This window comes from Streptomyces zhaozhouensis (genome assembly GCF_900230195.1).
Lineage (GTDB): Bacteria > Actinomycetota > Actinomycetes > Streptomycetales > Streptomycetaceae > Streptomyces > Streptomyces zhaozhouensis.
On sequence record NZ_OCNE01000024.1, the window covers coordinates 1 to 91,326 of the forward strand.

The following is a 91,326-nucleotide window of genomic DNA, read 5'->3' on the forward strand; positions in this document are numbered from 1 at the left end:
AACGCCCGGTTACATTCCGAACCCGGAAGCTAAGCTCTTCAGCGCCGATGGTACTGCATGGGGGACCGTGTGGGAGAGTAGGACGCCGCCGGACAATTATTTGAATATGAGGGAGGGTTTCGTCGGAATTCCGATTCCGACGAAACCCTCCCTCTTTTTGTTGCGCCCGGAACCCGGCGGTGACAGCATCACCACATGACGTACCAGGTGCGGCGGGCCGGGCGGGCGGACTGGGAACGGCTGCGGGAACTGCGGCTCGCGGCGCTGCGTGATCCCGTCGCGCATCTGGCGTTCTTCGAACCCTACGAGGAGGCCGTGCGCCTCGGTCGGCAGGAATGGGAGGGGCGTGCTTCCGACAGTGAGCGCACCATTCTCGTCGGGGAGGCCGAGGACGGCACCTGGGTGGGCATGGTGGGAGTCCACGGGCTCGTGGACCACGTCGAGGTGGTCGGCGTCTACATCCACCCCGAGCACCGGGGCACCGGCGTCGCCGGGCAGCTGATGCGGACCGCGATCGACGAGGCCGGCGGGCGCGAGGTGCGGCTCCGCGTCCATCAACACAACGCGCGGGCCGCCCGGTTCTACGAGAAGCTCGGCTTCCGACCCACCGGCGCCTCGGCGCCCGACCCCAGGGACCCCGGGCTGGTCGCGTACGAGCTGGTCTACCGGCGACCCTGAGCGGACGCGGCGTCGCCCACCACGGTGAGGTCGGGCTGGGCCTCGGCGACCGCGTCGAGCAGGGCGCCGCGCAGCCCCGCCGTCTCCCGGGCGTCCCCGATGACATAGAGGGTGCCGGCCTCGTTGGTCAGATTGTCCAGGGCCAGCGCGTCGACCCGGCCCGGGGAACAGGACTGACGGATGTGCACCTGCTCCAGGGGGCGCAGGGCGTCGCCGATGAGCTTGAGCGCCGCGTCGCGGCGGCCCGGGTGTGCGGTGAGCGCGCTCTCCAGCTCCATCACCGCGCCGCCGGCCGCGTGGGGATGGGTGCGCAGGACGCGTCCCGGTTCGCCGAGGGAACGGCCCTGCGCCCAGCGCGGGATGTGCTGGAAGGGCTCGCCGGCGAGGGCCGCCGCGTGCAGGCAGCAGCGGAGCAGCGTCTCCGCCGTCTCCGCGTCGAGTTGGAAGATCGGCTCCGCGGGGCGGACCGGCGCCAGCAGGCGCTCGGCCCGGCGGCGGGCTGTCGGCATCTGCTCGCAGCCGCGGTGCGGCGCCCAGCGCAGGCGCACCGGGGCCTCGGTGAGGTGGCCCGGGTCGTAGACGTGGAGCGGGCCGCGCCTGCCGCGTTGCTTCGCCGTCCTCGTCCACAGGCTGCCGTCCGGGTCGACGACGACCAGCCCGCCCGGGGCGTCGAGCACCTCGCCGACCGGGTCCGCGCGCGGCGCGGGAGGCGGCGCCGTCTCCCGGACGGGGACGGCGGGGGCCGTCGGGGCTGGGGCGACGGGGGCGGCGGGGGCGGCGGTCTCGAACGGCGGGAGCGGTTCGGGCTCCGGCTCCGGAGGCAGCTCGCGGGTGATGCGGCGGGCCGCGCGGCGGGCGCGCCAGGTGGTGACGCGGATCGAGACGAAGAGGGCGAGGGAGAAGAGCACCACCAGTTGGAGAAGGAACGTGACCCAGACGGCGGTGGCGCTCGGCAGGGCCTCGGGTGGGGCGTCGGTCCAGGCGCCGGGGATGTCGCCGGGGTCGGTGAGCAGTCCGCGCAGCGCGCGGCCCACGTTGAGGAAGGTGACGCCCTCGGGCCAGGAGCCGTGGCGGAACCAGCCGCCGAGGCCGGTGGCCGTCCAGGTGAGGACGGCCAGCGCGAGCGTCACGCCCAGCAGGCCGACGAGCAGGGTGTCGGAAATTCCGCCGCCGCGTCGGGAGGGGCCGGTGGGGCCGATGGGCTGGTGGTGCTGCGACATGGGGGCTACCCGACTCCCTGGCGCTTCTCGAAGGACATCACCCTCGCCTCCGTCTCCGCTTCGAGGAGGTCGTCCACACCCTCCGGCTCCTCGGCGGCCGGCGAGGCGGAGGACTCGGTCATGGCGCGGTCGGTGAAGACCAGGGGGCGTTCGGCTTCGGTGACCAGGTGTTTGACGACCTGGACGTTGCCGTTGACGTCCCAGACGGCCATGCCGGGGGTGAGGGTGGGGATGATCTCGACGGCCCAGCGGGGAAGGCCGAGGACCTGGCCGGTGGCTCTGGCCTCGTCGGTCTTCTGGGCGTAGACGGTGCGGGTGGAGGCCATCTTGAGGATGGCGGCGGCCTCCTTGGCGGCCGCGCCGTCGACCACGTCGGAGAGGTGGTGGACGACGGCGACGAAGGAGAGGCCGAGCCGGCGGCCGAACTTCAGCAGGCGCTGGAAGAGCTGCGCCACGGACGGCGAGTTGATGATGTGCCAGGCCTCCTCGACGAGGAAGATCCGTTTGCGGCGGTCGGGCCTGATCCAGGTGTGCTCCAGCCAGATGCCGACGATGGCCATGAGGATCGGCATGGCGATGGAGTTGCGGTCGATGTGCGAGAGGTCGAAGACGATCAGCGGGGCGTCGAGGTCGATGCCGACCGTGGTCGGGCCGTCGAACATGCCGCGCAGGTCGCCGTCGACGAGCCGGTCGAGGACGAGGGCGACGTCCAGGCCCCAGGCGCGGACATCCTCCAGGGCGACGTTCATGGCGTCGGCGGCCTCCGGCATGGGATGGCGGAGGCGTTCGACGATGTCGGTGAGGATGGGCTGGCGGTCGACCATGGTCTGGTTGACGTAGGCGTGCGCCACCTTGAGGGCGAAGCCGGAACGTTCGTCCAACGGGCGGCCGAGCGCGACCTCGATGATGGTGCGGAGCAGGGCGAGCTGCCCGGTGGTGGTGATCGCCGGGTCCAGCGGGTTGAGCCGGACGTCGCCGTCGAGGGCGGCCATCGGGTCGAGCCGGATGGGGGTGATGCCGAGCTGCTGGGCGATCAGGTTCCACTCGCCGACGCCGTCCTCGCCCTGGGCGTCGAGGACGACCACCTGGCGGTCGCGGAAGCGCAGTTGGCGCAGGACGTAGGTCTTCTCCAGGGCGGACTTGCCGTTGCCCGACTCGCCGAGGACCAGCCAGTGGGGGGCGGGCAACTGCTGGCCGTAGAGCTGGAAGGGGTCATAGATATACCCCTTGCCGGAGTACACCTCTCGCCCGATGATCACGCCGGAGTCGCCGAGGCCGGGGGCGGCGGTGGGGAGGTAGACGGCCTGGGCCTGTCCGGTCGAGGTGCGCACTGGGAGCCTGGTGCTTTCCGTTCTGCCGAAGAGCAGGCTGGTGAACGCCTCGGTGAGAGCGGTCATGGGGTCACGGGGTGGCATGGTGGCACCTCCTTCACCGTGCGGACCCGCCGTGGTCGGGCGGCGGGTTCGTCGGGGTGGTCGGGATAGGCGGGGGGCTCAGCGGAGGGGGAGCGGGGTGTCGGTCAGGGTCACCGCCTGATCCCGGTGGCGAAGGGAAGGGTGTTGACGAACGCGCGGTGGTGCTCGCGGTCGCACCATTCGAGCTTGAGGTAGGACTTGCCCGCGGAGGCGCGGATGGTGCGCTTGTCGCGGGCGAGGGTCTCGGGGTTGGGGGAGGAGACCGTGATGTAGCCGACGAGGTTGACGCCGGCGGCGCCGGAGGCGAGGTCGTCGCCGCGCTGGTCGACGCGGCTGTGGGCGGCGACGTCGCGGGGGTCGACCGTGCGGTTCATCTTGGCGGCGCGGGACGCCTCGGCCTCGTCGTTGGTCTTCTCGGTGAGCATCCGCTCGATGGCCAGCTCGGTGGGCTCCAGGTCCATGCAGACGGCCACGGTGCGGATCACGTCGGGGGTGTGGACGAGCAGGGGGGCGAGGAAGTTGACGCCGACGGGGGTGAGCGGCCACTCCTTGACCCAGGCGGTGGCGTGGCACCAGGGGTCGCGGGTGCCGGACTCGCGGGTCTTGGCCTGGAGGTAGGTGGGCTCGCGGGCGTCCAGCTCGGCCGGCCAGGCGTTGCGCTTGGACATGGCCTGGATGTGGTCGATCGGGTGGTCGGGGTCGTACATGGAGTGGATCAGGGAGGAGAGCCGGGCCTCGCCGAGGGGCTGACGCACCCTGATGTCGGCTTCGGTCAGGCGCGCGCAGATGTCGGTCAGTTCGCGTGCCATGACGATCGCCAGGGCCTCGTCCTGGGAGAGCCGGCGCTGGCCGCGCTGCGTCCTGGACGCCTTGACGATGGAGCTGGCCTCGTTGCTCAGCTCACGCGAGTGGTGCATACAGGCGACGAGGTAGGCGCGGTGCTGCTCGCTGGAGGTGGAGACCATGGACTGGAGCTGGTCGTAGGAGTCCTGGATCCAGGCGGGGGAGTTGACGGCGCCGCGTTCGAGCACGTCGTTGGCGTGGGCGTCGGGGTCGGCCGGCAGGGTGCGGGCGAGCATCTGGAGGCGGGTGACATGGCCGTCGCCGTTGGCCACGTGCTTGAGGAGGGTGCCGAAGCGCTCGACGAGCGCCTCCTGGTCCTCGCTGTCGCGCAGGCCGACGCCGGGGCCCTCGATCTCGATGGCGGTGGTGATGGTGCGGCGGTCGGTGTGCAGCAGCACGGCCAACTCGTCGGGGCCGAACGGCGCGGACAGCCAGTGCACCCGGCCCACGCCGGGGGGCGCGCCGACCTCGATCTCGCGGCCGTCGATCAGGGTGCCCGCCTCGGCGGCGGTGGAGCTGTACGTGGCGCCGCGGCGCTGGAGGCGGCGGAAGGAACGGTTGATCTCGAACCACCTGTAGAACGTGCGGCCGTTGTACGGGACGTAGACCGCGGCCAGGGCGAGCATGGGGAAGCCGACGAGGCCGACGATGCGCGCGCTGAGCACCGGGATGAGGAGGCCGCTCATCATGCCGAGGAACGCGCCGACGACGATCATCGCGATCTCGCCCGTCTCGCGGTTCTTCCCGACGAGGGCCTGGGGACGGGCTCGGCCGATCAGATAGGTGCGGCGTCTGGTGAGCGTCTGCGGTGGGGCGGTCACCGGCTATCCCCTCGATTCCCTGGACTGGCCTGGCGGTTGCCTGCTCCCGAGGACGATGATGACCCGGATTGGCCGGAACGGGTACCGTGCGCGGCGACTCCGCCGGCCAGGGGGTTGGAGGGGCGGGCCGCGCCCTGGCCGCCGGCGGCCCCTCCGCCGCCGGCGCCGCCGCCCTCGCGGGTGCCGTGGGTGCTCATGCCCTGGCGCAGGGTCGTGGCCGGGGTGGAGATGGCGGCCTTGGCGGCGCGGCTTGAGGTGTCGCTGCGCGCGGCGCGGTGGCTGACGATCTCGTCGCCGAAGCCGGGGACGAAGCGGTAGATCATCGCGGAGGCGAAGATCGCCAGCAGGATGATGGCGAGCCCGGAGATGATCGCCGAGGTGGCGGTCGGTCCGTCGTCCGTGGTGAGGGCGGAGGCGAGGCCGAGGACGATCACGATGACCGGCTTGATCAGGATGATCGCGATCATGATGCCGGCCCAGCCGCGGACGTGGCCCCAGAGGTTCTTGTCGACGAGGCCGGCGTAGACGGCGGTGCCGAGGAGGGCGCCGACGTAGAGCATGGCGGCCCTGATGATGAGTTCCAGGGAGAGGACGCCGGCGGCCAGGATGGAGATCAGGGAGACCACGATCAGCATGATCGGCCCGCCGCCGATCTCCTCGCCGGACTCCAGCGCGGCGGCGAACTCGCCGAAGAACGCCTCCGAGTTGTCCCCTGTGCCGGCGACGATCGCCTCCGAGACGCCGTCCGTCGCCGAGACGACGACGTAGAGGATCAGGGGGGTGAAGGCGGAGGCCATCACGGTGAGCCAGAGGAAGCCGATGGCCTCGGAGAGCGCCGTCGTCAGGGGCACGCCGCGGATGGCGCGCTTGACGATGGCCAGCAGCCACAGGACCAGCGTGAGGACGGTGGAGGCGGCGAAGACGACGGCGTACTGGCGGAGGAAGGAGGCGTTGGTGAAGTCGACGTTGGTGGTCGCGGAGACCAGCTCGGACAGCTCGCCGACGAGCCAGGCGGCGGCGTCGGCGAAGCTGCGGGCGATGCCGGAGATCGGGTCGAGGGAGTCGCTGACGGAGGAGCCGCCGCCGTTGTCGCCGGTCTCGGTGCCGCCCTCGCAGAGGTCCCTGGCGCCCCCGGAGATCAGCTCGCAGTCCGGGTTGCCCTCGTCCTCCTCGTCGGCGCGGGCGCCCGGCGCGGTGACCAGGCCGGCGGTCAGCAGGGCCGCCGGGCCCAGGATCAGCGCGGTCAGGCGGCGCCGTGGGTCAGCGCGCATAGGTGAACCCCCCGAACTCCTCGATGGCTTCGGCGATCTCCTCGGCTCCGGAGATCCGGTTGTCGCCGTTGACGGGGGTGGGGCCCTCGGTCTGCTCGGTGGTGACCACCTTCCAGTCCGAGTCCTCCCAGGTGAGGGTCAGCCGCATGGTGAACCAGCTGGTGCGCACGGGGCTCTGCGAGTCGAGGCCGGCGAGGCCGAAGAGGCCGGCGCACCAGACGGAGATCTCGGCCGTGGTGGCGGAGTAGGACTCGGTGGTGCTGCCGATCGGCAGGGTGCGGTTGACGAACGTGTTGCCCTCGGGGGCGGCGCCCTCGGCGTCCAGGCCGATGCTCTCGTTGAGCCCGCCGTACTCGGCGGCGAGGGACTCCAGCAGCTCGTCGCGGGTCTGGTCGGAGCTGATGGTGCTGACGATGGTGTCCCGCTCCGTCGCGTTGAACATGCCGGTGCCGCCGAGCGCGACCGCGTAGTTGGCGGCGGCGCTCTGGGCGCCCTGCTCGGTCTGGGCGAAGCCGGAGGGGATGCCGTTGGTGGCGCCGTCGACGGGCAGCTCGCCCGTGGGGGCGGTGGCCTGGGCGCGGGGGCCGTCGGGGCCCTCGCCCGCGGACTCCCGGTCGTCGTCGCGGGCCTGGTTGGCGAAGACGATGGCGGCGACGAGGAGGACGACGACGGCGACGATGGTGATCATGCTGCGGCCGGGGGAGGAGGGCGGCCTGCGGTCCTGGGAGGACGGCTGGTCGGGCAGGCGCGTTCTCGTCTGGGCGGGGACGCTCCCGGCGCGTGCGTCGTCGTAGTCGTCGCCGTAACTCATGTTCGCGCCCCCTCAACAGCAGCGAGTCTATTACCTCCTCACATGACGTTAGCGCCCTCCACTGACGTTCCGCCCCCTCACAGCGGAGTTGATCTCGCGGGGAGGGCAAGTGCCGTGCCGCGGGCGTGTGATGGGGGGGGTCGGGGCGCTCGGGTGCGCGCCGGCGCTCGGGCGGTGGGGCCGTGGAGCGGGTGGGGCGCCAGGGAGCGCGGGAGGGGGCGAAGCGGCTGGTCGACGGTGCCTCAACGGGCCTTGTGGCGCCGGGGGTCGGGGCGTTACGCGGGCTTAGCGGGCCGGGGGGCCGATGAGTTCGGCGCGCGGGGCGGGTCTTGATGGCGTGAAGGGAGTACGGGGATGGGCGATGTGGAGTTCGTGGTCGAGGGTCCGGTGCGACGTGCGGACGTGCCGGAGTTGTGTGAGCGCCTGGCGGATCTGGTGCGGGAGCGCGGCGCGCGGGTCGTGGCGGTGGACGCGCGGGGGCTCGGCGGGCCGGGCGCGGACGCGGTGGAGGCGGTCGCGCGCCTGGCGCTCACCGCGCGGCGGCTCGGCTGCGAGCCGCGCTTCGCGCGGATGGATCCGCGTCTACTCGGGCTGCTGGGACTGCTCGGGCTCGGGGAGGTGGTCGGGGAGGCCGAAGAGGGGGAAGAGCCGCGCGGTGTCGAGGAAGGAGTTGATGCCCGTGATCCGCCCCTCTGAGATCTCTATGACCTGGAGCGCCCACGGCGACCAGCCGCCGGCCGGGTCCCTGCGGTACTGACCGAACGCGCCGCAGCCGTTGGCCTCGGTGGGCACCAGCCGGGAGCCCTCGCAGTCCTTGCCGTGGCCGACCATCCAGGCGGCTATGTCGGAGGGGCCGCGCATCCACAGGGAGAAGGGCGGCATGGAGAGCGTGGCGTCCTCGGCGAGGAGCGCGGTCAGCGACTCCATGTCGTAGCGCTCGAAGGCGTCCAGATAGCGGGTCAGCAGCGCCTTGTGCTCCTCGCTCAGCGGCTCGCTCGGGCCGGACTCGGTGACGCCGGTGCTGGCCAGGGTGGCGCGGGCGCGCTGGAGGGCGCTGTTGACCGAGGCGACGGTGGTGCCGAGCAGCTCGGCGACCTCGGCGGCGCGCCAGCTGAGCACCTCGCGCAGGATCAGCACGGCGCGCTGGCGGGGGGCGAGGTGCTGGAGGGCGGCGACGAAGGCGAGCCGGATCGACTCGCGGGTCTCGGCGTGCTCCTCGGGCGCGGGCGTGGCGCGGACGTCGGGCATGGGCTCGATCCAGGCGGTCTCGGGAAGGGGGGCGCCCAGCGTCGCCGTGGCGGTGGGCTGGGACTCGGTGAGGTCCATGGGGCGGGCGCGGCGTCCGGCGCCGCTGAGCATGGTGAGGCAGACGTTGGTCGCGATGCGGTAGAGCCAGGAGCGCAGCGAGGAGCGCCCCTCGAAGCGGTCCAGCGAGCGCCAGGCGCGGACCATGGTCTCCTGCACGGCGTCCTCGGCCTCGAAGGCGGAGCCCAGCATCCGGTAGCAGTAGCCGGTCAGCTCTCCCCGGTGACGCTCCAGCTCCCGCTCGGTGGGCCGGGGGGCGGTGGCGGTGCCGCCGGGTGCCGCGGTGCTTCCGCTCGGTGTGGTCATCTCGGGCTCCTGGCTGCCTCGGGTCCTGGGTGCCGGGGGTGGCTCCGCCGGCTTCGCGTGACCGGTCCGATCTCGCTGCGGTCAGCGTAGTCAGGGGGTCTGACAATGGGCCTTCTCCCGCGTCGGCACGCCGTCGACCTGCGGTGATCGCCTGCCGGGCGCTGGCGGCGACTCCCGTGCGGGGGCGCGGGGCCGGGCGCGTGGCCCGGCCTGTGACGGTGGCGGGCACGCGTTCCTCACGAGTGCCGTCCCTCGGCCGTGGGCCTGGGCCCGTACCGCCGAATAAAGTAGCGGTAGCGGTGCTTTCGGGGTGCTGACCGAGTCGAGGCCGGGGAACTGGCAGGGGGTGCGTGGTGGCGCGGGAGCGGATCATCGACGGGCGGTACCGGCTGGGGCGGCAGCTGGGTGAGGGCGCCATGGGGACGGTCTGGGAGGCGTTGGACCTGCGGCTGGAGCGGCAGGTCGCGGTCAAGGTGGTCGGCAGTTCGGCGGTGGGGCGGGACCCGCGGGCCAGGGAGCGGTTCGAGCGGGAGGCGAAGCTGCTGGCCGGGCTCTCCAGCCCGTTCATCGTCACGGTGCACGACGTCGGGGAGACGGACTTCGGCGACGGGGACCTGGGGCAGTCGGTTCTCTATCTGGTGATGGAGCGGCTGCACGGCAGGTCGCTGGAGGCGGTGCTGGCCACGGAGCTGCCTCCGCTGGCCGAGGTGGCGCGGTGGGGCGAGCAGGTGTGCCGGGCGTTGGCCGTGGCGCACGACTCGGGGGTGGTGCACCGGGATCTGAAGCCGGCCAACGTGATGGTCGGCCCCGACGGGCTGGCCCGGGTGCTGGACTTCGGGATCGCCGCCGTGCTGGCCGAGTCGACCGACCACGCGCGGCTGACCTCGACCGGGGTGGTGGTGGGCACGCCCTCGTACATGTCGCCCGAGCAGATCGAGGGTGGCTCGGTCGGCTTCCGCAGTGACCTGTACTCGGCGGGCTGTGTGCTGTACGCGCTGGTCACGGGGCAGCCGCCGTTCAGCGGGCCGTCGCTGTACCAGTTGCTGCGGCAGCAGATGGAGAGCGATCCGCAGCCGCCCGGCGAGCGCAGGGCGGGGGTGCCCGCGGCGTGGGACCAGCTGATCCTGGCGTTGCTCCAGAAGCGGCCCGAGGCGCGGCCGGGCAGTGCGACGGAGGTCGCGGACCGGCTGCGGGAGCTGTCGCTGAGCGCGGCGGCGGCGACGGTGCTGCTGCCCGCGCAGCCGGTGGTGGCGCCCGCGGTGTACGAGCCGACGCGGGTCGATCCGCGGTCGGTGCTGCTGGCCAGTTGCCCGCATCCGGACGGCGGCCGGCTGCCGTTGGCGACCGGGCAGCGGATGCGGCTGAGCGACGTGCTGCCCCTGGCGGAGGCGTTCACGGTGGCCGTGGACTGGCGGGCGGACGAGGGGATGGACGTGGACGCCAGCGCGCTGGTGCTGGACGCCGGCGGCCGGGTGCTCTCCGACGAGCACTTCGTCTTCTACAACAACCCGGAGCCGGCGGGCGTCGGTGTGACGCTGGCCGGGGAGGACCCGGAGGCGCTGTTCACGGTGCGGCTGCCGGAGCTGGGCGAGGAGGCCAGGCGTGTGGTCTTCGCGCTGTCGCTGCACGAGGAGGGGCCGGGCGGCGGGCGGGACCTGGCGGCGGTGGGCCGCCCCCATCTGCGGCTGCGGGACGCGGAGAACGGCGCGGAGCTGCTCTGCTACGGCTTCCCCGACGGGCCGCCCGGGGTCACCGGGGTGACGGTGGGGGAGCTGGTGCGGGACGACGACGGCTGGCTGTTCTCGGCGAACAGCCGGGGTTTCCCCGACGGGCTGGCCGAGATCGCGGAGTCGTACGGGGTGCTGGTGGAGGCGGAGGCCTGACGCTCCCGGTGCTCCCCGGCACGGGCGCGCGGGGCCGGGGGCGTCACCTCAGCAGGCGGGAGAGGCGCCGGTCGGCCAGCGGGCGGCCGCCGGTCTGGCAGCGCGGGCAGTACTGGAGCGAGGAGTCGCGGTAGGCGACCTCCCTGATGGTGTCCCCGCACACCGGACACGGCTGGCCGGTGCGGCCGTGCACCCGCAGTCCGCTCTTCTTCTCCGCCTTCAGCTCGCCCGCGGCCAGCCCCCGGGCGCGGTCCACGGCCTCGTCGAGCGTGTCGCGCAGCGCCCGGTACAGCCGGGCGACGCCGTCGGCGTCCAGGCGGTCGGCGAGCTGGAACGGGGACATCCGCGCGGCGTGCAGGATCTCGTCGGAGTAGGCGTTGCCGACGCCGGCGAGGACGCTCTGGTCGCGCAGCACGCCCTTGAGGCGGTGGTGCTCGCCGCGCAGCAGGGCCGCGAGGGTCTCCTCGGTGAAGTCGTCGCCGAGCGGGTCGGGGCCGAGGCGGGCGACGCCCGGCACCTCGGCGGGGTCGCGCACGCAGTGGACGGCGAGCCGCTTCTGGGTGCCTGCCTCGGTCAGGTCGAAGCCGGCGCCGCCGGCCAGGGTCAGGCGCAGCGCGAGGGGGCCCCTGCCCGGCCTGGGGGGCGCGGCCGGCTGGGTCTCCCGCCAGCGCAGCCAGCCGGCGCGCGCCAGGTGGATCACGAGGTGGAGTTCGTCGTCGACGACCAGGTCGAGGAACTTGCCGTGCCGCGCGACGGCGGTGAAGGTCCGGCCGGCGACGGCGTCCAGCGGCGGGTCGTACGTCTTCAGCACGTGGAAGGCGACCGGCGCGACGCGGGCGACGGTCTGCCCCGCGAGGCGGTCGTCGAGGAGGTCGCGCAGGGCGGCCACTTCGGGTAGTTCGGGCATGGGTTCGAGGATATGCCCGTTTCGCCCGTGCCGGCCGGGGGCCGCCCGACGCCGCCGCCCGCCCGCCCTCCGGACGGCCGCCGCGCGCGCCGTCAGCCGAAGTCGTCCGGGACGATGCGGAGCTTCTGGGCGACGCGGGCGAGTGCCTTCTGGTCGGTGGCGTTGAGCGCGTCGAGGACGGTGTGGCGCACGGCGCGCAGATGGGTGGGCGCGGCCGCTTCCACGAGGGCGAAGCCGGCGTCGGTGAGCTCGGCGAGGGTGTAGCGGCCGTCGGCGGGGTCGGGGGACCTGGCGATCCAGCCGCGTCCCTCGCAGCGCTTGACGACGTTGGACAGCCGGGAGAGGGACCCGCTGGCCAGGAAGGCGAGCTCGCCCATCCGCAGCGTGCGCCGCGGGGCCTCGGAGAGATGGCTGAGCACCAGGTACTCGAACAGGGTGAGGCCGTGCTCCTGTCGCAGCGGCGACTCCAGCTTGCCCGGCAGCAGCAGGACGAGGGAGATCAGCCCCGTCCACGCCTCCTTCTCCCGCTCGTCGAGCCAGCGCGGCTCGTTCTCTTCCTCGTCTGTGTGGGTCCCGCTCACGGGCCCTCCCGTGCTGTTCATGGATCTTCCCGTCCCTGGGCGAGGTCCGCCATCACTTTGCGCTTGAAGTCATTGCTTGCTAGTCTCACTTTACGCGTGAAGTGATTCGTGGGGGCGGTCACCCCCGTGCGGAGAAAGAGGAAGCATCATGAGCACCGTCACCTTCGGCATCACTCCCGGCTTCGGCGAGAAGGTGCACCAGACCCTCGGCTACAGCCAGGCCGTCCGCGTCGGCGACCGGGTGGAGATCTCGGGACAGGCGGGGGTGGACGACGACCTGGTCGTCCCCGAGGCGCTGGAGGACGAGATCGTCCTGGCCTTCGACAACGTGGAACGCACGCTCGCCACCGTCGGCGCGACCTGGAAGGACGTCATCCACGTCAACTCGTACCACAAGGTCGCGCCGGGGGACGACGCCATCGACGACCACAACGCGGTCATGACGGAGCAGTTCCGTCGTCGCCTCGGCGGCCGCGCGCCGATCTGGACCGAGACCGGCGTCACGGTCCTCGGCCTCGCCGCCATGCGCGTGGAGATCCGCGTCACCGCCGTCGTCGGCTCCGGGAGCTGAGCGACCGCCGGCCGCCGGACCGCGCCCCCTGGGCGGCCCGGCGCGCGGGGTCAGGGCCGCGCGGTCTTCCGGGCCACCGTCAGGCCGTCGCGGAGGGGGAGCAGCACCGACTCGACGCGGGGGTCGGCGGTGACGATGTCGTTGATCTCGCGGATCGCGCGGTCGGCCGGGTCCTGCGCCTCGGGGTCGACGACGCGCCCCTCGCGCAGCGTGTTGTCGAGGAGGACCAGACCGCCGGGGCGCAGCCGGCGCAGGGTCTCCTCGTAGTAGACGGGGTAGCTGACCTTGTCGGCGTCGATGAACGCCAGGTCGAACGCCTCCTCCTCGGGCAGCGCCTTGAGGGTGTCGACGGCCGGGCCGAGGCGCAGCTCGATGCGTTCGGCGAGGCCGGCGCGCTGCCAGTAGCGGCGGGCGATCGAGGTCCACTCCTCGCTCACGTCGCAGGCCAGCAGCGTGCCGCCGGGGGCGAGCCCGCGGGCGATGGAGATCGACGAGTAGCCGGTGAAGACACCGACCTCCAGCGCGCGGCGGGCGCCGACCAGCCGCGTCAGGAGGGTCAGGAACGCGCCCTCGTCCTGGCTGATCTGCATACTCAGGTGCTCGGGCAGGGCGGCCGCCGTCTCGGCCGCGAGGTCGCGCAGCACCTCGTCGGCCGGCGTCGCGTGGTCCAACAGGTAGTCGTTGAGCGCGGGGTTGACGATGTCCATGGCGGGCACCCTACGCCCGGCCGGGTGAGCCGGGGCAGGGCGGCGACGGCTCAGGGCTGCATGGGGCCCGGGATGTCCGCGCGGTTCTCGTCCTCGTTCCGCTCCTCCTCGCGGACGGCCAAATAGAGCAGCGCGACGGTCAGGTCGTCGGGGCTGACCGGGCCCGCGGACTCGGGGGCGGTCAGGGAGAGCGCGGCGCCGCCGGCCAGGGAGAGGCGCAGCGGCAGCGACCCGGCGTCCGCGGTGTGCAGTTGGCCGAGGTCGAACGTGGCCTCGGAGAGCACGCCGTTGCGGATGGCCAGCCGCGCCTCGACGTCGGCGTCGTCGGCGACCGGCTCGCCGATCATGGCCGGCAGCCCGTACCGCTCGACCTGCTCCTCCATCAGACCGAGCATCGGGCCAAGCGCCTGGCGGGCCTGGGCCGCGGTCATCCGCACGGTGACGCGTTCGGCGCCGCGCTCCTCGCCCTCGTGGTGGGTGGTGGCGCCGTCGGCGAGGGCGTCGCGCAACTGGCCGACGAGGTCCCACTGGTTGTCCGACTGGAGGAGCGCGTCGCCGTCCTCGACGGTGGCGGCGAGGTCGTGGGCGGCGGACGCGGGGACGCCGCCGTAGCGGGCCAGGGCCTCGGCGTAGGCCGGGTACTGGAAGGGGTCGACCTCCACCCACTCCCCGTGCAGCCCGGTGGCGGCGTCCGCCAGGGACTCGGGGAGGTGGCCGGCGTCCTGCGCGAAGCGTTCGGCGCGGGCGACGGCGGCCTCGTCGCCGCCGTAGACGTCCTCGACGACGGCCTCGCCGCCGACCCGGAGATAGGTGACCTCCTCGACCTGCTTGAGGCCGAGCACGTCGCGGCCGCCGAAGTTGACCGTCCAGGAGCTGTTGCGCGGGTCCTCGGGGGCGAGGTCCCGCATCCGGGACTCCTCGTCCGGGTCGCCCGTCGAGAACGTCAGCTCCAGGTCGGCCAGCAGCCGCACCTCCTCGGGTGTGGGCTGCCGGCCGTCGGGTCCCGCGGTCCGGGAGAGGTAGGCGTGCAGCTCGTCGGCGCCGAGGTCGAGGGTGGCCCCGACGGTCAGCGCCTGGCGGTCAAGCAGCTCGTCGATGGAGTCGGTGACGGCGAACCCGGCCTCCGCGCTCTCGGCGACCTGGCAGGCGGTCGCGCTTCCGGTGGCCAGCAACGCGACGCCGCCCAGCGCGGCGATCCGCCGCAGGCGGGTTCGGGGGCGGGTGCGGTCGTTGATGTCGGCACTCCTGTCCGAGGGGGCGAGGACGCGGGCCCACCGGTCGATGCGAGGGTGGCCTCGGCGTCCAGTGTCCATGCCCGCGCCGCGGCGCGACCCGCGGGGCGCCGTCTGTGGCCGACGCGTCACCGTCCGGTAAGCAGCTCGTTGCCTGTACGACAAGATGCCCCGACGAGGGCGGCTGTCAGTGGCGGCGGTTAGCCTCGACGCATGAACGAGGCTGGTCCGGCGGACGGGCGCGCGGAGGCCGGGCGCCGGCCGTGGGTGGTGGGCGTCTCGGGTGCGTCGGGGACGCCCTACGCGGCGGCGCTGCTGCGCGGGCTGCTGGCGGCGGGCGAGTCGGTCGACCTGGTGGTGAGCCGTGCGGCGCGGTTGACGTTGCGGGACGAGACGGGCGTCTCCTTCCGCGACGGGCACTGGCGGTCCGACCTGGCGGCGTGGCTGTCGCGCGGCGCCGACGGGACGGAGGGGGCGTTCGCGCCCGAGCTGTCCCGGGTGCGGTACTGGTCGGCCGGCGACCTGGCGGCGGGGCCCTCCTCCGGGTCGTATCCGGCCAGGGGCATGGTGATCGTGCCGGCCTCCACCGCCTCGGTCGCGGGCGTGGCGCTCGGTCTCTCCAAGGACCTGTTGCAGCGGGTGGCCTCCGTGACGCTCAAGGAGCGGCGCCCGCTGGTGGTCGTGGTGCGGGAGACCCCGTTGAGCGGACCGACCCTGCGGCAGCTGGTCGCGCTGGACGAGGCGGGCGCCGTGGTGCTGCCGGCCTCGCCGGCGTTCTACGCGGGTGCGGGCGACCTCCAGGAGCTGGTGGACTTCGTGGCGGGGCGGGCGCTGGACGCGATGGGGGTGGGGCACACGCTCTACCGCCGTTGGCGCGGCGAGTTGGGGGGCGCGGCCCGTTCGGCCGGGCACTCGTAGGTGATCGGGGGGTCATGCCTTAGATTCGTCTGTGCGATCGACCGGATACGCCAGAGAACGAGGAGGGCGCTGCGAGCATGGACGCCGTGGACAGACAGCTCATCCAGGCGCTGCGGGAGAACGGCCGGGCGTCGTACGCCGAGTTGGGCCGTCTGGTCGGGCTGTCGGGGCCGAGCGTCACCGACCGGATCAACCGCCTGGAGTCGGCCGGGGTGATCACCGGCTACCGGGCCACCGTGGACCCGAAGAAGCTGGGGCTCGGCGTGACCGCGCTGATCGGGGTGACGCTCTCGGACGCGGTCGACCACGAGGACGCCGCCGGGCGGCTGCGCGAGCTCGCGGAGATCGAGGACTGCTGGTTCATCGCCGGCGAGCACTCCTACATGCTGAAGGTCCGGGCCTCGGACGTGGACGGCCTGGAGCGCACCGTCCGCAGGCTCGCCCGCACCAAGGGCGTCTCCCGCACGCACTCGACCCTGGTGCTCTCCGTCAAGTGGGAGAACAGGGTCGGCGAGCTGCCCAGGGACGAGCAGGCGTAGCCTCTAAGACGGCGCACACGACGGACCGCACCCGGGAGGCAGGCAGATGGACGCGGGGTTGAAGCGGGAGCTGGAGGAGAAGGCGCTCTCCGGGGAGAGGCTCTCCCGCGAGGACGGCATCGCTCTCTACGAGACGGACGACCTCGCCTGGCTCGGCGGCCTCGCGCACGAGGTGCGGACCCGGAAGAACGGCGACGTCGTCTACTTCAACGTCAACCGCCATCTGAACATGACCAACGTCTGCACGGCCTCGTGCGCCTACTGCTCGTTCCAGCGCAAGCCGGGCGAGAAGGACGCGTACACGATGCGCATCGAGGAGGCCGTCAGGCTGGCCCACGCCATGGAGGGCGACGGCCTCACCGAGCTGCACATCGTCAACGGCCTCCACCCGACGCTGCCGTGGCGCTACTACCCGAGGTCGCTGCGGGCGCTGAAGGAGGCGCTGCCGGAGCAGGTGTCGCTCAAGGCGTTCACCGCGACCGAGATCCACCACTTCGAAAGCATCTCCGGGCTGTCGGCCTCCGAGATCCTCGACGAGCTGATCGACGCGGGGCTGGAGTCGCTCACCGGCGGCGGCGCCGAGATCTTCGACGAGGAGGTCAGGAGCCAGATCGTCGACCACCGCACCCACTGGGAGGACTGGTCGCGCATCCACCGGCTGGCGCACTCCAAGGGCCTGAAGACCCCCTGCACCATGCTGTACGGCCACATCGAGGAGCGCCGCCACCGGGTGGACCACGTGCTGCGGCTGCGCGAGCTCCAGGACGAGACCGGGGGCTTCCAGGTCTTCATCCCGCTGCGCTACCAGCACGACTTCGTGGACATGCGGGACGGCAAGATCCGCAACCGGCTCCAGGCCGGCACCACCATGGCCTCCGGCGCCGAGGCGCTGCGCACGTTCGCCGTCTCCCGGCTGCTGTTCGACAACATCCCGCACGTCAAGGTCTTCTGGGTGATGCACGGCGTGGGCACCGCCCAGCTCGCGCTCCAGCACGGCGCCGACGACATGGACGGCTCGGTCGTCGAGTACAAGATCACCCACGACGCGGACAACTTCGGCACCCCGGACAAGCTCACCAGGGACGACCTGCTGGAGCTCATCAGGGACGCCGGCTTCCGGCCCGTCGAGCGCAACACCCGCTACGAGGTGCTGCGCGAGTACGAGGGCCCGGACCCGGCCCGCCGCGACCAGCCGCAGCCGATGCGGGCCTGAGGTCGTGCGGGCATGAGCGAGACGACGACGGTGCCGCGCGCGGCCGCCGGGCGCGGGCACCGGGAGGGCTGGCCGCACTTCGTGCTGGACCCGGCGCCGACCGCCGAGCTGTCCGACGCGATCGCCGCGCTCTGGGCCGACGTGACCAACGCCGGCGGCGCGGTGGGCTTCGTGCCCACCGTCACCCCCGAGGACGTCCGGCCGGCGCTCCGCCAGCACCTGGTCGGCATGGCCGAGGGCACCACCCGGCTGCTGATCGGCGCCAACGACCGGGGCCGGCCGGTCGCCACCGCGTTCCTCCAGCGCAACACCCACCGCCTGATGCGGCACTGGCTGTCGCTGGCGACCGTGATGATCCACCCCGACTGGCAGGGACGTGGAGCGGGCCGGGAGCTGATGGCCGCCGCCGCCTCCGCGGCCCGCGCGGTCGAACCTGAGGTCATGGGCATCCGGCTGACCTGCCGCGGCGGCATGGGGCTCGAACGTTTCTACACCTCCTGCGGCTACCAGGAGGTCGGGCGGGTCCCCGGCGCGATCAGGGTCGGGGAGAACGAGTACCGGGACGACGTCACCCTGTGGCTCCCCCTGGGTTGAGGCGGCGAGGAGAGACCGAGATGCCACAGCAGGAACGTTCCGCACGGGAGCGCGCCGCGTCCGAGCCCGCGAAGCCGGAGCGCGCCGCGTCCGAACGTGCCGAGTCCGACGGCGCGCTGCCCGCACCGCGCGCCTCCGCCGAGGCCGGCCACGAGGGGGCCGGGCCCGCGGCCGACCGCGCCGCGCGCACAGAGGCGGCCGAGGCGACCACCGAGCCGACCACCGAGGACGACAGGGGACCGCAGATGACCGCCGACACCGCCACCGCCGCCGTGCCCACCAGGTCGGCGACGCTGCGCTACACCGCGCTCCGCTTCGGCGTCTTCGCCGGCTGCTTCGCGGTGATCGCCGTGCTCGCCTACGTCGGGGTGGTGCCCGAGTCCTTCGGCACGGCCAACCCGCTGTGGCTGGCGATGCTCTCGCTCGTGGTCTCCGCGCCCCTCAGCCTGGTGCTGCTGCGGCGCCAGCGGGACCAGATGTCCGAGCAGCTCGCGCCCAGGGTGGAGCGGGCCAAGGCCAGGCTCAGCGCCAACCAGGGCATGGAGGACGACGCGAGCTGACGTGCCCCCGGGCGCGCCCGCGCCGCTGTGATCCGAACGACGCCCCGCCGCTGGAATGTGTCCCCGCGGCGGGGCGTTGGCATGGCCCGGGGGAACCGTGCGGCACCGGCGGTTCCCGGGACGCCGCCCATGCCCATGACGGCCGGAAGGAGGGGTGCTACCGTGCTCCGCATGAAGACCGCAGCCGCGCCCGCTCCTCTGGTGAGCGTTCCGCTTGTCGCGCGCCTGCACATCGATCTCTGCCGCGTGCTGACCGCGGCCTGTCGCTGACACCTTCGTACCCCCGAGAGTTCGGCGCCCCCGGCGCGACCCCTGCCCGCCCCCGAAGGGGCGGCGGTCGCCATGTGCGCGGCCCCGTCCGGCCCCGATCGTCGTCCCGATCACCTCCCTCGTTCCCACCGGAGTGTTCCTGTGTCCTCCTCGTCCCCCGCGGAGCCGTCGGCCTCCGCGCCCCCCGCCGCGGCGCCCAGATCCCGCCGCATATCCCTGCCGCCGTTCTGGGCGCAGATCCTGGCCGGCCTCGTCCTGGGCGTGGTGCTCGGCTGGGTGGCCCGCGAGTGGTCCGTCGACTGGCTGAGCCGGACCCTCGACGAGGTCGGCGGCATCTTCGTGCAGTTGCTGCGGCTCGCCGTCGGCCCGCTGGTCTTCCTCGCCATCGCCGTCTCCATCACCAACCTGCGCCAGGTCTCCAACGCGGCCAGGCTCGCCGCGCAGACCCTGCTGTGGTTCCTGATCACCTCGCTGATCGCGGTCGCGATCGGCCTGACGATCGGGCTGCTGACCAACCCCGGTTCCGGCTCCAACCTCTCCGCCGCCGACGGGGTCGCGCCCGAGAGCAAGGGTTCCTGGCTGGACTTCCTGACGGGGATCGTCCCGACCGACGTGATCACCCCGTTCACCGAACTCAACGTCCTGCAGATCGTGTTCATGGCCGCCGCCGTCGGCGTGGCCGCGCTGAAGCTGGGCGAGCGTGCGGCGCCGCTGATCACGTTCGCCGAGACCTCGCTGGCGCTGCTCCAGAAGGTGCTGTGGTGGATCATCCGGCTGGCGCCGATCGGCACGGTCGGCCTGATCGGCCGGGCCATCGACCAGTACGGCTGGGACCTGCTGGGGGACTACGCGACGTTCACCGTCGACGTCTACGTCGGCTCGCTGCTGGTGCTCTTCGGCGTCTACCCGCTGCTGCTGTGGTCCGTCGCCAAGGTCAACCCGCTGCGCTTCTTCCGCGGCGCGTGGCCGGCGATCCAGCTGGCGTTCGTCTCGCGCTCCTCGGTCGGCACGCTGCCGGTCACCCAGAAGGTCACCGAGCGCCTGGGCGTGCCGAGGGAGTACACCTCCTTCGCCGTGCCGTTCGGCGCCACCACCAAGATGGACGGCTGCGCCGCGATCTACCCGGCGCTGGCGGCGATCTTCGTGGCGGAGATCTTCGGCGTGAGCCTGGGCGCACAGGACTACCTGCTGATCGCCTTCGTCTCCGTCATCGGCTCGGCGGCCACCGCGGGCCTCACCGGCGCGACGGTGATGACCACGCTGACGCTCTCCACCCTCGGGCTGCCCCTGGAGGGCGTGGGTCTGCTGCTGGCCATCGACCCGATCCTGGACATGGTCCGCACCGCGACCAACGTCGCGGGGCAGGCGACCGTGCCGGTCATCGTGGCCGCCAGGGAGGGCATCCTCGACCGGGACGCCTACGACAGGGCGACCAGCTTCGAGATCAACGACATCGACCGCGACGAGGAGCCCGCCCCGGCCGACGACCGGCCGTCGGGCGCGCCCCCACGGGCGCGTGAGGCGACCGTCTGACGACGTCCGCCCCCCACGCGCCCCCTCGGCCCCGGCCGGCACGGATCACGTGCCGGCCGGGGCCGTTTCGCCCTGCCGGCGCGGGGGGTGCGCGCGACGCGCCCGGGGGGAGCACGGTCCGTGAGCCCATGCCCCACGTGAACCCCCCTCATGTGTGTGTGAACCCCCTTGTGCTCGTTCCCTCAAGGGGTCTGTCGCCTCTTGACTGGTTGATAACCGAACTGGTTTCGACGGGCGCCCGCCGCCCGGAACGTCATCGAGCCGGCCGATCGAGGGGGGAGACCATGTCGTCGCCGGAGATGAGAAGCACACCGCGCCTGGTGGCGCCGCCCGCGCCCCGTGAGCCCGTGGTGCTGTCCAGCGCGTACCGTTTCCGTTCGATCACCCTGGTGGCCGACTACCGCGACACCCCGGCCGCCGCCCGGCACACCGCGCGCCATGTGCTGGGGGAGTGGGGGCTGTCCGAGCTCGCCGACGACGTGGAGCTGTGCGTCTCCGAGCTGGTGGGCAACGCGATCCACCACGCCGCGCCCGACGGTCGTCGGGTGCAGCTCGCCGGTGAGCGGCGGGTGGTGGTGGCGTTCCGCTACTGGCCGCGTTCGCTCTTCGTGGAGGTCTCGGACGAGGACTCCACGCCGCCCACCCTGCCCGCCGGCGACCGGCTCGACCCGTCGCCGGGACCGGACGACACGCTGCTCGCCGAGGGCGGCAGGGGGCTGTTCATCGTGCAGAGCCTCGCCGACGCCACCTGGTGGGCGCCGATCGACCAGGGGGGCAAGAGTGTGTTCTGTCGTTTCGATCTCGCGGAGACTCAGGGGAGAGGGGATGACCGCCGGGCCACGAACGGAGGCTGAGATTCCGCCAGGAACGCGCCGTGAGGTGCTTCCCGAAAGTGTCGTGAAATGGTCCCCGGGGTCGGCCGGACCCAGAGACGGCACACCCGCCGGAGCGGCTCGACGGCGGGAGTGCCGTATGTCAGGAACTCTGACGTGAGCACGCCCCCACCCGCAAGAGGAGGCGCGTCGTCCGGGATGTGACACCCATCGCACCGACAGGAGTTGACATTCGGTGGCAGGAACCGGTCGAACCGGCACAGCAGCCGTGGTGGAACGGTGAAAGCCCCGGTCAGCGCCGAACGGGGCGCGGCAGAATGCAGCCACTCCGCCTTTACCCCAGGGCGGTGATCGGGAGGACCGCGATGCCGCACGCCCCGCTGGAGACCACAGCGACCCACCGACTGACGCCACGGCTGCACCGGGAGGAGGGGCGGGTGGTCGCCGTGGCCACCCCGCCCCCCGGGCCCTCCCCCGGGCACGGCACCCTGGCCGACATCCCGTATGTGAACGCGCTCGCCGCGCCGGAGCTGCCGGTTCTCAGCCGTCGGCAGGCGGACGGGAGTTGGCGTGATGTCAGCGCGGCCGCGTTCGCCGAGGAGGTGACGGCGCTCGCCAAGGGGCTGACCGCGCACGGGCTGCGCCCTGGCGACCGACTGGCTGTCATGTCCAGGACTCGCTACGAGTGGACGCTGCTGGACTTCGCCGCCTGGGCGGCCGGCCTGGTCACCGTGCCGATCTACCCCGAGTCCTCGGCGGAACAGCTCAGTTGGATGCTGCGCGACTCCGGGGCCAGGGCGTGCGTGGTCGAGACGGCGGAGGAGGCCCGCAGGCTGAGCGCCGTCCGCCAGGAGCTGTCGGGGGTGGCGCACGTCTGGCAGCTCACCGCGCTGGGCGCGGGGCAGGGCGGGGTGCTGGGCCAGATCACGGCGGCCGGGCGCGGGGCGCCGGACCGGACCGTCGCCGAGAACCGGCAGCACCTCACCCCCGGCCACGCCGCGACGCTCGTCTACACCTCGGGCACCACCGGGATGATCCGGGGCTGCGTGCTCACCCACGCCAATCTGCTGGCCGAACTCGACGGCGCCATCGAGCTGTTCGGCCCGGTGTTCGCCCCCGAGGCGGACGACCCCGAGCAGGGCCCGCCGAGCACGCTGCTGTTCCTCCCGATGGCCCATGTGCTGGGCCGTGTGGTCTCGTTGGCCTGTGTGCGGGCCCGGGTGCGGCTGGGGCACGCGTCGGGGCTCGCCGCCGCCGAGCTGTCGGCGGACCTCGCCTCGTTCCGGCCGACCTTCCTCTTCGCCGTTCCCCAGCTGCTGGAGAAGGTCTTCAACGCCGCCCGCGCCAGCGCCGAGACGGCGGGGCGCGGCAGCGCCTTCGACCGCGCCGCGCGGATAGCCAGGCGGCTGGGGGCCTCGGGGGAGACCGAGGCGGAGGCCCGGCCCGGCGTGGGGCTGAGGGCCGCGCGTTCGCTCTACGAGCCGCTGGTCTACCGCAGGATCAGGGAGCGGCTCGGCGGCCGGCTGCGGCACGTGATCTGCGGGGGAGCGCCGCTGGGGAGCCGGCTCGCCACCTTCTACGAGGGCATCGGGGTCGCCGTCCACGAGGGCTACGGGCTCACCGAGACCTCGGCGGCCGTCACCGTGAACTCTCCGGGCGCCCGCCGCCTCGGCACCGTCGGCCGGCCGCTGCCGGGCGCGGCCGTGCGCGTCGCCAGGAACGGCGAGGTACTGGTGCGCGGCGCGCAGGTCTTCGCCGGCTACTGGGACGGCGAACGGGGGCGGGTGGTGCCGGGAACCGACGCCGAGGGCTGGTTCGCGACGGGGGACCTGGGCTCCCTGGACGAGGACGGCTTTCTCACGATCATCGGACGGCAGAGGGACCTGATCATCACCGCGCGGGGCAGGACGGTGGCCCCCGAGCCGGTCGAGGAGGCGCTGCGCGCCCACGCGCTGGTCGGCCACTGCCTGGTGGTCGGCGACCAGCTCCCCCATCTCGCCGCCCTGATCACCCTCGACCCCGACGGGCTGGCGCACTGGCGCACCCTCCGCGAACGGGGCAGGACGCCGGTCTCCCGGCTGGTCGAGGACCCCGAACTCCTCGCCGACATCGGCAAGGCGATCACCACGGCCGAACGGGTGCTCCCCGAAGGCGAGTCCATTCGACGATTCCGGGTCCTCCCCCAGGAGTTCACCGTGGAAGGGGGACAGCTGACCCCGTCGCTCAAGATTCGCCGGGCCGCCGTTCTCCACGAGTACGCCGACGTTCTGGAGGAGCTGTACGCCCCGGACGGCGCGGAGCGCTAACCGGCCCGGCGGCGGAGGCCGACGGAGGATTTCCCCCGGACGGGAAATCCTCCGGGGAACCTCACGCGCGGCCCGTGGCGCACAACAAAAGAAGCCCCTGCCAGCCGACAGGGGCTTCTCTGGTTGTCACGCCGAAAAACTGGCGTTTCAGACCACGCTGACGTTCTCAGCCTGGGGACCCTTCGGACCCTGGGTGACATCGAAGGTCACGGTCTGGCTCTCCTCAAGAGAACGGAAACCGGTGGCGTTGATAGCGGAGTAGTGAACGAAGACATCAGGGCCGCCGCCATCCTGGGCGATGAAACCAAAGCCCTTCTCGGCGTTGAACCACTTGACGGTTCCGGTAGCCATAAGCCCTCCCTGGGCCTAAAAGGGTCGCCCTGCTCCAGAACCTGCATGAAGCCTGAAAACGACGAAAGCCCGCGGTCACATGCTCCGCAGGCTCGTACTGCAAGGGAAACCAAACTGCAACTCGCCGCGAGCCTAGCACGGGGTGTGCACGCTCGGAAGAGCAGAGATCACCCGTGAGGTGGACCTGTCCCTGAACGTTGGCTCGCACGACCTCAGGCGTACCCTCCCTAAGGTGACTACACACCACCCAAGTCGCCCCTGTGTCGGACACATCCAGTTCCTCAACTGCCTCCCCCTCTACTGGGGACTCGCCCGGACGGGAAGCCTGCTGGACCTGGAGCTGGCGAAGGACACCCCGGAGCGCTTGGGTGAGCGGCTGGTGGCCGGGGAGCTGGACATGGGGCCCGTCTCCCTCATGGACTTCTTCCGCCACTCGGACGAGCTGGTGCCGCTCGCCGACATCGCCGTCGGCTGCGACGGGCCCGTGATGTCCTGCGTGATCGTCTCCCAGGTGCCGCTCGACCGGCTGGACGGCGCCCGGGTCGCGCTCGGCTCCACCTCGCGCACCTCGGTGCGGCTGGCCAGGCTGCTGCTGTCGGAGGCGTACGGCGTCACGCCCGACTACTACACCTGCCCGCCCGACCTCGGGCTGATGATGCGGGAGGCCGACGCCGGCGTGCTGATCGGCGACGCCGCGCTGCGCGCCTCGCTGCACGACGCGCCCCGGCTCGGTCTCGAGGTGCACGACCTGGGCGAGATGTGGCACGCCTGGACCGGCCTGCCGTTCGTCTTCGCCGTCTGGTGCGTGCGGCGCGGCTATCTGGCCGACCATCCGGAGACGGTCCGCGAGGTGCACCGCGCCTTCCTGGCCTCCCGCGACCTCTCCCTGACCGAGGTGGCCAAGGTCGCCGAGCAGGCCGCGCGCTGGGAGGACTTCGACGCCGAGGTGCTGGAACGCTACTTCACCACCCTGGACTTCCGGCTGGGCGAACGGCAGTTGGCCGGGATGGCCGAGTTCGGCCGGCGCGTCGGAAGAGACCGCGACCTCGACGTGGAGCTGCTGCCGGCGCCGGAGCCGCGCTGATGGACCCGCTGACCGCCGACGACCCCCGGTCGGTCGGCTCCTACCGGCTGCTGGGCCGGCTGGGGCGCGGCGGGATGGGCCGGGTCTATCTGGGGCGCAGCGCCGGCGGGCGCACCGTCGCGGTCAAGCTGGTGCACCCGCACATCGCCGACCAGGGGCGCTTCCGGACGCGGTTCGCCCGCGAGGTCGCGGCCGCCCGGCTGGTCGGCGGCGACTGGACCGCGCCCGTGCTGGACGCCGACCCGGAGGCCGAGGTGCCCTGGGTCGCCACCGGCTATGTCGCCGGGCCCGACCTGGAGCACGCGGTGGCCGCGCACGGCGCCCTCCCGCCGCGCACGGTGCGCGCGCTGGGCGCCGGGCTGGCCGAGGGGCTCGCGGCGGTGCACGGGCGCGGCCTGGTCCACCGCGACGTGAAGCCGTCCAACGTGCTGCTGGCGCTGGACGGGCCGCGGCTGATCGACTTCGGTATCGCCAGGGCGACCGACGCCGGCGCCACCACGCGGCTGACCACCACCGGCGTCTCGGTCGGCTCGCCCGGCTACATGTCGCCGGAGCAGGCGACGGGCGACGACCTCGGGCCGCCGACCGACGTGTTCTCGTTCGGCGCGGTGCTGGCGTTCGCCGCCGGCGGGCACCCGCCGTTCCCCGGTACCGGGGTGGCGCAGCTGCTGTACCGGGTGGTCCACGAGCCGCCCGTGCTCGACGGTGTGCCGGACGAGCTGCGCCCGCTGGTCGCCGCCTGCCTGGCGAAGCGGCCGGCGGACCGGCCCGCGCCGGCCGAGGTCGCCGCCGACCTGGCGGGGCGGGCACCGGCCGCGACCCTGCTCGGCCCCGGCTGGCTGCCGCAGCCGCTGGTGGAGGAGGTCAGCCGGCGCGCGGTGCGGCTGCTCGACCTGGACGCGGGCGAGGACCGCGACGCGGGCGGCGAGCGCGCCCCCGCCCGCGCGCCCGACCCGAGGCTGGCGATGGCCGCCCCGACCGCGCCGCAGCAGCCCACCCAGGACGCGGAGACGCACGGTGCCCCGCCGTCCTCGCCTTCGCCCTCGCCTCCCCCCTCGGCGGCGCCCCCGGCGCGGCCCCGCCGCCGGCGCCTCATGGCCGGCGTGGCGGTCGCGGCGGTCGCGGCGCTGGCCCTGGCGGGCGGTGGCGCGCTGTGGCTGCTGGGCGACGACGAGGAGCGGGCCGACGACCGGGCCGTCCCCGAGCGCTACCTCGGCGTCTGGGAGGGCGACGTCCGCGCGGGCGGTCTGCCGCTGGGCACCATCCTGGTCGAGGTCTCCGAAGGACGGGTCGGCGAGGAGGTCGGCACCGCCACCTCGAGCGACGCGATCGGCCTGAACAGCTGCGTGGACCGGCTGACCCTCACCGAGGTCGCCGAGGACGAGCTGACCCTGGAGGCCGAACTGGACCCGCACCGTTCCACGTTGGCCTCCACCTGCGTGCCCGACCCCTATGTCTTCGTGCTGCGGCCCGGCGGTGAGGAGCTGATGGAGTTCCACGGCTACGCCGAGGGCAACGAGAACGAGGGCACGCTCACCCGGGAGTCATGACCCGGTCCCCGCACAGGGGCTTCGGGGCCCGTCGCAGGCCGCTGACGTAGGCTGAAGCGGTTGGAGGCCACCGGAACCGTCGAAGGGAACGTGATGGGCGCCGCCGAGTTCACCAGCGTGCTGGACCGGGCCGCCGAGGGCGGGCGGATCACCCCCGAGGAGGCGCTGGACCTCTACCGTTCCGCGCCGCTGCACGCCTTGGGGCGCGCGGCGGACGCTGTGCGCCGCCGGCGCTACGCGGGCGTGGAGCACATCGCGACGTACATCATCGAGCGGAACATCAACTACACCAACGCCTGCGTCACCGCCTGCAAGTTCTGCGCGTTCTACGCCCCGCCCAAGAGCGACAGGGTCTGGACGCGGGACCTCGACGACATCCTGCGGCGCTGCGCCGAGACGGTGGAACTGGGCGGCACCCAGATCATGTTCCAGGGCGGGCACCACCCGGACTACGGAGTGGAGTACTACGAACGCCACTTCTCCGCGATCAAGGAGGCGTTCCCCGAGCTGGTGATCCACTCGCTCGGCGCCTCCGAGGTGGCGCACATGGCCCGGATCTCCGGCGTGGGCGTCGAGGAGGCCATTCGCCGCATCCACGCCGCCGGGCTCGACTCGTTCGCCGGCGCCGGCGCCGAGCTGCTGCCCGCCCGGCCGCGCAACGCCATCGCCCCGCTGAAGGAGTCGGGCGAGGAGTGGCTGTCGATCATGGAGACCGCCCACCGGCTGGGCGTCGAGTCGACCTGCACGATGCTGATGGGCACGGGCGAGACCAACGCCGAGCGGATCGAGCACCTGCGGATGGTGCGGGACGTGCAGGACCGCACGGGCGGCTTCCGGGCGTTCATCCCCTACACCTACCAGCCGGAGAACAACCATCTGCGCGGCCAGACCCAGGCGACGCTCTTCGAGTACCTGCGGCTGATCGCGGTGGCGCGGCTCTTCCTGGACAACGTGGCGCACATCCAGGGCTCCTGGCTGACCACCGGCAAGGAGGTCGGCCAACTCTCGCTGCACTACGGGGCGGACGACCTCGGCTCGGTGATGCTGGAGGAGAACGTGGTCTCCTCGGCGGGCGCGAGGCACCGCTCGAACCGGATGGAGCTGATCCGGCTGATCCGCGACGCGGGCCGGGTGCCGGCGCAGCGGGCGACGACGTACGAGCACCTGGTGGTGCACGAGGACCCGGCCCGGGACCCGGTGGACGACCGGGTGGTCTCCCACCTGTCCTCCACCGCGATCGACGGCGGCACGGCCCACCCGGAGCTGCGGCTGGTGGACGCGGAGTCGTAGGTCGCCTCGCCGCGACGACGGTCCCCGGCCGGATGGGGCGGGCTGTCGTCCCCGCCCCGGTGTCCGGTTGTCCGCGCGGTGCCCCGCGCCCCTGTTCAGCCGGTGGGCGGCTTGGGGACGCGGGGAACCGCGCGAATGCTGGGTGGCGGGCCGCAGTCGGCTACTCACGTGCGTGGCTTGGGCGGGGTGTCGTCCCCGCCCCCGGGAGGGGCTCTCCCGTCAGGGGGCCGTCGTGAGGAGTTCGCCCAGCGCCTCGTGGAAGGCGCGGGCGCTCGCGGCGTCGGCGGGATTGTCGAAGCCCAGCAGCGGGAGGTTCACCTCCGCGGCCGAGATCGTGTCGTCCTGGCTGGCGTTCCAGCGGACGATCTCCGCCAGCGCGCGGGAGGCGGCGTAGCCGGCCGGGCTGATCCGGCGGTAGTCGGGGTGGATGCGGGCCACCCGGTCCTCGCCGAGCACCATCGGGCGGGTCGGCGGCACCACCAGGTACTTGGGCCAGTCGTCCTCGTGCGTGTTCTCGATGATCTGCGCGCGGTCCCAACGCGGGCGCCCGCCCAGCCGGGGGAAGGCGTGGACCCCGGACACCACCATCGCGTCCACCGGGACCGGCGAACGCGGTCCCAGGTGGATGATCACCCCGGGGGCGTCGACGCGTGCCCGTCGCCAGGTGTCGAGCGTCGCCGCCTTCCGTGAGGTGATGACGATCTGCATGGGGCCATACCCTTCAGTACGGCGTGGGGGAAGGCAAGTCCCCATGCCGTGCGGGCACAAGGCGTCGGTGGCGTTCATGCCGCGTGCCCGGGGCGGCAGTTGGAATCGCGACCCTGAGTGAGGTTCCCGCCAGAACGACGGCGGCCCCCGGACGGGTCGAACCGTCCGGGGGCCGCCTCAGGCATCAGCCTCGGGGATACCTCAGATGTTGACGCCGAAGTCCTGGGCGATGCCGGCCAGGCCGGAGGCGTAGCCCTGGCCGACGGCGCGGAACTTCCAGTCGGCGCCGCTGCGGTACAGCTCACCGAAGACCATGGCGGTCTCGGTGGAGGCGTCCTCGGTCAGGTCGTAACGAGCCAGCTCGTTGTCGTCGGCCTGGTTGATCACCCGGATGAACGCGTTCCGCACCTGGCCGAAGTTCTGGCCGCGGTTGTCGGCGTCGTGGATCGAGACCGGGAAGACGATCTTGTCGACCTCCGGCGGCAGGCCCGCCAGGCCGACCTTGATCTGCTCGTCGTCGCCCTCGCCCTCACCGGTGAGGTTGTCACCGGTGTGCTGGATGGTGCCGTCGGGGGTGGCGAGGTTGTTGTAGAAGATGAAGTGCTGGTCCGAGACGATCTTGCCGGAGCTGTCCACCGCGAGGGCGCTGGCGTCCAGGTCGAAGTCGGTACCGGTGGTGGTGCGGACGTCCCAGCCCAGGCCGACGGTGACCGCGGTCAGTCCTGGAGCCTCCTTGCTCAGCGAGACGTTGCCGCCCTTGGACAGGCTCACACCCATGGAGAAATCCCCTTAGTCCGGATCGTTCTGGTCTTCTTTGCGAAGACGTTACTCTCACTGACCTCAACGATGTCAGCCGAGGCCAGGTTCCACGGCGGGGGCGCGGAAAACTCAGGGAAAAGTGCGGGTTTCCCGCCCCGGGGCGGGAAACCGTGGTGCGCGTCGGCGGCGGAGGCGGGACCATGGCACACATGTCCGGTTCCTATCCCATCCGCGGCGCGGTCCACGTGCCCGAGTCGGAGCTGCGCTGGCGGTTCTCGCGTTCCTCGGGGCCGGGCGGCCAGCACGTCAACACCTCCGACACCCAGGCCGAGTTGCGCTTCGACCTGGCCGCCACCACGGCCCTGCCCGGGGTGTGGAAGGAGCGCGCCCTGGAGCGGCTCTCCGGCCGGCTGACCGAGGGCGGGGTGCTGGTGGTCCGCGCCAGCGAGCACCGTTCGCAGTGGCGCAACCGGGAGGCGGCGGCCCGGCGGCTGGCCGACCTGCTGGCCGAGGCCACCGCGCCGCCGGCCAGGCCGCGCCGCCCGAAGAAGAAGCCGCGCTCGCTGGTGGAGCGGCGGCTGCGGGAGAAGCGTCACCGTTCCGAGGTGAAGAAGGGGCGCTCGGGTCGCGCGGGTTGGGACTGAGCGCTACCGCTCGTCCCGCTCAGCCCAGCCGCCGGTAGTCCCCCCGGTAGTACAGCAGCGGCCCGCCCGCCTCGGGGGCGAGGGCGGTGCGCAGCACCCGTCCGATGACCAGCGTGTGGTCACCCGCCTCGACCCGGCTCTCCGTCTCGCACTCCAGCGCCGCGAGCGCGCCCTCGACGAGCGGCGCCCCGGACAACTCGCCGAGCGTGTGCGGCACCTCGCGGAAGAGCAGCCGGTCGCTGAGGCGCCCGCGCATCGCGAACCGGCCGGCCAGCGGGCGCTGTTCGGCGCCGAGCAGGGAGGCGGCCCACCGGTCGCGCTGCTCCAGGATCTCGTCCATCCGCGAGCCGCCGCGGACGCTGACCAGCACCAGCGGCGGGTCCAGGGAGACGGAGAGAAACGCCGTGGCCGTCATCCCGGCCGGCGCGCCCCTCGGGCCGTCGTCCTCGTCGTGCGCCGTGACCAGCACCACGGCGCCCGCCAGCCGGGCCATCGCGCTTCGGAACTCCTCCTCGCCCACCCCCTCGGGGCGTGCCGGGGGAACGGATTCGGCCGAGCCGGGAGAGCCGGCGGCCGGGGCCGAGGGGGCTGCGTGAGCTGGTCTCGCTGGTTGGGACACAACGGCACGCTAGCCGCCCGCGAGAGGGAAACGCATCGGGCCACGGAACCAGGGCTTTGTCCCGACTCGTCCTACAACCCGCGATCGACCCTGTCCGCACTGTGACATGGGCCACAGTAGGCTACTAATCGCTGACCCTGTGTACCTAGTGAACAGCTCCCTGTGATTCAGTGGCCTCTATATCTGCACGTGCATTCACCCGGGGGAGTGATGGAAACGGAGACGGAGCCCTATGTGCGCCTCGCTTCGCTGCGGGAGTTGCACCAGGTCGTCGCCCAGCTCAACACGGCCCGCAGCATGGCGGACACCCTCCAGACCGTCGCCGACGGCAGCGTGAACGCGCTCGGCTTCGAGCTGGCCTCGGTCAACGTCGTCAGACCCGACGGTGACCTGCTCGTGGCCGCCGTCGCCGGCGCCGACCAGGTGGAGGTCGACAAGGCCGAGGCCGCCATCGCCGGCCGCACCGGCTCCCGCGCCTCCTGGGAGCGCCGGCTGGCCATGGGGGAGCGCTGGGGAGAGCTGCGTTTCATCCCCTACACCGAGGGCTGGGTCCTCGACCACGACGACGTCCCCCAGTGGCACACCACCGGCCCGGCGCCCCGTTTCCCCGACGAGTGGCACCCGATGGACCGGCTCTTCGCGCCGATGTACGCCTCGGACGGCGAGCTGCTGGCCGTCCTGGAGGTCGACAAGCCGCGCAACGGCCGCCGCCCCGGCCCCTGGGGCTGCGAGGCCCTCCAGCTCTACGCCTCGCAGGCCGCCATCGCCATCAGCAACGCCAGGCTGCGCGGCAACATGCAGCGCGCGCTCGTCCGCCTGGAACGCGAGCAGGAGGCGCTGCGCGCCAGCGAGGAGAGCTTCCGGCAGGCGTTCGAGTACGCGCCCAGCGGGATGGCCATCGCCGAGGTCGGCGGCGACAGCGACGGGCGGCTGCTGCGGGTCAACGACGCGCTCTGCCGGCTGCTCGGCCGCACCGTCGCCGTGCTGCGCCGCTACAGCTTCGCCGACCTGGTCCACCCCGAGGACATGGGCACGCTGCTGCGCACCGCCAACGACGGCGGCCGGGCCGAGCTGCGACTGGCCCGCAAGGACGGCAGCTACCTCTGGGTCAGCCTGCGGAACTCGGTGGTCGCCGACCCGGCGGCCGGGCCGCAGGTGCAGCTGACCCACGTCGAGGACATCGAGGAACGCAAGCGCCACGAGCTGGCGCTCGCGCACCGCGCCAGCCACGACGCGCTCACCGGCCTGCCCAACAGCGCGGAGCTGCGCGCCCGCCTCGGCTCCCGGATCTGCGCCAACCCGCCGGAGTCCCGCCGCCCCTACCCGGCGCCCACGCAGGAGGCGCTGGGCGCCGCGGCGTTCGACGCGTTCGGGACCGGCGTCCACCGGCCGCACGCGTTCGACCACCACGAGCACGTGCTCCAGCCGGACGCCCCCGGGGGCGACGGCAAGGGGCTGGCGGTGCTCTTCTGCGACCTGGACGGCTTCAAGGCGATCAACGACAGGTTCGGGCACGTGTGCGGCGACGCGGTGCTGGTCGAGGTCGCGCGCCGGCTGGAGCAGGGCGTGCGGGACAACGACACGGTGGCGCGGCTCGGCGGCGACGAGTTCGTGGTCCTCGCGGAGGGGCTCGGCCCGCGCGACGCCGCCGACCTGGCGGTGCGGCTGCGCAACGCGATCGTGCCGGCGATCCGGGTGGAGGGGCGCTCGGTGCGGGTGGGCGGCAGCTTCGGCATCGGCTGGGCGGCGTGCGGGATGACGACGGAGGAGATCCTGGAGTCGGCCGACCAGCGGATGTACGTCGAGAAGCGGTCCCGCGCGCAGGGGCGCCGCCGGGCGGGGTGACCTCCGGTCCGGCAGCGGCTCGACCATGGTCCGGTGCCGGCAAGGCGGGTGGTCGTCCTCGGCTCGGTGTGGGGTCGCTCGCGCCGTTCCCCGCGCCCCTTGTGGGGGTCGGCGTTCGCGGTCGGGCGCACCCCGTGGGGCCGGTGTGGCGCAGGCAAGGCGGGTTGGCTCGGGGGGTCCCCCGAACGGGGTAGGCTCGCGCCCAGACACATGGGGTGGGACATGTGGTACCGCAACGAAGGAGCGGCAGTCGATGAGCGCGGGGAACAGCGGCCAGGGCACGCCCGACGGGGGCGACGACCCCTTCGGGTACCTCTATCGCCCGGAGGCCGGCCAGGCTCCGCCGCCGTCGACGCCTCGGCAGCCCTCGTACAACCAGGTGCGCCCGGTGGGGGAGCGCACGTTCGGCGGGCAGCAGGGCTACCGGCAGCAGCACTCCCCGGACGCCAGGTACGCGGCCCCCGAGACCCAGCCGGGCGGCGGTGACGGCTACGGCGGTCCGCCGTCCGACCGGCGCAGGGGACAGCAGGACAACCGCCGCAACGGCCTGCTGATCGGCGCTATCGCCGTCGTGCTGGCCGTGGTCGTCGGCGTGGGCGCCGCCATCTTCTTCAGCAGCGGGGGCGACGACGACGAGGCCGGCGGCGGGGAGACCCAGGAGCCGACCGGCGGCCCGGACGACGGCGAGGGCGACACCGGCGAGGAGGAGGAGCCCCCGGAGGAGCCGGAGCCCGACGGCCTGCCGGTCGCGGACGTGACCCAGCTGCCGCTGGGCGGCAACGCCGCGCTGGAGGCGAACTTCGAGGGCGCCAGGTCCGAATCCGGCTCCTACATCGCACTCATGGACCGCCAGGGCTCCTCGATCACCTGGACGTTCGACTTCCAGGGCGATCCGGGCGCCTACCGGCTCTATGTCGGCTACTCGGTGGTCAGCGACGATCAGACCATGGCCTTCTCGGTCAATGGCACGCCCCGCGAGGACCCGGTCAAGCTCAAGGACTGGAACGAGAACAGCGACGACTGGGAAGACAGCTGGGTCAGCACCTACAACCTGGTCGAGGTCACCGAGGGCGAGAACACGATCCAGCTGACCTGCCCGGACTCCTGCGACGTGGCGATCGACCAGATCTACCTCAGCGAGGACGCGGGCTGATCCCGTCCGCCGGCAGGGCGCGCGCCGACGGGACGGCCGGCGCGGCGCCGTGCAGCACCGCGAGCAGCCGCGCCACCGTCTCGGTCATCGCCGTTCGCCCGTCGGCCAGATAGCGTCGCGGGTCGACCAGACCCGGTTCGTCGACGAGCCGTTGGCGCACCGCTCCGGTCAGTGCCACGTTCAGCGCGGTGCCGACGTTGATCTTCGTCATCCCGGACCGCACCGCCGCCCGCAACTCCTCGTCCGGGACGCCGGACGAGCCGTGCAGCACCAGCGGAACCCCGACCGCCGCTCGCAGCTCGGCGATCAGCGGCTGGTCGAGGGCGGCCTCCCGGACGGTCATGGCGTGGCTGCTGCCCACCGCGACCGCCAGCGCGGCCACCCCCGTCGCCGCGACGAACTCCGCCGCCTCCCCGGGATCGGTGCGCACTCCCGGGGTGTGCGCGTCCCCCGGCTTGCCGCCGATCCGGCCCAGCTCGGCCTCCACCGCCAGCCCGTGCTCCCGCCCGAAGGCGACGGCGGCGGCGGTGGCCGCCACGTTCTCCTCCGCCGGCAGCGCCGAACCGTCGAACATCACCGAGCCGAAGCCGGCCTCGGGCGCCTCCCGCAGCAGCCGCCGCCCCAGCGGGCCGTCGTCGAGATGGTCCAGGTGCAGCGCCAGCGGCACCGGCGCCGCGTGCGCCAGCGCGGTCAACGCGGCGGCCAGCGGCGCCAGTTCGCCGCCGTGGTGCGCCACCGCGTTCTGCGACAGCTGGAGCACCGCCGGCACGCCGGCGCGCGCGGCACCGGCGGCGACCGCCTGGGCGTGCTCCAGGGTGATCACGTTGAACGCGCCCAGCGCGCGCCCGTCCGCGCGCGCCTCCGCGAGCAGCGGCCCCAGCGTGGCGGAGGTCACGGGCGCACCAGCCACTCGCCGCGGCGCAGCACGCCCTCCACCCGGAAGGCGTCGTCCAGCACCACCAGGTCGGCGTGCTTGCCGACCTCGATCGACCCCACCCGGTCGTCGACGCCCAACAGCCGCGCCGGCGTCGTCGACAGCGCCCGCACCGCGTCCACCACCGACAGCCCGTCGAGCGTCACCGACCGGCGCAGCGCGCGGTCCAGCGTCAGCGTGGAGCCGGCGATCGCGCCGGTGCCGGGCGGCGTCCGCTCGTCGGCGATCCGCGCCACCCCGTCGACCACCTCGACGCGCAGCGGCCCCAACGGATAGCTGCCGTCGCCCATGCCGGCCGCGCCCATCGCGTCGGTGATCAACGCGACCCGGTCCGCGCCGGCCGAGCGGAACGCCAGCGACAGCACGGAGGGATGCAGATGCGTCCCGTCGTTGATCAGCTCGACGGCCACCCGCTCGTCCTCCAGCAGCGCGGCGATCGGCCCCGGCACGCGGTGCGCCAGCGGCGGCATGGCGTTGAAGAGGTGCGTGGCGACGCTGGCACCCGCGTCGATCGCGCGCCGGGTCACCTCGTAGCTGGCGTCCGTGTGCCCGACGGCGGCCCGCACCCCCAGGTCGGCCAGCAGCCGCACCGAGGCGAGGCCGCCGGGCCGCTCGGGCGCGAGGGTCACCATCCGGGCGGTGCCCCTGGCCGCGTCGACCAGCTTGCGGACGTCCGCCGGGTCGGGGTCGCGCAGCAGCGTCGGGTCGTGGGCGCCGCAGCGGTTCTCCGCGATGAACGGGCCCTCGAAGTGCAGCCCCGCCAGCTCGCCCTGCTCCACCAGCTCGCTGAGCACCCCGGCCTGCGCCGCCAGGTCGTCCAGCGCGCCGGTCACCGTGGAGGCCACCATCGTGGTGGTGCCGTGCGCCCGGTGGGTCGCGACCACTCGCAGCGCCTCCTCGGCGCTCCCCGCGGAGAACGAGGCACCGCCGCCGCCGTGCACATGGAGGTCGACGAAGCCCGGCACCAGCCAGCGCCCCCCGAGGTCGACCACGGCGGTCGACTCGGGGTCGCGCGAGGCGCCGTCCACGATCAGCCCGTTCTCGACCGCGACCGCGCCGCCGTCCACCACGCCGCCGGGCGTCACCACCCGGGCGCCGGTGAGCCGGGTGCGCGCCGCGCGGCCGGTGGGGACGGCGAACGCGGCCGGCTCCGAGGCGGGTCGGGCTGCGTGGGGGGTCGCGGTCACGGGGAAACCTCCGGAATCGGGGGGAGTTGGCTGTGGTCCCAGGCGAGCAGGCCGGCGCCGAGGCAGCCGGCGGACTCCCCGAGCGCGGCGGGGACCACCGCGGGAAGCCGTTGGAAGGTGGCCTTCGCGGCCAGCGCCGAGCGCAGCGGGTCGAGCAGCGTCTCGCCGGCCTCGGCGAGCCCGCCGCCGACGATCACCACCTCGGGGTCGAGCAGGTTGACCACGACCAGCAGGCCGTCGGCGAGCGCGTCCACGGCGTCCCGCCACACCCCGTTGGCGCGGGCGTCGCCGGTCCGCACGGCGCGGGCCGCGTCGGCGGCGCTGGCGCCGGCCGCGCCCGAGGACTCGGCCCAGGCCCGGCCGACGGCCGAGGCGGAGGCCACCGTCTCCAGACAGCCGTACTGCCCGCAGCCGCAGCGCGGGCCGCCGGGGCGCACGACCACGTGCCCGATCTCGCCCGCGCCCCCGTGCGCCCCCGGCTCCATCCGGTCGCCGACGCCGATGGCCCCGGCGATCCCGGTGCCGAGCGCCACGAAGAAGAACCGGCCGACGCCGGCCCCCGCGCCCAGCCGCCCCTCGGCCAGCCCCCCGGTCCGCACGTCGTGCCCGAGCGCCACCGGGACGCCGCCCGCCCCCTGGGCGGCCAGCCGCTCGCTCAGCAGCGCGGCGAGCGGCACGTCGCGCCAGCCCAGGTTGGCGCTGTAGACGGCGACGCCGGCGGCCTCGTCGACGACGCCGGGCACGGCGAGCCCGACCCCGGCCGGCGGCCCGCCCCGGCGGGCCAGGCCCTCGGCGGCCAACTCGGCGACCAGGTCCAGGATGCCGGCGACCACCGCCCGGGGCCCCTCGGTCGCGGTGTCCCGACGCACGCGCAGAAACGGTTCGTTGTCGGGACCGGTCAACGCGGCCTTGATCGTGGTGCCCCCGACATCGAGGGCGATCACGTAGTTCGCTTGGTGCTCCTGGAGACTCACACGCGCCAGTCTCGCCCCGAAACCACCAAGAGGTCTAGTCCACTACCGCAAGATCACCGAACGAGTGAGCCCGCGCGGCCGATCCGGATCCAGCCCCCGTGCCCCCGCGACGGCCACCGCGAGCCGCTGCGCGACCACCAGCGAGGCCAACGGATCCCCCGGCGCGGGGCCCCACAGCGTGGCGCCCGCGGACCGCACCCGCTCCGCCACGCCCTCGGGCGCCGGCGTGAACAACCACACCACGCGCCCGGCGCCCGCGATGGCGATCGGCCCGTGCCGGTACTCCATCGACGGGTACGCCTCCGTCCAACCCCCGGCCGCCTCCCGCATCTTGAGCGCCGCCTCCTGCGCGAGGCCGTAGGCCCAGCCGGCGCCGAGGAACGTCCACTGCCCCGCGGCCAGCGCCGCGTCCGGCAGCGGGCTCGCCAGCGCCGCCTCCGCGTCCGCGACCGAGGCCGCGGCGGGCCCCTCGCCCACCGTGGTCAGCCCGGCCCGCAGAAACGTCAACGCGGTCGTCGCGAACACCGTCTGCACCACGGAGCGTTCGTCCGCCCAGTCCAGCACCGCCGCCCGGTCGGCGGCGCGCCCCACCGGCGTCTCGCCGTCGGCGGTCAGCGCCAGCAGCGGCGTCCGGGGGTGGCGGGCGCGCAGCGCGACCAGCAGGTCGGCCACCTCCGTCGTGGTGCCGGAGCGCGAGATGGCCACCACCCGGTCGTACGCCCGGTGCACGGGGAACTCGGAGGCCGCGAACGCGTCCGTCTCGCCCTCACCCGCCGCCTCCCGCAGCGCCGCGTAGGCGAGCGCGACGAACCACGAGGTGCCGCAGCCGGTCACCGCGACGCGCTCCCCGGGGCGTGGCAGCGCGTCCGCGAGCGCGCCCTCGCGGGCGGCGCGCGCCTCCGCTATCGCGCGCCGCCAGGCGGCGGGTTGGGCCGCGATCTCGGACGAGGTCAGGCTGCCGGCGACCGTCATGGGGTCTCCTGTCGTGGACGGGGCTTTGGGGCCATTGTCGGTGGCCCTGGTTAACATGCCCAGGTGAGTGGGGAATCGACGGAAGTCCCGGAACCGGCGGGCCAGTCACCGCCGGCCGAGCCGGCCTCCGCCGGCCTGGGGGAGCGCGACCGGGCCGTGCTCGCCCTGGAGCGGCGCTCCTGGCCGGGCCCCGGCGCCAAGGAGCGGGCGATACGCGAGCGGCTCGGGATCTCGCCGACCCGCTACTACCAGCTGTTGAACGCCCTGTTGGACGACCCGGCCGCGCTCGCGCACGACCCCGTCACGGTCAACCGACTGCGACGCCGTCGTGACGCCAGGCGAGCCCGTCGGTAGGCTCCCCGTCATGGGCAGCCTCCCCTCTCGCCTCCCCGAACCCACCACGCGAGCCGGACGCGCCGGCCTCGCCGCGCTGTTGGACCGGCCGTCGGGGGCGTTGATCGCCCTCGACTTCGACGGCACCGTCGCCCCCATCGTCGACGACCCCGAGCGCGCCAGGGCCCACCCGGACGCGGTGCCCGCGCTGGCCAGGCTCGCCGGCCGGGTCGCCCTCGTCGCGGTCGTCACCGGCCGTCCGGCCGAAGTCGCCGTCCGTCTCGGCGGGTTCGCCGACCATCCCGAGCTGAGCGGCCTCGTCGTGCTGGGCGCGTACGGCGCGGAGCGCTGGGACGCGGCGACGGGGCGGCTGCGCACGCCGCCGCCGCACCCCGGCGTCGCCGCCGCGCGCGCCGAGCTGCCCGAGCTGGTCGGCCCGAGCGGGGCGTTCGTCGAGGACAAGGGCAACGCGCTGGCCGTCCATACGCGGCGGGCCGCCGACCCGACCGGCGCGTTCGAGGCGCTGCGTGAGCCGCTGACGCGGCTGGCCGAGCGGCACGAGCTGCGGGTGGAGCCGGGACGGCTGGTGCTGGAGCTGCGTCCCGACGGCATGGACAAGGGCGCGGCGCTGACCGCGCTGGTCGCCGAGGTCGGCGCGACGTCGGTGCTCTACGGGGGCGACGACCTCGGCGACCTTCCCGCGTTCGCCGCGGTGGCGGAGCTGGCGGCCGGCGGGGTCCCCGGGCTGCGGGTGTGCAGCGGCAGCGCGGAGGTGACGGCCCTCGCCGAGGCGACCGACCTGACGGTCGACGGCCCGGCGGGGCTGGCGGCCTTTCTGACGCGTCTGGCGGACGCGATGCCGCGGGGGTGACGCGCGTGCGCGGCGCGGGTGCGCTGTCGGCCGTGCCCCGGTGTCTGGTCGCTCGCGCGGTTCCCGGGGCCCTTCCCCGGGCCCTTCCCCGCCGGTGGGCGGCTTCCCGTTCCCGCCCGTCGCCGACAGGTGTTTCACTGGACAGCTGACGTCCTCGGTTGGCTGGTCGGAGGTAACGGGTGTCCTGCTTGATCGTGCAGAGCGACAAGACGCTGCTGCTGGAGGTGGACCACGAGCAGGCCGAGGCCTGCCGTCGCGCCATCGCGCCGTTCGCCGAGCTGGAGCGCGCCCCCGAGCACATCCACACCTACCGGGTCACCCCCCTCGGCCTGTGGAACGCGCGGGCCGCCGGGCACGACGCGGAGCAGGTCGTCGACGCCCTGATGCGGTACTCGCGCTACCCGGTGCCGCAGGCGCTGCTGGTCGACATCGCCGAGACGATGGCGCGCTACGGCCGGCTCTCACTGGTCAAGCACCCCGCCCACGGACTGGTACTGACCACCACCGACCGCCCGGTCCTCACCGAGGTGCTGCGTTCCAAGCGCGTCCAGCCGCTGGTCGGCGCGCGGGTCGACGAGGACACGGTGGTGGTCCACCCGTCCGAGCGCGGCCAGATCAAGCAGCAGCTGCTGCGGCTCGGCTGGCCGGCCGAGGACCTGGCCGGGTACGTGGACGGCGAGGCGCACCCGATCGAGCTGGTGGAGGACGGCTGGTCGCTGCGCCCCTACCAGCAGCAGGCCGTCGACGGCTTCTGGCACGGCGGTTCCGGCGTGGTGGTGCTGCCCTGCGGCGCCGGCAAGACGCTGGTCGGCGCGGGTGCCATGGCCACCGCCAAGTCCACGACACTGATCCTGGTCACCAACACCGTCTCCGCCCGCCAGTGGAAGGCCGAGCTGGTGCGCCGCACCTCGCTCACCGAGGAGGAGATCGGCGAGTACAGCGGCACCCGCAAGGAGATCCGCCCGGTGACCATCGCGACCTACCAGGTCCTGACCACCCGGCGGAAGGGCGTCTACCCGCATCTGGAGCTGTTCGACTCGCGCGACTGGGGGCTGATCGTCTACGACGAGGTGCACCTGCTGCCCGCGCCGGTCTTCAAGTTCACCGCCGACCTCCAGGCCCGTCGGCGCCTCGGGCTGACCGCGACGCTGGTGCGCGAGGACGGCCGCGAGTCGGACGTCTTCTCGCTGATCGGCCCCAAGCGCTTCGACGCGCCCTGGCGCGAGATCGAGGCGCAGGGCTACATCGCGCCGGCCGACTGCGTCGAGGTCCGGGTGGACCTCAGCGAGTCGGAGCGGATCGCGTACGCCATGGCCGAGCCGGAGGAGCGTTACCGGTTCTGCGCCACCACCGACGCCAAGCGGCGCGTCACCCGGGCGCTGGTGCGGGAGCACTCCACCGAGCAGACGCTGGTGATCGGCCAGTACATCGACCAGCTCGACGAGCTGGGCGAGGAGCTGAACGCCCCGGTCATCAAGGGCGAGACCAGCAACGCCAAGCGCGAGGAGCTGTTCCAGGCGTTTCGCACCGGCGAGGTGCGGGTGCTGGTGGTCTCGAAGGTGGCCAACTTCTCGGTCGACCTGCCGGAGGCCACCGTCGCCATCCAGGTCTCCGGCACCTTCGGCTCCCGCCAGGAGGAGGCCCAGCGGCTCGGCCGGGTGCTGCGCCCCAAGGCCGACGGGCACGAGGCCCGCTTCTACTCGGTGGTCGCGAGGGACACCATCGACCAGGAGTTCGCGGCCCACCGCCAGCGGTTCCTCGCCGAGCAGGGGTACGCCTACCGGATCGTGGACGCCGCCGACCTGCCGTCCGACGACCAGCCGGTGTAGCACCGGCCGGCGGGCGTCACGCCGGGCGGCGGACCCCGGCCTCGTTGGGCAGGCCGTCGCGGCCCATGATCACCACGTCGAAGGCCGCGGCGCCGAAGACCCGCACCGCCTGGAGCGTGCGCGCGAGGAGGCCGCCCGTCGTCGCCCCGCCGGTCGTGGGGGCGCTGCCGATCCGTTCGTTCGTCGTCTCGTTCATGTGACCAAGCCTCGCCCGCCGGGGCGGTCGCCGGCATCGGCCTCGGGGGCGACCGCTCCCCCCAGCTGACCCGGCCGCCGTTCCCGGTGAACCCTCAGGGTCCCTCAGGGTTCGACCCCGAGGCGCGCGGCCCGGGACGGCGACGAAAACGACTTGCGCGCCGCCGAGGCCGCCGCCTAGGCTCCCGTGCCCTCCCTCCTCCCGAGCCAGCGGGCCGGCGCGTCACGCGCCGCGCGCCCGCGCCCGGGGCAGGGGCCGCCCGGACGGCAACCGGACGGCACCCACCACCCGCCCAGCGCGACCCCGGAGGCTCCGCCGTGTCCACCCGCCCCTCGCCCACCCCTGTCCAGGACCCGCTGGAGACGGAACGGGCCCATCTCGCCGACTCCCGCGCCGCGCTGCGCGCCATGCGGGAGCACACCGAGTCGCTCGACATCCGGGACGTCACGGCGAACTGGGTCAACGCCGAGGTCCTGGCCAGCGAGATCGAGCAGCGGATCAAGGCACTCGCGGACCTCGCCGACACCCCGCTCTTCTTCGGCCGCCTCGACTACCACCGCGCCGTCGCCACCGGCCAGGACGCGGAGGACGAGCACGGCTTCCGCTTCTACATCGGCCGCCGTCACGTGCACGACGCGCAGGGCGACCCGATGGTCATCGACTGGCGCGCGCCCGTCTCGCAGCCCTTCTACCAGGCGTCGAGGAAGGACCCGAAGAACGTCGAGCTGCGCCGCCGCTTCGGCTACGACGGCGGCGCGCTGACCGCCTACGAGGACGAGCACCTGAGCGACCCCGACGAGGAGGAGACCGTCAGCGCGCTCCTCCAGCGGGAGATCGAGAAGCCGCGTGTCGGCCCGATGCGCGACATCGTCGCCACCATCCAGCCCGAGCAGGACGAGATCGTCCGTGGCGCGCTCAGCGAGACGGTCTGCGTGCAGGGCGGCCCCGGCACCGGGAAGACCGCCGTCGGCCTGCACCGCGTCGCGTACCTGCTCTACGCGCACCGGGAACGGCTGGCGCGCAGCGGCACCCTGGTGATCGGCCCCAACCGTTCGTTCCTGCGCTACATCGAGCAGGTGCTGCCCACCCTGGGCGAGCTGGAGGTCAAGCAGGCCACCGTGGACGAGCTGGTCGCCCATGTCGAGGTCAGCGCCGAGGACGGCGCCACGGCCGCCGCCCTGAAGGGCGACGCGCGGATGGCGGAGGTGCTGCGCCGGGCCGTCCGGGCGGGCGTGACCCTGCCGACGGAGCCGGTCGTGGTGGTGCGCGGCTCCCGACGGTGGCGCGTGCCCGTGCACGAACTGGTCGAGATCGTCGAGGAGTTGCTCAGCCGGGACATCCGCTACGCGGCGGCGGGCGAGGCGCTGCCGCAACGCGTCGCGCACGCCGTGCTGGTGCGGATGGAACAGGCGGGCGAGGCCCCGGACGACCGGGTGCAGAACGCGGTGGCCCGCAACCCGGCGGTCAAGGCCGCCGTCAAGGCGATCTGGCCGCCGGTCAACCCGGCGAAGCTGGTCGCGCGGCTGCTCTCCGACCCCGCGTTCCTCGCCGAGCAGGCCGAGGGCGTGCTCACCGCGGAGGAGCAGGCGGAGATCCTGTGGGCCAAGCCGCCGCGCAGCGTGCGCTCCGCCCGCTGGTCCCGGGCCGACGCGGTGCTGATCGACGAGGCGCACGACTTGGTGAGCCGCACCGGTTCGCTCGGCCACGTGGTGCTGGACGAGGCGCAGGACCTCTCCCCGATGCAGTACCGGGCGGTCGGCCGCCGGTGCAGCACCGGTTCCGCCACGGTGCTCGGCGACATCGCGCAGGGCACCACCCCGTGGGCGACCGGCAGTTGGGCGGAGGCGCTGGGCCATCTGGGGAAGCCGGGCGCGCACGTCGAGGAGCTGACCCAGGGCTTCCGGGTGCCGCGCGAGGTCATCGCCTACGCCTCGCGGCTGCTGCCGGCCATCGCGCCGCAGCTGAGCGAGGCCACCTCGATCCGGGAGGCGCCGGGCGCGTTCGCCGTCCAGCCGGTCGACGCGGAGCGGCTGGACGCCGCCACCCTGGACGCCTGCCGCGCCGCGCTCACCCACGAGGGCTCGACCGGCCTGATCGCCGCCGACGCGCGCGTCCCCGCGCTGCGCGAGGCGCTCGCCGCCGCCGGGATGACGCACGTGGAGCCGGGGCAGGAGACGGACGCGGCGACGCGGCTGACGCTGGTGCCGGCGTCGCTCGCCAAGGGTCTGGAGTACGACTACGTGGTGCTCGACGAGCCGGCCGCCGTCGTCGACGGCGAACCCGACCCCCGCACCGGCCTGCGGCGGCTGTACGTGGCGCTGACCAGGGCCGTCTCCGGGCTGACCGTGGTGCACGCCACACCGCTGCCCGCCGAGTTGGCCTAGGTCCTGTCCGCCCGGACAGGGCCTAGCCGGCCGCCCCCGACCGGCCGAAGAGGCGACGCCGGTTCCTGAGCCGCGCACCCTCCGAAGAGGGGCGCGGGGAACTGCGCGGGCAACCGTCCACCGAGGGAGGTCGACTCCACCTCGGGACTGTCCCGCGCCGTTGTCGTGCGCGGCTGGTCTCGGATGCGCCGCGCAGTTCCCCGCGCCCCTGTGCCGCCCACCGGCAGCGGGTTCACCGGGCCACGCGCGTGCGTGGTCGACCGGCCCCACCGCGAACGCCGCCCGCGCACAATGGAGCCATGGCGACTTCCGATTCCGACGAGTCCGCGCTGACCAGGCGCTACGCGGCGCTGCCCGACGGCGGCGGGGCCGAGGTCGGCGCCGCGCTGCTGGCCCGCTGGCGCGAGCCGCACCGCAGGTACCACACGGAGCGGCATCTGCGGTTCGTGCTGGACCGTCTCGACGAGTTGGGCGGCTCGGCGGCCGACCCGGTCGCGGTCGAGCTGGCCGGCTGGTTCCACGACGCGGTGTACGACCCGCGCGGCACGGACAACGAGGAGCGCAGCGCCCGACTGGCCGCCGCCGTCCTGCCGGACTCCGCGCGCCGCGACGAGGTGGTGCGGCTGGTCCGCCTCACCGTCTCCCACCGGCCCCCGGCCGGCGACACCAACGGGGCGACGCTCTGCGACGCGGACCTCGCGGTCCTGGCCGGCGCGCCCGCCGCGTACGCCGCCTACGCGGCGGCCGTCCGCGACGAGTACCGGCACGTGGACGACGCCGCGTTCGCCACGGGCCGCGCGGGGGTGCTGCGCGGGCTGCTGGCCGGGCCGCGGCTCTTCCACACGGCCTACGGCGCGGACCACTGGGAGCGACCGGCCCGCGCCAACCTCACGGCCGAACTCTCCCTGCTCCCCTGACCTCTACCGGGCGTGGGAGGGGGCGCGGGGAACCTCGCGGGCCACCTGGCACCGGGACGCGCTCGACAGCTCACGGCCCCGTTCCGGCACGGCTGTCGTCCCCGCCCCGCCTCGTGGCCGCCGCTCCGCGGGCCTGGAGCCCCGCCCCGCCCAGGGCCATCAGCAGGAGGACCGCCCCGAGCCACGCCGTCCACGGGTAGCCGAGCCCCGCGTCGATGACGACGCCTCCCGCCCAGGGCCCCACCGTGTTGCCGGTGTTGAACGCCGCCGTCGCCGTCGCCCCGGCCAGCGTCGGTGCCGCCGCCGCCACGTGGAAGATGCGGGCGTTCAGCCCCGGCCCGCACAGGAACGCGGCCAGTCCCAGCAGCCCCGCCAGCGGCACCACCACCGCCGGCCGCGAGGCCGACAGCGCCAGCAGCCCGAGCACCACCGTCGCCGCCGCGAGACCCGCGTACAGCGTGCCGAAGAGGTGCGCGTCGGCCAGCCGGCCGCCGATCGCCGTGCCGATCAGCGCGCCGACGCCGTAGAGCACCAGCACGAAGGGCACCCACCCCTCGCCCAGGCCGGTCACGTCGGTCAGCAGCGGCGCGAGATAGGAGAAGAAGCAGAAGGTGCCGGCGGCGAAGAGCGCCGTGGTCGCCACGGCAAGCCACACCCGTCGGTCCCGGTAGACCCGCAGCTCCGTGCGGAGCGGCACCCGCGCCTGCGCGCCGTCGAGCCCCGTGCGCGGCACGTAGCGCACCACTCCGACCAGCCCGAGCACGGTCAGCGCCGCCACCGCCCAGAACGCGGCCCGCCACCCCAGGTGCTGGCCGAGCAGCGCGCCGCCCGGCACCCCCGCGATGTTGGCCACGCTCAACCCGCCGAGCAGCACGGCCAACGCCCGCGCCCGCGCGTTCACCGGCACCAGCGAGACGGCCACGGCGGCGCCCACGGCCCAGAAGCCGGCGCACGCCAGCGCGCTCACCACCCGGGTGGCGAAGAGCAGGCCGTAGGTCGGGGCGAGCGCGCCCACCACGTGGCTGACGCCGAAGACGGTGAGCAGCACCACCAGGGTGAGGCGGCGTGGCAGCCGCTGGGTGGCGGCGGCCAGCACGGGGGCGCCGACGACCATGCCGATGGCGAAGGCCGATATCAGCAGGCCGGCGGAGGGTATGGAGACATCGAGGTCGTCCGCCACCTCGGGCAGCAGCCCGGAGAGCATGAACTCGCTGGTGCCGAGCGCGAAGACGCCGCCGCCGATGACCAGCACGGCGGGGGGAAGTCGGAATCGGGCGGCCTGTTCGACTTTCGTGGACACGTACCCCTCCAACGTGCCGGCCGCTCTCCCGCATTCCGTGGCCGTGGGTTCGTCAGACGATCAGGCCGGACGGTCGGCCTTCCGGCGGCGGAGCCCCGACTCGTGCAGCAGCCGCACCAGGTGCCGGCTGTCGGTGGGGACGGCGCCCAGCGCCAACGCCTCGGCGTGACGTTCCGCCGGAAGGTCGTAGTGGTCCCCGTCGAACGCGCGCGGGGGAGCGCCCAGCCGGGCGGCGAACGCGTGCAGCTCGTCGAAGGAGCTGTCGCTGACCAGGTGCGACCACATGCGTCCGTGTCCCGGCCAGGTCGGCGGGTCGATGTAGAGCGTCACCCGCGGGCCTCGGCCAGTCGGCCGACCGGGGCGACCGCGACACCGGTGACCGGGCAGACCCAGTGCGGGTCCTCGCCCAGCTCGGGCTCCACGCCGAGCGCGTGCGGGTCCTCCGACGCGCAGCGCGGGCACAGCGGCCAGCGGCCCCTGGTCTCCAGCAGCGCGTCGCACATGTCCTGGGCGAGCAGCCCGGGGACGAACGCCGCGCCGGCGGGCCACTGTTCCGACCACCAGCGGCGGTGCGAGACTGCCTGCTCCAGCAGCGAGACCTCCTCGGGACCGGCCGCCCCGTCAGCCGCCAGATCGGCCAGCACGGCCGCGCGCCCCCGGTGGATGGCCTCTTCCGTGGCTGACTGTTCCATGCTGACCATTGGACCAGAGACGGCCGGGTTTCCCGAACGGTCCTGGCCCGCCGGGCATCGGGGGCTTGACGTCACCCTGCGTCGAAAATACGTTTCACCTGTGAGGCTAGCGATGAAGGAAAATTTCGCCCGGCGGCCCGGCAGAGGACGCGCGGTCGCCGTCGCCCCCAGACCGGCACCCCCGGAGCCCGGCGCGCTGGCCGCCAAGGTCCGCACCATGGCCCCCTCCATGACCCGCTCCATGCAGCGCGTCGCCGAGACCGTCGCCGGCGACCCCGCCGGCTGCGCGGCGCTCACGGTCACCGCGCTCGCCGAGCGGACCGGGACCAGCGAGGCCACGGTGGTCCGCACCGCCAGGCTGCTCGGCTACCCCGGCTACCGCGACCTTCGGCTCGCGCTGGCCGGGCTGGCCGCGCAGCAGGCCTCGGGCGCGGCGCCCGCCGTCACCGCCGACATATCCGTCGACGACCCGCTGAGCGAGGTCGTGGCCAAGCTCGCCCAGGACGAACGGCAGACCCTCAGCGACACCGCCGGCGCCCTCGACCTGGCCCAACTGGAGGCCGCGGTCGACGCGTTGGCCGACGCGCGGCGGATCGACGTCTACGGGATCGGCGCCTCGTCCCTGGTCGCCCAGGACCTGGCGCAGAAGCTGCTGCGGATCGGGCTGATCGCCCACGCGCACACCGACCCGCACCTGGCCGTCACCAACGCGGTCCAGCTGCGCGGCGGGGACGTGGCGGTGGCGATCACCCACTCCGGGCGCACCGTGGACGTGATCGAGCCACTCCAGGCGGCGTTCGACCACGGCGCCACCACGGTGGCGATCACGGGTCGGCCGGACGGCGAGGTCACCCAGTACGCCGACCACGTCCTGACCACCTCCACCGCCAGGGAGAGCGAGCTGCGGCCGGCCGCGATGTCCAGCAGGACCAGCCAACTGCTGGTCATCGACTGTCTGTTCATCGGCGTCGCCCAGCGCACCTATGAGACGGCCGCCCCCGCGCTGCACGCGAGCTACGAGGCGCTCGCCCACCGGCACACCCCGCGCGAACGCTGATCACGCGCGCCCCCGGTTCCACCATCGGCGCCCGCCGTTGGACGCACCACTCACCACACGCCCCCTCGCACGGAGAGTCGCTCGCGCATGTCCACGGAGTTCGACACCCTCACCACCGAGGCGCACCGCCCGGAGCTGGCCGAGATCGACCGGCGTTCCACCCTGGAGATCGCCCGCACCATGAACGCGGGCGACGCGCTGGTCCCCACCGCGGTGGCCGCGCGGCTGCCCGAGATCGCCGCCGCGATCGACGCGGCGGCCGAGCGGATGGCACGCGGGGGGCGGCTGGTCTACCTCGGCGCCGGCACCGCCGGCCGCCTCGGCGTGCTGGACGCCAGCGAGTGCCCGCCCACCTTCAACACCGACCCCGGTGAGGTGATGGGCCTCATCGCGGGTGGCCCGACGGCGCTGATCGAGGCGGTGGAGGGCGCGGAGGACAGCAAGGAGCTGGCCGCGTCCGACCTGACCGGCATCGGGCTCACCGCCGACGACGTGGTGGTCGGCGTCTCCGCCTCCGGGCGCACGCCCTACGCGGTCGGCGCCGTCGAACACGCCGCCGGCGTCGGCGCGTTGACCGTCGGCCTCTCCTGCAACCCGGGCTCGCCGCTGGCCGCCGCCGCCGAGCACGGCATCGAGGTGGTGGTGGGCCCCGAGCTGATCGCCGGCTCCACCCGGCTGAAGGCCGGCACGGCCCAGAAGCTGGTGCTCAACATGATCTCCACCATCAGCATGATCCGGCTCGGCAAGACCTACGGAAACCTGATGGTCGACGTCCGCGCCTCCAACGAGAAGCTGCGCGCCCGCTCGCGCCGCATCGTGACGCTGGCGACGGACGCGCCCGCCGCCGAGGTCGAGGCGGCGCTCAACGCGACCGGCGGCGAGGTGAAGAACGCCATCCTGGTCATCCTCGGCGAGGTCGAGGCGGACACCGCGGCCCGGCTGCTCGCCGAGTCCGACGGCCGGTTGCGGGTCGCGCTGCGCCAGGCGGTAGACGCGCCGGAGGGCTGACCGCCGGAGGGCTGACCGCCGGAGGGCTGACCGGGGGCGGGGCGACCGCGCCCCCGGGCGGGGCGCGGTGTGGTGACCGGGCGGAATGGTTGCTTTACTCGATCATCACCTTGTCATGTCCACATGCTTTTCGGGAGATTCGATGAGGCTCCGCACCCTCGTCCGCGCCGCGGCCGGCGCCGCCCTCGCCGCGACTCTGGCCCTGTTCACCGCGCCCACCGGGCAGGCCGCCCCCGCCGCCGAGCCGGCGTCGGACGGCGTCGGCACCGCCGCGAGCGGCACGATCAACGTGTTCCCGCCGATCCAGGGCGCGTCCACCTGGGACCGCTTCGGGCTGACCCCGCCCGCCAGCCACCACCGCGTGTTCTCCAACTGGGGCTACCTGAACGACTGGTCGGTCGACATCTACCGGAATCCCGGCGCCGCCGTGGTCTCCCCGTTCGGCACCACGACCTCGGCCGGTCACCCCGTCTCCGTCACGGTGGTGACCGTCAGGGCCGGGTGCGCCACCGGGAACCTGGCCGACGGCGGCTACCTCATCGGTCTGGAGGCGAAGGACACCACCACGGGCGAGGTGATCGGGAGGGCCGACGTGATGCACGTCGACAACAAGCCCGCCGGCATCACCGTCGGGGCCACGGTCGGGCCCTGGACGAAGCTCGGTGAGACCGGCAGGTTCCGCTACTCGTCCTGCTACCAGGTCAACGGTGACTCCGGGGCCCACATCCACCTGGAGGTGATCAACCGCACCCGGTACTCCTGCTACATCAGCCGTTCCGCCGGCACCGAGCTGAACGACCTCACCGTCGTCGGCCGGGTCGGCACCCAGAACACCGGGCCGCAGCAGGCCTGCTGACCGGCAGGCGGCCCGACACACGCCGCGAGGGCGGCGCCCCCCTTCCGGGGAGCGCCGCCCTCGCGTGACGCGCTGAGGAGTCGGCAGGACTCAGAAGTCCATGCCGCCGCCCATGCCGGCCGCGGCCGGGTCGGCGCCGGCGCCGGCCTTCTCCGGCTTGTCGGCGATGACGGCCTCGGTGGTCAGGAAGAGCGCCGCGATGGAGGCGGCGTTCTGGAGCGCGGAACGGGTGACCTTGGTCGGGTCGGGGATCCCGGCCTCCAGCAGGTCCACGTACTCGCCGGTCGCGGCGTTCAGGCCCCAACCGGGAGTCAGGTTGCGGACCTTCTCGACCACGACGCCGCCCTCAAGGCCGGCGTTGACCGCGATCTGCTTGAGCGGGGCTTCCAGGGCCAGGCGGACGGCCGCGGCACCGGTGGCCTCGTCGCCCTCCAGCTCCAGCTTCTCCAGCGCCGAGGCGGCCTGGAGCAGGGCCACGCCACCACCGGCGACGATGCCCTCCTCGACGGCGGCCTTGGCGTTGCGCACCGCGTCCTCGATGCGGTGCTTGCGCTCCTTCAGCTCCACCTCGGTGGCGGCGCCGGCCTTGATGACGGCCACGCCGCCGGCCAGCTTCGCGAGGCGCTCCTGGAGCTTCTCGCGGTCGTAGTCCGAGTCGGAGTTCTCGATCTCGGCGCGGATCTGGTTGACCCGGCCCTGGACCTGGTCGCTGTCGCCGGAGCCGTCGACGATGGTGGTCTCGTCCTTGGTGATGACCACCTTGCGGGCGCGGCCCAGCAGGTCGAGGGTGGCGTTCTCCAGCTTGAGACCGACCTCCTCGGAGATGACCTGGCCACCGGTGAGGATGGCGATGTCGCCGAGCATGGCCTTGCGGCGGTCACCGAAGCCGGGGGCCTTGACGGCGACCGACTTGAAGGTGCCACGGATCTTGTTGACGACCAGGGTGGACAGCGCCTCGCCCTCGACGTCCTCCGCGATGATCAGCAGCGGCTTGCCCGACTGCATGACCTTCTCCAGCAGCGGAAGGAGGTCCTTCACGTTGCTGATCTTGGAGTTGACGATGAGGATGTAGGGGTCCTCCAGCTCCGCCTCCATCCGCTCCATGTCGGTGGCGAAGTAGGCCGAGATGTAGCCCTTGTCGAAGCGCATACCCTCGGTGAGCTCAAGCTCCAGGCCGAAGGTCTGCGACTCCTCGACCGTGATGACGCCTTCCTTGCCGACCTTGTCCATGGCCTCGGCGATCAGCTCGCCGATCTGGGTGTCGCCGGCGGAGATGGAGGCGGTGGAGGCGATCTGCTCCTTGGTCTCGACCTCCTTGGCCTGGCTCAGCAGGGCCTCGGAGACCTTCTCGACCGCGGCCTCGATGCCACGCTTCAGGGCCATCGGGTTGGCACCCGCCGCCACGTTGCGCAGGCCCTCGCGGACCAGCGCCTGCGCCAGCACGGTCGCCGTGGTGGTGCCGTCACCGGCCACGTCGTCCGTCTTCTTGGCAACTTCCTTGACCAGCTCGGCGCCGATCTTCTCGTAGGAGTCCTCCAGCTCGATCTCCTTGGCGATGGACACGCCATCGTTGGTGATCGTCGGGGCGCCCCACTTCTTCTCCAGCACGACGTTGCGGCCCTTGGGGCCGAGCGTGACCTTGACGGCGTCGGCGAGCTGGTTCATCCCGCGCTCAAGGCCGCGCCGCGCCTCCTCGTCGAACGCGATGATCTTGGCCATGTGAAGGGGTCCTCCCAGAACAGGGGTGGATTGCTCCGGACCGCGCTGGCGCCCGCGACGGACGGCCCTCCCGGGGTGGTTCCTTACCCCACCCACCCGAAGGACCTCACCGACCCGGTCCTGGCTGTCACTCTCACCCGTAGAGTGCTAACGCCAATGATTAGCACTCTACCCCTGAGAGTGCAAGCGAAGCCGGCCGAAGGCCGGGGGAGCGGGTGGCCGCCAGGCCGCCAGGGGCGCGGGGAACCGCGCGGTCAGCCGTTCACGGTGGTGCACTCGACGGCTCGCCCGGGCCGTCCGGCTCGGGCGTCGTTCCCGTTGCGAGAACGGCCCCGTCGCGAGAACGACCAGGGCCCGCACCCCTGGGGGGTGCGGGCCCGGCTGGTTGAGGCCGCGGTGACGTCGGCGTTCAGGCGGTCACCCGGACCATGTCGGCCTGGGGACCCTTCTGTCCCTGAGAGATCTCGAACTCGACCCGCTGTCCCTCTTCCAGGGTGCGGTACCCGTCCATCTGGATCGCGCTGTAGTGGACGAACACGTCCGCACCACCGTCTACCGCGATGAAGCCGTAGCCCTTCTCCGCGTTGAACCACTTGACGGTGCCCTGAGCCATTCCTTACTCCCCATATTGCCGGCCCTTTCACGAGCCCACACCTCGCGGACCCGGGTCAGACCTCTCAGACTCCACCCCCGGGCGGTGTGGGGGTGTGCGCCGGAACGTTCGACCGCCGCTGAATGTATCTGCACGGACGCCCAGTGCAACAGGCCATTCGGTAAGGAATTATCGCGACGCCAGAACGGTCAAATCCCGCGAAAGCCCAGGAAGTTGAACATTTCGCAGCGGGCCTTTCTGGCCAACCAGACAATTGGTGCAACAATTTCCGGCACAGAGTTTGCCCGCGGGGCCCGCATTCATATGTGAGTGACACGGATTCGCCACCACGAGGCAACTCTAGCGTTCCGCCGCAGGCCAACGCCCCACGACCCCGCAGGTCGTGGGGCGTTGGGCCGGTGTGCGCGGGCCCCGGAAGCCTCAGCGGCGAGCGTCACGCGCCGCCGGCGACCGCCGGGATGATGGAGATCCCGGCGCCGTCGGGGGTCTTGGTGGCCAGTCCCTCCGTGAAGCGCACGTCGTCGTCGTTCACGTAGACGTTGACGAAACGTCGCAGCTTGCCCTCGTCGTCCAGGACCCGGCCCGCGATGCCCTGGTGGTTGCGGTCGAGGTCGGCGAGGACCTCCTGGAGCGTGGCGCCCTCGGCGGTCACCTCGGAGCTGCCGCCGGTGTAGGTGCGCAGAATGGTGGGGATGCGGACGGTGACGCTCATGCCAGGCCAGCCTCTCGGAAGGAGTCGAGGTTCGGACGGATGGTCGCGGAGGGACCGGTGGTCCCGGCCACCGCGTCCAGGGTCTTCAGGCCGTCGCCGGTGTTGAGCACGACGGTGGTCGCCTCGGGGTCCAGCCGGCCGTCGGCGAGCAGTTTGCGGGTGACGCCGAGCGTCACGCCGCCCGCCGTCTCGGCGAAGATGCCCTCGGTCCTGGCCAGCAGCTTGATCGCGTCCACGATCCGGGCGTCGTCGACGTCCTCGACCGCGCCGCCGGTGCGGCGGGCGATGTCCAGCACGTAGGGGCCGTCGGCCGGGTTCCCGATGGCCAGGGACTTGGCGATGGTGTCCGGCTTGACCGGGCGGACCACGTCGTGGCCGTCGCGGTAGGCGCGGGAGACCGGGGAGCAGCCCTCGGCCTGGGCGCCGAAGATCCGGTAGGGGCGGTCCTCGACCAGCCCGAGCTGGATCAGTTCCTTCAAACCCTTGTCGATTTTCGTCAGTTGCGAGCCGGAAGCGATCGGAATCACCAGCTGGTCCGGCAGTTTCCAGCCAAGTTGCTCGCAGATCTCGTACGCCAGGGTCTTGGAGCCCTCGGCGTAGTACGGGCGGAGATTCACGTTGACGAAGCCCCAGCCCTCGCCGATCGGGTCGCCGATCAGCTCGCTGCAGAAGCGGTTCACGTCGTCGTAGGTGCCCTCGATGGCCACCAGGTCGCCGCCGTAGACGGCGGCCATGACGACCTTGCCCTGCTCCAGGTCGTGCGGGATGAAGACGCAGGAACGCAGCCCGGCGCGGGCGGCGGCGGCGCCCACGGCGCCGGCCAGGTTGCCGGTGGACGAGCAGGAGAGCGTGGTGAACCCGAAGGCGCGCGCCGCCTCCACCGCGTTGGCGACGACGCGGTCCTTGAACGAGTGGGTCGGGTTCGCCGAGTCGTCCTTGACGTAGAGGCCGCCGGTGACGCCCAGCTCGGCCGCGAGCCGGTCGGCGCGCACCAGCGGCGTGCAGCCGGGGTTGAGGTTCGGGTGGTCGGCGACGTCGGCGGGCACCGGCAGCAGCGGGGCGTAACGCCAGATGCTCTGCGGGCCGGCGGCGATGCGCGCTCGCAGCGCCTCGGGGTCGCCGGTGGGGAAGTCGTAGGCGATCTCCAGCGGGCCGAAACAGGAGGCACACGCGAAGATCGGGCCGAGCGGGAAGCGTTCCCCGCACTCGCGACAGGAAAGCGCGGCGGCGGGGCCGAGATCGACGTGCGCGGGCGGAACCGGGGCGCCTTCGGCGTGGTCGTCCGAGGTCAGCACAGACATGGGTACGAGGCCCTTCTCCTCATCTTCCCCGTGGCGGCTCTCGCCACGGGACGGAATTGGCACCTGCCCCACCGGAGAGCCTCGTGCCGTCACGAGATCCGGTGGAAGGGTTGCCGGGGCTTCAACGGGCCGTTCCCTCTGCCCCTCTGGATGAGCGGTATGCGGTTGTCGGCGCGGCGTCGGCCCGCGGTCCTGATGTGCGGTCCCGATATGCGGAGGACACCTGCGCTGTTCGAGACTGTAACGGACACCCCGCACAATGGCTCGGGCCGTCCGCTCCGCGAGACAACCAGGGGAGATGACCAGAAATCCGGGCCACAGCGGGTTCGGGCACCCCGGAAAGGGGCAGACGCGGCCATACGGATGAATACGTGGCCAAATCGAACAGGAGCGACATTCGTGCTGGAAGAGGCAGAGAAGTGGCTGACCCGCCGGTCCTGGGCCGTCACTGACCGCTCGATACCGCAACTGCTGAACGCCAAGCGGGCAGCGGGCACGGCCGGCAGCATCAGCGTGGTCCTCCCCGCGCTCAACGAGGAGGCCACGGTGGGTGCCATCGTGGAGGCGCTGCGGCGCGACCTCATGGAGGACGTCCCACTGATCGACGAGTTGCTCGTGGTGGACTCCGGGTCCACCGACCGCACCTCCGAGGTGGCCGCGGCCGCCGGGGCGAAGGTCGTCCACCGCGACGAGATCCTGCCCCGCGTGCCGGCCGTCCCGGGCAAGGGCGAGGTGCTCTGGCGGTCGCTGCTGGCGACCAGCGGCGAGATCGTCTGTTTCGTCGACGCCGACCTGCGGGAGTTCGACTCGCGCCTGGTCTCGGGCACCATCGGTCCGCTGCTCACCGACCCGGAGGTCCAGCTGGTCAAGGCGATGTACGACCGGCCGCTCGGCGAACAGCCGGCCGGCGCCCGCCAGGGCGGACGGGTCACCGAGCTGGTCGCCCGACCGTTGCTGAACCTGCACTGGCCGCAGCTGGCCGGCGTGGTCCAGCCGCTGGGCGGCGAGTACGCGGCGCGCAGGTCGCTGCTGGAACGGCTGCCGTTCCCCGTCGGCTACGGCGTGGAGCTGGGCCTGCTGATCGACACGCTCAACCTGGTGGGCCTGGACGCCGTCGGGCAGGTCGACGTCGGCGAGCGCAAGCACCGCCACCAGGACGGGCAGGCGCTCGGCCGGATGTCGGCGGCGATCATGCGGACCGCGCAGTGCCGGCTGCCGGGCAACGTGCTCCCCACGCGGCTGGGGCTGACCCAGTTCCAGCGGACCGAGGACGGCGGTTTCACGCCCGAGACGCACCCGATCCTGGCCGACGAACGACCACCGATGTCCACCATCCCCGAGTACGCCGCCCGGCAGGCCGCCTGAGCGGCCGGGTCGCCCCGGAGCCGGAGCGCCGGCTGTGACGTGGCACACGTTTCCCGCCCGTCACGGCTGGCTAGCCTCCTTCCGGCATTCCCGGGAACGGCCCGCCCGCCGGGACGGTCACGGAAAGCGACCGGACGCCCACGAGGAGACCGAACGCCGATGACCGTCGAGCCCCCTGAGACAGCCGGCCAGGTGCTGGTCGCCTCCAACCGCGGCCCGGTGAGCTACACCCGCCGGGACGACGGCGCGCTGGTCGCGCGGCGCGGCGGCGGGGGACTGGTCTCCGGGCTGAGCGCGCTGGGCCCCGACGCGGGCACCTGGGTCTGCGCCGCGCTCGGCGACGACGACCGCGCGGCGGCCGAGGCGCACGCCGGACGGCTGCCCGCCGAGGACACCGGCGGCCAGTCGGTGCGGATGCTGGACATTCCCCGCGAGACCTTCGAGGCCGCGTACAACGGCGTGGCCAACTCCGTGCTGTGGTTCGTCCACCACCTGCTGTACCAGACGCCGTTCGAGCCCGTCTTCGACGAGGAGTTCGAGGCCGGCTGGGGCCGTTACCGCGCCTACAACCGGGCGTTCGCCGACGCGCTCGCCGACGAGGCGGCCGAGGGCGCCGCGGTGCTGGTGCAGGACTACCATCTGGCGCTCGTCCCGGGACTGCTGGCCAAGCGCCGGCCCGACCTGCGGATCGGGCACTTCTCCCACACCCCGTGGGCGCCGCCCGAGCTGTTCCGCGTGCTGCCCGACGACATCGCGCGCGAGCTGCTGCTCGGCATCCTGGGCGGCGACCGGGCGGCGTTCCTCACGCACCGCTGGGCGCGGGCGTTCACGGAGTGCTGCGCGGCGCTGCTGGGCGCGGAGGTCGCGGAGGGCACGGTGACCCACCAGGGGCGCACCACGCGGATCGGGGTGCACGGGCTCGGCGCCGACGCCGAGTTCCTGCGGGAGCGCGCGTCGCGTCCCGACGTGGACGAGCGCCTCGCCGAGCTGCGCGAGCGGGTCGGTCCCGACCGCTCGACGATCGTGCGGGTGGACCGCACGGAGCTGTCGAAGAACATCGTGCGCGGGCTGCTCGCCTACCGCAGGCTGCTCACCGACCGGCCCGAGTGGCACGGCCGCGTCACCCACATCGCGTTCGCCTACCCGTCCCGTCAGGACCTGGCGGTCTACCGCGCCTACACGGAGGAGGTCTCGCGGGTCGCCGAGGCGATCAACGCGGACTTCGGCCGGGACGACTGGACGCCGGTGGTGCTGCACGTCAAGGACGACTTCGCGCGTTCGCTGGCCGCCTACCGGATGGCGGACGTGGCACTGGTCAACCCGATCAGGGACGGGATGAACCTGGTCGCCAAGGAGATCCCGGTGGTCTCCGAACGGGGCTGCGCGCTGGTGCTCTCCCGGGAGGCGGGCGCGGCGGAGGAGCTGGGCGGCGACGCGCTGCTGGTCAACCCGTACGACATCGCCGGCACGGCGGAGGCGCTGCACCGCGCCCTGACGATGGACCACGCGACGCGCACCACCCACACGGACCGCCTCACGAGAGCCGCGACGGCCCTCCCCCCGACGGACTGGTTCCTGGCCCAACTCACCGCCCTGCGCGGCCTGTAACGGGGGCGGCTGCCTCACCCGCCTGGCCCGGCTCGGTGGTCGCCGAGGCCCGCCAAGGGCGGCTTCGGGGGGCGCGGGGAACTGCGCGGGTAACCAGTCACCGTGTGGCAGTCGACGACCCACCCGTCTGGCCCGGCTCGGTGGTCGCCGCGGCCCGCCAAGGGCGGCTTTGGGGGGCGCGGGGAACTGCGCGGGTAACCAGTCACCGTGTGGTAGTCGACGACCCACCCGTCTGGCCCGGCTCGGTGGTCGCCGCGGCCCGCCAAGGGCGGCTTTGGGGGGCGCGGGGAACTGCGCGGGTAACCAGCCACCGTGTGGCAGTCGACGACTCACCCGTCTGGCCCGGCTCGGTGGTCGCCGCGGCCCGCCACGAGTGGAATCACTCGACCGCGACCGCGACCGCGCCGGAGATCCTGTGGAGCGGATACGTACGGACCTCGTCCGCCGTGTGGTCGAAGGCGGTGACGAAGCCGGCGTCCACCCGCACCGGGCTGAGCACGTGGTGGCCGGCCACCCCGTCGGCCCCGACATAGCCGATCGCGACCAGCCCGCCGGAGGCCGCCGCCGCGCGCAGCGTGGCCAGCGTCTCCTCCGCCGACGTGCGGGGCGGCGGTCCCACCGCCTCCGGAACCCGCGCGCCCCGGGCGCCGTGCGCGCCGTGCGCGCCCTGCCCGCCCCGGGCACCCCGCGTGCCCTCCGCACCGGCCCCCGCCGCCGCGTGGTCCCCCGCGCGCACCGCGCGCACGGCCGCGGCCAACAGCCCGTCGTCGGCGGGCGGCGGCGCGTCCGGCGCCGGCACGGGCGCGCTGCGCGCCGGCGTGCGGCGCGGCTCCGCGCTCAGCGTCACCACCGCGCCCTCCGTCGTCTCGGCCGCCGGGGCGAGCCCCCACTCGCGCAGCCGCAGCAGCAACTGGTCAGGTGACAGGTCGGAGACCAGCACCGTGGGGGCGATCCGCCGCAGCCGCAGCGGCTCGTACCGTCGGTCGGCGAGCAGTTGCCCCAGCGCCGTCTCGTCCTCGGACCGCAGATAGCTGCCGGCCGCGCCGACCCGCAGCCGGCCGTGGCGCCTGGCCACGTCGTCCACCAGGTAGTCCAGCGGCTGCGGCACCGGCGTGCGGGAGACCTCGGCGAGGAAGGCGTGCAGCGCGTCCGTCGTCCAGCCGGCGTCCAGCGCGCGGCGGATCGATCCCGGTGTGAACCGGTAGACCGTGGCGCCGCCCGTCGACTCCACGTCGGCGGCGAGCGCCATCGTCGCCCGCAGGTCCCTGCGGAGGGGGCCCGGTGCCACCGCCGTCAGGTCGGCCTGGAGCAGCACCTGGTCGACCGGTTCAGGGAAGAGCGGTCCCAGCAGTTCGGCGGCCTCGGCCGGTCGCGGCCGGGGGCCCAGCAGCGGCCTGGCGTAGGAGGCCAACGCGCCGCGCCCGGTGACCCCCAGCGCCTCGGCCTCGCCGAGCGCCGCCTCGGTCAGCCGGTGCCGGGGCTCGGTGCCAAGCCGCCGGGGCCACTCCCAGTCCAGCCGGGCGCGCACCGCCGCCGGGTCGGCGGCGCCGCCCGGCGGCAGCGTGGCGAGCAGCGCGAGGACCCGGTGCCGCAGCGCCGCCACCGGGCCCCGGTCCAGGCCGCTGCCGAGGGCGGCCAGCAGCCGGCCCTTGCCGTCGCGGGTGCCGACGAGCGACGGCACCCGCGTGCCGGCCAGCCACGCGGTGGCCAGCCGCAGCCAGCGTTCGCCGGTGGGCGCGGTCAGCCAGTCGTCGTAGGCGGGGGTGGGCGCGTAGCGTTCGTCTGCCGCGCCGTCGGAGGCCAGCAGACCGGCGGCGTAGGCGAGTTCGAGCCAGAAGACCGCCTCCGGCTCCGGGACGTCCAGGATGACGGCGGCGCGTTTCAGCTCCCGCACGCCGAGGCCGCCGGCGCGCAGCACCGGCGGACCCTCCGCCTCCCAGGCCGTCAGCAGCTTCTCCAGCACGTCCAACGCGCGCAGCGCGGCGCCGGCCGCCGTCGCGTCGACGAGCTCGGCCGGGTGCTCGGCGACGGCCGGCACCGCCGGGGGCTCGGGGCGCGGGTCCCGGTGTGCGCGCCCCCCGCGCAGGGTGAGCGCCACCTCGCGCGGCAGCACCACCGTGCCCGGCTGGGTGGGCATCAGCAGTCCCCGGTCGAGGAGCCAGCGCAGCGGCGCGCCGGCGCGCGCCGCCTCGGGACCGCTGCCGAGGGTGCCGTAGGGCGGGCCCCAGGTCAGCCGGTCCAGGGTGGCGGTCGCACCCTCCGGCGCCTCGGCGAGGAGCGCGGCCAGCCGCTCGCGGTCGCCGAAGAGCGCGGCGAGCGCGCCGATCGCGCTCACCGGGTCGTGGGTGGCCGGCAGCCCGCAGGCGGCCAGCAGCTGCTGGGTGCGGCTCGGCGCCATCCCGGCGGCGGCCTCGGCCAGCGTCGGTCCGAGCCCGGTGGCGCTCGGCCGGCCGGCGCTCGGCGCCAGCAACTCCTGCGCGGTCCGCACCAGTCGCAGCCCGTCGTCCCTGCCCCACAGCAGGGCCCGGGAGCGCAGTGTCGCCAGCGCCTCCGCCAACCGGTCCCCACCGCCGGGCAGCAGCTCCTCCAGCGCGCGTGGTGAACAGGGGCGCTCGGCGATGGCCAGCGCTTCCGCCGTCTGAAGGGTGAAGGTGTCCAGATGCTCCAGGGCGCGCACCACGGAGGCCCGCGCGCCGGCGCGCGTGGCCAGTTGGGAGAGGTCGCCCGGCAGGGGGGACAGCAGGTCGGGGCGGGCGCGCAGCAGCTCGGACAGCTCCTCGTCGGAACGGGAGCGCAGTTCGTCGGCGAGGGTGCGCGGGCTGTCGGTGGAACCGCTGGTCATCCTGCCAACCGTAGCGGCAGTCGGTGCCAGGTGACATGGCCAGGGAAGTTCAGCGCGTCGGCTGAACCGTTTTTGTAGGACGACTGCCCCGGGGCAACCATGCCATCCAGTGCCTTTCCGGCGAGTGGACTGCCGAGGTCGGAGCGCGGCAGACTCGGGAAACCAGTCAACGGAAGGACCTGATCCACAATGCCGCCGAGGGAGAACCCGACCGCCCGACAGGCCCGACTTGGCGCCGAGTTGCGCAAGTTGAGGGTGGCGGCAGGGCATACCGCGCGTGAGACGGCGGCGATGCTGGGCACGGATCAGGGAAAGATCAGCCACATAGAGTCCGGACGCATCGGCGTCAGCGAGGAACGCATCCGCAAGCTGGCCGACTTCTACGGCTGCGTGGACGAGGCGCTGCTCGAAGCGCTCTGCGCGATCGCCAGGGAGCACCGTGGCCAATTCTGGTGGGACGAATATCGTGGCACCCTTGCCTCCCAGTATCTGGCGGTAGCCGAGCTGGAGCATCACGCCACCGCGATGCGCACCCTCCAGACCGTGACGGTGCCGGGGTTGCTCCAGACCGAGGACTACGCGCGGGCGCTCTTCAGGGGCGGGCTGCCCGAGCCCACCGAGGAGCAGATCGACGTGCGGGTGGCGCACCGGATGCGCCGCAAGGCGGTGCTGGAACGCGAGGACCCGCCGGAGTTCTCCGCGTTCCTCCACGAGGCGGCGCTGCACATGCGGTTCGGCGGCCGGAAGGTGGCACGGCGTCAGCTGGAGACGCTGATGGAGGCGGCCGACATGCCGCGGGTGACGGTGCGGGTCATCCCGTTCACCAACGAGGACTTCTACGAGGTCACCCAGCCGATGCTCTACATCCACGGGGTGGTGCCGCAGCTGGACACCGTGCTGGTGGACGGACCGACCGGCGGGGGGCTGCTGGGCGCGGACGAGGAGTTGGCGCACTACCGGATCTTCTTCGGGCGCGCCACGGCGCGGTCCCTGGAGCCGGAGGAGTCACGGCAGTTGATCCACCACATCGCCAGAACGCTCTGAACCGCGCCGGCGCACCGCGGGGAAGACGTTTTCCCGCGTGCCCGCCCCCGCCGGGGCCGGGCACGCGGGGCGCGTCCCGTCAGCCGAAGCGGCCGGAGACGTAGTCCTCGGTCGCCTTGTTGCTCGGCGTGGAGAAGATCCTGGTCGTCTCGTCCATCTCGACCAGGCCGCCGGGCTCGCCGATCGACTTCAGGTTGAAGAAGCCCGTCACGTCGCTGACCCGCGCCGCCTGCTGCATGTTGTGGGTCACGATGACGATCGTGTACTCCTCCTTCAGCTCCAGCATCAGGTCCTCGATCGCCTGCGTGGAGATCGGGTCGAGCGCCGAGCAGGGCTCGTCCATCAGCAGCACGTCGGGCTGGACCGCGACGGCGCGCGCGATGCACAGCCGCTGCTGCTGGCCGCCGGAGAGCCCGGAACCGGGCCGCTTCAGCCGGTCCTTGACCTCGTCCCAGAGGTTGGCCGACCGCAGCGAACGCTCCACCAGCGCGTCCATCTCGGACTTCTTCATCCGCTTGTTGTTGAGCCGGACGCCGGCCACCACGTTGTCGTAGATCGACATCGTGGGGAACGGGTTGGGCCGCTGGAAGACCATCCCGATGTGCCGGCGGACCGCGACCGGGTCGACCTGCGCGCCGTAGAGGTCGTTGCCGTCCATCAGCACCTTGCCCTCGACCCTGGCCTTCGGCACCAGCTCGTGCATCCGGTTCAGGGTGCGCAGGAACGTGGACTTGCCGCAGCCCGAGGGCCCGATCAGGGCGGTCACCGAGCGCGGTTCTATCGTCATGGAGACGCCCTGCACGGCCAGGAACTTGTCGTAGTAGATGTCGAGGTCCTTGACCTCGATGCGCTTGGCCACTGTGCTTCGCTTCCTCTTCGTGTCCGGTGTGGACTGGTGTGAACCCAACTCCCGGCGGCCGTCAGGCGCGGGTCTTCGGGGCGAACAGGCGGGAGATCAGGCGCGCCACGAGGTTGAGCGCCATCACGACGAGGATCAGCGTGAACGCCGCCGCCCACGCCCGGTCCAGGAACGGCTCCGGGGGGATGCCCGGCGTCGCGTACTGGTTGTAGGAGAAGACCGAGAGGGTCGCCATCCGGTCGTCGAAGGGGTTGAAGTTGTCGCTCGACGTGATGCCGACGGTGACCAGCAGCGGGGCCGTCTCGCCGATCACGCGGGCGATGGCCAGCGTCACGCCGGTCGCGATGCCGGCGAGCGCGGTGGGCAGCACCACCTTGAGGACCGTGCGCCACTTCGGCACGGCCAGCGCCATCGACGCCTCGCGCAGCTCGTTCGGCACCAGCTTCAGCATCTCCTCGGTGGAGCGCACCACCACGGGGATCATCAGCACGCTCAGCGCGACCGAGCCCATGATGCCCATCCGCACCCCGGCGCCGAAGAACAGCTCGAAGAGGGCGTAGGCGAAGAGGCCGGCCACGATGGAGGGGATGCCGGTCATCACGTCGACGAAGAAGGTGATGTAGCGGGCCAGCGCGCCGCGTCCGTACTCCACCAGGTAGATCGCGGTCAGCAGGCCGATCGGCACCGAGATCAGCGCCGCCAGCCCGGTCACGATCAACGTGCCCATCAACGCGTGGTGCGCGCCGCCGCCCTCACCGACGACGCCGCGCATGGAGTTGTTGAAGAAGTCGGCGTCGAACCGTTCGAGCCCGCGGGAGAGCACCGCGCCGAGCACCGAGACCAGCGGCAGCAGCGCCACCAGGAAGGCACCGGTCACGATCGCGGTGACCAGCCGGTCGTGCGCCTTGCGCGGCCCCTCGACGGAGCGCGACCAGCCGCAGATCACCACGGTGTAGCCGACCGCGGCCAGCAGCCCGGCGACCACCGGGTTCAGGTCGGCCAGCAGGTGCAGGGCCAGGCCCAGGACCGTCCACAGCAGCAGCGCGACGGGCGCGGCGCGGCGGGGCAGCGAGCCGTGGGTGAGCGCGGGGCGCTCCAGCACCACGGGCGGCTCGCCGGACTCGGGGGCCTTGTCGAGGGAGGGGGGTGATGTGCTCATCAGTTGGCTCCCGAGAAGTCACGGCGGCGGTTGATCACCGCGCGGGCCGCCATGTTGACCAGCAGGGTGACGGCGAAGAGGACCAGGCCGGAGGCGATCAGGATGTTGATGTCCAGGCCGGAGGACTCGGGGAAGTCCAGCGCGATGTTGGCCGCGATGGTGGACGGGTTCCCGTTGCTGATCATGTTGAAGGTGATCCCGCCCGAGGGGGAGAGCACGATCGCGACGGCCATCGTCTCGCCCAGCGCGCGGCCGAGGCCCAGCATGGAGCCGCCGATGATGCTGGAGCGGCCGAACGGCAGCACCGACATCCGGATCATCTCCCAGCGGGTGGCGCCCAGCGCCAGCGACGCCTCCTCGTGCAGCCGGGGCGTCTGGAGGAACGCCTCCCGGATCACGGCCGTGGTGATCGGCAGGATCATCACCGCCAGCACGATCGACGCCACCAGCATGGTGCGTCCCGTGGTGGAGGCCGGGCCCTCGAAGAGGGGGATGAAGCCCAGGTTGTCCTCCAGCCAGCGGGTCGGCTCCACCGTCAGCGGCGCCAGCTCCGACAGGCCCCACAGGCCGAAGATGATGCTGGGCACGGCGGCCAGCAGGTCGATCACGTAGCCGAGCGCCGTCGCCAGCCGGCGCGGCGCGTAGTGCGTGATGAACAGCGCGATCGCCACCGCCAGTGGCGCGGCGATCAGCAGCGCGAAGAACGCCGCCAGCAGCGTGCCGAAGAGCAGCGGCCAGATGTAGAGGACGATGCCGTCCCCGCCCGGCACCTCCTCGGAGTCGGCCCACAGCGCGGGCCACGCCTCCACCACCAGGAACGCGGCGACCCCGGCCAGGATGACCAGGATCAGCACGCCGGCCCCCGTGGCGGCGGAGGAGAACAGCTTGTCCCCCAGCCGGCTCACCGGCTTGTCGAACAGCGGCGCCCCGGGGGGTGGGGGCTGGTTCTGGGGGTGCCTCAGCTCGGTGCTCGATGACACTCTTCGTTCCCTTTCTCGGCTGGAGTCCGAACGGGCGGTGGCCACCACGGGAAGGCGGCCACCCGTGGGCGGGCGGCCGCGTCCCGTGATGGCCGCCCGCGCCTGGCGGTTCGGACCGTCAGCCGGCCGCGATCGCGTCGATGGCGGGCTGGAGCTCCTGCCGGAGGGAGTCGGAGATCGGCGCCGAGCCCGCGGCCTCGGCGGCGGCGGCCTGGCCCTCCTCGCTGATCACGTAGGAGAGGTACGCCTTCACGAGCTCGGCCTTGGCGGCGTCGTCGTAGGTGGTGCAGGCCATCGCGTAGGAGACGAGGACGATCGGGTAGGTGCCGGCCTCGGTGGTGTCACGCGCCAGCTCGTAGGCGAAGTCGTACTCGCCACGGCCCTCAAGGCGCTCGGAGACCTCCAGCACGTTGGCCGCGGCCTCCGGCGAGTAGGAGACGAACTCGTCGCCGACGCCCACGTTGACGGTGGACAGGTCGCCGACCTGGCTGGCGTCCGCGTAGCCGATGGTGCCGTTGCCGCCGGAGACGGCCTGGACGACGCCGGAGGTGCCCTGGGCGGCCTCGCCGCCGGAGACCGGCCACTCGTCGCTGGCCTCGTGCGGCCAGGCGTCGGGGGCGACGGCGAGCAGGTACTCGACGAAGTTCTCGGTGGTGCCCGAGGCGTCGGAGCGGTTGACCGGGGTGATCGGGGTGTCGGGCAGGTCCGCGTCCGGGTTGTCGGCGGCGATGGCCTCGTCGTTCCAGGTGGTGATCTCCTGGTTGAAGATGCCGGCGATGGTGGCGGGCTGGAGGTTCAGCTCGTCCACGCCCTCGACGTTGAACGCCAGCGCGATCGGGGAGACGTAGACCGGGGCCTCGATGACCTCGGTGCAGCGCTCCGTCGCGGCGGTCAGCTCGTCGTCGGCCAGCGCGGCGTCGGTGCCGCCGAAGTCGGTGCCGCCCGCGATGAACTGCTCACGGCCACCGCCGGAGCCGACCGGGTCGTAGTTGACGGTGGTGTCCGGGTTGGCGGCCAGGAAGCCGGCCTGCCATGCCTGCTGCGCGGCGGCCTGCGAGCTGGCGCCGGCGCCCGAGATGGTGCCGGAGAGATCGGAGCCGCCCTCGCTGCCCCCGGAACTGCCGCCGTCGCCGTTGCCGTTGTCGCTCTCGTTGTCACTGCTGCACGCCGTGACCAACGCCAGGGCGGACACCGCGGCTATCGCGGCGAGACGAGCGCGCGTCTTGCGCATGACCTGCTCCTTGTTCCTGACCGGCCCCGTGGCCGGGATGGGGAGATGACGTCTATGACGTGTTTCGAGTCAGAACGTAGGAGCGGCCAGCGAAGCAGTGAGGGCCAGAAGGTGAACAAGAAGATAGGTTCGGCAGAACCGGTCGTTTCACAAAAAGAGTTGGAATCGTTAAGGAGAGAGCCTGGTGCTCGCGACCGGGATCGGCGGTGTCACGGGGGGTGTCCGAAGCCACGCCGACCGCCGATATCCCCCGGGAAACTCAGCCCGCCGGCGGCACCAGCCGGTAGCCGACGCCGCGCACCGTCTGGATGATCTCCGGGTGGTGCGGGTCGTCACCGAGCCGCTCCCGGAGCCGCCGAATGTGAACGGTGATGGTGTTCGAGCGACGTGCGCCCTCGCCCCACAGCTCCGTCCTGATCTGATCGCGCGTGATCACCTTCTCGGCGTGCAGCATCAACAAGTGAAGCAGCTGGAACTCGCGCAGCGGCAACCGGGCCGTCGAGACGCCGTGCATCCGCACCTCGTAGGTGCTCGGGTCGAGCGTCAACGGCCCGCAGACCAGCGGCTGGTCCCAGCCCCTGTGGCCCCGGTCGGCCAGGCTGAGCAGCTGGGCGACCTCGCGCGGGCGATAGGGGCGCGCGACGCAGGCGCTCGCGCCGGCGGCCAGCGCCGGAGCGACCTGGGCGGTGTCCTCCGGACCCACGCCCAGCACCACCGGGATCGACAGCCGCCGCCGCACCAGCCGCAGCACGGTCGACCCGTCGATCAGCGGCAGGTCGGCCGAGACCAGCAGCACGTCGGGCTTGCGCAGTCCGGCCTCCAGCAGCGCCGCGGCCCCGTCGCCGCAGTGGACCACCGACACCTGGTACTTCGCCAGCTGGGTGGTCAGCCCCTGCCGGATGCGTTCGTCCGCGTCGGCCAGCAGCACCACCGGATGCGTCCCCAGCGGTATCGGGGTCGGCCCCGCCGGCCGCTCCGCGCCGAGGCCGGCGGCCGGGCCGTCGTCCTCCGGACCCTCAAACCCCGTGCCGGGCACGGCGGTTGCCCGAGTCGAACTCAACCAGGCGCCCACGGGCTCTCCCTCGCTGTCGGTCTCGGCGGTGAAGGAACGGCCAGAGCTTGAGGTGGCCAGGCCGCGTCGCGCCACGGGAGCACAGCAGGGCACCGGCGGCCGTGCGCCCGGCTCCCGGGAGGCGTGAAAACGGTGTCCACGAGCGACGTTCACCATGTAACGAGCTGTGGGTAGCGGGTTGTGCGGCGTTCGGTGAACCCGCGATGAACAACGGCGTTCTCTCAGGTTCCGGCCCGCTTCGGCGTCGGACGGCCGCCGCCTCGCGCGTGCCGGTCCCGCCAGGGGGCGCGCGTCAGTAGCATCGGGTGGGTACGCGGGGGGTGTTGGGGACCGGGAGCGGTCCGGGCAGGGCGAGCGCAGGGGCGATGCCGTGGGGATCGACGAAGAGAAGCTGGTGTTCGACTACCTGAGCCGGGTGGGCGATCTCGCGCATGGCACCGCCATGTCGTCGGCCGAACGGGCCCGGCTCGTCAACCGGCTGCGGGACGAGATCGGCCGGCAGCGCTCCGGCGGCGCCTCCGACGCCCGTTCGCCCTCGGTCAAGCGCATCCTGGGGCGGCTCGGCAGCCCCGAGGACGTGGTCGCCGAGGCCGCGGGCTCCCCGCCGCCCGCCCCCGCGCGCCCCACCCACACCGCCGCGACGAGCCGCCCCTCGGCGTCCCCCGCCGGCCCCGCCTGGCCCTCGTCCGCCGCCTCCGCCCGGCCCGCGCCCGCCCCCGAGCCGCCGACCCCGCGGGAGGCGGAGCCGCCCGCCGGGGCGCGCCCCGAGGTGCCGGCGCGCTGGCCGGCCGAGGGCCGGCCGCGGGTGGCCGGCTGGCAGCAGGGCTCCGACGAGCAGATCGCCGGCTTCAGCGGCGGCATCGACATCCCCGAGCTGATGCACCCCAGCGGGCTGGCCGCCCCCGACGAGCCCGGGGCCGCGACCGAGGCCGAGCTGACGGCGGCCGAGGCGGAACGCGAGGCGGCGGAGGCCGCCCTCGCCCGGCCGGTGGTCGAGGACGCCGACCCGCCGCGCCCGCGCCGGGGAGCCCGGTTGGCCAAGGCCGTCCTCGCCGGCCGCCGCCGGGGCGGGATCGTCGAGCTGCTGGGCGTGGCGGCGCTGGCCGGCGGCGCGGTGTTCGGCTCGTTCCCCGCGATGCTGGCGGGCTGGGCGCTGGCCTACTGGTCGCCCCGGCTCTCCCCGCGCGCCGGCCAGTGGGCCACGTTCGGGATGCCGGCGCTGGTCGCCACCGGCTACGGGGTCTGGCTCATGGGCCGAGCCGGCGGCTACTGGGGCGAGGCCCTCGCCGACGGCCAGGCCAACGAGCTGCTGCGCGACGACTGGCCCACCCTGCTGCGCCTGGCCGGCCTCGCCTCCGCGGCCTTCCTCCTCTTCCTGGCCCGCAGACCGGTCAAGGAGGGGTGACGCCGGCGCCCGGCCGGCGTCGCCTCAGCCCGCCAGCGTCTCCTCGATCTCGTCGAGGATCTGCTCCGCCGCCGTGTAGCCGATGCCGAGGAACCACAGCTGGTCGTTGACCGGGAAGGCGCGGTTCTCCCGGACGGCGGTCAGGTCCTCCCAGAGGGGGCCGCCGACGGCGGCGTCCTCGCCCGAGGCGTCGGGGTCGCCGTAGGAGGAGTAGTAGATGACGTCGCCGTCGGCCTGGTCGACCTGCTCGGGGCTGACCTCCACGGCGAAGCCGTCGGTCGCGTCGTCGACGACGGCAGGCCGGCCCAGGCCCAGGTCGGCGAGGACGGTGCCGATGTAGTTCTCCCGGCCGTAGAGCCTGGTGTTGCCGCCGTCGATGAAGCGCAACATGCTGACCTCCGTCGCGGCCGCCGCCTCCGGCCCGCCGAGGGCCTCGGTGACCTCCGCGACCCGCGTCTCGTACGCCGCCACGACCTCCTCCGCCTCGGCGGACCTGCCGAGGGCCTCGGCGTGCATCAGGAAGTTCTCCTTCCACGGTGCGCCGACGGTCTCGCTGAAGACGGTCGGCGCGATCGCCGACAGCTCGTCGTAGCTCTGCTCGTCGCGGACCTTGCTGCCGATGATCAGGTCGGGGTCCAGCTCGTGGATGGCCTCCAGGTTGGGGGCGGCGATGTTGCCCACGTTCCGGACGTCGGAGAGCTGGTCCTGCGGCAGGTAGTCGAGGAACTCCCGCGTCGCGTCGGCCTGTACCGCGCCGACCGGGACGACGCCCAGGGTGATCGCGGTGTCCAGCTCGGCGGTGTCCAGCACCACCACGCGCTCCGGGTCCTCGGGCACCTCCACCGGCCCCATCGCGGTCTCCACGGTCCTGCTCCCCCCGCCCGACCCGTCGTCGGACCCCTCCGAGCCGGCGGAGTCGGAGTCGTCGCCGCAGGCGGCGAGCGTCACGGCGCAGGCCAGCGCGAGCGCGGAGGCGGTGATGCGTCGGTTCATGAGCGGAACGCCCTTCTTTCGGTCTTCGGCGGACAGGGACTTCGGCGAACGGGCCAAGGCCGTGGGGGAGTTCAACGCGGTCCCCCCGGAACGGGGACCGGTGCGCGGGGCACCACCAGCGGGGAGCCGGTGACGGGGTCGGGGATCACCACGGCCGCCAGCCCGAAGACCTCGTCGACCAGTTCGGCGGTCACGACCTCCTCGGGGTGCCCGCGCGCCGCGATCCGACCGTCCTTCATCGCGACCAGGTGGTCGGCGTAGCGGGCGGCCTGGTTCAGGTCGTGCAGCACGGTCACCACCGTGCGGGCCGGTGCCTCTTCGGTCGGGGTGGCCAACTGGCGGACCAGGTCGAGCACCTCGACCTGGTGGGCGATGTCCAGATAGGTCGTCGGCTCGTCCAGCAGCAGCAGGTCGGTCCGCTGCGCCAGCGCCATCGCGATCCAGACCCGTTGCCGCTGCCCGCCGGAGAGCGCGTCCACCGGGCGGTCGGCCAACGCGGCCACGTCGGTGCGTTCCATCGCCTCGACGACGGCGGCCTCGTCGGCCGGCGACCACTGCTGCCACCAGCGCTGGTGCGGCTGCCGCCCCCGGGAGACCAGGTCGGCGACCGTGATCGCCTCGGGCGCCACCGGGGTCTGCGGCAGCAGCCCGAGCGACTGGGCGATCCGCCGGGTGGAGAGCGTGTGCAGCTCGGCGCCGTCCAGCAGCACCGTGCCGGAGCGCGGCTTCAGCAGCCGGCCGAGGGCGCGCAGCGTCGTCGACTTGCCGCAGGCGTTGGGGCCCACGATCACGGTGACCCGGCCGTCGGGTATGTCCAGGTCCAGGTCGTCGACGACCGGGCGGTCGGCCTCGTAGCCGAGGGTCAGCCCCCTGGCCGCCAGCCGGCCGGCCGGCTCCTGCTCGGAAGGGGTGCTCATGTCCGGCCTCCGGTGCGGTTCTTGAGGATCAGCCACAGCAGATAGGGCGCGCCGATCGCCGCCGTGACCACCCCCGCGGGCAGCTCGGTCGGCGAGAACAGCGTCCGCGCCAGCAGGTCGGCCAGCACCGTCAGGCTCGCCCCGACCAGCGCCGTGGTCGCCAGCGGTATCTGCGCCGTGCCGGTCAGCCGGCGGGCGATCTGGGGGGAGAGCAGCGCGACGAAGTCGACCGGCCCCGCCGTGCCGGTGGCCAGCGCGGCGAGCAGCACGCCGACGCTGGCCAGCCCGAGCCGGGTGGCGTTCAGCCGGGTGCCGAGCGCGGTGGCCGTGTCGTCGTCCAGGGTCACGGTCCGCTGCGCGCGCGCCGCCCAGCAGACGGCGGGCAGCACCGCCAGCAGCGCCCAGGCCAGCGGCTCGGCCTCGGCGTAGCCGCGCCCGTGGAACGAGCCCGTCATCCACACCGTGGCCTGCTGCGCGACGGTGTGGTCGCCCTTGGTGAGGAAGAGCTGGGTGACCGAGCGCAGCGCCACCGCGAAGCCGATGCCGACCAGCACGAACCGCGCGGCGTGCAGCCCGCCGCGCCACGCGAAGAGATAGACCAGCCCGGCGGCGGCGAGTCCGCCGGCGATCGCCCAGTAGGGCAGCGCCGCCGTGGAGGCCAGCCCGTAGGTCATGGCGATCACCGCGACGGCGGCGGCGCCCTGGCTGACGCCGATGATGTCGGGGCTGGCCAGCGGGTTGCGGGCGACGGTCTGGATCAGCGCGCCGGCCACCGCCAGCGCGGCACCGACCAGCAGCGCCACGGTCAGCCGCGGCAGCCGCAACACCCCGATCACGAAGTCGTGTTCGTCCGTGAGGCCCAGCACGGAACGGACCGCCTCCTGCGGCGGCACGGTGGACTCGCCGAACGACAGGCTCGCCACACAGCCGGCGGCCAGCACCAGCGCCAGCACCGTCGCGGCCAGCAGCGCCCGGCCGTGCAGCAGGAACGAGGCACCGCCCGGCAGCCGCAGCACCCGGTATCCGGTGGGGCGCGCGCCGGCGCGCCCGGTCGTGGCGGCGCGCGGGCCGCCCAGCGTCGCGGTCATCGCGCGCCTCCCTTCGTGCGCCAGCCGCTCATCCGCGCACCGCCGAGCGGCGCACCAGATAGACCAGGAAGGGGACGCCGACCAGCGCCGTCGTCACCCCGGCCGGCACCTCGGACGGCGGGAACACCAGCCTGCCGACCACGTCGGAGACCAGTAGCACCACGCCCCCCAGCAGGGCCGCCATCGGCAGCAGCCAGCGGTGTCCGCCGCCGACCAGCGCCCGTCCGATGTGCGGAACGGCGAGCCCGACGAACGCGATCGGCCCGGCCGCCGCCACCCCGGCGCCCGTGAGCACCGCGGCGCCGAGCCCGCCGGTGACCCGCACCGCCGCCACGTTCTGGCCGAGCCCGCGCGCCACGTCGTCGCCGAGCGCCAACGCGTCGAGCCCGCGCGCCGCCGCGGCCACCAGCCCGACGCCGACCAGCAGGAACGGCCATATCTGCGCGGCGATCTGGGCGTCCCTGCCGGTCAACGAGCCGACCTGCCAGAAGCGGTACTCGTCCAACGTCGCGCCGTGCGTGGTCAGCACCCCCGCGATCACCGAGGCCAGCAGCGCGTTGATCGCCGCGCCGGCCAGCGCGAGCCGCACCGGGGTCGCGCCGCCCCGGCCCTGGTTGGCGACGGCGTAGACGACCACGGCCGCCAGCGCGGCGCCGACGAACGCGAACCACACGTAGTCGTCGAGCGAGTCGGCCCCCGCGTAGGCGATCGCCAGCACCACCGCGACCGAGGCGCCCTGGCTGACGCCGAGGATGCCGGGCTCGGCGATCGGGTTGCGGGTCAGCCCCTGCATCACCGCGCCCGCCATGCCGAGCGCGGCGCCGACCATCAGCGCGATCAGGGTGCGCGGCACCCGCAGTTCGCGCACCACCTTGGCGGCGCTGGCGTCCTCACCGGTCAGTGCGTCAGGGGACTCGGTCAGGGCCCGCAGCACCTGGTCGACGCCGATCGAACGGCTGCCGAGGGCGACGCTGAGCAGCATCGCGACCGCCACGGCCGCCACCCCGGCGAGCAGCCAGCCGAGCCGCCGCGCGGTGGTGCCGCGGCGCTCGACGGGGGGCCGGCGTTCGGCGAGCGTGGACATCGTTCCTCGGGTGGTTCCTTCGCGCGGTGCGGGCGGGTGTGCGGGCGGATGTGCGGGCGAGTGGGCGGCAGTTAGGTAAGGCGAGCCTAAGTGTAGGCAACTGCCAGAGGCACAATAGCCGCATGTCCTTCGCAGCGCCGACGCATCCCCCGAACCCCGAAGGCGATCCCGGAGCGGCCTCCGCCCGCGCCACCACGCGCCCCCCGGAGCACGCCCCGGGGCCCGAGGGCGTGCCCCACCCCCGGTTCACCGTCGGGTTCGACCTCGACATGACCCTGGTCGACTCCCGGCCCGGCATCCACCGCACCTACCGCGCGCTCGCCGAGGCGACCGGCGTGCCCATCGACGCCGACCTCGCGGTCAGCCGCCTCGGGCCGCCGCTGGAGGACGAGTTGGCCTGCTGGTTCCCGCCGGAGCGGGTGCCGGCCGTCGCCGACCAGTACCGCGCGCTGTACGTGCGGCTGGCGATCGAGCCCTCGCTGCTGCTGCCGGGCGCCGCCGACGCGGTCGAGACGGTGCGCGGCCTCGGCGGACGCAGCGTGGTCGTCACGGCCAAGCACGCGCCCAACGCCCGGCTGCACCTGGACCACCTGGGCCTGCGCACCGACGTGCTCGTCGGCTCGCTGTGGGCCGAACGCAAGGCGGAGGCGCTGCGCGAACACACCGCGGGCGTCTACGTCGGCGACCACGTCGGGGACGTGCGCGGGGCGCACGCCGCCGGCGCCGTCTCGGTCGCCGTCGCGACCGGCCCCTGCCCCGCCGAGGAACTGCGGGCCGCCGGCGCGGACGTGGTGCTGACCGACCTCACCGCGTTCCCCGACTGGCTGGCCGACCACCTCGCCGGGGTCTAGGCGGAGTCCGGCACCGCCACGCGCTGCGCCGCGCGATCCTCGCGGCGCTGCGCGGCGACCGAGCGCATCAGCCCGCAGCCGGCGACGAAGAAACCCACCCCCATCAACATGGAGACCAGGTAGGCGACGGTCGGCAGCGCGTCCGCCCCGACCAGCAACGGAATCACGGTGATCAGGGTCGCCAGCGCCCCGACGGCGAAGATCACGCCGCCGATCCGCACCAGGTTGTCCCCTGCTTGGTTGGTACTCACCACCACAGGATCGCAGGTACGAGCATATTTACGACCCGCCGGGGGCAGTGATCCTCCGAAACGGCTCGGCAGCATCTTGTCACCGGGCCGGGGGCTATTAGCCTTGGATCCGGCGGGCTGATGTGGCCCGCCTCACTGCTATGCGAGCGAGGACGAGGACACGTGCCTACCGGCAAGGTGAAGTGGTTCAACAGCGAGAAGGGCTTCGGCTTCCTTTCCCGCGACGACGGCGGCGACGTCTTTGTGCACTCCTCCGCCTTGCCCGCCGGGCTGGACCTGCTGAAGCCGGGACAGCGCGTGGAGTTCGGCGTGGTCGCCGGCCAGCGCGGGGACCAGGCGCTCTCCGTGGTGCTGCTCGACCCGGTGCCCTCGGTGGCGGCGGCCCAGCGCCGCAAGCCGGACGAGCTGGCCTCCATCGTGCAGGACCTGACGACGCTGCTGGACGGCGTCTCCCAGCAGTTGGAGCGCGGCCGCTACCCCGACCGCGCCAACGGCCGCAAGATCGCGGGGATGCTCCGCGCGGTCGCCGACCAGCTGGACGTCTGACGACGACCGGCCGGGGGCCGGCCACGGCCTACCCCGCCGGCACGCGCGCCACCGCCCGCGCGCAGCGGGCGGCCTGCGCGCGCAGCGCCGCGGCCAGTTCCGCGCTCCCCTCCACCAGGGTGAAGTCGACGTTCACCGAGGTGATCATCCACACCAGGTCGGGGACGTCGCCCGCGCCGACGTGCAGCAGACAGCTGTGCTCGTCCACCGCCTCCAACGCGCCCATCCCCGGCCAGACCCGCCCGGCCATCTCCTCCGCCGAGCCGTGCAGCGCGACCGTCGCGCGGTGCGGCCACGCCCGTTCGGAGAGCCGGCGGGTGAGATAGGCGGCCGGGTCGTCCCCGTCGGGCAGCGCGCGCCGGCTGAAGCGTGCCACGGCGGGGCCCGGGGTCAGCCGGTCGACCCGGAAGACCCGCCAGTCCGCCCGGCCCGGGTCCCAGCCCAGCAGGTACCAGTGCCGCACGAAGCTCACCAGGTGGTGCGGGTCGATCTCGCGCGCCGCCGTGCGCCCGTGCGCGTCCGTGTAGTCGCACCGCAGCCGTTCCCGCCGTCGGATCGCCGCCGCCAGCGCCATCAGCGTCTCGGGCGCCACCTCCGGACCCGCCGCCCCGACGTGCACGGTCGCGGCGCCCAGCGTCGCGACCCGGTGGCGCAGCCGCGGGGGCAGCATCTCCTCCAGCCTGGCCAGCGCGCGCACCGCGCTCTCCTCGATGCCCCGCACCGAACTGCCCGCCGTCGTCCGCAGCCCCACGGCCACGGCGACGGCCTCCTCGTCGTCCAGCCGCAGCGGTGGCAGCGAGGCGCCGGTGCCCAGCCGGTAGCCGGCGGTGCCCCGGGCGGCGTGCACCGGGTAGTCGAGGGCGCGCAGCCGCTCGATGTCGCGTCGCACGGTGCGCACGGTGACGCCGAGCCGCTCCGCCAGCTCTCGCCCCGAGCGCTCCCCGCCGTCCTGGAGCAGGGAGAGCAGGCGCAGCAGTCGCGCCGACGGCCTGAGTTCCATGGCGCGATTCTGCCCTGCCGCGGGGCGCGGCTTAGGTTGTCTCGTTTGGATCTTCGTGGATCAGGGCGCGGCTCCCCCAGCCTCGCGGCTGGGAGGTGCCCCCATGATGCGGTGCATCGCAAGGCGCCGGATCGCAGCTCATACTTGGTCGTATTCGCGCGATTCGGTAACGCAGCGAGGTTCCCCCAGGCCCCTCGGGGGCCTGGGAGGTGCCCCCATCGCTGGCGTCGCGCCCTCGCGAAGATCCAAACGAGGCGACCTAGGACAGGAACCGTCCGAACCCGCGCCTAGCGTGCCCGCCATGAACGACACCGAGTCCGTGACCCCCTTCCGCGTGGCCGTCCCCCAGGACGCGCTCGACGAGCTGAACCGACGCCTGGCCGCCACCCGTTGGCCCGAGCAACTGCCCGGCACCGGGTGGGAGCGCGGCGTGCCGCTCGGCTACCTGAGGGAGCTGGCCGCCCACTGGGGCGGGGCCTTCGACTGGCGGGCCAGGGAGGCGGAGCTGAACGCGCGCCCCCAGTTCGTCACCACCGTCGAGGGGCAGCCGCTGCACCTGATCCATGTCCGCTCCCCGCACCCGGAGGCCACCCCGCTGTTGCTGCTCCACGGCTGGCCCGGCACCTGTGCCGACTACCTCGACGTCATCGACCCGCTGACGGACCCGACGGCACACGGCGGGGAGGCGGCCGAGGCGCACCACCTGGTGATCCCCTCGCTGCCCGGCTTCGGCTACTCCACGCCCCTGGCCGCGCCCGGCACCGGGCCGGGGCGCATGGCCGAGCTGCTGCTGGGGCTGATGAGCCGGCTGGGCTACGAGCGGTTCGGCGTCCAGGGGTACGACACCGGCTCCTGGGTGGCGCCCGAGATCGCGTGCCGCGCCCCGGAACGGGTCGTGGGCGTTCATCTGAACGCGGCGATCAGCTTCCCCGCCGGCGTCGACGGCGAGCTGGACGGCCTCGGTGAGGCCGACCGGGCCCGGTGGGCGCGGATGAACGACTTCAACGACGGCTACCTCCAGTGCAACAGCAAGCGGCCGGCCACCGTCGGCTACGCGCTGACGGACTCCCCCGTGGGGCAACTCGCCTGGATCGTCGAGAAGTTCAAGGAACTGTCCGAGCCCGGCAGAGAACTGCCGGAGGAGAGCATCGACCGTGACCGCCTCCTGACCACGGTCGCGCTCTTCTGGTTCACCGGCAGCGCCACCTCGGCCGCGCAGGTCTACTACGAGTCCGTCTCCGCCGCCGACTGGTCCGAGGCCGCCGACTGGCCTGAGGCCGCCGACTGGCCCGACGGAGCAGGAGCGGAGGACAGGGCGGGCGAGGGCGACGGCGAGGGGGGTTGGTCCCCGCCCGATCCCCCCGCCGTGCCCACGGCGTTCCTGCTCTCCGCGCACGACGTCACCGTCCGCCCCTGGGCCGAGCGCGACCACCGGGTGGTGCGCTGGACGGAGCTGGGCGCCGGCGGCCACTTCCTCGCCATGGAACGGCCGGAGCTGCTGGTCGCCGACGTGCGCGCGTTCTTCCGCACGCTCGGCCGAACCGCCTCAGCCCGCCGGTGACAGCGGCGCGGTGGCCGGTACGAGACCGGCCGCCGCGGCCCGGCCCAGCAGTGCGTCGATCGCCGCGTGGCCGCTGACGCCCAGGTCGCGCGTGTACTCGTTGACGTAGAGCCCGATATGGGCGTCGGCCACCGCCGGGTCCATCTCCTGCGCGTGCGCCAGCACATGCTTCCGGCTGGCCGAGGGGTCCGCCCACGCGTGGTCCACCGAGGAGCGGATCGCCTCCGCGACGGCCGCCAGCCGTTCCCCGCCCAGCGAGCGGCGCCCCACGATCGCGCCCAGCGGGATCGGGTGCCCCGTCGTGGTCTCCCAGTACTCGCCCATGTCGGCCAACCGCCGCAGCCCGTACGCCTGGAACGTGAAACGCGCCTCGTGGATCACCAGACCGGCGTCCACCCGGCCGTCCCGCACCGCCGGCATGATCTCCGCGAACGGCAGCACCACGACCTCGCCGACCCCGCCGGGCACCAGGTCGGCGGCCCAGAGTCGGAAGAGCAGATACGCCGTCGACCGTTCGCTGGGCACGGCGACCGTCCGGCCCGCCAGCCCGGCCGGCGAGGTCGCGCCGCCCTCCGCAGTCAGCACCAGCGGCCCGCAGCCACGGCCGAGCGCGCCGCCGCACGGCAGCAGCGCGTACTCGTCCCGCACATAGGGCAGCACCGCGTAGGAGACCTTCAGCAGGTCGCCCTCGCCGCGCTCCGCCCGCCCGTTGGTGACGTCGATGTCCGCGTAGTCCACGGTCACGTCCGGCGTGCCGGGCAGCAGCCCGTGCGTCCAGGCGTGGAAGACGAAGGTGTCGTTGGGGCAGGGCGAGTAGGTCAGGGTCAGCGGCCGGTCATCCGTGCTGCTCATGGGGTTGCTGCCTCCACTTCTCGACCGCGGGCCCCGCGGCGGCGAACGCGTCCGTCAGCGCGCGCAGCGCGGCGGGGATGCGCCAGGCCGCGCGGTCCCGTGGGCCCACGGGGTTGGACACGGTGCGGATCTCCAGCACCGCGAGTCGGTGGGCGGCGGCGGCCGTCGCCACGCCGTGGCCCTCCATCGCCTCGGCGGCGGCGCCGGGATGGCGCCCGGCCAGCGTCGCGGCCCGCTCGGCCGTGCCCGTCGCGGTGGCGACCGTCAGCACCGGGCCCAGCACCCCGCCCGTGGCCTCGGCCACCGCCTCGGCCAGCCCCTCGGGCGGCCGGTGGCTGACCCGGCCGAAGCCCAGCTCGGCCAGGTCGACGAAGCCGTCCTGGCTCTCCGCGCCCAGGTCGGCGGCGATCAGCGCCGAGCCGACCACCGTGTCCCCCACGTCGGCGACCGGCGCGAACCCGCCGCCGATGCCGGCCGCCACCACCAGGTCGTAACGGCCGGGCGCCACCGCCAGCACCGTCGCCGTGCCGGCCGCGGCCGCCGCCGGGCCCACGCCCACGGCCACCGCGTCCCACGCCGGGCCCCGGTGCAGCGTCAGCCCGGTCGGCAGGGTGAACGCGTCGGGCGGCGCGCCCGTCGCCAGCGTGACCGCGTCCCGCTCGGCGGGCACCGCGGTCACCACCAACGCCCGCGTGCGGTCCATCGGTTCGCGTGCGGCGGCGATGCTCAGTCGCCCGGGGTGAGTGTCACGTTCCAGATGCCCTCGACGCTGCCGTAGAGGTTCTCCTGGAACTCCTCCTCCGTCTGCGAGGACCAGATCGTCTCGATGTCGTAGTCCTCGCGCACCTGCGCCACGCTCAGCCGCAGGTCCTCGGCGACCGGCGGCGCGCCGGGCGTCGCCTGCTGCTGCACCATCTGGAAGAGCTGGTCGCTCGGGAAGCTGCGGTAGGTGCCGGTGAACGGCTCGGCGCGGTACAGCTGGTCGTTGACGAAGAGCAGCCAGCCCTCCTCGGCGACATCGGCGTCCACACCGATCCGGAACGTGTCGCCCGGCGTGCTGGAGAACGTGGCGCGGTTGTCGTCGGTGGAGAAGCACTCCAGCGCGCGCTCGGCGCCGAGCGCCTCGCCGTGGCCGTAGCAGTCGCTCGCGGTCTCCTTGGACGAGCTGCTGCTGTCCAGCGTGAAGTGCGCGTTGGGCGAGGGCTTCTCACACGCCGACAGCACGAGGACGCCCAGCGAAACGGTGCCGAGGGCGAGCGTCGTACGGATGGCCCGGCGGCCCCGGTTCCTGGCGATGGCAGTCATGCCAGGCAGATTACCGGCCGATACCGGTCACCTGACGCGCGGGTGCGGCGAGCCGCGTCTCGCCGTCGCCAGCAGGCCCCGCACGCTGAGTCCGGCACCCAGCAGGACCAGGGCCGCCGCCACCCCCATGCCCAGCGGTCCGACCAGCGGCAGCGAGATCCCGATCGCGCCGCCCAGCACCCACGACATCTGGAGCGTCGTCTCCGACCTGGCGAACGCCGAGGTGCGCACCACCTCCGGCACGTCCCGCTGGACCAACGCGTCCAGCGCCAGCTTCCCCAACGCCTGACAGACGCCGGCGGCGGCGCAGACCGCGATCACCGTCACCGCCAGATAGCTGACGGTCGCGGTGACGGTGGTGCCGACCGCGACCACCAGCACGGCCAGCAGGATCAGCTCGGGGGAACGTTCCCGCAGCCAGTTGCCCAGGACGTTGCCCAGCCCGTTGCCGACGCCGGCGGCGACACCCACCAGGCCGAGGGAGAGCGCGGCGCTCAGCCCCGGCAGCGGCTCGCCGCGCAGCAGGAACGCCATGAAGAAGAGGAGGAAGCCGGAGAGCGCCCGCAGCGCGGCGTTCGCCACCAGCGCCTTCAGCACCGGGGAGTCCCCGACCCTGGGCAGGAACCCCCTGCGCCGGCCCTCGTCCCCGCCCTGACCGGAGCGCACCTGCGCCAACTCGGCCAGGTGCGCGGTCCGCTCGCCCTTCGCCAGGTCGACGCGGCCGGGCAGCCGGAACGACATCAGCGCGCCGACGACCGTGATCGCGCAGGCGGCGTAGAGCGGCCAGCGCTCGCCGATCGCGTTGAGCGCCAGCCCGACGGGCGCCATCGCGCCGGCCGACAGCAGGCCGGTGAGCGTGATCCGGGCGTTCGCCTTCACCAGCGAGATCCGCGGCGGCAGCAGCCGGGGCACCACCGCCGCCCGCACGATGTTGTACGCCTTCGAACAGACCATCACGCCGAGCGCCGCCGGATACAGCTCAAGCCCGCCCGTCACCACGGCGCTCGCGATGACCAGCGCCAACATGCCGCGCGCCAGCAGCGCGCCGGCCATCGCCGCGCGCCTGCCGTGCGGCACCCGGTCCAGCAGCGGCCCGATCACCGGCGCCAGCAGGATGAACGGGGCCATGGTGACGGCCAGATAGAGCGCGACCCGGCCGCGTGCCTCGTCGGTCGGGACGGAGAAGAAGATGGTGGAGGCCAGCGCGAAGGTGATCAGCATGTCGCCGGCGGAGTGCACGGCGTGCAGCTCGATCAGCTTCGCCATGCCGGACTCGCCCGCGCCGTGCGCGTGCGTCACGCGGCGCACCCGGCGCGTGACGAGGCGCGGGGGCGCCAGGAACGCGCGCCCCAGCGCCCGGCCGGTGCGCACGATCGCTCCGGCCCGGTGTTCGGTCCCCGAGTCCAACTGGCCGCCGGCAGTCACAGCGCAAGCGTAAGGCCCTCCGGGCGGGGGTTGGCCGACTACTCACGTGCGTGGCTTGAGTGGGTTGTCGTCCTCGGCCCGGCGTGTGGTTGCTCGCGCAGTTCCCCGCGCCCCTGTACTGGTGGTGGGCGGCTTGGGGGCGCGGGTGTGCGGGCGACCATGGTGCGGTGCTGGCCGGGTGGGTTGTCGTCCTCGGCTCGGTGTGTGGTTGCTCGCGCAGTTCCCCGCGCCCCTTCCACGCCGGTGGGCGGCTTGGGGGCGCGGGGAACTGCGCGGTGCGTTCGTGGCGGCGTGCAGACGACCACGGTGCCGCACCGGCCAGGTGGGTTGTCGGCCTCACCCCGGTGCGTTCGTGGCGGCGTGCAGACGACCACGGTGCCGCACCGGCCAGGTGGGTTGTCGGCCTCCGCACCAGAACCCGTGCGCGTCGCGTCCACCCCGTGCGATAGCGTGGCCGACGGCGCGCCTGGCCTCGATGAGTGCGACGTCGCAGCGGTCCCGGTGTCCGCTCCGTCGGCTTCCTTCGCCCAGCGAGGCGCCCGCCTCGATCAACGCGGTAGGAGAGTTGCCTGTGAGTGCTGGGATGCGAAGCCGGACGCCCGACCGGCTGTGCGCCGAAGCGGTGGAGCTGGCCCGCGACGCGGCCGCGCAGGCGGCCCACCCGCACCCGCTCGGCGAACACCTGGGGATGGTCGCCGAGGGAGAGCGGCTGGTCACCCACTTCTTCGCCAGCGAGATGCCCGGCTACGCGGGCTGGCGTTGGGGCGTCACCGTCGCGCGTGCCTCCCGCGCCCGCTACGCCACGGTCGACGAGGTGGCGCTCACCCCGGGGCCCGGGGCGCTGCTCGCGCCGGACTGGGTGCCGTGGAGCGAGCGGCTCCGCCCGGGCGACCTCGGCCCCGGCGACCTGTTGCCGGCCGAGGGCGACGACCCCCGTCTGGAGCCTGGCTTCGGCGCGGGCGACCCCGTGTCGGTCGACGACGACGAGGACGGCGAGCGACCCGAGCGCGGCACCGTGCGCGACGTCGCGGGCGAACTGGGCCTTGGCCGCAGCCGGGTGCTCTCCCTCCAGGGGCTGCGGGAGGCCGCCGACCGCTGGGACGAGGAGTTCGGCGCGGCCACCCAGATGGCGCAGGCCGCGCCCGCCTCGTGCGTCAGCTGCGGCTTTCTCCTCCCGCTGGCCGGCAGCCTGCGGCAGGCGTTCGGGGTCTGCGGCAACGAGTTCGCGCCGGCCGACGGCCGCGTGGTCTCCCTCGCCTACGGCTGCGGCGCGCACTCGGAGGCCGCCGAGGCGCCCAAGCACCAGGCGCCGCCGCCTCCGGTGATCGACGAGATGGGCGCCGACCCGCTGTAGCGCACGCGTACCAGGCGGCCCCGTCGTTGGAGTCGTTCGGAGTCGTTGGAGTCGGTCAGAGGAGGGCGCGTAGCACCAGGCTCACGCCGGCCAGCGCCACCACGGCCAGCAGCAGCCTCCGCAGCGCGCCCGCGTCGATCCGCCGTCGCAGCACGCGGCCGAGCAGAAAGCCGGACACCACCAGCGGCGTCGCCGCCAGCCCGTAGCCGACCTGACGCCCGTCCAACTCGCCGGCCACCAGCAGCGCGCCCAGCGAGATCGCGCCGCCCAGCAGGAAGAACGCCGCCAGCGTCGCCCGCACCCGCGCCGGCGGCTCGTGCTGGTAGAGCAGCGCCACCGGCGGGCCCCCGATCGACGTCGCCGTGCCCGTCACCCCCGCCAGCAGCCCGACCGTCGTCAGGGACCACGGGCCGATCGCCACCCGCATCCGCCACAGCGAGGCGGCGACCGCGAGCAGCACCATCACCCCCACCACCCCGGCCAGCGCGCCCGGGTCCAGCCGCGCGACCAGCCACGCGCCGAGCAGCGACCCCGGCACCCGCGCCGGAAGCGCCCACGCCAACCCGCGCCAGTCCACGTCCCGCCACTCGCTGACCATCCCCAACGAGGGCAGCACCAGCGAGGTGATCAGCAGGCCGCCCGGCAGCAGCGAGGGTTCTACCAGGGCCAGCGTCGGCGCGGCCAGCAGCCCGAGGCCCAGGCCGATGCCGCTCTGGAGGGTGGAGCCGGCGAACACCGCGCAGCCCATCAGGAACAGGGTGGATATGTCGGTCACAGGACCCCGAACGTAGCACCCGCCACCGACAGCGCGTCCGGCGCCCGGCCTCCGCGCCGGCGGACAAGCGGCCCGGGGGCCCGTCGTCAGTGGACGGCGATAGTGTCTGGCGTTGTGACCACCGACCACGCGTATGACCCGTACTCCGGACTGCCCGACCCGTTCGACACCGAGCGGCTCCGGCGGCGTGTGCTGCGCGCCTGGCGGGACTCGCCGGCCAGGTTCCGGGAGGACGCCAACGCCGAGGAGGACCTCGCGCGCGGCGGTTACCGCGACCGGCTGGTCGTCGAGTTGGCGCAGAACGCGGCGGACGCGGCGCAACGCGCCGGCCAGCCGGGACGGTTGCTGCTGACCCTGCGCGACGGGGTGCTCTCGGCGGCGAACACGGGCACCCCGGTGGACGCCGCCGGCGTCGAGTCGCTGTCCACGCTGCGCGCCTCGGCGAAGCGCGGCGGTTCCGGCGTCGGCCGGTTCGGCGTCGGGTTCGCCGCCACGCTCGCGGTCACGGACCGCCCGGAGATCGCGGGGGAGGCCGGCGGGGTGCGCTGGTCGCTCGGCGAGGCGGCCGAGATGGCGCGCGAGATCGGGGAGGAGCTGCCGGAGCTCCAGGCCGAGTTGGACCGCAGGGCGGGGGAGCGGCACGCCGTTCCGCTGCTGCGGCTGCCGTTGCCGCTGGCCGAGTTCGACCTGCCCGAGGGGTTCGACACGGTCGTCACCATGCCACTGCGCGACGCGGCGGCCGAGGACCTCGCCGACCGGCTGCTGGCGGCCGTCGACGACACGCTGCTGCTGTCGCTGCCAGATCTCGTCGAGGTCGTGCTGGACACCCCGTCGGGTAAACGCGCGCTGACCCGCAGGCAGTTCGGCCCCTACACGCAGATCACCGAGGAGCCGGGGCCGGCCGGCAGCGCGGTGCGCTCCACCCGTTGGCGGGTGGCCACGCAGTCCGGCGAGGCGGACGAGGCGCTGCTGGCGGACCGTCCCCTGGAGGAGCGGGAGCGTCGTCACTGGTCGCTGACCTGGGCGGTGCCGGTGGACGCCGAGGGCGCGCCGTCCCCGCCGACGAGCGCGGCCGTGCTGCACGCGCCCACGCCGACCGACGACACGCTGGGTCTGCCGGCGCTGCTGATCGGCAGCTTCCCGCTGGAGCCGACGCGGCGCCACGTGGCGGACGGCCCGCTCACCGACTTCCTGCTGGCGCGGGCCGCCGAGGGGTACGCGGCGCTGCTGGCCGACTGGCGGCCGGTGACCCCGGAGATCCTGTCGCTGGTGCCGGGGCCGCTGGGCCGGGGCGAGTTGGACGGCAGGCTGCGGGAGCTGGTGCTCGACCTGCTGCCGGGGACCGCGTTCCTGCCGAGCGCGGCGGCCGGCGCCGCCCCGCCGGAGCCCGTCGAGCCGGCCGGGTCCGGCGAGGAGGACGCCGAGCAGGGGCCGCCGGCGGCGCTGCGTCCCACCGAGGCGGAGCTGGTGGAGCGGGCGGGCGTCGACACGGTCGCCGTGCTCTCCGAGCTGTTCCCGGGGCTGCTGCCCGCCGGGCTCGAACGCCGTGCCGAGCTGCGGGTGTTGGAGGTCGAGCGGGTCTCGCTCGGCGAGATCATCGAGCGGCTGGCCGGCGTGGACCGCCCGCCCGGCTGGTGGTGGCGGCTGTACGAGTCGCTGCTGGGCGTCGATCCCGACCTGCTCACCGGCCTTCCGGTGCCGCTCGCCGACGGCAGGACGACCGTCGGGCCGCTGCGGGTGCTGCTGCCGTCGGCCGGCACCGAGCCGGCGGAGTTGGGGCGCCTGGGGCTGAAGGTGGCCCACCCGGAGGCGGCGCACCCGCTGCTGGAGAAGCTGGGCGCCGCGCCCGCCACGCCCCGCGCGGTGCTGGACACCCCGCAGGTGCGGCACGCGGTGGCGGCCTCGGCCGACCTGGAGATCTGGGACGAGGACGCCCCGCCGGCCGCCGAGCTGGCCGGCACGGTGCTGGCCCTGGTCCGCGAGGCGGACCTCGGGCCCGGCGACGAGCCGTGGCTGGCGGCGCTGGCGCTGCCGGACGAGACGGGCGAGCTGACGCCGGCCGGCGAGCTGGTGCTGCCGGACAGCCCGTTCCAACAGGTCATCAGGCCCGACGAGTTGACGGCCTGCGACGCCGACCTGGTCGAGGAGTGGGGCGAACGCGTGCTGACCGCCGTCGGCGTGCAGGCGGACTTCGTGCTGGTCCGCGCCGCCGACGTGGTGCTGGACCCGGACGAGCTGGAGCCGCGCGACGGCTCCTACGCGGAGCCCGACGACGTCGGCCTGCTGGACTCGGTCGACGTCTGGTGCGAGGACGTGCTGGACGCGCTGCCGGACGCCGCGCTGCCGCCGGTCGCCGCCGAGGTGGTCGCGGTGCGGGACCTGGAGCTGGTGGACGACGAGCGCTGGCCGAGGGTACTGGAGCTGCTGGGCCGTTCCCCGCTGCGCGAGGCGCTGACCGCCAGGGTGCGGGTGCGGATGCCGGACGGCACGGTGGAGACCGCCCGTTCCTACACCGCGTGGTGGCTGCGCGGCGCGCCGGTGCTGGACGGCCGGCGGCCCGCCGGGCTGCGCTCGGCTGACGGGGACCCGCTGCTGGCCGGGCTCTACGAGGACGCGGACACCGCGCGGGCCGACGAGGAGGTGCTGCGCGCGCTGGGCGTGCGGACCACGGCCGCCGCGCTGCTGGCCGAGCCGGGCGGCGCCGCCGAGTTGCTGTCCCGGCTGGGAGACCCGGAGCTCCCGGTCTCCGCCTGGCAGTTGCACGGGCTCTACGGGCTGCTGGCCGACCTGGACCCGGAGGCGGTCACCCTGCCGGACACGCTGCGCGCGGTGGTCGACGGCGAGGTGCGGGTGGTGCACGCGGGCGAGGCGCTGGTCGCCGACGCCCCCGACCTGCTGCCGCTGGCGGGCGGCCGGCCGCTGCTGCCGGTGCCGCCGGAGGCGGCGGCGGAGCTGGCAGCCGTGCTCGACGTGCGGCTGCTGTCCGCCGCGCTGCCGGCCGAGCCGCCGGCGGGCGGGGTGGTGCGCGAGGTGCCGGCCAGCGCACGGGAGTTGCTGGGGGACGGCGCTCCGACCGAGTACCACGAGCACGAGGACGGCCTGGTGATCGACGGCGAGGAGGTGGACTGGCGGCTCACCCCGGCCGGCGAGCTGCACGCCGCCACCTTCGAGGGGCTGGCCGCCGGCCTGGCCTGGTCCACCGGGCAGTGGCCGCGCCGTTTCGAGCTGGCCGCGCTGCTGGAGGACCCGGACCGCGCGGGCGAGCTGGAGACGGCCCGATGGTTCGACTGACGGCCGGCGCCCGCGGCCGGACGGGGGCGCTTCTCGCCGGCTCGCTGCTGCTACTGGCCGGCTGCTCGTCGTCCTCGGACGAGCCCGTGCCCCCGGAGTCCGAAACCGAGGGGACGTCCTCGGAGTCCCCGGAGTCCGAGACTGCCGACGGCTCGTCGTCGGAGCGCGCCGCCGACTGGTGGCGGCCGGAGGCCGGGCTGGACTGGCAGTGGCAGCTGACCGGCCCGCTCGACCTCGAACTGCCCGTCCCCGTCTACGACATCGACGCCTTCGAGAGCGGCGCCGACGACGTCGCCGCGCTCCACGACCGCGACGTGCGGGTCATCTGCTACGTCAACGCCGGCGCCTGGGAGGACTTCCGCCCCGACGCCGACGCCTTCCCCGAGGAGCTGCTGGGCGAGGGGAACGGCTGGCCCGGCGAACGCTGGCTCGACATCCGCGCGTTGGACGTCCTCGGGCCGCTGCTCGCCGAGCGCTTCGACCTCTGCGTCGAGAAGGGCTTCGACGCCGTCGAGCCCGACCTGCTCGACGGCTACCAGAACGAGACGGGCTTCCCGCTGACGGCCGACGACCAGCTGGCGTTCAACCGCATGGTCGCCGAGCTGGCCCACGAGCGCGGGCTGGCCGTCGGTCTGAAGAACGACCTCGACCAGATCCCCGAGCTGGTCGACGAGTTCGACTTCGCGGTCAACGAGGAGTGCGCGGCGCACGACGAGTGCGAGCTGCTCACCCCGTTCATCGAGGCCGACAAGCCGGTCTTCCACGTCGAGTACGAGCTGGCCGCCGAGGAGTTCTGCCCGGACACCACCCGGCTCGGGCTCAGCTCCCTCGCCAAGAACTGGGACCTGGACGCCTGGCGCGAGACCTGCTGACGGCGCGCGGCGCGCCGGGACCGGCGGCCCGCGTCACCCCTCGTCGGCCTCCAGCCGGCCCAGGGCCGTGACCGCGGCGGTCGCCGCCCGCGCGATCAACGCGTCGTCGCGCTCGGCGTCCTCCTCGTCGCGGCTGGAGAGCACCGCCAGCACGATCGGATCGCCGCCGTCGTCCGGCCAGACCACGGCGATGTTGTTGCGCCCGCCGTAGCCGGCGCTGCCGCTCTTGTCCGCCACCGTCCACTCGGCCGGCAGGCCGGCCCGCACCAGGGTGCCGCCCGTGGTGTTGGTCTCCATCCACTGCCGCAGCAGATGGCGTTCCCGCTCGCCCAGCGCGTCCGCCAACAGCAGCGCCCGCAGGTCCTCGGCCATCGCGCGGGGGGTGCTGGTGTCGCGGGTGTCGCCGGGCGTCGCCTCGTTCAGCTCCGGCTCGTACCGCGACACCTCCGTGGTGTCGTCGCCCATCTCCCGCAGCGCCTCCTGGAGGCCGGCGGGGCCGCCGACGGCCTCCAGCAGCAGGTTGGCCGCCGTGTTGTCGCTGTACCAGAGGGTGGCGGCGCTCAGCTGGCTCAGGCTCATCCCGGAGTCGACGAAGTTCTCCGTCACCGGCGAGTAGTCGACCAGCTCGTCCTCCGTGTAGTCGACCACCTCCTCGACGCCGGCCGTCCCGTACTCGTCGAGCACCGCGCCGACCAGCAGCGCCTTGAACGCGGAGGCGTACGCGAACCGTTCCCCGTCCCGGTGGGCGACCTCCGCCCCCGTGCCGGTGTCCAGGGCGTACACCCCGAGCCGCGCGTCGAACTCGCCCTCCAGCGCCTCGAACTCCGCGGCCGCCTCGGCCAACGCGGCCTCGCCCGGCGCCTCGTCCTGGCGCGCGTCGGCCGTCGCCGACCCGGCCGCCGGCTCGTCGTCCTCCGTCCCGCACGCGGCGAGCGTGCCCAGCAGGCCCAGCGCCGCGACCCCGGCGACCACGACCCGCCCGGGGCGTCCTTCGCGAACCGACAGCCTCATCCGTTCCCTCCCAGTTTCCGCGTGAGCGGCCCGCCCCCCGGTCCCCCGCCGGCGGCGGCGCGTTGATCTCTCCTCACCGTACCTTCGACCTGCGACAACCCACGGCCCCGGGCGCGTGGGGCGCCCGGGGCCGGCTAGTACAGGGGGTTCCGCGTGGCGGTCAGGACCGCTTGAGGGTCCCGAGCCAGGTGGTGAGTTGGGTGCGGGGGAAGTGGAGGTGAGGGGCGTCGGGGGTTTTGCTGTCGCGGATGGCGATGGTGTCGTCCGCCAGCTCGGCGATCTGCACGCACTCGCCGCCCGCGTCGCTGTAGGAGGAGGTCCGCCAGGGGGTCCGGGGCGATCCGTTCATCACAGGGGTGCCTTATCCAGGTTGCTCGGCAAGGGCCTTGGCGAGCAGCTCCGTGGAATCCTCCGGCGAGAGTGCCATCTGGCTCAGATCGTCGAACATCGCGACCAACGTCGCCACATCGCCTTCGTCGCTGATCGTATAGCCGCCCAACGGACTGTCGAAGCATCCCAACGGAGGGTCCTGCGAGGGGTCCTCGAAGTGCAGTGTCAGGAAGTTGCTCGTCGTCCCACCGAAGCCACTGCGGTCGGTGGGCAGCACCTGGAGCGTGACGTTCTCCTTCATGGAGAACTCGTGCAGCTTGGCCAGCTGCTGCTTGAACACCTGCGGACCGCCGACCGCCAGGCCGAGAGTGGTCTCCGGGATCACCGCGTGCAGCCGCAGCGGCCGGTCGTCTCGGCGAAGCGGCTCCACTGACGGGCGACCGCCGACCCGCGACGGCCGCCACCCCCCACGGCGTGGACGAGGGCGTGCGCCGCTCCCCGGAAAGGCGCGGACGGCTCAGGCGCTCGGCGCCGCTTCCCGCAGGGCGGCGTCCTGCTCGGCCGTCAGCTCCAGGTCCGTCTCCTCGGCCAGCGCCCGCAGCAGCACGGCCAGCCGGTCCCCGCGCGGCACTCCGCCGGTCCGCAACGCCTCGACCGCGTCGGCCGCCAACTCGGCGCCGGCCCCCGGCGCGTCGCAGAGCGCCGCCAGCACCATCCCGGCGGCGGCGCGCGGCCCGCCGTCCCACTCCAGATCCGCGCGGAGCGTGCGGAAGACCGCACGCGGGTCCGCGTACCGGTCGACGAACGGCACGCCGCGCTCCCGGTAGAGACGGAGGAACGCGTCCACGGTCCGCTCGACGCCGGCCGCGTCCCCCATGTACCAGACGGTGCGTGCCCCCGGCTCCGGCGAGTAGAGCGGCGCGGCGAGCGTCAGGTTGGTCGACCTGGCGGACTGCTTGTCGAGGAAGTGCTTCTTCAGCAGCAGTTCGACCGCGTCGTGCCGCACCCCGACGGTCGGGATGACACCGCTTTCCCCGGACTCGGCATCATGGCTCAGCGGCATGAACAGCCCGGCCTGCACGCCGGGCGCGACCTTCCGGAAGAAGTGCCCCCGGGCGCGCTTGCGGAAGCCCAGTGGCGCGAAGACCTCGGCGAACCGCGTGTGGAAGTCGTCGGAGATGCTCATGGGGCCTTCCTCGGGGATGTCGTTCTGCCGCGTCTCTCAGGGGTAACGGATGACCTGCACGCTGGTACCCGCGGGGATCAGCGTGCCCCGAGGCGCGCCGACGCCAGCGAGCCGGTCGCTCGTCACCGTACCGCCGGTCGTGGGGAGGCGCGGGTAGACGATGCGCTGGTTGCGCGTGAAGGGGGCGCGTGCACCGTTCTTCACCTCGATCAGCACCAGCTGTCCCTGCGGGTCGCGGGCCACGATGTCGACGTACGCGTTGATGCCAGGTGCCCCGTTGGCCTGGATACGCACCTCCTTGGCCACCACGGTGTGGCCACTGGCCCGCAGGTCCGCCTCGGCGCGCCGGATGCCGGCCCGGCCCTTGAGCACGTAGGCGATGCCACCGGCCAGGCCGAACGGGTCCAGCCAGATCAACGGGTTGGGCACATAGCCGAAGTGGTGGGGCCCGGGCACCAGACCCCAGGGGTCGGGGCTGAGATAGCGCGCGGTCGCCGGGTCGTAGTAGCGGTGGACGTTGTAGTGCAGCCCGCTCTCCGTGTCGAGTGACTGTCCGGGGAAGCGCAGGGGGCAGTCCAGGGCGCCCTCGTCGGCCCGCTCGCCCGTGGGCAGGCCCCAGAGCGTGGCCGCCGGCGCGCGCCAGGCGACCGCGCCGTCCGGGGCCAGCAGCTCGGTCGGGGTGCCGACCAGATCGCTGACGATCGCGTGGAAGCGTTGGTCGACCTCGTCCGGGGACAGCGTGACCCGGTCGAGCTGGGCGACCGGGCGCTGATCGCCGGGGCTCCACTCCCAGGTGGTCACCCGTTCCCCCGCCTTCGCCAGCGCACCCGCCCCGCCGGGGACGACGGTCCGCTGCTCGGCCAGCACGGTGTCGTCCCAGACGTAGGTGACGCGCTCGACCTCCGAGCCGTCCCGGGCCAGTCTCCGCTTGCTGATCCGTCGGCCGAACGGGTCGTAGCCGTAGGCCCAGCGGGTGCCGTCCGGGGTGGTCAGCTCGGTGAGCTGGTTCTCCGCGTTCCAGTGGTGGTGCCAGGTCTCCGTGTCGCCGGACGCGGTGTGCCGGACGCGTTCGACGACCCGGCCCTCGGCGTCGTTGACGTAGCCGAACGAGCCCTCCCGCAGCAGCAGGGTGCCGTGCACCTCACGCGGGGACGCGCTCTCGGCGGCGACGTTCCCGGAGGCGTCCCAGGCGTAGGACTCCAGCACGGTGCCGTCGCCGTCGCGGACGACCCGTACCCGTCCGTTCTCGTCGAGGTCGAAACGACGTTCCGTGCCCTGGGGTTGGCGCAGCGCGGTCGGCGTCCCGTCGCCCCGGTACTCCCAGGAGCGCCGACCGCCGGCGAACCGCTGCTCGGTCAGCAGATGGTCGGCGTTCCAGTGCTGTTCCAGCACCGGCCCGAGCGCGGTGGACAGCCCGGTCGGCCGCGCCGCCCGGTCGTGTCGGAACTCCAGGGCGTGCCCGGCCAGGGTGAGCGCCGTCGGCCGGTCGGCCGGATCGTGCGACCAGAGGCTGACCGCGCCGGACGGCGTCTCCCGCCGCCTCCTGCGCCCCGTCGCGTCCCAGCCGAGCCGCAGCGTCCGCCCGTTCGTGGTCTCCTCTGTCAGACGGCCCAGCGCGTCCCTCACCAGCGTCATCGTGGCGGTGGCGTTCCGCGCCGCCACGATCCGGCCCATCGGGTCGTACGCGAAGGTGGCGGCGACGCCGTGGCCGGTCCGCTCGACCATGTTCCCCAGCGGGTCGTAGCGGTAACCGACCGCCTCACCCGCACCGTTGACCCGCTCCGTCAACTGCCCGGCGGCATCCCAGCGGTAGTGCACGGAGCGGCCGTTGACGTCGGTCTCCCGCACCAGGCTCCCGGCGGCGTCGTAGGCGTAGCGCCAGGCGAGGCCCGCCGGGTCGAGGATCTCGGTGACCCGCAACTCGGTGTCGTGCCTGAACTCCCGCCGGCCGCCCGCCGGATCGACGCGTGCCGTGATCCGGCCGAAGGGACCGAACTCCTGGCGGTGGGTCAGCCCTGCCGCGTCGACGTGGAGCAGTTGGTTTCCGTCGGGATCGTACTCCCAGCGCTCGGTCTCGCCACCGGGGTGCGTGCGGGAGGCGAGCCGACGCTCGGGCGTCCAACCGAGCGTGGTCACCCCACCCACCGGGTCGACCACCTCCACCAGTCGGCCCAACGGGTCGTAGCGGTAGCGGATCGTGCCGCCCAGGGGGTCGGTGACCTCGACCGGCTGCCCGGTGCCGTCGCAACGCACCCGGTGAACCTCGCCGACGGCGTCCACCACGCCGTTCAACGAGCCGTCGTCGTCCCAGGTGTAGTGCTCCGTCACGCCCAGCGGGTTGGTACTGCCGGTGAGTCGTCCGAGAGCGTCGTAGGTGTGGTGATGGCGCGTGCCGTCGGGGTTGACGACCACCGTCGGTCGGCCGGGGCCGTCGTACTCCGCCGTGACCGTGGTGCCGTCGGGGCGTTCGACCGAGACCAGGCAGCCCTCGTCGTTCCAGCCGTAGCGGGTGGTGCGGCCCAACGGGTCGGTGCGGGCGAGGAGACGGTCGTAGCGGTCCCACTCGTTGCGCGTCACCCCGTCCAGCGGGTCGGTCACGGCGACCACCTGCCCCCGCTCGTTGTAGCGGTACTCGGTGGGCTGCCCCGCCGAGTCCAGGGCGACGGTCACTCGTGCCTCACGGTCGTGGCGGAGGACGGCGGAGAGGAACCCGTCCGAGCCCTCCGCCCGTTGGCAGCGTCCTTCCTCGTCGTAGGAGTAGGAATAGCGGCTGCCGGTGCGGTCGGCCCAGCCGGCGATGCGGCCGGCGCCGTCGTAGGTCATCCGGAGCGGAAGGCCGGAGGAGTTGAACACCTCGGTCAGGCGGCCCAGGGGGTCGTAGCCGTAGCGCATCAGGGTCTCGCCGGTCGCGGGGGCGCTCAGCGCGGTGATCCGGTGGCCGTCGGTCTCCACCGCGAGGTGGTACCCGCCGCTGTGCCGCACCCCGGTGGGGGCGCCGTCCTGCCCGTACTCGAACGTGACGCGCTGGCCGTCGCGCGCCACGACCTCGCTGATCGGAAGGATCAGCGTCTCGAAGACCCCTTGCCAGGCCGGCCCGCCACCCGGCCGGAACACCAGCGACCGCCGCTCCTCGGGGATCTCGATCAGCATCTCACCGTCGGCCGTCCCGTCCCAGGTCAACGGCCAGCGGGGGCCCTCCTTCGGCAGCGTGGGCACTCCGGGCTCGGGGACCGGATACCCCAGCACCACGCCGTCGGGCGCCGCGTAGCGCACCCCGTCGGCCTCGATTTCCAGGCGCTGGTCGAAGGTGGACGACCAGGACGGCCCGAACCACCGCCCGCACCGGTAGGACGAAACATGCGCGCGCTCCACCTCCAGCGGCAGCGTGCCCGGTAACTCGACGTCCCGGATCAGCATGACGACGTCGCCACTGACCACGTCCACGGGGTCGCCGCAGGTGAAGCGGTTGAGCAACTCGACCGCGTTGCCACGGAGATTGGCGGCGCCGCGCGAGAGGCTGGTCCCGATGCCCCGCAGCCCGCCGGCCACCCCGCGCAGTCCGGCGCGCGCCGCGCCGAGCCCGCCGCGGAGTCCGCGGGCGAGGCCGCCGAGCGTCGTGAGTCCCTTCAGGCCGGGGATGCAGTCGAGCGCGGCGAAGGCGACGTCGAGGAGTCCGGCCTTGCCCTGGGCGAACTTGATGAGGGTGTCGGCGAGCACGACGACGGCGGCGGCCAGGACGACCCAGGCGAGGGGGCCGCCGATGATCATGACGACGACGCCGAGGACGGCGACGATGACCTTGCAGATCTCGACGAGGGTGTCCCAGGCGTCGGAGAACCACTCGATGAGCTTTTCCCACCACTTCTTGTTCTGGATGCCGGCGTCGGAGGCCTC

Annotated in this window: 83 protein-coding genes, 1 rRNA gene and 1 riboswitch; of the genes, 36 read left to right on the top strand and 48 right to left on the bottom strand. The window is 73.6% G+C overall.

All coding sequences use genetic code 11. The annotated features are described in order from the left end of the window. Both rrf and CRP51_RS24830 read left to right on the top strand, forming a co-directional pair. Positions 1–94, top strand: a 5S ribosomal RNA gene (gene rrf, locus CRP51_RS24825); the annotation flags it as partial. A 101-nt stretch (positions 95–195) separates the two neighbouring features. Further along, complete coding sequence (locus CRP51_RS24830; protein WP_097233574.1) at positions 196–678, top strand: GNAT family N-acetyltransferase; 483 nt, start codon at positions 196–198, stop codon at positions 676–678. Here the strand turns inward: CRP51_RS24830 and CRP51_RS24835 are convergent. The 6 genes from CRP51_RS24835 to CRP51_RS24865 form a co-directional block, all read right to left on the bottom strand. After that, the gene (locus CRP51_RS24835) at positions 663–1,898 is read right to left on the bottom strand and encodes a type VI secretion protein (protein WP_097233575.1); all 1,236 of its coding nucleotides are present in this window, start codon (positions 1,896–1,898) and stop codon (positions 663–665) included. The genes CRP51_RS24830 and CRP51_RS24835 overlap by 16 nt on opposite strands. 5 nt (positions 1,899–1,903) lie before the next feature. After that, positions 1,904–3,313, bottom strand: a complete 1,410-nt coding sequence (locus CRP51_RS24840; RefSeq protein ID WP_097233576.1) for an ATP-binding protein — start codon at positions 3,311–3,313, stop codon at positions 1,904–1,906. A gap of 110 nt (positions 3,314–3,423) precedes the next feature. Then, positions 3,424–4,977, bottom strand: a complete 1,554-nt coding sequence (locus CRP51_RS24845) for an SCO6880 family protein (protein ID WP_097233577.1) — start codon at positions 4,975–4,977, stop codon at positions 3,424–3,426. Then, positions 4,974–6,248 carry a hypothetical protein gene (locus CRP51_RS24850; protein ID WP_245880791.1) on the bottom strand — a complete coding sequence of 425 codons (1,275 nt, stop codon included), beginning with the start codon at positions 6,246–6,248 and terminating at the stop codon, positions 4,974–4,976. Before CRP51_RS24850 ends, CRP51_RS24845 begins: the two co-directional genes overlap by 4 nt. Beyond that, positions 6,238–7,059 carry a DUF8175 domain-containg protein gene (locus tag CRP51_RS24855; protein ID WP_097233578.1) on the bottom strand — a complete coding sequence of 274 codons (822 nt, stop codon included), beginning with the start codon at positions 7,057–7,059 and terminating at the stop codon, positions 6,238–6,240. Before CRP51_RS24855 ends, CRP51_RS24850 begins: the two co-directional genes overlap by 11 nt. A 582-nt stretch (positions 7,060–7,641) precedes the next feature. Further along, entirely contained in the window at positions 7,642–8,670 is a 1,029-nt protein-coding gene (locus tag CRP51_RS24865) for a sigma-70 family RNA polymerase sigma factor (RefSeq protein ID WP_097233580.1), read from the bottom strand. Between the two features lie 353 nt (positions 8,671–9,023). On the opposite strand from CRP51_RS24865, the gene CRP51_RS24870 reads away from it, so the two are divergent. Then, positions 9,024–10,553, top strand: a complete 1,530-nt coding sequence (locus CRP51_RS24870) for a protein kinase domain-containing protein (protein WP_097233581.1) — start codon at positions 9,024–9,026, stop codon at positions 10,551–10,553. Between the two features lie 43 nt (positions 10,554–10,596). Here CRP51_RS24870 and CRP51_RS24875 read toward each other — a convergent pair whose 3' ends face one another. Both CRP51_RS24875 and CRP51_RS24880 read right to left on the bottom strand, forming a co-directional pair. Further along, entirely contained in the window at positions 10,597–11,460 is an 864-nt protein-coding gene (locus tag CRP51_RS24875; RefSeq protein WP_097233582.1) for an Fpg/Nei family DNA glycosylase, read from the bottom strand. A 92-nt stretch (positions 11,461–11,552) separates the two neighbouring features. Further along, entirely contained in the window at positions 11,553–12,062 is a 510-nt protein-coding gene (locus CRP51_RS24880) for a MarR family winged helix-turn-helix transcriptional regulator (RefSeq protein WP_097233583.1), read from the bottom strand. A gap of 127 nt (positions 12,063–12,189) precedes the next feature. On the opposite strand from CRP51_RS24880, the gene CRP51_RS24885 reads away from it, so the two are divergent. Further along, positions 12,190–12,612, top strand: coding sequence for a Rid family hydrolase (locus CRP51_RS24885; RefSeq protein WP_097233584.1), 423 nt, complete (start codon positions 12,190–12,192; stop codon positions 12,610–12,612). 50 nt (positions 12,613–12,662) lie between these two features. On the opposite strand, the gene CRP51_RS24890 is transcribed toward CRP51_RS24885, so the two are convergent. Together CRP51_RS24890 and CRP51_RS28380 are read right to left on the bottom strand one after the other, a co-directional pair. Continuing rightward, on the bottom strand, positions 12,663–13,319 hold the full coding sequence (locus CRP51_RS24890; RefSeq protein WP_097233585.1) for an O-methyltransferase: 657 nt from the start codon (positions 13,317–13,319) through the stop codon (positions 12,663–12,665). 50 nt (positions 13,320–13,369) lie between these two features. Continuing rightward, the gene (locus tag CRP51_RS28380) at positions 13,370–14,632 is read right to left on the bottom strand and encodes a hypothetical protein (RefSeq protein ID WP_097233586.1); all 1,263 of its coding nucleotides are present in this window, start codon (positions 14,630–14,632) and stop codon (positions 13,370–13,372) included. A 132-nt stretch (positions 14,633–14,764) separates the two neighbouring features. Here CRP51_RS28380 and CRP51_RS24900 point away from each other — a divergent pair, with 132 nt between their 5' ends. The 8 genes from CRP51_RS24900 (at position 14,765) to CRP51_RS24935 (ending at position 23,317) form a co-directional block, all read left to right on the top strand. Beyond that, positions 14,765–15,469, top strand: a complete 705-nt coding sequence (locus CRP51_RS24900) for a UbiX family flavin prenyltransferase (RefSeq protein ID WP_097233587.1) — start codon at positions 14,765–14,767, stop codon at positions 15,467–15,469. A gap of 77 nt (positions 15,470–15,546) precedes the next feature. Then, positions 15,547–16,008, top strand: a complete 462-nt coding sequence (locus CRP51_RS24905; RefSeq protein ID WP_097233588.1) for an Lrp/AsnC family transcriptional regulator — start codon at positions 15,547–15,549, stop codon at positions 16,006–16,008. A 46-nt stretch (positions 16,009–16,054) separates the two neighbouring features. Continuing rightward, entirely contained in the window at positions 16,055–17,221 is a 1,167-nt protein-coding gene (mqnE, locus tag CRP51_RS24910; protein WP_097233589.1) for an aminofutalosine synthase MqnE, read from the top strand. 12 nt (positions 17,222–17,233) lie between these two features. Next, a complete protein-coding gene (locus CRP51_RS24915; protein WP_097233590.1) occupies positions 17,234–17,815 on the top strand; it encodes a GNAT family N-acetyltransferase in 582 nt (193 codons plus the stop codon). Positions 17,816–17,835: 20 nt separating this feature from the next. Next, positions 17,836–18,375, top strand: coding sequence for a DUF4229 domain-containing protein (locus CRP51_RS30140; protein ID WP_342749111.1), 540 nt, complete (start codon positions 17,836–17,838; stop codon positions 18,373–18,375). 342 nt (positions 18,376–18,717) lie between these two features. Beyond that, positions 18,718–20,178, top strand: a complete 1,461-nt coding sequence (locus CRP51_RS24925) for a dicarboxylate/amino acid:cation symporter (RefSeq protein ID WP_097233591.1) — start codon at positions 18,718–18,720, stop codon at positions 20,176–20,178. Between the two features lie 299 nt (positions 20,179–20,477). After that, the gene (locus CRP51_RS24930) at positions 20,478–21,032 is read left to right on the top strand and encodes an ATP-binding protein (RefSeq protein WP_170970666.1); all 555 of its coding nucleotides are present in this window, start codon (positions 20,478–20,480) and stop codon (positions 21,030–21,032) included. A 326-nt stretch (positions 21,033–21,358) separates the two neighbouring features. Beyond that, positions 21,359–23,317, top strand: a complete 1,959-nt coding sequence (locus tag CRP51_RS24935; RefSeq protein WP_245880793.1) for an AMP-dependent synthetase/ligase — start codon at positions 21,359–21,361, stop codon at positions 23,315–23,317. A gap of 147 nt (positions 23,318–23,464) precedes the next feature. On the opposite strand, the gene CRP51_RS24940 is transcribed toward CRP51_RS24935, so the two are convergent. Beyond that, the gene (locus CRP51_RS24940) at positions 23,465–23,668 is read right to left on the bottom strand and encodes a cold-shock protein (protein ID WP_097233593.1); all 204 of its coding nucleotides are present in this window, start codon (positions 23,666–23,668) and stop codon (positions 23,465–23,467) included. A gap of 232 nt (positions 23,669–23,900) precedes the next feature. On the opposite strand from CRP51_RS24940, the gene CRP51_RS24945 reads away from it, so the two are divergent. From CRP51_RS24945 to mqnC, 3 genes are all read left to right on the top strand, one after another. Next, entirely contained in the window at positions 23,901–24,752 is an 852-nt protein-coding gene (locus tag CRP51_RS24945) for a menaquinone biosynthetic enzyme MqnA/MqnD family protein (RefSeq protein WP_170970667.1), read from the top strand. Further along, entirely contained in the window at positions 24,752–26,302 is a 1,551-nt protein-coding gene (locus CRP51_RS24950; protein WP_097233594.1) for a serine/threonine-protein kinase, read from the top strand. The genes CRP51_RS24945 and CRP51_RS24950 overlap by 1 nt, the downstream gene beginning before the upstream one ends. A 93-nt stretch (positions 26,303–26,395) precedes the next feature. After that, positions 26,396–27,592 carry a cyclic dehypoxanthinyl futalosine synthase gene (gene mqnC, locus CRP51_RS24955; protein ID WP_097233595.1) on the top strand — a complete coding sequence of 399 codons (1,197 nt, stop codon included), beginning with the start codon at positions 26,396–26,398 and terminating at the stop codon, positions 27,590–27,592. 219 nt (positions 27,593–27,811) lie between these two features. On the opposite strand, the gene CRP51_RS24960 is transcribed toward mqnC, so the two are convergent. Next, positions 27,812–28,300: a hypothetical protein gene (locus CRP51_RS24960; protein WP_097233596.1), complete on the bottom strand. Its 489-nt coding sequence runs from the start codon at positions 28,298–28,300 to the stop codon at positions 27,812–27,814. 201 nt (positions 28,301–28,501) lie between these two features. Then, entirely contained in the window at positions 28,502–29,077 is a 576-nt protein-coding gene (locus CRP51_RS24965) for a TerD family protein (RefSeq protein ID WP_097233597.1), read from the bottom strand. Positions 29,078–29,268: 191 nt separating this feature from the next. Here CRP51_RS24965 and arfB point away from each other — a divergent pair, with 191 nt between their 5' ends. After that, positions 29,269–29,703: an alternative ribosome rescue aminoacyl-tRNA hydrolase ArfB gene (gene arfB / locus CRP51_RS24970; RefSeq protein ID WP_097233598.1), complete on the top strand. Its 435-nt coding sequence runs from the start codon at positions 29,269–29,271 to the stop codon at positions 29,701–29,703. Positions 29,704–29,722: 19 nt separating this feature from the next. Here arfB and CRP51_RS24975 read toward each other — a convergent pair whose 3' ends face one another. Beyond that, the gene (locus CRP51_RS24975; RefSeq protein ID WP_245880798.1) at positions 29,723–30,223 is read right to left on the bottom strand and encodes a flavin reductase family protein; all 501 of its coding nucleotides are present in this window, start codon (positions 30,221–30,223) and stop codon (positions 29,723–29,725) included. Positions 30,224–30,532: 309 nt separating this feature from the next. On the opposite strand from CRP51_RS24975, the gene cdgB reads away from it, so the two are divergent. Beyond that, positions 30,533–32,167 (top strand): diguanylate cyclase CdgB, encoded by a 1,635-nt coding sequence (cdgB, locus tag CRP51_RS24980; protein WP_097233600.1) that lies wholly within the window; start codon positions 30,533–30,535, stop codon positions 32,165–32,167. A 253-nt stretch (positions 32,168–32,420) separates the two neighbouring features. Beyond that, on the top strand, positions 32,421–33,320 hold the full coding sequence (locus CRP51_RS24985) for a carbohydrate-binding protein (protein ID WP_097233601.1): 900 nt from the start codon (positions 32,421–32,423) through the stop codon (positions 33,318–33,320). Here CRP51_RS24985 and CRP51_RS24990 read toward each other — a convergent pair. From CRP51_RS24990 to CRP51_RS25005, 4 genes are read right to left on the bottom strand one after another with little or no spacing between them, the layout of a single operon-like run. Further along, positions 33,301–34,215, bottom strand: a complete 915-nt coding sequence (locus CRP51_RS24990) for a class II fructose-bisphosphate aldolase (RefSeq protein ID WP_097233602.1) — start codon at positions 34,213–34,215, stop codon at positions 33,301–33,303. The genes CRP51_RS24985 and CRP51_RS24990 overlap by 20 nt on opposite strands. After that, positions 34,212–35,441 carry an N-acetylglucosamine-6-phosphate deacetylase gene (gene nagA, locus CRP51_RS24995; protein WP_212615986.1) on the bottom strand — a complete coding sequence of 410 codons (1,230 nt, stop codon included), beginning with the start codon at positions 35,439–35,441 and terminating at the stop codon, positions 34,212–34,214. Before nagA ends, CRP51_RS24990 begins: the two co-directional genes overlap by 4 nt. Beyond that, entirely contained in the window at positions 35,438–36,415 is a 978-nt protein-coding gene (locus CRP51_RS25000; RefSeq protein WP_245880794.1) for an ROK family protein, read from the bottom strand. The genes nagA and CRP51_RS25000 overlap by 4 nt, the downstream gene beginning before the upstream one ends. Before the next feature lie 42 nt (positions 36,416–36,457). After that, a complete protein-coding gene (locus tag CRP51_RS25005; protein WP_097233604.1) occupies positions 36,458–37,387 on the bottom strand; it encodes an SIS domain-containing protein in 930 nt (309 codons plus the stop codon). A 135-nt stretch (positions 37,388–37,522) separates the two neighbouring features. Between CRP51_RS25005 and CRP51_RS25010 the strand changes: the two genes are divergently transcribed. From CRP51_RS25010 to CRP51_RS25020, 3 genes are all read left to right on the top strand, one after another. Further along, positions 37,523–37,741: a DUF3263 domain-containing protein gene (locus CRP51_RS25010; protein ID WP_097233645.1), complete on the top strand. Its 219-nt coding sequence runs from the start codon at positions 37,523–37,525 to the stop codon at positions 37,739–37,741. 10 nt (positions 37,742–37,751) lie between these two features. Continuing rightward, positions 37,752–38,591 (top strand): trehalose-phosphatase, encoded by an 840-nt coding sequence (otsB, locus tag CRP51_RS25015; protein WP_097233605.1) that lies wholly within the window; start codon positions 37,752–37,754, stop codon positions 38,589–38,591. A gap of 179 nt (positions 38,592–38,770) precedes the next feature. Beyond that, positions 38,771–40,420 (top strand): DNA repair helicase XPB, encoded by a 1,650-nt coding sequence (locus CRP51_RS25020; protein ID WP_097233606.1) that lies wholly within the window; start codon positions 38,771–38,773, stop codon positions 40,418–40,420. Positions 40,421–40,436: 16 nt separating this feature from the next. On the opposite strand, the gene CRP51_RS25025 is transcribed toward CRP51_RS25020, so the two are convergent. After that, positions 40,437–40,616: a hypothetical protein gene (locus CRP51_RS25025; RefSeq protein WP_097233607.1), complete on the bottom strand. Its 180-nt coding sequence runs from the start codon at positions 40,614–40,616 to the stop codon at positions 40,437–40,439. A gap of 317 nt (positions 40,617–40,933) precedes the next feature. Between CRP51_RS25025 and CRP51_RS25030 the strand changes: the two genes are divergently transcribed. Together CRP51_RS25030 and CRP51_RS25035 are read left to right on the top strand one after the other, a co-directional pair. Then, positions 40,934–43,000, top strand: a complete 2,067-nt coding sequence (locus tag CRP51_RS25030; RefSeq protein ID WP_097233608.1) for a HelD family protein — start codon at positions 40,934–40,936, stop codon at positions 42,998–43,000. Positions 43,001–43,299: 299 nt separating this feature from the next. Next, positions 43,300–43,917: an HD domain-containing protein gene (locus CRP51_RS25035; RefSeq protein WP_212615987.1), complete on the top strand. Its 618-nt coding sequence runs from the start codon at positions 43,300–43,302 to the stop codon at positions 43,915–43,917. 70 nt (positions 43,918–43,987) lie between these two features. Here the strand turns inward: CRP51_RS25035 and CRP51_RS25040 are convergent, their stop codons facing one another. The 3 genes from CRP51_RS25040 to CRP51_RS25050 all read right to left on the bottom strand — a co-directional run bounded on the left by CRP51_RS25040 (position 43,988) and on the right by CRP51_RS25050 (position 45,909). Beyond that, entirely contained in the window at positions 43,988–45,121 is a 1,134-nt protein-coding gene (locus CRP51_RS25040; RefSeq protein ID WP_245880799.1) for a Cmx/CmrA family chloramphenicol efflux MFS transporter, read from the bottom strand. Positions 45,122–45,277: 156 nt separating this feature from the next. Next, the gene (locus CRP51_RS25045) at positions 45,278–45,547 is read right to left on the bottom strand and encodes a DUF4031 domain-containing protein (protein WP_097233610.1); all 270 of its coding nucleotides are present in this window, start codon (positions 45,545–45,547) and stop codon (positions 45,278–45,280) included. After that, entirely contained in the window at positions 45,544–45,909 is a 366-nt protein-coding gene (locus CRP51_RS25050; RefSeq protein ID WP_097233647.1) for a DUF8819 family protein, read from the bottom strand. The genes CRP51_RS25045 and CRP51_RS25050 overlap by 4 nt, the downstream gene beginning before the upstream one ends. A gap of 112 nt (positions 45,910–46,021) precedes the next feature. Here CRP51_RS25050 and CRP51_RS25055 point away from each other — a divergent pair, with 112 nt between their 5' ends. The 3 genes from CRP51_RS25055 (at position 46,022) to CRP51_RS25065 (ending at position 48,830) form a co-directional block, all read left to right on the top strand. Beyond that, entirely contained in the window at positions 46,022–46,966 is a 945-nt protein-coding gene (locus tag CRP51_RS25055; protein WP_170970670.1) for a MurR/RpiR family transcriptional regulator, read from the top strand. An 87-nt stretch (positions 46,967–47,053) separates the two neighbouring features. Beyond that, positions 47,054–47,974, top strand: a complete 921-nt coding sequence (gene murQ / locus CRP51_RS25060) for an N-acetylmuramic acid 6-phosphate etherase (RefSeq protein WP_097233611.1) — start codon at positions 47,054–47,056, stop codon at positions 47,972–47,974. A 142-nt stretch (positions 47,975–48,116) separates the two neighbouring features. Further along, positions 48,117–48,830, top strand: a complete 714-nt coding sequence (locus tag CRP51_RS25065; RefSeq protein WP_097233612.1) for a hypothetical protein — start codon at positions 48,117–48,119, stop codon at positions 48,828–48,830. Positions 48,831–48,920: 90 nt separating this feature from the next. Here the strand turns inward: CRP51_RS25065 and groL are convergent, their stop codons facing one another. From groL to thrC, 4 genes are all read right to left on the bottom strand, one after another. After that, positions 48,921–50,549: a chaperonin GroEL gene (gene groL / locus CRP51_RS25070; protein WP_097233613.1), complete on the bottom strand. Its 1,629-nt coding sequence runs from the start codon at positions 50,547–50,549 to the stop codon at positions 48,921–48,923. Positions 50,550–50,958: 409 nt separating this feature from the next. Beyond that, positions 50,959–51,162 carry a cold-shock protein gene (locus tag CRP51_RS25075; protein WP_004986573.1) on the bottom strand — a complete coding sequence of 68 codons (204 nt, stop codon included), beginning with the start codon at positions 51,160–51,162 and terminating at the stop codon, positions 50,959–50,961. A gap of 433 nt (positions 51,163–51,595) precedes the next feature. Then, positions 51,596–51,874 (bottom strand): MoaD/ThiS family protein, encoded by a 279-nt coding sequence (locus CRP51_RS25080; protein ID WP_097233614.1) that lies wholly within the window; start codon positions 51,872–51,874, stop codon positions 51,596–51,598. Further along, on the bottom strand, positions 51,871–53,175 hold the full coding sequence (thrC, locus tag CRP51_RS25085) for a threonine synthase (RefSeq protein WP_097233615.1): 1,305 nt from the start codon (positions 53,173–53,175) through the stop codon (positions 51,871–51,873). The genes CRP51_RS25080 and thrC overlap by 4 nt, the downstream gene beginning before the upstream one ends. Before the next feature lie 16 nt (positions 53,176–53,191). Beyond that, a riboswitch (SAM riboswitch) is annotated at positions 53,192–53,332 on the bottom strand. 242 nt (positions 53,333–53,574) lie between these two features. On the opposite strand from thrC, the gene CRP51_RS25090 reads away from it, so the two are divergent. Together CRP51_RS25090 and CRP51_RS25095 are read left to right on the top strand one after the other, a co-directional pair. Next, positions 53,575–54,540: a glucosyl-3-phosphoglycerate synthase gene (locus CRP51_RS25090; RefSeq protein ID WP_097233616.1), complete on the top strand. Its 966-nt coding sequence runs from the start codon at positions 53,575–53,577 to the stop codon at positions 54,538–54,540. A gap of 159 nt (positions 54,541–54,699) precedes the next feature. Continuing rightward, complete coding sequence (locus CRP51_RS25095; RefSeq protein WP_097233617.1) at positions 54,700–56,148, top strand: alpha,alpha-trehalose-phosphate synthase (UDP-forming); 1,449 nt, start codon at positions 54,700–54,702, stop codon at positions 56,146–56,148. A 379-nt stretch (positions 56,149–56,527) separates the two neighbouring features. On the opposite strand, the gene CRP51_RS25100 is transcribed toward CRP51_RS25095, so the two are convergent. Beyond that, positions 56,528–58,990 (bottom strand): helicase-associated domain-containing protein, encoded by a 2,463-nt coding sequence (locus CRP51_RS25100; protein ID WP_097233618.1) that lies wholly within the window; start codon positions 58,988–58,990, stop codon positions 56,528–56,530. Positions 58,991–59,179: 189 nt separating this feature from the next. On the opposite strand from CRP51_RS25100, the gene CRP51_RS25105 reads away from it, so the two are divergent. Further along, positions 59,180–60,034, top strand: coding sequence for a helix-turn-helix domain-containing protein (locus tag CRP51_RS25105; RefSeq protein WP_097233619.1), 855 nt, complete (start codon positions 59,180–59,182; stop codon positions 60,032–60,034). Between the two features lie 79 nt (positions 60,035–60,113). On the opposite strand, the gene pstB is transcribed toward CRP51_RS25105, so the two are convergent. The 5 genes from pstB to CRP51_RS25130 all read right to left on the bottom strand — a co-directional run bounded on the left by pstB (position 60,114) and on the right by CRP51_RS25130 (position 65,410). Beyond that, positions 60,114–60,893 (bottom strand): phosphate ABC transporter ATP-binding protein PstB, encoded by a 780-nt coding sequence (pstB, locus tag CRP51_RS25110; RefSeq protein ID WP_097233620.1) that lies wholly within the window; start codon positions 60,891–60,893, stop codon positions 60,114–60,116. A gap of 61 nt (positions 60,894–60,954) precedes the next feature. Beyond that, the gene (gene pstA / locus CRP51_RS25115) at positions 60,955–62,052 is read right to left on the bottom strand and encodes a phosphate ABC transporter permease PstA (RefSeq protein WP_097233621.1); all 1,098 of its coding nucleotides are present in this window, start codon (positions 62,050–62,052) and stop codon (positions 60,955–60,957) included. Continuing rightward, positions 62,052–63,032, bottom strand: a complete 981-nt coding sequence (gene pstC / locus CRP51_RS25120; protein ID WP_212615989.1) for a phosphate ABC transporter permease subunit PstC — start codon at positions 63,030–63,032, stop codon at positions 62,052–62,054. The genes pstA and pstC overlap by 1 nt, the downstream gene beginning before the upstream one ends. A gap of 118 nt (positions 63,033–63,150) precedes the next feature. Next, entirely contained in the window at positions 63,151–64,263 is a 1,113-nt protein-coding gene (locus CRP51_RS25125) for a phosphate ABC transporter substrate-binding protein PstS (RefSeq protein WP_097233622.1), read from the bottom strand. 259 nt (positions 64,264–64,522) lie between these two features. After that, positions 64,523–65,410 (bottom strand): response regulator transcription factor, encoded by an 888-nt coding sequence (locus tag CRP51_RS25130; protein WP_245880795.1) that lies wholly within the window; start codon positions 65,408–65,410, stop codon positions 64,523–64,525. Positions 65,411–65,705: 295 nt separating this feature from the next. Between CRP51_RS25130 and CRP51_RS28990 the strand changes: the two genes are divergently transcribed. After that, the gene (locus CRP51_RS28990; protein ID WP_170970668.1) at positions 65,706–66,740 is read left to right on the top strand and encodes a hypothetical protein; all 1,035 of its coding nucleotides are present in this window, start codon (positions 65,706–65,708) and stop codon (positions 66,738–66,740) included. Between the two features lie 24 nt (positions 66,741–66,764). Here the strand turns inward: CRP51_RS28990 and CRP51_RS25145 are convergent, their stop codons facing one another. From CRP51_RS25145 to CRP51_RS25160, 4 genes are all read right to left on the bottom strand, one after another. After that, on the bottom strand, positions 66,765–67,733 hold the full coding sequence (locus CRP51_RS25145) for an ABC transporter substrate-binding protein (RefSeq protein ID WP_097233624.1): 969 nt from the start codon (positions 67,731–67,733) through the stop codon (positions 66,765–66,767). A gap of 71 nt (positions 67,734–67,804) precedes the next feature. Next, positions 67,805–68,650, bottom strand: coding sequence for an ABC transporter ATP-binding protein (locus tag CRP51_RS25150; RefSeq protein WP_097233625.1), 846 nt, complete (start codon positions 68,648–68,650; stop codon positions 67,805–67,807). Further along, positions 68,647–69,738 carry a FecCD family ABC transporter permease gene (locus CRP51_RS25155; RefSeq protein ID WP_097233626.1) on the bottom strand — a complete coding sequence of 364 codons (1,092 nt, stop codon included), beginning with the start codon at positions 69,736–69,738 and terminating at the stop codon, positions 68,647–68,649. The genes CRP51_RS25150 and CRP51_RS25155 overlap by 4 nt, the downstream gene beginning before the upstream one ends. Positions 69,739–69,766: 28 nt before the next feature. Continuing rightward, on the bottom strand, positions 69,767–70,822 hold the full coding sequence (locus CRP51_RS25160) for a FecCD family ABC transporter permease (protein ID WP_097233627.1): 1,056 nt from the start codon (positions 70,820–70,822) through the stop codon (positions 69,767–69,769). A gap of 122 nt (positions 70,823–70,944) precedes the next feature. Between CRP51_RS25160 and CRP51_RS25165 the strand changes: the two genes are divergently transcribed. Next, positions 70,945–71,673, top strand: a complete 729-nt coding sequence (locus tag CRP51_RS25165) for an HAD family hydrolase (protein ID WP_099459333.1) — start codon at positions 70,945–70,947, stop codon at positions 71,671–71,673. Here the strand turns inward: CRP51_RS25165 and CRP51_RS25170 are convergent. Then, entirely contained in the window at positions 71,670–71,924 is a 255-nt protein-coding gene (locus tag CRP51_RS25170; protein WP_245880796.1) for a hypothetical protein, read from the bottom strand. The genes CRP51_RS25165 and CRP51_RS25170 overlap by 4 nt on opposite strands. 162 nt (positions 71,925–72,086) lie before the next feature. Between CRP51_RS25170 and CRP51_RS30055 the strand changes: the two genes are divergently transcribed. After that, entirely contained in the window at positions 72,087–72,470 is a 384-nt protein-coding gene (locus tag CRP51_RS30055; RefSeq protein ID WP_097233629.1) for a cold-shock protein, read from the top strand. A gap of 28 nt (positions 72,471–72,498) precedes the next feature. Here CRP51_RS30055 and CRP51_RS25180 read toward each other — a convergent pair whose 3' ends face one another. Further along, a complete protein-coding gene (locus tag CRP51_RS25180; protein ID WP_097233630.1) occupies positions 72,499–73,470 on the bottom strand; it encodes a helix-turn-helix transcriptional regulator in 972 nt (323 codons plus the stop codon). A 301-nt stretch (positions 73,471–73,771) separates the two neighbouring features. Between CRP51_RS25180 and CRP51_RS25185 the strand changes: the two genes are divergently transcribed. Further along, the gene (locus CRP51_RS25185; RefSeq protein ID WP_097233631.1) at positions 73,772–75,031 is read left to right on the top strand and encodes an epoxide hydrolase family protein; all 1,260 of its coding nucleotides are present in this window, start codon (positions 73,772–73,774) and stop codon (positions 75,029–75,031) included. Here CRP51_RS25185 and CRP51_RS25190 read toward each other — a convergent pair. From CRP51_RS25190 to CRP51_RS25205, 4 genes are read right to left on the bottom strand one after another with little or no spacing between them, the layout of a single operon-like run. Beyond that, positions 75,017–75,883: a 1,4-dihydroxy-6-naphtoate synthase gene (locus CRP51_RS25190; protein ID WP_097233632.1), complete on the bottom strand. Its 867-nt coding sequence runs from the start codon at positions 75,881–75,883 to the stop codon at positions 75,017–75,019. The two genes, CRP51_RS25185 and CRP51_RS25190, sit on opposite strands and share 15 nt — an antisense overlap. Further along, positions 75,867–76,586, bottom strand: coding sequence for a futalosine hydrolase (locus CRP51_RS25195; RefSeq protein ID WP_097233633.1), 720 nt, complete (start codon positions 76,584–76,586; stop codon positions 75,867–75,869). The genes CRP51_RS25190 and CRP51_RS25195 overlap by 17 nt, the downstream gene beginning before the upstream one ends. Positions 76,587–76,609: 23 nt before the next feature. Continuing rightward, a complete protein-coding gene (locus CRP51_RS25200) occupies positions 76,610–77,188 on the bottom strand; it encodes a hypothetical protein (RefSeq protein ID WP_097233634.1) in 579 nt (192 codons plus the stop codon). A gap of 27 nt (positions 77,189–77,215) precedes the next feature. After that, positions 77,216–78,595 (bottom strand): MFS transporter, encoded by a 1,380-nt coding sequence (locus CRP51_RS25205; RefSeq protein WP_170970671.1) that lies wholly within the window; start codon positions 78,593–78,595, stop codon positions 77,216–77,218. A gap of 601 nt (positions 78,596–79,196) precedes the next feature. On the opposite strand from CRP51_RS25205, the gene CRP51_RS25210 reads away from it, so the two are divergent. Further along, positions 79,197–79,967, top strand: coding sequence for a DUF3027 domain-containing protein (locus CRP51_RS25210; RefSeq protein ID WP_097233635.1), 771 nt, complete (start codon positions 79,197–79,199; stop codon positions 79,965–79,967). A 55-nt stretch (positions 79,968–80,022) separates the two neighbouring features. Here CRP51_RS25210 and CRP51_RS25215 read toward each other — a convergent pair whose 3' ends face one another. Then, a complete protein-coding gene (locus CRP51_RS25215; RefSeq protein ID WP_212615991.1) occupies positions 80,023–80,742 on the bottom strand; it encodes a sulfite exporter TauE/SafE family protein in 720 nt (239 codons plus the stop codon). A gap of 114 nt (positions 80,743–80,856) precedes the next feature. Here CRP51_RS25215 and CRP51_RS25220 point away from each other — a divergent pair, with 114 nt between their 5' ends. Then, a complete protein-coding gene (locus CRP51_RS25220; protein ID WP_245880797.1) occupies positions 80,857–84,033 on the top strand; it encodes a sacsin N-terminal ATP-binding-like domain-containing protein in 3,177 nt (1,058 codons plus the stop codon). After that, positions 84,021–84,905, top strand: a complete 885-nt coding sequence (locus CRP51_RS25225; protein WP_097233636.1) for an endo alpha-1,4 polygalactosaminidase — start codon at positions 84,021–84,023, stop codon at positions 84,903–84,905. The genes CRP51_RS25220 and CRP51_RS25225 overlap by 13 nt, the downstream gene beginning before the upstream one ends. Before the next feature lie 33 nt (positions 84,906–84,938). Here CRP51_RS25225 and bla read toward each other — a convergent pair whose 3' ends face one another. The 5 genes from bla to CRP51_RS25250 all read right to left on the bottom strand — a co-directional run. After that, complete coding sequence (gene bla, locus CRP51_RS25230; protein WP_097233637.1) at positions 84,939–85,916, bottom strand: class A beta-lactamase; 978 nt, start codon at positions 85,914–85,916, stop codon at positions 84,939–84,941. A gap of 160 nt (positions 85,917–86,076) precedes the next feature. Next, the gene (locus CRP51_RS25235) at positions 86,077–86,265 is read right to left on the bottom strand and encodes a DUF397 domain-containing protein (protein ID WP_097233638.1); all 189 of its coding nucleotides are present in this window, start codon (positions 86,263–86,265) and stop codon (positions 86,077–86,079) included. 12 nt (positions 86,266–86,277) lie between these two features. Continuing rightward, on the bottom strand, positions 86,278–86,676 hold the full coding sequence (locus tag CRP51_RS25240; protein ID WP_097233639.1) for a DUF5753 domain-containing protein: 399 nt from the start codon (positions 86,674–86,676) through the stop codon (positions 86,278–86,280). A gap of 87 nt (positions 86,677–86,763) precedes the next feature. After that, positions 86,764–87,432, bottom strand: coding sequence for a hypothetical protein (locus tag CRP51_RS25245; RefSeq protein WP_097233640.1), 669 nt, complete (start codon positions 87,430–87,432; stop codon positions 86,764–86,766). A 36-nt stretch (positions 87,433–87,468) separates the two neighbouring features. Continuing rightward, the coding region (locus CRP51_RS25250) for a DUF6531 domain-containing protein (RefSeq protein WP_097233641.1) at positions 87,469–91,326 on the bottom strand (3,858 nt) is incomplete at its 5' end.

Coding starts and splice junctions, on each gene's coding strand:
- CRP51_RS24875 (WP_097233582.1), bottom strand. CDS start 11,460: ATGCCCGAACTACCCGAAGTGGCCGCCCTGCGCGACCTCCTCGACGAC.
- CRP51_RS25005 (WP_097233604.1), bottom strand. CDS start 37,387: ATGACGGTCGCCGGCAGCCTGACCTCGTCCGAGATCGCGGCCCAACCC.
- CRP51_RS24950 (WP_097233594.1), top strand. CDS start 24,752: ATGGACCCGCTGACCGCCGACGACCCCCGGTCGGTCGGCTCCTACCGG.
- groL (WP_097233613.1), bottom strand. CDS start 50,549: ATGGCCAAGATCATCGCGTTCGACGAGGAGGCGCGGCGCGGCCTTGAG.
- CRP51_RS25180 (WP_097233630.1), bottom strand. CDS start 73,470: ATGGAACTCAGGCCGTCGGCGCGACTGCTGCGCCTGCTCTCCCTGCTC.
- pstA (WP_097233621.1), bottom strand. CDS start 62,052: ATGAGCACATCACCCCCCTCCCTCGACAAGGCCCCCGAGTCCGGCGAG.
- CRP51_RS25225 (WP_097233636.1), top strand. CDS start 84,021: ATGGTTCGACTGACGGCCGGCGCCCGCGGCCGGACGGGGGCGCTTCTC.
- CRP51_RS25190 (WP_097233632.1), bottom strand. CDS start 75,883: ATGAGCAGCACGGATGACCGGCCGCTGACCCTGACCTACTCGCCCTGC.
- CRP51_RS25210 (WP_097233635.1), top strand. CDS start 79,197: ATGCGAAGCCGGACGCCCGACCGGCTGTGCGCCGAAGCGGTGGAGCTG.
- CRP51_RS24930 (WP_170970666.1), top strand. CDS start 20,478: ATGAGAAGCACACCGCGCCTGGTGGCGCCGCCCGCGCCCCGTGAGCCC.
- CRP51_RS30140 (WP_342749111.1), top strand. CDS start 17,836: ATGCCACAGCAGGAACGTTCCGCACGGGAGCGCGCCGCGTCCGAGCCC.
- CRP51_RS25200 (WP_097233634.1), bottom strand. CDS start 77,188: ATGACTGCCATCGCCAGGAACCGGGGCCGCCGGGCCATCCGTACGACG.
- CRP51_RS25155 (WP_097233626.1), bottom strand. CDS start 69,738: ATGACCGCGACGCTGGGCGGCCCGCGCGCCGCCACGACCGGGCGCGCC.
- CRP51_RS25245 (WP_097233640.1), bottom strand. CDS start 87,432: ATGAGCATCTCCGACGACTTCCACACGCGGTTCGCCGAGGTCTTCGCG.
- CRP51_RS24880 (WP_097233583.1), bottom strand. CDS start 12,062: ATGAACAGCACGGGAGGGCCCGTGAGCGGGACCCACACAGACGAGGAA.
- CRP51_RS24840 (WP_097233576.1), bottom strand. CDS start 3,313: ATGCCACCCCGTGACCCCATGACCGCTCTCACCGAGGCGTTCACCAGC.
- CRP51_RS24890 (WP_097233585.1), bottom strand. CDS start 13,319: ATGGACATCGTCAACCCCGCGCTCAACGACTACCTGTTGGACCACGCG.
- CRP51_RS24905 (WP_097233588.1), top strand. CDS start 15,547: ATGGACGCCGTGGACAGACAGCTCATCCAGGCGCTGCGGGAGAACGGC.
- CRP51_RS25025 (WP_097233607.1), bottom strand. CDS start 40,616: ATGAACGAGACGACGAACGAACGGATCGGCAGCGCCCCCACGACCGGC.
- otsB (WP_097233605.1), top strand. CDS start 37,752: ATGGGCAGCCTCCCCTCTCGCCTCCCCGAACCCACCACGCGAGCCGGA.
- arfB (WP_097233598.1), top strand. CDS start 29,269: ATGTCCGGTTCCTATCCCATCCGCGGCGCGGTCCACGTGCCCGAGTCG.
- CRP51_RS28380 (WP_097233586.1), bottom strand. CDS start 14,632: ATGGACACTGGACGCCGAGGCCACCCTCGCATCGACCGGTGGGCCCGC.
- mqnC (WP_097233595.1), top strand. CDS start 26,396: ATGGGCGCCGCCGAGTTCACCAGCGTGCTGGACCGGGCCGCCGAGGGC.
- CRP51_RS25185 (WP_097233631.1), top strand. CDS start 73,772: ATGAACGACACCGAGTCCGTGACCCCCTTCCGCGTGGCCGTCCCCCAG.
- cdgB (WP_097233600.1), top strand. CDS start 30,533: ATGGAAACGGAGACGGAGCCCTATGTGCGCCTCGCTTCGCTGCGGGAG.
- CRP51_RS25195 (WP_097233633.1), bottom strand. CDS start 76,586: ATGGACCGCACGCGGGCGTTGGTGGTGACCGCGGTGCCCGCCGAGCGG.
- CRP51_RS25065 (WP_097233612.1), top strand. CDS start 48,117: ATGAGGCTCCGCACCCTCGTCCGCGCCGCGGCCGGCGCCGCCCTCGCC.
- CRP51_RS24960 (WP_097233596.1), bottom strand. CDS start 28,300: ATGCAGATCGTCATCACCTCACGGAAGGCGGCGACGCTCGACACCTGG.
- CRP51_RS24885 (WP_097233584.1), top strand. CDS start 12,190: ATGAGCACCGTCACCTTCGGCATCACTCCCGGCTTCGGCGAGAAGGTG.
- CRP51_RS25160 (WP_097233627.1), bottom strand. CDS start 70,822: ATGTCCACGCTCGCCGAACGCCGGCCCCCCGTCGAGCGCCGCGGCACC.
- CRP51_RS25165 (WP_099459333.1), top strand. CDS start 70,945: ATGTCCTTCGCAGCGCCGACGCATCCCCCGAACCCCGAAGGCGATCCC.
- CRP51_RS25145 (WP_097233624.1), bottom strand. CDS start 67,733: ATGAACCGACGCATCACCGCCTCCGCGCTCGCGCTGGCCTGCGCCGTG.
- CRP51_RS24835 (WP_097233575.1), bottom strand. CDS start 1,898: ATGTCGCAGCACCACCAGCCCATCGGCCCCACCGGCCCCTCCCGACGC.
- CRP51_RS25040 (WP_245880799.1), bottom strand. CDS start 45,121: ATGCTCTCCGGGCTGCTGCCCGAGGTGGCGGACGACCTCGATGTCTCC.
- CRP51_RS24925 (WP_097233591.1), top strand. CDS start 18,718: ATGTGCGCGGCCCCGTCCGGCCCCGATCGTCGTCCCGATCACCTCCCT.
- CRP51_RS24965 (WP_097233597.1), bottom strand. CDS start 29,077: ATGGGTGTGAGCCTGTCCAAGGGCGGCAACGTCTCGCTGAGCAAGGAG.
- CRP51_RS24855 (WP_097233578.1), bottom strand. CDS start 7,059: ATGAGTTACGGCGACGACTACGACGACGCACGCGCCGGGAGCGTCCCC.
- CRP51_RS24830 (WP_097233574.1), top strand. CDS start 196: ATGACGTACCAGGTGCGGCGGGCCGGGCGGGCGGACTGGGAACGGCTG.
- mqnE (WP_097233589.1), top strand. CDS start 16,055: ATGGACGCGGGGTTGAAGCGGGAGCTGGAGGAGAAGGCGCTCTCCGGG.
- CRP51_RS24850 (WP_245880791.1), bottom strand. CDS start 6,248: ATGCGCGCTGACCCACGGCGCCGCCTGACCGCGCTGATCCTGGGCCCG.
- CRP51_RS25050 (WP_097233647.1), bottom strand. CDS start 45,909: ATGGAACAGTCAGCCACGGAAGAGGCCATCCACCGGGGGCGCGCGGCC.
- CRP51_RS24985 (WP_097233601.1), top strand. CDS start 32,421: ATGAGCGCGGGGAACAGCGGCCAGGGCACGCCCGACGGGGGCGACGAC.
- CRP51_RS25100 (WP_097233618.1), bottom strand. CDS start 58,990: ATGACCAGCGGTTCCACCGACAGCCCGCGCACCCTCGCCGACGAACTG.
- CRP51_RS25150 (WP_097233625.1), bottom strand. CDS start 68,650: ATGAGCACCCCTTCCGAGCAGGAGCCGGCCGGCCGGCTGGCGGCCAGG.
- murQ (WP_097233611.1), top strand. CDS start 47,054: ATGTCCACGGAGTTCGACACCCTCACCACCGAGGCGCACCGCCCGGAG.
- CRP51_RS25235 (WP_097233638.1), bottom strand. CDS start 86,265: ATGAACGGATCGCCCCGGACCCCCTGGCGGACCTCCTCCTACAGCGAC.
- CRP51_RS25095 (WP_097233617.1), top strand. CDS start 54,700: ATGACCGTCGAGCCCCCTGAGACAGCCGGCCAGGTGCTGGTCGCCTCC.
- CRP51_RS24900 (WP_097233587.1), top strand. CDS start 14,765: ATGAACGAGGCTGGTCCGGCGGACGGGCGCGCGGAGGCCGGGCGCCGG.
- CRP51_RS25105 (WP_097233619.1), top strand. CDS start 59,180: ATGCCGCCGAGGGAGAACCCGACCGCCCGACAGGCCCGACTTGGCGCC.
- CRP51_RS24940 (WP_097233593.1), bottom strand. CDS start 23,668: ATGGCTACCGGAACCGTCAAGTGGTTCAACGCCGAGAAGGGCTTTGGT.
- CRP51_RS25055 (WP_170970670.1), top strand. CDS start 46,022: ATGAAGGAAAATTTCGCCCGGCGGCCCGGCAGAGGACGCGCGGTCGCC.
- thrC (WP_097233615.1), bottom strand. CDS start 53,175: ATGTCTGTGCTGACCTCGGACGACCACGCCGAAGGCGCCCCGGTTCCG.
- CRP51_RS25080 (WP_097233614.1), bottom strand. CDS start 51,874: ATGAGCGTCACCGTCCGCATCCCCACCATTCTGCGCACCTACACCGGC.
- CRP51_RS25075 (WP_004986573.1), bottom strand. CDS start 51,162: ATGGCTCAGGGCACCGTCAAGTGGTTCAACGCGGAGAAGGGCTACGGC.
- CRP51_RS24915 (WP_097233590.1), top strand. CDS start 17,234: ATGAGCGAGACGACGACGGTGCCGCGCGCGGCCGCCGGGCGCGGGCAC.
- CRP51_RS25125 (WP_097233622.1), bottom strand. CDS start 64,263: ATGCGCAAGACGCGCGCTCGTCTCGCCGCGATAGCCGCGGTGTCCGCC.
- CRP51_RS25035 (WP_212615987.1), top strand. CDS start 43,300: ATGGCGACTTCCGATTCCGACGAGTCCGCGCTGACCAGGCGCTACGCG.
- CRP51_RS24865 (WP_097233580.1), bottom strand. CDS start 8,670: ATGACCACACCGAGCGGAAGCACCGCGGCACCCGGCGGCACCGCCACC.
- bla (WP_097233637.1), bottom strand. CDS start 85,916: ATGAGGCTGTCGGTTCGCGAAGGACGCCCCGGGCGGGTCGTGGTCGCC.